Genomic DNA, 110,447 nt, shown 5'->3' with positions numbered 1-110,447 from the left:
CCCGGCCACGCGACGGCCGCCATACGCCGGGATGCCGGCCTGCTCCGGACTGATCTTCGCCCGCCGCGAGGTGAGGAACGCGCGTACCTCGCTGCGGTTGTCCATGCCCATACCTCTAGGCTAGGCAACTCGCCCGGCGTGAAGGGGTTCCTACCGTTACCCCCTTTGACCGATGTCTGCCCACCGCCTGCGGGGCAACGTCCCCCATCCAAAGGCCCCAGCGCCCGCCCGAAGCCGGATTACCTTTATGTCCCCTCGTGCGGCACCTCGCTGGGGACACCCTCACACCGATGGTGCTATAGGCGGCGAACTCGCCGCGTGTCACGTCAACGGGGCGCTGGGATCGGCGAGCTTTTCGTCTCCGGGCGGGTTGCGGCTGGGCAGACTGAGCCATTCGTAACCGATCAGGGCGAGCAGGAAGGCGGCGAGTAGGCCGAGCGTGGCGAGCGCAGTACGATGTAAGCGCCGATCAGGACCAGCGGTCCGTTTCCGGGTGCACCGGGCGACGGCCAGGCGTCCGGAATCACCAGAGCGGCGACGAACATAGCACCCATCGCGACCGTCGTCCCGGTACGAACCCGGCCGACGTCGGCGCGGGCGTAGTTGCCCATCCAGGTGTACGTCGTCCACGAAATCCACAGCAGTGCCAGGACGAGTAGACCCTGCGCCAGCCTGAGAGGCGTGAGCCGCTGATCCATGAACGTGATGATCCGGGTGAGGGCGAAGACGAACACGAGATCGAAGAAGATCTCAAAAAGCGTCGTCCGATGGGTCTCCTCGGTCAGCAGAGCAGGCCTCGATCGCAAGAACTCCGATCGAGGGCGCCGCGATCGAGAGTGCCCCATCATCACATCTTCTGCGCCGCCCTGACTCCGATGGAGCGAATCGACAATCTCCCTCGTACCACCTGAACCGCATGGGGGCGGCGCTCAGAAACCTCTCATCCTGAATCACTGTCGCGAAACAGCAGCCCACGCCCCTGTGCGGAGTTTTGGCACGGCACAGGGCCCGCATGCCGATCATTCAGCTGCGACAGCACCTCGCCGTGCTGGCCCAGTTCGACGGCCACCGGGGCGCGGGCGACCAGATCAACGACATCCTGGTCAAGCGCGCCTACACCGCACCGCGCGGACGTCTCAGGCGCCCACCAACCGTCGCTCACGATCCTCGCCGGTCGTGATCGTCCGGCTCCGGGGCCGGCTCCGGCTCCCCCGGTTGTGCGCGCAGCGTCTGTGACGGCGACTCCCCATAGCGCGACCGGTAGTCCTGCGCAAATCGGCCCAGGTGCGTGAAGCCCCAACGATGGGCAAGCGCCGCGACGGTTACCCCGTCCCTCTGCTGGGCCGCGACCAGATCCTCACGGACGCGGCGCAGCCGCAGATGGCGCAGGTACTGCATGGGTGAGACGCCGAGGTACTCGCGGAAGGACTCCTGCAGCAATCTGGTACTCACGCCGACGCGCCGGGCCAGCGAGCCGACGGTGAGTGGGCGCTCGGGGACGTGCTCCATTATCGCGATGGCCGCCGAGACGTGGTATGGGGCCTCCTGCGGCAGACCCTCCGCCAGATTTGCGGTGTAGGTGTGCGGTTGGGACAGCAGCAGCCCACGCATGATGATGCGCTCCATCTCCGCGGCAATCAGCGGATTGTGCACGATCCCTTCGGGCTCATTCAACTCGCTGGCGAAGAACATCGCCACGTTGACCCAACTGGCGATGCGCCGGCTCGCGACGTCCATCCGGATCTCGAACCGAAGCGGCTCCCCGACCGGGATGTCGGTCAGGTCGACGAGCTCGCTCTCCAACGCGATCCGATCGATACGAAATACCATCGCGGCCGAGTCGCTGCGCCACCGCATCGTGAAAAGCCCGGTCGGCGACCCCACCGACGGATGCGTGGCGGTCGAGGCGAACTCCTGCCGATCGGTGCGGATGTCCACCCGACCGGAGACCGGCACCTGTACGAAGAAGAACGGCCTGTCGTCATCGGAGACGGTGGTGATGTCGCCGCCATATGCGATGTACATGGGGGTGACCCAGGGCAGCCGTACGGCGTGGATCCGTGCATCCAGGTGACGATCGTTGGAGGCGAACTCCAGCCGGCTGGTGGCCAGTTCCCGCGCGACACATCCCTTGGTCTCGTCGAGATCGGAAGACCGCAGGACCACATGCCGATCTAAGGGAAGTTCAGCCATGACACTCCATCAGTGCACCGGGAGGCTGTGCCGTGACGGATCGGCGGTCCTGCTACCGTGCATCGCTCGTATCGATGTCGTGATAACCATCCGGGTACAGCGGGTCTGGATATAGCCATAGTGCCATCCTGTCGCCGAGTTTCAACCCCCATCGGGATATCAACTACTGCTGATGGCGGGTCGACCGTCGCCGGTTGGCCGTACGGCCCGACCTGCGGTAGGAGGTCGGTCTGCCAGATCAGATGGCGTTTTCAAAAATCGGCGCGGTGGCCGATGTCTTGCCAGTATTCCGAGGGAAAACGTCCTAACGCGTCGTCATTTACGTGCACTCCACGCTTAAGGACATCCCTGCGCCGGGATAGGTTGCGAAGTGCTTCGCGTGAAGGGCTTGACAGGTTCGATGTCACGGGTGTTACCTAGAGCTTGCACAGCCGTCACAGTAGGCAACCACCACCTCGGCTGAGGCACACAACGGCGGCCCGGGCGTCGAGCCAGCGCCGCTCCCGATGGCCCGTTTCCAGGCGTCATCCCGTCGACATCACATCGGCTCCGGCGCTCAGGTACCGATCGCGGAGCCGGAACCAACACTCCCCCACCGCTGGCGATCCCTCCGTGCCAGCGGCCGAGTCGTCCACGAGGAGGAGTTATGTATCCAGGCCTCACGGCATCGAGGGCAGGCGGCGCGCTCCGGGTACTCGCCGGCCTGTCCGCCGCCGCCCTGCTCGCGGTGACCGCTTGCTCGGCATCGTCCACATCAGACAGTGACGGCGGGGCGTCGAAGACACTGACCGTCGCGACGGTCGTCTCGCCACAGACTCTCGACCCGGCCAAGGCGGTGCAGAACAACGCCTGGCTGGAACAGTTGGCCTACGAACCGCTGATCGTTCGCCGGTCGGACGGATCGCTGGCCCCCGGTCTGGCGACCTCCTGGGAGTACCACGGCGAGGGCAACACCACGTTCGTGCTTCACCTGCGCACGAAGGTGCAGTTCTCCGACGGTACCGCGCTGACCGCGCAGAACGTCGTCGACCACCTGACGTACGTCGTGGCCTCGGCGGGCCAGATGGCGTCCTTCCTCGCCGGCGACACGTTCACCGCGACCGATGCGACCACCGTCACCATCACGTCCAAGTCCGCCAACCCGAACTTTCCCGAAATCTTCACCCAGGACTACAACATCGGTGGAGTCATCAGCAGCACCGGATTGAAGTCTCCGAGCGCCCTCGGCACGCAGACGGCCGGGGCCGGCCCCTACATGATCGATACGGCGCAGACCGTCGCCGGCGACCACTACACCTACCTGCCCAACCCCCACTACTACGACCCGCCACAGGTGCACTGGGCGAAGGTGGTCATCAGGGTCATCACCAGCCCGCAGTCCGTGCTCAATGCGGTGCGCACCGGCCAGGCGGACGTGGCCGTCGGCGACCCGTCCACGGTCACCGCGGCGCGTCAGGCCGGCCTGACGGTGGCCGCCGCGCCGTTGCTGTGGAGCGGTGTCGTTCTCGCCGATCGGGGCGGGACGATGGCCCCGGCGCTCGCCGACGTACGGGTGCGCCAGGCGCTCAACTACGCGACCGACCGGGCCGCCATCGCCGGCGCCCTGTTCGCCGGGGTCGGCCAGCCGACCAACCAGATCACGGTGCCGGGCGGATACGGGTACGACCCCGCGCTGGACAAGACCTACCCGTACGACACGGCCAAGGCCCGGTCGCTGCTGACCGAGGCGGGGTACCCGCAGGGGTTCACGCTGCGCATGGTCACACCCGAGTACCAGCAGCTGAACCTGATGGCGCAGGCGCTGAAGCAGCAGTGGAAGCAGGTCGGGGTGAACCTGGAGATCACCGACTATGCCAACTCCAACCAGTACACCTCGGATGCCTTTGGCGGGAAGTTCCCCGCATTCATGACCGCGTTCGGGCAGTTGCCGATCTGGATGGAGGGGCCGTCGCTACTGCTCCCCTCGGCCGCCTTCAACCCGCTGCACCACGCGGATCCGGCGCTGCAGAACCTCTACGACCAGGCGGCGCGGGCCACCGGCCCGGACCGGGACGCCCTCGACCGGCAGGTCGAGGCCTACGTCACCGACCAGGCCTGGTTCGTACCCGTGGTGACCACCAGCCTGCCGTACTACGCCCGCAAGACGGTCACCGGCGTACGGACCTCGGCCAAGGCACCGCTGCTGGAGCTGTACGAGATCAGGACCGCCGGGTAGCACGCGCGGAGCGGGGGGGTGGTGTCCCGCCGCTCCGCTCCCGCGCACCGCCCCGCCGCGGCAAGACCCGCCCCCGCTCACCCGTCCACTACAGAGGCCAGGTGTCCGATGCTCCGAGCCGCACTCCGATGGCTGCTGTCGTCGGCTGCCCTGCTGTTCGTCGTCACCGCGTTGACGTTCGTCCTCGTCTCGCTCGCACCCGGGGACGCCGCCAAGGCGATCCTCAGCAACCAGAGCAGCACCTACAGCCCCGAGCAGTACCAACAGATGCGGCACCTGCTCGGCATCGACCAGCCCCTGCCTGCCCAGTACTGGCACTGGCTGGGCAATCTCCTGCACGGCAGCCTGGGTACCGATCTGTTCAGCGGCCAGAGCATCACCGACGCGCTGGGCGAACGGATCGGCCCCAGCCTGTCCATCACGCTGGGAACCGTTCTGCTCTCCGGTGTGGTGGGCACCGGGCTCGGAGTGCTGTCCGCCCGACGGGCCGGGCTGGTCGGGCGGATCGTGGATGCCGCAGCGCTGGCCGGCTTCGCGGTACCGAACTTCTGGCTGGCTCTGCTGCTCGTCGAGCTGCTGGCACTCAAGCTGACAGTGTTCCCCCCGGGCGGCTATGTGCCGCTGGGCGCGAGCGTGACCGGGTGGCTGCACAGCCTCGTCCTGCCGGTCGCGACGCTGTCGGCCGGCGGGGTCGCGTTCGTCGCGAAACAGACCCGGGACGCGATGACGCAGGTGCTCTCGGCGGAGTTCGTGACGATGCTGCGCGCCCGGGGCCTGTCCACCCGGTCGATAGTGATCAGGCACGCGCTGCGCAACGCGGCCGGTCCGGTCGTGACAGTGCTGGGCCTGCTGCTCGTCAGCCTGCTCAGCGGCGCCGTGGTCATCGAGAGCTTCTTCTCGATACCCGGGCTCGGGCAGCAGGCGGCGTACGCCAGCGGAACCCATGACCTTCCGATGATCACCGGTGTCGCCTTCTGCTTCACGGTGCTCGTCGTCGCGGCGAACCTGCTGGTCGACCTGTCCTACCGGTGGCTCAACCCGAAGGTAGGTGACGCATGAACACGAAACGCGAGCGCAGCGAGGTGTCCCTCAGCCTTTCCGGCGGCAGGTTGGCCGTGGCGACCGCCGGTGCACCCGTGGCTGTGCCGCCGGGCGCCGCGGCACCGGCCTCCCGCCGGTCCCGCAGCCGGCTTCGCTGGCGGCCGCTCGGGCTGGTCTCGGCGGCGTACCTGGTCGCCCTGACCGTCGCGTCGCTGTCGGCCGGATGGTGGGCGCCGATCGACCCCGAACGGCAGGATCTGGCCCACGCGCTGGCCGGCCCGAGCGCCGCGCACTGGCTGGGTACCGATCGCCTGGGTCGGGACGTGCTGATCCGGCTGCTGCTCGGTGGCCGGATCACCCTGGTCAGCGTGGTCGAGGCGGTGGTCGTCTTCGCCGTGCTCGGCATCGGGCTCGGGGTGGTCTCCGGTTATTTCGGCGGATGGGTCGATCGCACCATCGGTTGGCTGTCCGACCTGCTACTCGCGCTGCCCGGCATCATCGTGCTGCTGATGGTCCTGTCGGTCTTCCCCGGTGAGACTCTGGCCACGATGGTCGTGCTCGGCGTCATCAGCTGCCCGTTGCTGCTGCGGGTCACCCGGGGCGTCACCATGGCGGTCCGCCAGGAGCTGTACGTGCGGGCCGCCCGCCTGTCCGGCCTCACTCCGCTGCGCGTCATGTGGCGGCACATCCTGCCCCGCCTGGCCGGCCCGATCATCGTGCAGGTGTTCCTGTTTGCCGCGACCGCCGTGCTCGTCCAGGGCGCCCTGTCGTTCCTGGGCCTGTCCGCGCCCGAGACGCAGGGGCCCAGCTGGGGCAACATGGTCGGCGAGGCGGCCGCGGTCACCGGGCAGGACGGGTGGCTGGCGGTGCCGACCGGCGGGATCATCGCGCTGACCGTACTGGCGCTGGGGCTGCTCGGCGACGCGGTGCACGACGCCGCCGTGGACCGGACCCGCTCCGCCGCCGCCTTGCCCACCCGGCCGGCCAGGCCGGCGGGTCCGCGCCACGGATCCTCCCCCACCGCGCCGCCCGGGCCGGCGCAGCACCCCGCGCTGCTGTCGGTGCGTGGGCTGACCGTCGCCTTCGATCTGCCCGGAGGGCCGCTGACGGCGGTCCGGGACGTGAGCTTCGACGTGTCGCCGGGCGAGTGTATCGGCATCGTCGGCGAGTCCGGTTCGGGCAAGACGGTCACCGCGCGCAGCCTGCTCGGCCTGCTCCCACCGCACGGCCGGGTCACCGGCGGTTGCGCGCGCTTCGACGGGCTCGACCTGACCGCCCTGCCGGAGCGGCAGCTCCGGGCGGTCCGGGGTTCCCGGATAGCCTTGATCAACCAGGAGCCGATGAGCGGGCTGGATCCGTCGTTCCGGGTGGGCAGCCAGCTCGCCGAGGTGGTCCGCCGCCACCGCCACGTCGGCCGGGCCCAGGCCCGGGCGAAGGCGGTCGAACTGCTGGCGACTGTACGGTTGCCCGAGCCCGAGCAGGTGGCCCGCCGGTACCCGCATGAGCTGTCGGGCGGCATGGCGCAACGCGTGTCGATCGCGCTTGCCCTGGCCGGCGATCCGGCGCTGCTCATCGCCGACGAGCCGACCACCGCGCTGGACGTCACCATCCAGGCCGAGATCCTCGCCCTGCTCCGGGATCTGCGCAGCCGCCTGGGCACGGCGGTCATCCTGGTGACCCATGACTGGGGCGTACTGGCCGACGTGTGCGACCGGGCCGTGGTCATGTACGCGGGCGAGGTCGTCGAGCAGGCGGCCGTGACCGACCTGTACCGGGCTCCCCGCCACCCGTACACGCAGCTTCTGCTGCGGGCGAATCCGCATGTGGCGCCGGTCGGGGACGCGCTGCCCACCATCGCGGGCACGGTACCGGCGCCCTCGGAGTGGCCGGCCGGTTGCCGGTTCCGGCCACGCTGCCCGTACGCGGAAGACGTCTGCGGCAGCCAGGCGATCCCGCTGGTAGATGTCGGGTCGGACCGCACGACCCGGTGCATCCGTTCCGAACAGGTGGGGACACGATGACACACGGACAATTCCTGCTCGAGGTGCGTGATTTGGTCGTCCACTATGGACACGGTCGGCGCCGGGCGCCGACCACCGCTGTCGACGAGGTCAGCCTGTGCATCGCCGCCGGGCAGACCGTGGCTCTCGTGGGCGCGAGCGGCTCCGGCAAGTCGACGGTCGGCAACGCCGTACTCGGACTGACCCCGGCCGCCTCCGGCACCGTCACCTTCGCCGGCGAAGACATCACGCACGCCCCACCGGGCCGCCGCCGGGCGCTGACCCGGGACATCCAGGCCGTCTTCCAGGACCCTTACGGCTCGCTCAATCCCAGCCGGACGATCCGGCAGACTCTCGTCGAGCCACTGCTCGCCCACCGGGGCGTCGAGCCGGTGCCGGCTCGGGCGGCGGTGTCCGAGGCGCTGCGCAGCGTCGGCCTGACCGAGGACGTCGCGGACCGGTACCCCGCCGAATTCTCCGGGGGTCAACGCCAACGGGTGGCGATCGCCCGCGCGTTGATGGTGCGGCCGCGCCTGATCGTCTGCGACGAACCCACCAGCGCGCTGGACCTGTCCATCCAGGCACAGGTGCTCAACCTGCTGCGGCAGCTGCAACGCGATCGGGGGGTCAGTTACCTGTTCATCACGCACGACCTCGCGATCGTCCGGCACATCGCCCACCGGATCGTCGTGCTGCGCCGGGGACGGGTGGTGGAGACCGGAACGACCGGGCAGGTGTGCGAGGCGCCGGAGCACCCGTACACCAGGGCGCTGCTGGCCGCCGCCCCCGTCCCCGATCCGGTGGCTCAGCGCGCGCGGCGCGAGGCGTACGAGGCCGCGGCGGTGCAGCGATGACTCTGGCCGCGCCGGTCCGCGCGTTCCTGGACGGTGCCCTCCGGGAGCCGCTGGACTTTCTCACCCTTGAGGAGCAGCGACAGTTCATGCGCCACCTGTCCGACCTGAACTACCTGCGCTACGGCCGCCGGCCGGATCCGGTCGCGTCCGTCGTCGACCACGCGGTGCCCACCGGGGCCGGCCCGGTCCGGGTCCGGGAGTACCGGCCCAGCACGGGCCGCCCGCTGCCGGCCCACATCTTCCTGCACGGCGGCGGATGGTGGTTGGGCGCCGTTGACGAGCTGGTGAACGACGCCATGTGCCGGTACCGCTGCCTGCGGGCGGGGTGTGCCGTCCTGGCGATCGACTACCCGCTCGCGCCGCGGCATCCGTTCCCCGCCGCGGTCGACGCCGCACACGCGGTCCTGTCGCACGTGATCGGCAACCCTGGGATGTGGGACATCGACCCGGGGTCGGTCTCCGTGGGCGGCGTCTCGGCGGGGGCCAACCTGGTCGCCGCGCTGGCCCTGAAGTGCCGGGCCGAGGGTGGCCCGCACACCATCCTGCAACTGCTGGAGGTGCCGGTCCTCGACCTGACCCGCTGGTGCGCACCGGGCGCCCCGGACCCAGACCGCCACCACGCCGACGAGCTGATCGCCGCGGTCAACCGGTACCTGGATGGTCCCGACCCGTCGGGCCCGACGGCCGGAACCGATCCCGTGGCCCGGGGCGGCGAGCGAGTCCGTGAGCGAGCCCGTGCGCCGCTGGCCTCACCGCTGGCCGCGCCCGACCTGTCCGGCCTGCCGCCGGCGCATATCATGACAGCCGAGATGGATCCCCTGCGGGTGGACGGAGAGCTGTACGCGCGCCGGCTGGCCGAGGCCGGCGTGGCGGTGACCCTGCGACCCTGCCCCGGCGCGATCCACGGGGTGTCGTTCCTCACCCGGGTGTGGCCGCCCGCGCGGCAGTGGCAGCGATCCGCGGCCGAGGCGGTGCGGCGGGCGCACGAGCGGACGGGCGGCGCGCCCCACCGAGGGAAGGGAGCACCGCCGTGGCCGACCCAGTGACCATCTACGACGTCGCCGCCCGCGCCGGGGTCAGCATCTCGACCGTGTCGCAGACCATCAACCGTCCCGGCCGGGTCAATCCCCGCACCCGGGATCGGGTGCTGCGGGTGATCGAAGAGCTCGAGTACGTGCCGAAGGCGGCGGCGGTCAGCCACGCACGCCGGGGCGTCGGACGCATCGGTGTGCTGGCCCCCTTCACGCCCTACGACTCCTACCGCCGCCGGCTGATGGGTGTGCTGGCCGAATCGAACGGGGCCAGCTGGGACGTCGTCGTGTACGACCACGAGTCCGCGGCGGCGAGCATGTCGCCGCTGCTGCGCACGCTGCCCGCCACCGGCCGGTTGGACGGGCTGCTCATCATGGGGCTGCCGCTGGACGACGCGCTGGCGGACAACCTGCTGACCCGCGGGCTGCCGACGGTACTGGTGGACAGCTCGCGTGCCGAGTTCAGCACGGTCAACATCGACGACGACGAGGGCGGCTCGATGGCGGCCCGGCACCTGCTGGAGCGGGGCCACCGGTCCTTCGCCTTCGTCCAGGAGCCGCAGGAGTCGTTCGCGTTCCTGTCTCAGGGCCAGCGGCGCAACCGCGGCTTCCGGCGGGCCGTCGCCGACGCCGGGGGCGATCCCGACGCCGTTCACACGGTGCTCACCAGCAATGACATCGCGGGCAGCCGGGAGGCGCTGCACGAGGTGCTGGCCAGGCGGCCACGACCGACAGCTGTCTTCGCCCACCACGACGTGCTCGCCGCCGGGCTGCTGCTGGAGTGCCGCCGGCGCGGGGTACGGGTGCCCGACGATCTGGCCGTCGTCGGGTTCGACGACGGCAGCGTCGCGGAGACGGCGGGGTTGACGACGGTACGCCAACCGTTCGAGGAGTCCGGGCGGCTGGGTACCCGGCTGCTGCGAGACGCCGTACGGGGTGCCGCGGAGCCGATCCAGCGCATCGTGCTCGGACTCGAACTGGTGGTGCGGGAGAGCACCTGACCGGGGCCCGCCCACGAGGCCGCATCGCGAGGAGCATCCGCGACGGCGTTCGGCGCGGTGCCGCCGTCGAGCGGACACCGCTTCGACCAGAACGTGGACATCCGCGCCAGCGTGCGACGGGACGCGCCGGGCAGCGCCCGCCTGCACGGCACCGCCGACGTCGACGTGCACCTGTGCAGGGTGAGCATGTCGTCGTGAGGGTGCGACTCTCACTCACCGCGCAGACCGCGGTGGCCCTCGGGGAGGCGAGCGTGGACGGCGTCCGGCTCGCCCGGCGGCGGTGGGAGATCGGGCTCCCGACCCAACCCGACGACCAGGAGGGCGGCGAGCGTCAGGGCGGCGGTACCGGCCAGGAAAGCGAGGTGGTAGCCGGAGACGAGCGCCTGGTCACCACCGACGGGTAGGCGGGCCGAACGCCAGGATGCCAGCGACGCCAGCAGCGCCAGGCCCGCGGCCCCGCCGAGCTGGCCGGCCGTCTGGTATCCGGCCGAGGCGAGGCCCTGTCGACGGGCAACAGCGGTGGCCAGCGCGCTGACCGGCACCGACTGCACACCGAAGCCGAGCGCCAGCACGCCCAGGATGGGCAACAGCACGGGCATCGCCACCCGGGGCGAAGTCGTCACCAGCAGCAGGGCGCCCACGGCGGCGACCGCGAGCCCGAGGGCGGCCACCATGCGTTCCCCCGCGCGGCGCATGAGCACCGGCGCCAGCATCGAGCCGGCGACAATGCCGACGCTCAGTGGGCTGAGCGCGAAACCGGCCCGGATCGGGTTTAGCCCGAGGACCTCCTGCAGCCACAGCGTGCAGCAGTAGTTGACGGCCACCAGCGCGGCCGAGCCGAGGGCCAGCACCCCGCACGCGGTCAGCACCCGCGCCGACGGAAACTTCGCCGCGAGAGCCGGTGCCGCAGAACCCGGCTCCGGCTGCGCTCCCCCGGTGGCGCCGCCCAGCCGGCGCGCCCCGGCCAACGCCACGACGCAGCACGCCACGGCCGGCAGCCAGAACACCGAGTGCCAGCCGAGCGTACCGGTGAGCACGCCGCCGATCCCCGGGCCGAGCGCCACCGCGCACGCGCCCGCCCCGCTCCACACCGCAAGCGCCCGGGTCCTCTGCCGGGCCGAGCCGGCGCGGCTGACGACGGTCAACGCGGCCGGGCTGAACAGCGCGCCACCGACGCCCTGCACGATCCGGCCGACCACCAACTGGCCACCGGTACCGGCGAGGGCACAGCAGACCGATCCCAACCCGAACAGCACCATGCCGACGGCGAACAGCCGCCGGGGACCGAACCGGTCGGCCGCGTACCCGCCGAAAATCAGGCAACCGCCGAAGGCGAGGCTGTAGCCGTTGACGATCCACGGCAACTGGGCCGCGGACATCCCGAGAGCGTCCTTGATGGACGGCAGGGCGATGGTGGCGATGGTCGCGTCGCCGAGCACGATGACGTTCGCCAGCGATGCCAGCACCGCGCCGGCGGGCAGGCCGGTGCGTGCCGGCACGCCGATCCGACCGGCGGCCACGGAGCGGGTCATCCGGCATCTCGCAGCCGCGGCAGTGACCGGTTTCCGTCGCACGCCGCGAACCGGTGCAGCATCGCGGTCAGATCGTCGGCCAGCGCCCGGAGGTCGTGGCGCGGGTACACGCCGTCGTGCCCGCAGAGCTCGCCGGCGATCCGGCCGTCGGGTCCCCGCCGCAGGATGTAGGACAGCGGCAGCACCTCGGGATGGTCCTCGGTGTGGCGGGGGGCCAGCCGTACCGGATCGATCCCCCGCACCGCGATCCGCAGTTCGCCGTCGGGCGTCGGCACCACGGCCTCGCCGCTGGAGCTGTTGGGCAGGTAGTTGTACCTGGTGTCGAACAGCCGGCCGCCGCGGGCGCTGAGGTCCTCCGCGACGACCTGCCGCACCAGCCCCAGTGGCAGTGCCCGCGCTGTGGCGTCCCGGTGCGCCCGATGCACCCGCTGGAGCAGTTGCCCGACAGTGAGGTGCCCGGACACGTCCACCCGGACCGGCACGTGGTCGAGCAGCGGGCCGACGACGCGGTGCAGCTCCGGCCGTTCCCGACTGGCCCGGGTCACGCCGATGATCACGTCATCGCCTACGGCGTACCGGCGTTGCGCGACGACGGCGGCGAGCAGGGCGGTGTTGAGCCCGACGGCGTGGGCGCCGGCCAGGCGGCGCAGCGCGTGCGCGGTACCCGCCGGGACCTCCGGCAGGGGGCAGGAGATGAACCGTCCACCCAGCGGCGGAACCGCGCACAGTGGCGGCAGGAGGCGCAGCTTCTCGCGCCACCAGGCCTCCGCGTCCGCGTGGCGCCGCCCGCGTTCCCAGGCGGCGAAGTCGCCGATCTGCAGCGGCAGGTCCGGAAGCCTCGGCGCGCGCCCCACCACCGCCGCCCGCACGCACCTGACCAGTTCGTCGTGCAGCACGCCATGCGACCAGCCGTCGAAGATGAGATGGTGGACGAACATCGCGAGCACGTGGTGCCGAGGTCCCATCCTGACCACCAGGACGTTCCACAGCGGCGCGCGGTCCAGCGCCCGCGGTCGCTCGGCCTCCGCGATGATGCGCCGCTCCAGCTCGGCGGACGGGTCGGCCGAGCCGGACAGGTCGAGGTGGCCCAGCTCCACCTCCACCCGGGGGGCCACCAACTGGTCGACGTCGTCGTGTCGGCGCCGGAAGGCGATACGCAGCGCGTCGTGCCGCCCGGCCAGGTCGTCGAGCGCGCGGCTGAGGGCATCGGTGTCCAGCGGGCCGCGCAGGTCCCAGCCCAGCGGGGTGCTGTAGAAGGACCGGCCGTCACGGCAGGCCAGCACCCAGTCCCGCTGGTAGTAGCTGGCCGGCCGGCGCAGCATGTCGTCGATGATCTGGGTCATTGTCCAGTCTCCCGATCGTGATTTGCGGCGGTCAGCTCGCGCACGTCCACGCCGGGTGTCCGCGCGACCGTGGCGAGCACGGTGGCGAAGTGTCCGGCGAGCTGGTGGACCCGCTCCGGTCCGTGCAGGTGGGCGTCGCCCTCGATCTCGCCGCCCAGGCCGCACGAGTCGATCCGGGGTCGGTAGGCCAGCACCGCGTCGCCCAGCCACCACGGGTCGCTGCGCCGCTTGGTGATGCCGAAGGGCAGCTCGACGCCGCCGCCGGGCTCCGGGTCCGCACCGCCCCTGCCCGGCGGCAGGAAGTTGAGGTTGACCGCGAACACCGGCGGTGTCCGGCGGTCGAGCAGGGGAAGGAGCAGGCCGAGGGGCAAGCGATGGTCGTACGCGTCCAGCAACCCCTCGCGGACCCGGCCGACCAGCTCCTGGAAGCTCGGCCTGCCGCCGATGTCGACCACCAGCGGGATCTGATCGGCGAGGCAGCCGACTGTGGAACGCAGCCCGGGACGTTCCCGGTTGCTGACCGTCAGGCCGATGACGACCCTGTCGCTGTTAGCCGCACCGGCGTGCGCGCCGATCACCGCGGCGGCCAGTACCGTCGTCAGCGTGGTGCGGTGAGCGGCGGCCAGCCGCTCCAGCGCGTCGAGAACGTCGCCGGGCAGCCGCGGCAGCGCGGGACGGACCGTCCAGTGTGGAGTGCCCGCCGGGTACGCCATGCCGAGGTGCTGATCCGCGGAGGACAGCGCTTGCGTCCAGTACCTCCACTGCCGTGCCGTGGCCCGCGTCGCCCGCTCCTGCTGCGCGACCTCGGAGAGGGGCAGGCCCGTCGGCGGCGGGGCCGCGCCCCGGCACAGCCGTTGGACCTCATCGGCGAGGACCTTGACCGAGACCAGATCGGACACGGCGTGGTGCAGCCAGATGACCAGCACTCGCTGGCCGGCGAGCACATGCAGCTCCGCCCGCGCGAGCGCGGAATTCTCCAGGACGAATGGACGTTCGGATCCGGCGAGCAACAGCCGCGGAAGTTGGCTGTCCAGGCTCCCGTCGTGCTCGATCACGGTCAACGGAAGCGCTCCCGAAGGCTGCACCCGCTGCCGGACGCGCCCATCCGGGGTGCGAATGAGTACCGTCCGCAGGGCGCTATGCCGCGCGACGAGAGCATCGAGGATCTGCTGGAGGCGGGCCAGTTCCACGTCCGTACCGATCCGGACCACCGCCGGCACGTTGATTGCCGACTGTTCGTGGACGGCACCGCCGGACATGACGAACGACTCCTGCGCGTAGGACGCGGGAAAGGTCCGCGTGCCATCCGTAGTGCTGACAGACATCGTATTTCCTCCTCTGAGTGAGACGGGTCAGCGCGGCGCCGTGACGGATCCGTCCGCCACCGGGACGATCGCCTCATCGTCCGGATTGACCGCCGGTGCGGCGTCCACCCGCTCGGCGAACGCGCGCAGGGTCGGGGCGTCGAGGATGTCGCGAACGGTCACCCGCTTGGCCAGCTGCCCGGTCACCTGTGCCACGACCTCCATCGCCGTCAGCGAGGATCCACCGATCTGGAGGAAGTCGTCGGCGGCCGAGACGCGGTCGAGATCCAGGGCGCTGGCCCACAGCCCCGCCACGAGCTGTTCGGTCGCCGTACTCGGGGCCTCGTACCCACCGGCCGTGGTACCGGCCACGAAGTCCTTGCGGAGCTGCTTTTTGTCGATCTTCCCCAGCAGGTTGCGCGGCAGGTCCTCGACGACGACGATGCGCTGGGGGGCGGCGGATCCCTTGGCCCGCCTGAGGTGTTCCGCCAGGTCCGCCGGGTCGAGGCCCGGACGGGTCCGGACGGCTGCCACCACGGATTCGGTGAGGACCGGGTGCGGCACGCCGAAGACCGCGGCCTCGATCACGCCGGGATACGCCATGGCGGCCGCCTCGACGTCCAGTGTGGACACATTCGTGCCGCCGCTGTTGACCAGGTCGGGATTGCGGTCCACGAGGTAGAAGTAGCCGTCCTCGTCGACCAGGCCCACGTCGCCGGTCCGGGTCCAGCCGCCGGGCAGGAATACCGCCGAGCGAAGGTCCTCCCCGTCGTACCTGCGCTGCGGCGCCTCGCTGCGAAGCTGGACATCGCCAGCCGTGCGCGCGGGTACCACGTCACCGGCGCCGTCCACTATCCGGACCTCGGAGCCCTCGGCCGGCCGGCCGAGGGAGGTCGGGCGGGTGCGGTCGAAGTCGGTGGCGAGCCGGCGCGGCCAGCACTCCGTGGTCGAGTACACGTTGCGGATCCGTGCGGTCGGGAAGAGCCGGGCGAGCGCCTCCAGGGTCGCCGGATGGATCGGCGCGCTGGTGGTCCGCACCTGACGTACGCAGCCGAGGTCGTGTTCTCCGGCCGTCGCGGCGTTGACCAGAGCGATCGCCATGGCCGGCACGAGTACGACATCGGTCGGCCGCTGATCCTCGATGGCGGCCAGGAATTCGGCCGGAACGAATCGCCCCAGCGTGAATGTCCGATGTGGACTCACACACAGCGGCTGGATGAGCAGCCCCTGGCCCACGGTCGTGGCGGGCGGCAACGCGTGCAGCGCCGTACGAGCCTGCCGGGCGCGCGAGCCGCGAAGCGGGTACAGGAGGTTTTCGTGCGTTGCCACGACCCCTCTGGGTACGCCCGTGGTCCCCGACGTGTAAATGATCTCGGCGTCGTCACCGGCCGAGCATGAAACATCGACCGATCCCGTCGGCTGCCCGTCGGCAAGCACCGCCACGGTGTACTGGGGCGTGTCCGGCAGTGGGACCGGACCGCCTCCGACGGCGCAGACCGCACCGGATTCCCGAGCCGTGCTGGCCATCCGCTCGGCGCCGGCGGACTGGTGAAGCGGTACGGCGACCGCACCGGCCTTGAGCACCGCGGCCCAGGCCACGGCGTAGTCGATCCAGGTGCCCGTGGAGCACGGCAACAGGACCCGTTCGCCGGGGCGGACCCCGCGCTCGATAAGACCGTGAGCGGCCCGGTTGGACGCGACCTCCCAATCGGCGAACGTCAGATCTTCGCCGCCGACCACGCGGTGCGCGATGTCCTGCGGACGCTCGGCCGCCCGGTGCCGGAGTTGGGCGGGCACAGTCCATTCATTACTGTTGTCAGGCATAGCGAGTCATTCCCCCGGAAATTCTGATGGTGTCATTACCATTCCTGGTCTCACGAATCCATGTATCCCGAACTACTGCGTGACGCTTCACCCACGCCCCGCGACTTCTTCACAGGGCGGATCACCGGCTCGGCGCATCAACGCACCGCGGTTTACGCTAGGTGCGACTCAACGCCGCCCTCAATCCCATGTGCGCGGCGTCGCTATCCACCTTCTGCAGATTCCACGGCACCCGTAACATCCCGATCAACGACGTAACACGGCGCACGCCCCAAGGCCTGACCAGCAGATATCGGCCGGCTCGGCCGTTGTCGGGCATAGCGAGTCATCCCCTCGGAAATTCTGGTGCAGTCATCACCATTCTCGGAACAAGCAATCTTGCATATATGGATCTCTCTGAACCAGAATTGCGAACATCGCGATGTGGATGTCGCCCACAATTCGTGCGACGCTTTACCCACGCCCCGCGGCCTCTTCACAGGGCGGATCACCGGCTCGGCGCGTCAACGCACCGCGGTTTCACGCTAGGCGCGACTCAACGCCGCGCTCAATCCCATGTGCGCGGCGCCGCTATCCAGCTTCTGCCGACCCCGCGGCACGGGTGGTCAGGGACCCCGCGCCTGTTACGGGGTGGACCGGCTCTCCCGGAAGCGCTGTTGCACGATCGGATCGGACCACACGTTGTGCCGGTGGCGAGGTCCGAGGTCAGATCATCAGGGCGAGTTCGGTGATCGTTGCGGTGACCAGCGGGCTGGGGCGGGAGGTCCACTCCCAGTTCGTAGTGTCCACGGCGGCAATTTGAAGGGAGACATGCCCGGCGATGCTCACCTGAGCCGGTACGGTCGGTGCACACCCCACGCGTCGCTCGCCGCTGTTCGCGATCAGCCAGGGCCGTACTTCTGAAGAACGCGGCCCGGGCGTTCAGGCCCGCGGATGTCGAGGCAGGCGATCTGCCCTGGATCGGCGATCCCGCCCAGTCGCACGACCGATCTCGGCCGATGCCTGATCGCCCCGCCCGCGAGGGCCGTCCAGCGACCGCGCGCCGGGCTTGGGAGGCGTGGGTTGAGCTCGTGAGCCGGCATGGCATCGAAGCCGCACAGCTACGCGCCGCCGCCGTGGAGCGTCCGCCGCTGAAGGTGCGGGCAGGCCCTGCGCGCCGGAAGCTCGGGAATCATCGCTACCGCGCTCCGCCGCGAGGGCTGATCCGCTGGGGATCTGGCAGCCGGCGGGGCCGGGCAACGGGGGATGCCGACAACAGGATGGCGCCGTTCCGGTGTGGCCACACCACCGGAACGGCGCCGCTCAGGGGTGCCGACTGGGTCTGTGCTCGCCTCGCCACAATTCGGCTGGGGCTGCGCTTATGCGGTGCGACAGGTGACCGTCGGCCAGGTCCAGTTACCGTGGTGCTGGATGGTTACGCCCCAGGTGTTGCCGCTGCCGTTCGGTCTCGCGGTCATCACGTTTCCGGTGGAGTCCCAGGTGGGGCTGATGTTCCAGGTAGCGATGATCTTCTCCGGGGGCGGCATTGTCATGGTCACGATCCAGGTGTTCGAGCCGGTGACCGTGACGCCGAGGTTGTACCGGTCGCTCCACACCGTGCCCGCGGACAGCGTCGCGGTGCAGCTGCCACCGGCTGGCGGAGTCGTCGGTGGGGTGGTTGGCGGGGTGGTTGGTGGGGTGGTAGGTGGGGTCGTAGGTGGCGTCGCGGGCGGGGTGGTGGGACCGCCGGTCGACCCGGTGCTGTTGAGGCCGAGGAAGTTGATGGCGTAGGCGACCATGCCGGACCTGGGCAGTTCGTGGCCGGCGCCCGCGACGCTGATCCCCTCGACCGGGGCCTGGGTGGTGTTATTGCCGTACCGGGTGCGGGTCCAGCCGGACTGCGGCGAGTCGGTCATCACCGAGGTCTGGCTGACCCCGTTGAGGTTGCTCCACTGTTTGATCTCTTCGCCGAAGTTGTTGTAGTTCAGCGTGGTGTCGGCGGTGCCGTGCCACAGCTGCATCCGTGGGTACGCACCGGAGTAGCCGGGGTACATCGCCCGGGCCGCGTCGCCCCACTGTTGAGCGGTCTTGCTGATCTGACCGCCCGAGCACTGGCTGTTCCAGGTGTTGGTGCTGCTGCCGGTCGCGAAACAAGTCGCCGGCACGCCCATGAAGGCCGAGGCCGCCTTGAACACATCCGGGTACTCCGCCGCCATCACGTTGGTCATCATGGCGCCGGAGGACACGCCACTGACGAACACGCGGCCGGTGTCCACGTTGTAGCGCTGCTCGGCGTAGGTGACCATCGACATGATGCCCACCGGGTCGCTGCCGCCACCCCGGGTCAGGGCCTGCGGCGAGTAGACGTCGAAGCACTGCCCGCTGCGGGTGGCTTCGGGGAACACGATGATGTATCCGTACTGGTCCGCTGCGGTCACATAGTCGTGGAAGTATCCACTGTAGAGCGCGGAGGCAGTGCCCTGGCAGTAGTGGATGGCGACCAGCAGGGCCGGGTGGGCGGCGACCCGGTCCGGCACGTAGATGTACATGTTGAGGTCGCTGGGATTGTTGCCGAAATTGGTCACCCGGGTCAGCGACGCGGCGGCCGCCGGCCGGACGCCGAGCAGCACGGCCGCGGCGGCCAGCGGCACCACGGCCGCGACCACCAAGGCTCTCAAGAGGCGTCTCACCTCAGAAACTCCTTCCTTGTGGGGGCACTGGTCGGTGTCTGTTGTCAGCCGACCCGGCAACTGACGCGTGGACGGGCGCCGGTGTTGCCGTTGAACATCGTGGTGAAGCCGAACGAGTTGCCGTTGCCGTTGGGACGAGCCGTCATCACGTTGCCGCTGCTGTCCCAGCTGGCGGAGATGTTCCAGGTCGAACTGATCTTCTGGGGCGCAGTGATGGTGACGGTGACGATCCAGTTACTGGAGCCGGTGACGTTCACGGCGGTGTTGTACCGGTCGCCCCACACCGTGCCCGCAGTCAGGCTCGCGGTGCAGCCGGTCGGCGGGGCCGAGGTCGGTGGCGCGGAGGTGGGTGGGGTGGTAGGCGACGCGGTGGTCGAAGTCGGACTCGGGCTGGGGCCGCCGGCGCTGCCGATGCTGCCCGGCACCGACGTCAGCGCGCTGAACCAGGTGGCGGCCATCTTCTCGTATCCGCCGGCGTTGGGATGCACGCCATCGGCCAGGTCGGCGGTGGTCAACGCGCTGTGCATGTCCACCAGGTGCACGTGCTTGCCGGCGCTCACCTTGCCCTGCACGATGCCCGGGATCGCCGCGTTGAACGTGCGGACGTTGGTCTCCAGGCTGGCCGAGCCCAACGGGATGATCGTGGCCACGAACACCTCCGCGCTCGGTGCGGTCGCGGTGATGTGATCGATCAATGTGGACAGTCGGGCCGGGGCGCTTGACAGGTTGTAGTTCTGCGCGATGTCGTTGGTGCCGATGTGCAGCAGAATGGTGTGCGGCGTATAGGCGTTCAGCCAGCTCACGATGTTCGCATCGAGTTGGTCGATGCGCCAGCCCGAGTGGCCCTCGTGGTCGTGGTCTCCCAGGCTGGCCGGCCCGTTGGCCAGGGAGCCGACGAAGTCCACCCGGTACCCGCCGGTCTGGAAACGCTGCCACAGACCGATCCGGTACCCGCCGGGCACCGTCAGGCCGTCCGTGATCGAGTCGCCCAACGGCATCACCCTGGTCCCACCGTTGGACTCGGCGTTCGCATTACCGATGCCGATCAGCACGGCCGCGGCGACGGCGAGTGCCGCGACCGCTGCCATCCACCGACGACGTGTGCTCATGATTCACCTCCGTAAAGTTCGAACTTCAGTTGGTGGGTCCGGTGCAGCCGCCGACCGGCACCGCCGATATTCATGACAGGCTCGGCTGTCGGGCGGCTCTCGTTTGGAGATCGTGCGGCCGGACACGGGTCGCCCCCCGCCGACCCAGACGCTCCCGGACCCGGCCGCCCGCGAAGTGCCCGGGTCTGTGGACCCCTCACGGGCGGCCAGTCGGATCAAGGACGGGCGCAGCCGACCACGGTCGGGTTGGTGGCGCCGTTGTTGCCGGTGAATCTGAAGATGATGGCGGGGTTCTACGGTCAGCCGACCCGGCAACTGACGCGTGGACGGGCACCGGTGTTGCCGTTGAACATCGTGGTGAAGCCGAACGAGTTCCCGTTGCCGTTGGGACGAGCCGTCATCACGTTCCCACTGCTGTCCCAGCTCGCGGAGATGTTCCAGGTCGAACTGATCTTCTGGGGCGCAGTGATGGTGACGGTGACGATCCAGTTACTGGAGCCGGTGACGTTCACGGCGGTGTTGTACCGGTCGCCCCACACCGTGCCCGCGACCATGCTCGCGGTACAGCCGGTCGGCGGCGCGGAGGTGGGTGGGGTGGTGGTAGGCGGGGCGGAGGTCGGCGGGGCGGAGGTGGGCGGTGCGGTGGTGGGCGGGTTGCTCACCGGGGTACCGGTGCCCAATGCGGAGAGCACCGCGCTGTAGGCGGCCTTCTTGTTGCCGCTGCCGTCGAAGAGCAGCGGGCTCTCCCCGCTACGCCAAGAGTCGCTGTCGCGGATGCCCCACACGGTGATGCCGGCGCAGCGAGCCACGCGCATGCACGCGGTCACGGTGTTGGTGTACGCGGCCGAGGGCGCTTGCGCGATGTCCAGCTCGGTGAGCTGTACGTCCACTCCCAGGGCGGCGAAGTTGGACAGGGTGGTCTGGAAGCTGGCCGGTGGACCGCCGGAGCCGAAGTGGCTCTGGAAACCGACACAGTCGATGGGTACGCCCCGGGCCTTGAAGTCGCGGACCATGGAGTAGACACCCTGGGTCTTGGCGTCGGTCCAGTTCTCGATGTTGTAGTCGTTGTAGCACAGCTTGGCGGCCGGGTCGGCGGCGCGGGCGGTGCGGAACGCCTCCTCGATAAAACCGTTGCCCAGCACGTTCTGGAACACCGAACTGCGGTGCTGGCTGCTGCCGTCGGCGAATGCCTCGTTCACCACGTCCCAGGCGTAGATCTTTCCCTTGAAGTGGCTTATCTCGGTGGTGATGTGGTTGTCCATCACGCTGCGCAGCGTGTTCGCGTCGGTGATGCTGCTCACCCAGCCGGGCAGTTGGTTGTGCCAGACTGTGGTGTGGCCACGCATCTGCTGCCCGTGGGCCAGGGCGTGGTTGACGATCTGGTCGGCCGGGCCGAAGTTGAACGCGCCGCGGGACGGTTCGATGGTGTCCCACTTCATCTCGTTCTCCGGGGTGATCATGTTGAATTCCCGGTCGAGGATCGTCGAGTAGGTCGAGTCACCGAGCTTGCCCGACGCTACCGCGGTGCCGAAGTACCGCCCGGACGCGGCGGCCTGCGCGCCCAGGGTGCTGGCGGCCTGCGCCGCGCCGGGCGCCAGCAGCGCCACGCCGGACGCGGCGAGCACCGCGGCGGCGGCCGCCAGGCTGAGCGCCAGGCGTCGACTCCGCCCCGGTCTGGTTCGATGGTTCATGGTTCTCCTCCAGGGTCAGGCGATGTTGCAGGACGAGCCGTTGAGGTGACGGCGATAGGTGCTATGTCGGCTGTAGTCGGCCGGGCTGCCGCTGGCGGGTGCGGGCGAATCGTCACCGCTCACATCAGCGCCTGCGGGCAGCGCCGGCGTTCTGCGGTCAGCCGACCTGGCAACTGACGCGTGGCCGCGCGCTGGTATTGCCGTTGAACATCGTGGTGAAGCCGAACGAGTTTCCGTTGCCATTGGGCCGGGCGGTCATCACGTTGCCGCTGCTGTCCCAGCTGGCCGAGGTATTCCAGGTCGAACTGATCTTCTGGGGTGGGGTAATGGTCACCGTGACGACCCAGTTACTGGAACCGGTCACGTTCACGGCAGTGTTGTACCGGTCGCCCCACACCGTGCCCGCAACCATGCTCGCGGTACAGCTGGGCGGCGGTGCGGTGGTGGGCGGCGTAGTGGTCGGTGGTGCCGAGGTCGGTAGGTTGCTCGGTGATGGTGATGGTGATGGTGATGGTGATGGGCTGGCGCTGGGTGATGGGCTCGTGTCGGGTCCGCCGGTGATGCGGTAGGTGACCTGCGACCGGGCGGGAATGGTGGCGTTGAAGGTCCCGCTGGACAGCGGCACGGTCGGCTGGGCGGTCATGTTGTTGGCGTCGTTGGTGAGGTAGGGCGCGACCGTGCCGCTGGAAAGTCCGGCGTTGCTGAGCGTGTAGCTGGTCGAGATGGCGGTGGTCGCGGTGTTGAGGACCACGATCACCACAGACCCGTCGCTGTTGCGGTAGGCGCTGGCCTTCAGGTTGGCGTCCCCGCTGTTGGCGGCGATGCGTACCGCGCCGGGGCGGATGTAGCGGCTGTAGCCGGCCAGGGCGTAGTACCGCTTCGACGGGGTCAGCGTCGAGCCACTCAGTCCGATCAGCGAGCTGTCGTGGCTGGTGTTGCTGATTCCCCACCAGTACAGGAACGCGTTGAGGTTGGCGCCGGTCATACCGGCGTAGATGCGCTGCGCCCAGGTGATGCCGGAGGCCTCGTTGGTGCTGTCCCACGCGGTGGTCCAGGTGGCGCCGTTGACCGACCACTCGGACTGCCACAGGTGCCGGCTACCGGTGCCCAGCGGTGTCGCGGGCGCGCCACCGTAGCCGTGGCTGGTGAACAGTCCGGTGCCCGCGTTGGCAGCCGAGTTACCGGAGATCGCGCTGAGGTAGCTGGGCAGCAGGTTGAACCCGACGGTGTCGCAGCACGCGACCTCGGTGGACAGCCCGGAGGCGCTCATGGTCGGGCCGAGCACCGACAGGAAGCTGGCGGCCTGTGCCGGGTTGACCAACATGCTTGAGTAGGTGGTCGTCAAGGACGGCTCGTTGACGAACCCGACGGCGGTCGGCGTGATCCCGGCCGATGCCCAGTACCGGGTGTGCTGGACCAGGTAGTTGGCGTAGGCCTGCCGCCAGTCGCCGCTGCCGCACGACGCGCCCGGGGTACCGCACAGCGAGCCGCCGTTGGCATCGCTGCCGTTGGTCTTCATGAAGCCCGGCGCGCTCCACGCGTCGTTGTAGAACGTCGTGAGGCCGTAGCCGTTCTTCGCCTGCTTGGCCAGCCACAGCTGCCCCTGATCCTGGGCGTCCCCGCCGCTCCAGACATACGTCGGCGTCGCCGACGGGCCGGCCGGGGCGTGGGGTTCGATGCTGTTGGCGTCGGCGGGGATGAGACTGCGCAGGATGCTGAACCCGGCGCCGTTGGTCGGGCTGAACAGCAGGTCCAGCGCCTGTTGCCGGGCAGTGGTGCCGAGGTTGCGGATCGAGTCGGCCTGACCGAAAGCCTCGGAGACACCGAAGCCGTCGATCGTCTGGTACGTGGTGGCGCCGTTGACCGACACCGTCGACGCGGCGCTCGCGGGCAGCTGGCCGACCGCGATGACCGCGCCGATTCCGACGAGCCCCGCCCCTGCGGCGGCGGCGATGGACCGGATACGACGTGCGGTTCGAGGCATACGAGCCTCCAGATCCTCTCCCCCGCCGGGCTCTCGGCCCGACGGCTGTGGTCACCGATGGGATACCTGGGTATTCGGCGCCTCTGGCAATCGGCGCCATCGCGGATGGTTCCGGGATTCGCGGCCCGCGCCCGTCTCCCGTGGTCGGGCGGCGCGGTCCGCTACGCGGCGCCGGCTCTCAAGAGTCGCCGCCGGGAGCTCCGGGCGCCGCCGTCGGTGAAAGCCGGTCGGCGGCCATGCATACGTCACGGACTGATGCGGGTGGTGTCGTCGTTGATGGGCGCCGCCGGCGTGTGCGGGTGGATTCTGCCCGCACACGCCAGAAGGGTCGATGTTGTGGTCAGCCGACCCGGCAGCTCACCCGTGGACGGGCACCCGTGTTGCCGTTGAACATCGTGGTGAAGCCGAACGAGTTCCCGTTGCCGTTGGGACGAGCCGTCATCACGTTCCCACTGCTGTCCCAGCTCGCGGAGATGTTCCAGGTCGAACTGATCTTCTGAGGCGCAGTGATGGTGACCGTGACGACCCAGTTACTGGAGCCGGTCACATTCACGGCGGTGTTGTACCGGTCACCCCACACCGTCCCCGCGACCATGCTCGCAGTGCAGCTAGCCGGCGGGGCAGAGGTGGGCGGGGCGGAGGTCGGCGGGGCGGAGGTCGGCGGGGCGGAGGTGGGCGGGGCGGAGGTCGGCGGGGCGGAGGTCGGCGGGGCGGAGGTCGGCGGGGCGGAGGTCGGCGGGGCAGAGGTCGGGGTGCCGCCGGTGAGGGTCGGGGTCGTCCAGTCCCGCCAGTCGGCCAGGTTGCCGGACTTCAGGCTGGACACCCTGATCACGCCGGCCGCGTTGCCCGTCCTCAGCAGGAACTTCTGGAGGTTCTGCTGCAGCGGGGTCTTCCACTCGGGCCGGACCGCGCAGTGCGTACCGTCCTGGATGTCGGACCAGTAACTGATGTTGTCACCCGCACCCAGCGCCTTGTAGACCTCGGCTCCGCCCAGGGCGGCAACGCTGCCGGACTTGGCGGCCAGCCAGTCGATGTGGGGGTTCTCCATCATGAACAGTCCCCGCGGCGCCACCATGGCCACCATCTCGTGCGTGTCCACCGGCAGCGTGTTCGGGTTGCCCGTGAAGGAGCTGAACGCATCCCCCAGCCACGGCTGCTCGGAGTAGGCACTGCTCAGAGGCTGCGAGCCCGATTCCCCAGGAATCCCACGGAAGATGGGAGCCCCACCGCTGCCCGACTCTATCGGCATGGTCAAGGCGATGCGCTCGTCGAAGGCGCCGGTGACGAATGCGCCCTTGCCGTACCGCGAGCAGCCCGTGACACCCAACGCGTCGGCCTTGAGGATGCTGCCGCCCGACTGCTGGATGACGTCGATGATCCGGCTGACCCCCCAGGCCCAGGCCATCAGCAGACCCGTGCTGCTGGACGAGCCGTAGAGGGTGTAAAACGCACCCTGCTTGTTGGTGCGGGGCGTACCCTCAGCCCCGACCGAAAGGGGGTTGTAGTTGATGACGGCGACCCCGGCGCCCTGGATGGTCGACGTGTCCGCGCCCAGGCCCGCGAACACCACGACGGCGGGGAAGGGCCCGGTTCCGCTGGGCAGGCTGACGCTCGCCGAGAAGCTGGCGCTCCTGCCGTTGTCCGACACGTTCACCGTGATGCCGGTCCTCGACACGGTCCCCGTGACACTCGCCGGCTTCGCGGGCTTGGTGCCGTAGACGTACTTCTCCGCCAGTTGCTCGATCTCTTCCCGCCGGCAGGTCCACTCGGACTGGGTGCTGATGCGCGTGCCGTCCAACTTCTTGAAGGGGTCGGGAAGCTTGGCGTTGGAGGTCAACGAGCCGGGCAGCGACACCGGACAGCTGGCGCCCTCATCTTCGACACCGATCGGGGCCGGCGCGGCGGCCTCGGCGGTAGTGGTTCTCGCTACTACTGTTGCCGCTCCAGCGACCGTGAGCGCCGCTATCGCCAGCGCGATGACTCTCCAACGGATCTTTGAGCGGGCCAGGCTGATCCTCATGAGGACTCTCCTTCAGGGTGGGGTGAGGGAGGCCAGCGCCGTGATCGAAGATCACGGATGACTGAATACGTCCAAGAGTCGAGCACGTTACCAACGCGCGTCAATATGTTTCCGGAAGTTTTCGCATCATTTTCGAGGGTCATCACGCAGCCGCCAGGAAGCGCGTCTACCGCCAGTCAACCGACTTCTCCCGCCGCACCACCTGGGCCCGGCCCAGGTGGCAGCGCCTAGACGCATGACATCTGCGCCGAGTGACCGACGCTAGTTATCGGGGAGTTTCCGGTAACTAGGTCTCTGGCTATTCATCCAAGGCAGCGGTGAGCAACTGTCGTAGGCCTCACCAACCTCAACAGGTACCTCGACGGGCCGAACGCCGCGACGCCGGCTGCGCGGCGACCAGACCGCGGCAGCGAGCAGGGAAAGGGGCCGCGATGGCCAACGCAGCCCTCGTTGTTCGTTACACGGGTCGTCCCTTCCGATCCAGGGTGGAGTCGACCGGGAGACGCGCAGCGTCCCAGGGCCGGATCTTTACGCGTGGCGCCGAGCGGAGATCAGCCCGGAGTTCGGCCACGCCGGTACGGGGAGGCGTTGCCCCGCCTCCCTTGACCTGCCGTGCGATCGACGCCTACGCGGCGCCGGCTCCCTGGAGCCTGATGACGACCAATCAATGAAACGTTCCGTAGTATGAGACGGATCGTTTCCGGCCGCAAGCCCCGTGGGAGGAGCAGCCCGATGCGGGGCGGCGGCGTTACAGGCAATCCGGATACTCTGTTCGGGTGACGGCGGAGGCTCCTGGCGTGGTGCGCCGCGGACGCCGGCGCGGCGAGTTGACGGTGGCCACGATCGCTCGACTCGCGGGCGTTTCGCCTCCCACCGTGTCGAGAGTTCTCAATGGGAGGTCCGGCGTCGCCCTGGACACCCGGCGGCGCATCGAGGAGCTACTACGCGAGCACGGCTACCGCCGGCCGACCATGGTCGGCCCCTCATCCGGCGTCGAGGTGGTCTTCTACAGACTGCAGAGCCACCTGGCCATAGAAATCATCCGCGGTGTACAGGAGGTCGTCGGCCACCACGACCTGGGCGTCGGCTTCACCGAGGTACTGGTCGACACCTCGAAGGACCGGTCCTGGGCGGAGCACCTGCTGGCCCGCCGCCCGGTCGGCGTCATCGCCACGCACTCGTACTTCACCCCCGAACAGCACGCCCAACTCGCCGCCAGCGCGATCCCGCTCGTCGCCGTGGACCCGAGCGGGCAGCCCCACCAGGCGGTGCCGACGGTCGCCGCGGCGAACTGGAGTGGCGCGGTCGGCGCCACCCGACACCTGCTCGACCTCGGTCACCGGCGCATCGGCATAATCAGCGGACCCAGTGGCAGCCTGCTCGCACGGGAACGGTTGGAGGCCTGCCGGGCCACGATGGAGACCGCCGGGCTGCCGGTCGATGCGTCGCTGATCCGCGCCGGCCGGTTCTTCGTCGAGGACGGCCTCGCCCTCGGCCGCGAGCTGCTGAGCCTGCCCCACCGGCCCACGGCCGTGCTGTGCGGCAACGACCTGCAGGCACTCGGCGTCTACGAGGCCGCCCGCCAGGCCGGCGTGCGCATCCCCCAGGACCTCAGCGTGATCGGCTTCGATGACATCGAAAACACCAAGTGGTGCGGTCCGCCGATGACCACCGTGCACCAGCCGTTTCGCGAGATGGGCGCCGCGGCCGCGAACCTGCTGCTCACGCTCGCCGCCGGACATACGCCGCCCCAGACCCGGATCGAACTGCCCACCACGCTCGTGGTCCGCGAGAGCACCGCTCCCCCGCGCCCGTAATCCGCCGATTGGCACCTTCACGCGCCGTGATCCGCCCGGGTAGGGCCGATTCGCCCGCCTGCGTGAGATTGCTGAAACGATCCCTTGAATTTCCGGAAACGTTTTGACACTCTAGTCATCGACCGATGTGGCTGTTAGCGCTCACACCCGCCCTCTTGCGCAATGTCCTTCGAGGAGTGGCCATGGAGATGGGACGTCGTCGGCTCGGACTGGTCGCTGTGGTCGCAGTGGCGGTGGCGGCCGTCGGCGTGGTGATCGCGCCCGCCGCCCAGGCCTCGACCGGATGCCGGGTCGACTACACGGTGACCAACCAGTGGCCGGGTGGCTTCGGCGCCAACGTGAACATCACCAACCTCGGTGACCCAGTCAACGGTTGGCGGTTGACCTGGTCGTTCACCGCCGGACAGACGATCACCCAACTGTGGAGCGGTGCGGTTGCCCAGTCCGGCGCCGCAGTGACGGTGACCAACGCCAGCTACAACGGCTCGTTGGGTACCGGGGCTGGCACGTCTTTCGGCTTCAACGGGGCATGGACCGGGGCCAACCCGACCCCGACGAGCTTCGCGCTCAACGGGGTGACGTGCACCGGCAGCGCGTCTGGTGGGGGTACGGGCGCCTCACCGCCGCCGTCCTCGCAACCGCCATCCTCCCCGCCCCCGTCATCAGCACCACCGTCGTCGGCGCCGCCGTCCTCGCCACCCGCAGGAGGCTCGATGCCGAGCACCTTCCGATGGAGTTCCAGCAGCGCACTGATCGCGCCAAGGTCGGACTCCACCCACACCATCGCCGGCATCAAAGACCCCTCGGTGGTCTACTACAACGGCAAGTACCACGTGTTCGCCAGCGCCGCCAACGCCTCCGGATACAGCCTGGTGTACCTCAGCTTCACCGACTGGTCACAGGCCGGCTCGGCCACCCAGTACTACCTGGACCGCAGCGGGATCGGCACCGGGTACCGGGCCGCGCCGCAGGTGTTCTACTACGCGCCGCAGAACCTGTGGTACCTGGTCTACCAGACGGGCAACGCCTCCTACTCCACCAACAGCGACATCAGCAACCCGAACGGGTGGAGCGCGCCGCGAAACTTCTACCCGTCGATGCCGAGCATCATCTCCCAGAACATCGGCAGCGGTTACTGGGTCGACATGTGGGTGATCTGCGACAGCGCCAACTGCTACCTGTTCTCCTCCGACGACAACGGACACCTGTACCGGTCGCAGACCACCCTGGCGCAGTTCCCCAACGGCTTCACCAACACCGTCATCGCCGCGTCCGATGCCAACCGCAACAACCTGTTCGAGGCCAGCAACGTCTACAAGGTCGCCGGAGCCAATCAGTACCTACTGATCGTGGAGGCGATCGGGTCGGATGGGCGCAGATACTTCCGATCCTGGACCTCGCCCACCATCAACGGCTCCTGGACGCAACTGGCGGCCACCGAGAGCAACCCGTTCGCCCGGGCCAACAACGTCACGTTCAACGGCACCGCCTGGACCAGAGACATCAGCCACGGCGAGATGCTCCGCGCCGGATACGACCAGACCCTGACCATCAGCCCCTGCCACATCCAGTACCTCTACCAGGGCCTGGACCCGAACGCGGGCGGCAGCTACAACACTCTGCCCTGGCGGCTCGGCCTGCTCACCCAGACCAACTCAACCTGCTGACGGGAGGTAAATCCGATGGGCACGCGTGCCAGACGGCTCGGCGTGGGGCATCCGAAATCAATGCCCGAACGTGACCTGGCAGTTTCACGATCGGGTCCGCCGTCGCCCAGACCGGATCGACTACTCGCGTCGGCGGTGGCCACCGGTCGTGGTCGCCACCATCACGCCGGGTCTCCAGCGATCTCGGTGCCGCGGCCTCACCCGCGCCCATGCTTGCGCTCCCCCACATCGCGCCTCGCCAGTCAACCCGAGGGGATTGGTACACCAGGATGACGAACCAACCCGTGCAGGCACATCAGCGCTCGACCGTACGACGGCTTGGCCTGTCCCGGCTCTTGGTAGGAGCTACGAGCTTGCTCCTCGTCGGATCGGCGCTCGTGTTCGGCCGCACCGCCGGCGCGGCCACGACGCTCGACGCGGCGGCCGCCAGCAGCTGCACCGCGTCGATAACACCCGGCACCGTCTGGGGCGACCGGTACAACACCTCGGTCACCGTCACCGGGGACAGCGACTGGACCGTGACCATCGCCATCACCGCACCGCAAAAGGTCTCCACCACCTGGAGCGGCACCTTCAGCTGGAGCAACAGCGGGTACACGATGACCGTGCGGCCCAACGGCAGCGGCAACACCTTCGGCTTCACCACCATGAACAACGGCAACTCCAGCGCCCGGCCCCAGATCACCTCCTGCACCGGCGCCGGTAGCAGCACCCCGACGACATCGCCGACGACGCCCCCGACCACTACGCCCCCGACCACAGCGCCGCCGACCACGCCGCCGCCGACCGGCACGTGCACACTTCCGTCGACGTACCGCTGGACATCGACGGGCTCGCTGGCCACCCCGAAGTCGGGCTGGGTCGCGCTCAAGGACTTCACCACCGTCCCTTACAACGGCCAGAATCTCGTCTACGCGACGACCCACGACACGGGATCGACCTGGGGCTCGATGAACTTCGGCCTCTTCACCAACTGGTCCGACATGGCCTCGGCCAGCCAGAACGCCATGTCCTCCGCCACCGTCGCGCCGACGCTGCTCTACTTCGCCCCGAAGAACATCTGGGTGCTCAGCTACCAATGGGGTCCGACCGCCTTCTCTTACCGGACATCGAGCAACCCCACCAACGCGAATGGCTGGTCATCGGCGCAGACGCTCTTCACCGGAAGCATCACCGGCTCCAGCACGGGCCCCATCGACCAGACCCTGATAGGTGACGGCACGAACATGTATCTGTTCTTCGCCGGCGACAACGGCAAGATCTACCGGGCCAGCATGCCCATCGCAAACTTCCCGGGCAGTTTCGGCGCCACCGCGACGACCGTCATGAGCGACACACAGAACAGTCTGTTCGAAGCACCTGAGGTCTACAAGGTTCAGGGCCAGAACCAGTACCTGATGATCGTGGAGGCGATCGGGGCGAATGGTCGCTACTTCCGCTCGTTCACGGCCACTAGTCTGAGCGGTTCGTGGACACCACAGGCCGCAACCGAAAGCAACCCCTTCGCCGGCAAGGCCAACAGCGGCGCCACCTGGACCAACGACATCAGCCACGGCGAGCTGATTCGCACCACCGCCGACCAGACCATGACCGTCGATCCCTGCAATCTCAAGCTGCTCTACCAGGGACGTTCCACCAGCTCCGGCGGCAACTACGGCCTCCTGCCCTACCGGCCGGGCCTGCTGACACTGCAGCGCTGATGGCGTGACGCCGGCCCCAGCCCTTGGGGCCGGCGTCACCTGGCGCGGGGAGCAACAGCTCGACGGGGGTGGCGGCGGCTCGGCCTGGGATCATCCCCGCCTGCACGGGGAGCACCGACCACGGGCGTGACCTCCTACCCAATAGCCAGGATCACCCCACGGGCAGGGCCATCCCCGCGTAGATCGCGGACCTGGGCTTTTCCGTATGCCACGCGTCCGCCGCAGGCGAAGCGCCCAAAGAACTCACGCACCACCGCGGGGCTACGGGCGGACGGTGCCGGACATGTTGCTGACGCGCCCCAGCGTGTCGAAGTCGATGCGCAGCGTGGAGCCGTCGGCATGCTGCGCGGTCACCGAGGTGGGCGCCGGGTCCAGTCGCATCGACTGCTGGTGCAGGAACGACTCCACGACGATGCGGTGGTCCACCGGGAAGCTCGCAATGACCTGGCCCAGGACGCTGAGCGCGCGCTCCGGCCGGACCGGCGCGGTGATCTGCGGCGGGGCGTCGTCGAGGTGGAAGAAGACCGCACCGCCGTCGTACGGGCCCCGGTAGTAGCACCGGCCGGTCAGGCCCGAGGCCAACAGGGCGAGACGGTGACCGTCGGCGCGCGCAAGCGCAAACGCGGGCTCGGTGAGCTCGGCAACTCCCTGACGGTGACCGTACTCGCGCAGCCAGCCGCACAGCTGCAGCAGCGCGGGCGGCAGGCCGCTTGCCTCGTTGGCCCACGCCCACAGCCAGCTGCCGTCGTCGTGGCTCTCCGTACCGAGGAGCTGGACGCGGTAGCGCAAGTCGTCACCGAATGTCACGGTGCCGCTGGTCAGGTCGAGTTGCCAGTCACGCTCGCCGATCACCTCGCTCAGCGCCATCTGGCGGGCTACTCCGGTGGCGACATGCTCGGCAAAGAGTCGATCAAACGTCAGCATCGTCGCAGTGTGCCAGGCCGCAGGGACACCTGCCGACGCACACGGTGCGTCTCCGACCTGCCTGCGCACGCGCCCACGTCGGCGGCACCGGGGTAGACGCCCGCAAGCGCGCTCGTGTGATTGCTGTTCGGAGCTGATGTAGCCGTGCCGGGCGCGCCCCGCTGGCGGCCCGGGTTCGGTCCGCTCGGCTCGCCGGGTCGACGGTGTGCGGCGCAGACTCGCGACGCTAGGGGGCGCCGCGGGCAGCCTCATCGGATGTTCGCCGTCGAGGAGCACAGCTGGCCGGGCCGCGAGCGGGCCGCCCCTCTGCTATGCCGCATGCCGATCAACAATCGGTTGAAGGGCAGATCCCTCCCGCGTCAGTGCCAGTGCCGTCCTGTGCGGCACGTGCGACGCGTGTGATCATCGAAGTGAAGGCCGCCGCCTCCAACGCATCAAGCGGCGCCAGGAGCCGGCGCTGTTCCTCGCGTACTCGGCCGCTGTACTCGGTCAAGGCGGCGCTTCCAGAGTCGGTGATCAGCACCTGCCGGACCCGCCGATCGGATGGATCCGGGCGACGTTCCACCAGGCCGGCGGCCTCGAGCTCGTCGAGCAGGTAGGTCATCGCTGTGCGGTCAAAGTCCAGCTGGTTGGCAAGTGCCAGTTGCGAGGGCCGCCGGCCCAGCGATAGCGCTGCCAGCACGAGGTACCCGCGGGGGCCGCCCGGCAGGTCGCGCACCGAATCTGCGACCCGGTCGTAGAAGACGCGCTTCACTACGGCAAGGCCCCACCCGAGCTGTGCCCCTGCCGCATAGCTCGGCTGGCCATCTCCTTCGCACGCCTTGCCCCGCGTCGTGGTGTCGCCGGCGGGATCCATGCGGCAACCCTACGTCGCCATGAGGGCGGCCGATCATCAGGGAGACGTGCTGTCAGTCACATCATCACAGGTCAGATAATCTTGTTCCAAGACGATCTGTCGAGTTGAATAGTTCCCGGCGAACCGCTGCCCTATCGCTGAGGAGTCCCGATGACCACTGAACTGATCTCGCGCCTACTCCAGTCCGACACCGCCGTCGGCTCGTGGACGCTCGACCCCGCTCGCACAACGGTCCGCATCTCCCACAAGACCCTCTGGGGCATGGCGACCGTGAAGGGCGCCTTCGCCGACGTGCGTGGCGCCGGTGAACTCGGAAGTGATCACTCCGTCACCGGCACCATCACCGTTGGTGCCGCATCGATCGACACCAAGAACGCCACGCGCGACACCCACCTGCGCAGTGCCCGGTTCCTGGACGTCGAGAGGTACCCCGACATTGTCGTGACCGTGAAGTCCGCGCGGACCACCGGCGAGGCGATCGAATTGAGCGGCGAACTGACGATCAAAGGCGTGCGGGAACCGGTCACGCTGATCGTCGAGATCACGGCGTTGGCCAGGACCACCCTCGCTGCGCATGTCACCGGGAGGGTTGACCGCCACCGCTTCGGCGTCTCCGGCAACCAGCTGGGCATGATCATCGGCCCAGCCACCATCGACGTCGACGCAGTGTTCACCCGAGCCTGACCTGCGCCCCATCAATTCCAGTGCCTTTCAGGCACCGGTAACAGCCAGGTCGTTCCGTGGTCGTGGCTGCGCACCCGGGCTCGGCCAGCTGACCTGGGCGACAGCGCAACAGCTGAAGGCCAGCCCTTCAGCCTCGTACTCGAGGTGTCCCTGGACGCCGGGGTCGCAGTCGCGCGCCCTCCACTTTCACACGTTCATCAAGTGCAACCGGCGCCAGACGTTCAGGACGTAGGCCAGGTTGACCAGATCGGTATGCAACATTCTGCGCGAGGTACCTGTGTTGGGAAAGGGCAAGGATGATGGACGACGCGATCGGTAGGGTACGAGCAGAGCCGTCGACGATCGCAGCGAAAAGCGAATGGACGCTCGGCGGAGACCTGCGCGTCAACCGGATCGGGTACGGGGCCATGAAGCTCACAGGCTGGCCGATGGGCAAACGACCCGACAAAGACACCGCCCTCGCGATCCTGCGCCGAACCGTGGAACTCGGCATCAATCACATTGACACTTCTAACTACTATGCCAGCGGAGGCATGGCCGCGAACGAGCTGATTCGCACTGCCTTGTATCCGTACCCCGACGATCTGGTGATCGTGACAAAGGTCAGTGCACTGATCGAGGGTCACGACATCCTCCTACCCGCCCACGCGCAACGTGGCCTCACGCCCGAAGGCCTGCGCCGCGGCGTTGAGGCAAACCTGCGCTCCCTCGGCATAGATCGGCTAGACGTGGTGAACCTGCGACTGGGCGACGGCGGACACATGCCAGTCGAAGCCGCGCTGGAAACCCTCATGGCCCTTCGCGCAGAAGGCCTCATCCGGCATCTGGGTATCTCAAACGTCACCGCGACTCAATTTGCCCGAGCGCGCACTGTCGCCGATGTCGTGTGTGTACAGAACCTGTACAACATCGAAGCACGCGCCGACGACCCGCTCGTCGATGCCTGTGCCCGAGCCGGCATCGCCTACGTCCCGTTCCTCCCCCTCGGCGGCGGATACCAGCCGCTCACCGGTAGGCACCTGATAACCGTGGCCGGCCGGCGCGGCGCCACCGTGTCCCAAGTAGCGTTGGCCTGGCTGCTGGCCCGGTCACCCAACATCCTGCTCAATCCCGGCACCAGTTCCCTGGCACATCTTGAACAGAACCTCGCGGCCGGCCACCTGCAGCTGACCGACGACGATCTCGCGGAACTCGAAGCATGACTCACGGCGCACGGTGAACTCGACAGCCGCGTCGCCAGCGCGCTCCTGCGCGGAGCCGGATACCTCCCGTGCGGCGAGGCGATCCGGCGCCTAGGGCGATCATCGCCGGACGCCAACGCGACCGGGCCGACTCTGCCAATCCCCCACCCGCGCGGTCAGCGGGCGGCGGGTGCCGGGCAGTCGTCGGGGTTCGTCGATCCGGTGCGCCGAGCAGGAGCTGGCGCACCGGAGGTGGCCAGGTTCGCGTCGATTGAAGGCCGCGTAGGCGGGGCTATGTCGCCGGCACCTCGCCGCGTTGGTCACCCGAGCCAGCGCCGCACCTGCCGCCGGCCCGGCCCGCCACCGCATCCCCATCACCAGCGCCCCCGGCCAGCGGCTGATCACTCAATCGGCCGAGCCGGGATCGCGCTCCGCCGAGTCCTGTCCCTGCTGCGCGCGCTGGTTGGATGAACACCGAGGACAGAATCATCGGGTCCAGCGCACACAGCAGCGACCTTGCAGGGCAGAGGGCACCTCTCGCGATGATTTTCAGAGTTGTCCGGGGCTGGCCATGCGGTAGAAGAAGGGCCCGAGCCCGGCGGAGGCGACGGCCTGGACCAGGGGAAGGTGGTCCTCCAGCATCCGGGCGCGCTCCAGGTCTCCCAGGAAGACAGGGTCGAAGCCGGCGTCGACGATCAGTTGCTCGGTGACCTGTCGGGCGTCCGGGTCGGCCACGAACAGGTTGCCCGGCCGGACCCGCTGCTCAGCGACCTGCTCATAGAGCACCGCCCAGTTGGTGTTGAAGCTCTTGGCCGTCGGCCCACCGACGATGGACTTCACCTCATGCGCCTGTGACGCGAACTGGGTGGAGCGTTGACCGTAGACGTTGGTCGCGTCGATGGCCACCTGGCCGCCGAGACCTGTCACGTTCGCCAACGCCGCCGCGATCGCCTGCCCGGGCACCGCGACCAGCACCACATCGGCCGTCGACGCGTCACCGCCGTCACGGCCCAACGTAACAACCTCGTGTCCGGCCTGCGACCAGAGCCCGGCCAGCCCGCCGCCGATTCGACCCCGACCCACCGTGACGATCTTCATCTGCGCCCCTCTCCGTCCGGCCTGTGACCATGCCCGCCCGGGCCAGGGTTCGAATCCTCTCACGAGCGGCATACGAACGCGCACCCATGATCCCGGGCGGTTACCTCCTTACCCGGCTGACCTGGTCGGCGCCCGTTGTTCCTTGATTGCGTGGCGAGCTGTGGATACTCCGATGGCCGGACCGGAAGGGCCGGTCAGGCGGACGGGTTGATGCTGATACAGATCCCGCCGTCGTCGGGGTTATTACCGGCGAAATGTTCGACGGCCTCGATCGCACGGTCCAGCGGATACGCGATCGTGCGAAGCTGCTCCAGAGGGAGGCGTCCCGACTCGATCAGCCCGATGGCTTTTGAATAGCTGCTGGATCGTCTCCCTGCCACGCCTTTGACGGTGAGGGCTTTGCGCACCACCGCCCGGCTTGTGTCATCGCTTCGTTCCTTTCGCGGTGGGGGGACGTTCACGTTCGGAGCGTGAACTTTCGTGCGTATCCGCAGACGCTGCACTGGCTCGCAACCGCGCCCGCAGCCGGCTCCGCCTCCGCACGGCCTACCTTGAGGCTGTGGGCGGCCGCCGTGATCTCGTGGCCCGACGCGCGTCTCATGCAACCGGCTCAGGCCTGCCCTGACCGGTGAAGACGTTAGAGGCCGCGGCCCTCGCCGCTGAGTGCCCACAGGTCCTCGGTGTTGATGATGTCGGCCTGGTGGGGGAAGACCTTCTCGAGCAGGACTCGGTGGACTTCGGGGTCAGGGTCGGCGATGGCGTCGGCGAGAACATAGATGCGGTAGTCCTCGTCGGCGGCGTGCCGCAGTGTCGACAGCACCACGCCACCGGTGGAGATGCCGGCCAGGATCAGGGTGTCGATGCCCTGACCGAGCAGGCTGGCGTAGAGGTCCGTGGTGCTGAACGCGCCGAAGCGGGTCTTGCGCACGACGATGTCCTCGTCGCGGACCTGAAGCGATTCATGGGTCTGAGTTTCGATGCTGTCAGCGGTCAGGGCCCCGTTGCGCCCGACGGCGGCGAAGGCCTTACTGTGAGCGGGGATCGCGGCGAAATCCTCTTCGGTGAACGCGACCCGGACGTAGCAGACCTGTACCTCCTGCGACCGGGCCCATGGCAGCGATCATGAACAGGCTCGCCGACAGCGATACCCTCCCGAACGACCGGACCAGACGACGCTAACGCCGTAGGCGACACCACGATCAGGTGATCGCTTAGGGTGAGGATCGTTTGATGCATGGTGTGTTGTCTCGGTGAGACCGCTGTCACGCCGGCCCCATTCTTGCTCGCGGTGGGTCCCACGTGCTGGGTTCTGGTGGAGTCGGCTCGTTGCCGTCGAGCTGGCGTCGGTTTCGATAGCGGCAGCCGATGCCGACCAGGCTCACGGAACTGGCCCCCGATGGTCCGGCGGATGGGATGCGGGTGTCGTTGTCGGCGGAACCGGGGGCCCGGTGCGCGCGCACCACGCCTCGCCACCGGCGCCGGGAGGGGTTCAGACTCGCGGCGCCGGTGGGCTGGTCCTGTAGTCGCGCGCCCGCGTCAGCGATGCGCTGAGCCTCGCTCTCAGGCCGCGCTCGGCGAAGCGCGCCGCATGCCTGTGGACGATCCGTCGGGCGATCTCTGCCTGGTCGATGTACCAGAGAGGTGGTGGCCGGTTCGATCCTGCAGACGGTCGCAGGAGGTGTGGGGAATCAGTAGGGAGCCCAACGGCTGCCTCGCCGTTAGTGCGGAGTTCCCAGGAAGGGGAAGTCGGAGCGGAGGTCGGTGTGGGGTCGCAGCCCGTCGTGGGGCACGGCACCGTTGGTCACCTGGGCGATTCCCAGGTTGATGACGTCGTCGGTGAGGTTGCGGCCGTTCGGGTATCCGTCGGCGCTGGAGTAGTCGTACGGCACAAGGTCGGGCAGCAGCGAGGCCGCGAGGATGGCTGCCTGGTCCCTGGAGTAGCCGCCCACGTGCTCAAAGACGCCGGTGAACTTGTCGAGGAAGAGCTCCCGATCCTTGGCCGGCTCCTGCTGGTTCCAGACCCGCTTGTCCTCGACGCTCTGGTTGAAATTGTTGTCGATCCCCGGCCGCCCCGCCCGGTCCCCCTGGACCAATCGGCCGTCATGTGGCACCAGGACCCGGGCCCACACGCCCACCTTCGGATTCGAGCCGAGCATGGTATTCGGAACCTCCAGCACGATACCGAACACGTTCTTGTCGACGAAGAAGTCCTCGCCGGTCCACTGGAAGTTGTTGCCGGCACCGACCGGGTCGGCGAAGAACGGGTCGCTGCGCAGCCCGCCGAAGAACCTGACGTCGCCGGCCGTGGTGATGTGCGGTTGCGCACCGAAGGTCACCGGAGCATCCTTAATGATCGTCTCCCCGGCGTTGAGGTCGGCCGCAGCGCGTTGACCGGTCGCCAGGTGCACGCTGGCGGTCTGCGAGTCCGCTTCTACCGGGGAGAAGCGCATCCGGAAGGCGATATCGATGACCGCATCGGCGTCGGTGTCCACGCCGAACTCGTACACCGACTCGGGGTCGACGGCGTCAGCGGTGATCGGCGAGTACGGGTTGATGTTCATCACCAGGATCGTTTTGTTGTCATCACCCGGCTTCTGGAACACGTAGAGGTCGGTGATGTGGCTGCGGGGGTCCATGCTGGTCGGGCTGATGCCCAGACCGGAGACGTGGTGCGCCATACCGATGGCTCCTTTCGAGGGGTTCACCGTTGGTGCTGGACGCTGGGCTGGCGGTGCGGGCATGTCGGCCGGGTGGAGAGGATGTCGCGGATTTTAGCGGTCCGCTGGTCGATGGCTGGTGATCCGTTGCCGGTGAGCACGCCGACGGCGGGCTCGTGGATCAGTTTCACGGCGTCGGCGCGGCCGCTGCTGACAGTGGACCCGGCGTCGTTGATGGCTTCAGCGACGTAGTAGGTCAGTCGCGTGCGTTCTCAAGGAACGTGCGGGTAGCTGAGCTCCCGCCGTCGTCGGCCGGATCGTTACCCGGGCGGACGCCCGAACGGTCCCCGGCTGACGGGCTCTCGTCACCGTGTCAGAAGTACGGCAGACCGGGCGCCTGCCCAATCCCATGCTCCGCTTCGGCGTCGCCGGTCAACACTCCGCCTCGGTTGTCGCGTCGGGGTAACGCGTTGGCCGCCATGTCGCGTTGGAGGGCCTCGATGTCGCTGGCCGCGATCGTGTCCAGCGGCCGGGTGCCCCACCCGGCGGCCATACGGCTTCAATGGGCAGAGGCAGCGGGCTGTGGTCGGTTCCGCTGCTGGGTTCGTGTCACGCGGTCGTGTTGAAGATCGGCCATCCGATCTCGGTGCGCCACAGCGACTCGTCCGGCGTGTCGAGGATGCTCACCGGGTAGTACTCGCGCAGCGGTCCGTCAACGGCCAGGGCGTGCCGGGACACGTAGGTTGCCAGGGCCGCATAGGCGCTGTCGATGTGGGTCAGCGGACCGGTGTGTTCGATGACGGCCAGCTCGATCGCGGGGATCGTCAGCGAGGCGACGCGGCCCACCCGGCGTACCTCGCCGGTACACGGGAGGAAGATCGTCGCCTGGCCGCGCTCGTCGGTGAACAGTTCGTCGGCGAACACGCCGCCGGCCGGCCCGGTGACGGTGAGCTTCTGCGCGTTGACGGTCGCCCGTAACTCGCCCAGCGCACCCTGGAACCACGGCAGCGCGTCGGCAATGTCCAGCGTTTCGGTGATGGCGGCGACCGCGGTGGCCTCGACCCGGCGGCGGTGAATCGGTGGCTGGGCTGCGGGACGCAGCAGGTTGTGCAGCGACTCGACGGCGGCCTGGGTGCGCGCCAGCCCTTCTTCAAGCCGGGCCAGATGCCTGCCGATCAGCTCGTTGCGTACCCCCACGTCCGGGGTGGCGAGCACCTTCTGGATCTCGTCGACCGGCATGTCGAGTTCACGGAACCGGCGGATGATCTGCGCGGTCGGGATCTGTTCGACCGTGTACCGGCGATAGTTGCTGTGCGCGTCGACATCGGCGGGCTCCAGCAGTCCTACCCGGTGGTAGTAACGCAGAGTCTTCACACTCAGGTGAGTGGCCCGCGAGAAGTCGCCGATCGACACGGTAGCTGGCATGACCCCAGTGTGCCGCCTCCCCCTGGGGGAGAGTCTCGTCCACGGATAGATCTTGACTGTCCCGCCGGGGGAACCACGAGCGTGATGGAAGCCGGGCCGGCACCGGCCGGCGCGACGAGAAAGGCTTGGATCATGCAACCAACTCGGCTCACCGGCGTCGTCGCGGCACACGTCGCCGCAGTCAACGCCCTGGACACCGACGCCATCATGAGCACGTTCGCCGACGACGCGTACGTCAACGACGCCCGCCGCGAGTTTGTCGGCGCCGCCGCCATCCGGCGCTGGGTCGAGCGGGAGATGGTGGGCGACCACGTCACCATCGACGTGCGCGAGGTGCTCGACCACCACGGCGACACCATCGTGCGCGGTGCCTACGACGGCACCTTCGACCGGACGAACCTGCCGAAGGAGGTCGTGCTGACCAACTACTTCAGTGTCCGGGACGACAAGATCATCAGCCTGGTCGTGGTCTTCAACCAGCCGGCGCAGTCGCGGTGACCTACCAACTGGACCCCCAACTCATCCCCGCGATGGCGGCTCTCGGGCGGGGGGACGGGCCGCCGCGCGCGCGGGGGGACTGGAAGTCGTTGCGGGCGAGCGGCGAACTGGGCCAGGCGGCGATGGCGGCGCTGGTTCCGCCGTCGTCCGGCGTCGACAGCGTGCAGCGTTTCACCGTCTCGCCTGACGGTGTCCTCATCGAACTGCGCTGGTACACCCGCGCGGAGCCGGCCCCGCAGCCCGGCGCGGCCGTCGTCTACGCACACGGTGGCGGCATGATCATGGGCACGCTGGACCTGTACGACGAGGTCGTCTCCTGGTACGTGGCCCAGACTGGAGTTCCGTTCCTGTCCGTCGGCTACCGCCGGGCACCCGACGAAGGCAGCGGCACCACGCTCGCCGAGGACGTGTACGCCGGGCTCGCCTGGCTGCTCGAGCACGCGCCCGATCTCGGCGTGAATCCGGCCCGGGTCGCGGTGATGGGTGACAGCGGCGGAGGTGCGCCGGCGGCCGGCTCGGCGATCCTGGCGCGGGACCGGGGCGTGAGCCTGGCCCGCCAGATCCTGGTGTATCCCATGCTCGACGACCGAACGCAGACACCGGACCCCTCGCGCGCCGAGTTCCTCACCTGGACGTACGACGACAACTACACGGCCTGGAAGGCCGTGCTCGGCGGCGACTTCGGCACCGACGCGGTATCGCCGGTGACGGCCCCGGCGCGGCTTGCCGACTTCACCGGGCTCGCGCCCGCCTACCTTGACGTCGGCGACCTGGACATCTTCCGGGACGAGGTCATCGCCTACGCCCAGCGCCTGACGCGGGCGTCGGTACCGGTGGAACTACACGTTCACCCCGGAGCACCTCACGGCTGGGAGCGGCTCGCACCCTGGGCGGACTCGGCCCGACGCGCGATGGCCGACCGGGCACGGGCGGTCGCCGACCTGTAACGGAGCGGACGGCCCGACGTGGGCGGCGCGTAGTAACGGTGCGGGTAGCGCTGCCGGCATCGAGAGCGCCGGCGAGGCTCCCTCTACGGGCCGGAGTCTCAATTGCCCCACACGGTCCTCGGCGGGAGTGTGGGAGTTCCACCCCGACGAGGACCTCTGCGTGGGACGGGTCAGTTCCGGTAGCGGTCGGCCGGAACCGACCGGGACAGGTTCGGGATCATCGCCTGGCGGGCCGCGTCGAACTTGTCCCAGTCAGCGATGTCCGGCAGGGATAGCAGAGTCATAGGCTCGCCCGCGTCCAGCCCCGCGAGGGCGGCGTCGACCGCGTCGTCGGCGGACATGACCCACTCCTGCGGGAACGCGGAGACCTCGATACCGGAACCGGTCCAGAAATCGGTACGGACCGCGCCGGGGAAGACCGTCTGGATACGGATGCCGGTCTCGGCGAACTCCTGCTGCAGCGCTTGGGTGAACGCCACCACGTAGCTCTTCGTACCGCTGTAGACGGCGCTGACCGGCAGCACGTTGAATGCCAGCGCGGACGACAGGTTGATGATCGTGCCCGTGCCCCGCCGGGTGAAGCCCGCGAGTACGGCGGTGGTCAGCCGGGTCAGCGAGGTCACGTTCAGCGTGATCAGGTCTTCCAGCTCGGACGGGTCGGCCTGGGCGAGCGGGCCGAAGACGGTACCGCCGGCGTTGTTGACCAGCAGCGAGATCGATTCGTCGGTGCGCAGGCGCTCTTCCACCTTCGCGAGTTGGGCGGGATCGGCGAGGTCTGCGGCCAGCACCTCGGCCGAGCGTCCGGTGCCCGCGGTGACCTTCGCCGCGACGGCCTCGAGCCGGCTCTTGTCGCGGGCGATCAGCAGCAGGTCGTAGCCGCGGCGGGCGAGCCGGTCGGCGTACACGGCGCCCATTCCGGCCGAGGCCCCGGTGACCACGGCGATGCCCTGCGTGTTCGTGTCAGACATGGAGGCAGATTTCCTTTTGGGATCGGAAGCGGTTGCTCGATGAGCACCCGTCTTACAACTTAGCTTAGATTATATCCATCATCTAAGTGATGCAAACGGAGACGCGGCAGCGGCCGACATAAGACATACCGCTATGAACAGGCGCCCACCGGATAATCCGGCGGGCGCGGTTCAGACGGGTAGATTCAGCCCTCGGCGCGGGGCGGAGCCTCGTGGGCCGCGGTCGTGTCGGGCAGCGCTTGGCGGGCCGCGGCAAGGATGCGCTCCGACAGGTCTGACCCGGCGGTGGCGCGGGCAAGCGTCAGCGCGCCGACCAGCGTGGACAGGGTGGCAAGATCCACGCCGCCACTGCTGGAGCGCGCCGAGGACGATCCGCAATTGCTCGCCGGCGGGCGTGAGGTGGTACTCGTACCGAAGACCCCCACTGCCAGACCACCGGGCACCGCGACCTTGTCGCGGCGGCCATCATCGCCACCCGCACCCCGGGCGGCGGAACCCTCACCCCGGTACTGCCGGAGGTGATCACGCACCGTCGAGCCGGCCGGCACCTACCCGGTGCCGGCCAGTCCCGGCGTGACCCACGCCGCCGCACCCCAGCGGCAGCATCAGGGTCCGTTGGCCAGCCGTGGCCCGCCCCACCAGCAACGGTGGGGAGTCGCTCGACCGCCATCCGGCGGCGAGAATCCACAACAACCGCCCAACCGGGCAAACGTTAGTGGACACGGCACTACAGGCCGATCTTGTCCAACTCGGCGAGCTCCTGTTGATCGCGGACCGCGCCGACCTTGGTCACGATGTGCAGCGATTCGGAATAGGGGTGCAGCGTTTCACGGATCAGCTGGTTGGTGACACGTGGTCCGTAAGCACTGGCGGTGTCGATATGGGTGATCCCGAGGCCGGCGGCCTCGCGCAGGACGGCGAGCGCGCCGTCGCGGTCGGCGGGCGGGCCCATGACCCCGGGGCCGGCGAGCTGCATGGCGCCGTAGCCGAAGCGGGTGACGGTCAGATCGCCGAGGGTCCAGGTGCCGCCGGGCAACGACGCGGAGGGTGTGTTCTCGTTCATGCCGTCGATGCTCACTCGCGGACAGCAGACGCATCCAATACCGATACAGTGACCTGTCATACCCGGCGGGTATCACCGGCGAGCTACGTTTGTGGTCATGGACATCTTGGAGACCCGCGAGCTGAGGTACTTCATGGCCGTCGCAGACGAACTGCACTTCGGTCGCGCCGCCGAGCGCCTCGGCATGGCCCAGCCACCGCCGTCCCGGGCGATCCAGCAGCTTGAGCGGCGCCTCGGCGTCTCCCTGCTCAAACGCAACCGCCGCGGCGTCGCCCTGACCGGCGCCGGAGAGATGCTGCTGCACGAGGGCCGCGCAGCGCTCGACGCGGCCACCGCTGCCGCTCGCCGCACCCGTCGCGCCGGCGGCGCCGACACTCCGGGTGGCCCCCGCAACCGCCTGGTGCTGGCGGTGAAGGCCGGCGCGTCTCATGAGCTGCTGCACAAGCTTCTCGACGCCTACGCCGCCGAGCCGGACGCCGTCGAGATCGAGGTGCTACCCAGCGGCCTGTGCGAGCAGGAAGGGATGCTGCGCGACGGCCGCGCCGATGTGGCGCTCATGCACGCGCCGTTCAACTCCCTCGCCGGTTTTGACAGCGAGCCACTGATGACCGAGGGGCAGATCGCTGTCCTGCCCGCCGCGCACCCCCTCGCCGCGCACAGGACTCTGTCCCTGGCCGACGTCAGCGACATCCCCGAGCTTCCGCTCGCCCGCTGGTCCCGCAACGGCACGTACCCGCCCGGCCCGGGCCCCGAAATCCACGACCAGACGCAGCTGGCCCAGCTCATCGCCCTCGGACGCACCGTGGCCGTCTTACCCGACTCGGCCCGCACGTGGCTATGGGCCGAGCACACAGCCGTCCCACTGACCGACGCACCCCCCGTCGTCACCCATATCGCCTGGCCCGCGCACAGCCGTTCCCTCGCCCTCGCCGGGCTGATCCGCACGGCCACACGCCTATGACCCGCCTTCGCTTTCCATCGCCGCGATACACGGCCTGACCGCGGGGATTGGTCGCTCCGGGGGAGGTACAAGAGCATCGCGCAACGCCAAGGTGCAGGGGCGACAGGGCGGCGCGCGTGAGGTCGGCGCCGGATGCCGCGCTGGGGCGGCTGTCGCAGCGCCTGCCGATGGAGGCGCTGTGGGCGAAGGGTGCGACCGGACAGGTGCGACTCACCGACGACGGGGAACTGATCATCGCGACGCTGACTGGCAGAAGGTCAGTAGTCGCGGGCCAGTCAGGGCTGAATGTTCTCCAGGTCGTCGAGGAGGCTCGGGTGGACCGGCTTCCAGCCGAGCGCCTCCCGGGTGTGGGCGCTGGACGCTGGCTGGTCCATCGCGAAGATCGGGCCGAACGGGCCGTAGGTCTCCTCCGGAACGGACTCGACCGGCAGGCCCAGTCGCCGACCGATGACAGCCGCGATGTCGCGGACCTTGTCGCCCTCGTCAGCCACGGCCTGCCATTCCGTCCCGGCGGGGGCGGATTCGAGGGCCAGTCGGAACAGCACCGCGACGTCGAGCGCGTGCACGGCCGGCCAGCGCTGGGTGCCATCTCCCGGGTAGCCGGACACTCGGTCGCGGCGCCGTCGACCAAGGCTCGGCCGAATCATGCGGAGTGCCTCATCCAGCCGGGCTCCGAACTCTCCCAGGTCGCCATCGACGCGAAGCTGAGCCCCCTCGTCGAAGCCATTCATTCGCGGTCGCTTTCACGGACACAGAAATTTGTGATGGGAAGAGCATTGGTATGAGTGCGGACACGAGTTGTGGCTTCTACGGTGGGGTGATCGCGTCGCCCTCGTCGGAAACGAGTGCGGGCGTGACGCTGTGCTCGTAGACGGCCAGGGCGATCAGGAATGCCGTGAATAGGCCGAGCGCGGCCAGGCTGGGCAACTCCCGAGCGGCGGGCAGGAGTAGGAGCGCTATGGCGGGTGCGAAGAGTTGTTCTGGCGTCACGGTGCGGGTGGTCAGGCGCAGGAACACGACTCGACCGAGCAGGTACAGCGTCGCCCCGCCGAACAGTGCCGCGGTCGCGGTCCAACTCAGTCTGGCGTCGATGCCGGCGCTTAATCGGGCACGAGCGAGTTCGGCGAGTACCTGCTCGATGCCCAGCGCGATGTAGACGATCCCGAGGATCAGCGGGAAATGGGCTCGGCTGTAGGCGTTGCCGCCCATGCGGCTGCGCCGTATTCCGGTCTGTCTGGTCAGCGCTTGCTCAGCTACGACCGCCGCGCTCTCGGAATAGAGCCGCCAGAGGCAGACTGTGGACAGGAAGGCGAGGAGTGCCGCCACGACGACGTCCGGGTGAGGTCGTGCGGTGCCGGCGCCGGCACCGACCGAGATGAGTGACTCGCCGAGGGCGATGATCAGGACCAGGCTGTGTCGTTCACTGAAATGGCTTGGGCTGTGCAGGGGCCACCCGCTCAGCCTCGTGGAGAGGTACCCTCCGAGGTAGTCGATCCCCAGCGCCGTCGCCCAGAGCACGGTTTGTGTGGTGCCGCCGAGTATCGCGCCAGCGATCAGCGGCGGCCAGGACAGCACGGTGGTAACCGCGTACAGCTTTAGGGTGATGTGCAGGCGCCGGTTGCCGGCTGCGGCCAGTGTGTAGAGGATCGAGTGCAGGGCGCGGAGCGTGATGTAGGCCAGCGCCAGGATCAGCGGGGAAGTGATTTTTCCGGTGCTGCCCCAGGCGCTCGGGATGGCGAGGCCGGCGACGAAGACGGCCGCCATCGCCGTGGTCGTGCCCGCGCGGATGACGCCGATGTCCGCGCGGGCTTGATTGTGCAGCCAGGCGTAGGTGAGCCAGGAGATCCAGAGCAGCAGTAGATCGATGAAGCCCTGCGTCAGGGTCAGTGGCGTCGGTCGCTGATTCATGAATGAGGTGACCCTGGTCAGGGCGAAGACGAACACGAGGTCGAAGACGATTTCGAACAGCGTGGCCCGGTGCATCTCATCGGTGATCACCTTCGGTTGCAGCCACGATCTCAAACCCATGACGCTGTGTTCCCCAGCGTCCCGCTCCCACTCAATTCCGCTAGCCGTTGGCCACCTCGGGGGCGACGTCATGGACCGCGAGCAGTTGCTCAGCGAGCGGTTCGACGCTGACCGAGCGCGGCCCGCCAGCCGAGGCAACCGGATCCGCCGAGATCAGTGCGTCTGGGCTGGATCTGCGCGGGTCCGGCGCAGGGATTCCAGTCCACGACAGCGGGCGCGCGCCCGAAGCGTTGTGCGATCAGGTCGTCGCGTTGGATCGCCCAGAAGATCGCCGCGCCCGCTCCCGGCCTGCTGACCTGGCACTCGGCCAGCAGGACCCAGTCATCGGCCTTAGGTGACGTTGTGCCCGGGCCGGGCCGGTGGCCCGCCTGCTCCGCCTCGAACGCCAACATGGCGACCAGTTCGAGCGGTTCGCGATCGATGACGTCCGCTGCATACAGGAAATGCGCCGCGCTCAGCACTCCGGGATCCACCAGCGACGGGTATGGCATCGCTGGCGTGCCTGCTCTCGTATCGTCCGCGGCGGTCAAGCGGTTCACATCGGGGTGTGCAGCAGAGGCAGAACGCTGCGCAGCGCCAGGCCGAGGCCGACGATGAGCACCAGGGCGGCGGTGAGGATCGGGGTGGCAGCGGTCAGGATGCTCGACCCCCGGCCGACTCGCCGGGTGACGGCGGTGTCGACGCGATTGCGCAGGTGAACGAGGAGGCCTGCGGCGGTTCACCGCCGCGGCCACCGAGGTCGGCTTCGCCACCGTGCACGCCCTGCCCATGCGGCTACGCGCCGAGACCATCGGGGCGTTGAATCTCTTCACCACCGCGCCGGGCGCGCTGGACCTGGAGAAGCTACGGGTCGGGCAGGCGGTGGCCGGCATCGCGACCGTCGGGCTGTTGCAGCAGCGCGCGATCCACCGGCGCGACGCGCTTGCCGAACAGTTGCAGATCGCGCTCAATGCTCATCCGTCACCGCACCGGTGGTCGAACGCACACATCCACCGGACCTCGGAGAACGTGGCACGAACGACGTGCATCGACTGCACCGCGTCGCACAGGTCCTGGCGGACTCTGGTCAGGATCGTGGGCGCGAGCATCGCGTAGAGGCACCGGAACGCGGCGTGGTCGCCCGTGCCTACTCGTCCGGTGAGGTATCGCAGGATCTGACCGGTCGAACGCATCTCGTTCTCCCTCTGGGCTCACCTGGCATCCAGGCGCACCGCCAGGGTCCCGGGCAGTTTGCCGCGCTGATACGCGAACGACCGGCCGGCCGTGAGGTGACGCGGAATCGCGGAGCACTTTTTGTCGCGATGTACGGGTACACTTCGGGGGTCGCTCGAGTCCCCGGTGGCGCCGTAACCGCGTCGTTCACAGACAGGGAGTCGTCATGACCGAGCGCACCTGGGTTTCCCTTCTCCGACGACAGCCGCCGAGGCCGCCGTCCCGGCATCGGGCGAAGACCGGCGCCGCGCTGCTCGACGACGATTCCCCGGAGACCGGCGACGCGGTCGGGGAGCCCGCCACGACGACTGTCCTCGATCCGATCAGTCACCGGGCACCGCCGGACGTTCCCCAGCGAGCCCACGACCACCCCACCAGGGTCACCGATCGGGGCAGGTGCTGAAACGACCGCCGCCTCCGGAGGGGTCGTCCGGCGGTCATAGGCGCTCGATGCGGGTGGGTCGCCCCGGACCGGTTCGTCGTCGATGGGTCAGCGGCCGGTGATGACGGCGCGTTCCGCCACTTGGTGGCCGCGGCGGCGGTGGCATCAATGGCGGGGTCGTCGTGCTCGATCCGCTGACGCAGCAGCCGCGAGATGATGCGGTGGCCTGTCGACCCGGCACGGCCGAAAGATGACGTACCAGTTCTTCCGGCCAGTACCCCGCCGGTACGGGCCGGGGGCCCTGCCAGCACAGGATTCCGGCGAAATGCACGTTCTGCACATCGACCCAGTCGCCGTTCGGAGTTTCGCGGATGGTGGGCGCCGTCTCCCGCCACGACGGCGCGACGGTGAACCTTGCCGCCGGGCGGTCGTAGCGCGGGTTCGGACCAACCGGGCAGCCCCCGGAGGGGCGCACGGCGCCGCGTCATTTCGCCGGGCATCCCTGATGACCTGTTCGGGCCAGTGACAGGTGTATCTTCCGGCAAACAGCGCGCGAAGAGCTAATCTCCGGCTTGTCCTGTCGGGCCGTGGCGGCTGCCCGACTGACGTTTCAGAAAGCACCGATCGATGCCTTGTCGACCGGCGTTTCCCGCCGTAGGCTTCGTAATGTCACGGGTCAGTTCGATTTCCTTGGGAGTCGTCCTGATCGTTCGTCGCGTCGTGAGGACAACGGTGTGAACGGACTGAGCGTCAGGCTTTTCGGAATACCTTCGGTGCATCGATCAGGTCGCGAGACCAAGCGCATCCCAGCGAAATCGCTGGAGCTCTTCTGCTTCCTGCTCGTCCACCATAGGCGGAGATACAGCCGCGAGCTGCTGTCCGATTTCCTCTGGCCCGACGAGACCGGCACATTGTCCAAGCGATATCTGCGGCAAGCTCTTTGGAAACTCAATGCCGTGCTCAACCCGGCCTCCGACAGTATGGGCAAAGAGTTGGTGGACAACTCAAGTCCGGGCTGGTTGCAGATTAATTCCCACGCCGTCGCCTGGACCGATGTCCGCGAATTCGACCAGGCATATTCAGGATTGTTGACGAATGTCGGGGAAAGACTGAGCGACTCCGATGGCCGGGCGTTGGAGAATGCCGTCGGCCTTTACCGTGGTGACCTGCTCGCCGGTTGGCCCCAGGAATGGTGCCTGCCCGAGCGGACACGGTTCGAGCAGGCCTATTTGATGATGCTCGAGCAGCTGGTTGCGTGGTGCCGGGTGCGCCAGCTCTACCTCAAGGGCGTCGGCTACGGCGAGACGGCCCTGCGGTACGACCCGGCACGTGAATCGACTCATCGGCAGCTGATGGGCCTGCACCACGAGGTCGGCAACCGGGGCGAGGCGGTGCGCCAATTCCATCTCTGCGCCGATGTCCTCAGCCGGGAGTTCGGTGTCCGACCGTCGGCCCAGACCCGCGAGCTGTACGAGCAGATCCTGCGGGACGAAGCGCCGCCGACGCGCACGGTCGCGATGCCGCTGGTCCGCCGGGAGCCCGAGGCCGTTCCCGCCCTGCACGCCCGGCTCGACGAGATCCAGGCCAGCCTTCAGCGGCTGATGGCCCTGTTCGACCTCGACCCGCGCAACGTCGGCTGATGTCCGCGCCCCCGGTCGAGCCGCTGCTGTGCGAGCTCGCCCGGCTCGACGCCGCTCTCGAAGTGGCGATTGCCCGGTTCCGCGGTCGTGGCGACGACCTGTCCGCCTACTACGTCTCCGACACGGAGGCGGACACGCTCCTGCGCGCCACATCCGGCCCGGACCCGGGCTCGGGCCCGCGCGTGGATGAGGGCTCGAACCCAGATGGGGATCCGGGCGGGCGCCCGGAGCCGGATCGGGAGGACGGGTGGCCGCCGTTGCGCCTGATGGCCGACGCGTTCGACCTGGACGACACGGACCTGGACGCGCTGCTAATCTGCCTGGCTCCGGAGGTCGACCGGCGCTACGAGCGGCTCTACGGTTACCTGCAGGACGACATCACCCGCCGGTCGCCGTCGGTCGACCTGATCCTGAACCTGACCTGTCTCGACCTGGCGACCAAGCTCGCGGCCCGCGCGCGCTTCGCGCCGTCCGCGCCGCTCGTCGCCCACCGGCTGGTCCGGTTGAGCGATCCGCCGGCCGGCGCGGCGGTCTCCCTCCTCGACCGCCTGGTGCGGCTAGAACCGCGGATCGCCCGGTTCCTGCTCGGCCAGGGCACCGAGCCCGAGACTCCCGAGGAGTGGCGGGGCATCGTGCGGGTGGTCCGGCCCGGGGCCGAACCGGACCCGCACGGCGTCTCGCGGCTCGTCGAGGCCGCGGCCGCCGGTACGGTGCTGCTCTGCCCGCTCTCCGACGCGGCGCACGCCAGGCCGGTGGCCGCCGTGTTCGCCGGGCGGCTCGGGCGGCCGCTGCTGCACCTGCGCGCCGACCGGCTCGCCGGGCTGTCCGACCCCGAAGTGCGGCTGCTGCTGGCCGAGACTGGCCGGGAGGTCCGGCTCACCGGATCGGTGGCGCTGCTGGACGGCCTGGAGGAGCTGGCCGGGTCGCCGGCGGTTCTCGATCAGCTGGCCGGCTGGGCAGCCGGCCTGCCCGGTCCGGTGATCGTGGCCGGTCCGGACGAGGTGCTGTCCTCGGTGCTGCCGTGGGGCGTCCGGGTCGAGCTGCCACTCAACCCGCTCCGTGCCCGGGACAGCTCGCGCCGGCGGCTGCGCCGGCTGGCCCGGCTGGTACCGCGCCGGCACGGCTGGTCCGACCTGGTGCTGCCGCAGGACAAGGCGCGGCGGCTGCGCGAGCTGGCCGACGTCGCCCGCTTCCGAGGCAAGGTGCTGAACGAGTGGGGCTTCGGCGCCTCGGTCGCGTCCGGCCCCGGGCTCAACGTTCTGTTCGCCGGACCCTCCGGCACCGGCAAGACGATGGCCGCGCAGGTCATCGCGGGCGAGCTCGGCCGCGACCTGTTCGTCGTCGACCTCGCCGCGATGGTCAGCAAGTACATCGGGGAGACCGAAAAGAACCTGGACGGCGTGTTCGCCGCCGCACACGACGGTGAGTGCGTGCTGTTCTTCGACGAGGCCGACGCCATGTTCGGCAAGCGCACCGCCGTCAAGGACGCGCACGACCGCCACGCCAACCTGCAGACCAGCTACCTGCTGCAGAAGCTGGAGCAGCAGGAGGGCGTCGTCGTGCTGGCCACCAACCTGCGCAAGAACATGGACGAGGCGTTCGTGCGCCGCTTACACGCCGTGATCGAGTTCCCGGTGCCCCGGGTCGAGGAACGGCTGCGCATCTGGCGGCAGCTCTGGCCGGCCGCCGCCCCCGTGGCTGCCGACCTCGACCTTGATCTGCTGGCCACCCGCATCGATCTGGCCGGTGGCCATCTGCGCAACATCGCCGTCGGCGCGGCGTACCTGGCCGCCGCGGACGGCGGCGTCATCACCATGCGGCATCTCGAGCAGGCCACCCGCCGGGAGTACCAGCAGCTCGGCAAGATCACCGCTAGCCCCAAGGACGGACCGTGGCCGGGAGGACAGTCATGACCTTCACCAGCAAGTACCCCGAGCGCCGGACCGGGCAGCGGGAGCGCGGACCGGTGGTCTCGACTCCGGGTGACCGGTGGGAGCGGGAGGCCGAGCGGGTGGCCGACGACATCGCCTCCCGGGCCGGGAACCTGCGGGACCTGCGCACCCGGATGGAGCGGGCCACCGGCGCCGACCTGTCCGCCGTCCGGCTGCACATCGACCCGCGCGCCGACACGCTCAACCGGTCGCAGCGGTCGCTGGCGTTCACCAGCGGAGCGGACGTGTACTTCCGGTCCGGCCAGTACGCACCCGACACCGCCGCCGGCCGCCACCTGATCGCGCACGAGATGACCCACGTCGCCCAGCAGGCCGCGGGCGGCGCCCCCGCGGTCCAGCACATGCGCGGCCTGGACGCCGTCCGCCGCGCGTTCGGCCCTGGCGCCGCCCCGGCCGGCACGGCGTTCACGGCGCCGGACCCCGAGGTCCTCGGGCTGATCGAGCGCCGCGGCCTGGTCCGGGCGCTGAACGATTCGACGCAGGTGATCGACGAGTTGGACCGGTGGACGGAGTCCGGGATCGACCGGAAGCTGGCGGAGGCGGCGCGGACGGTCCGCGGCGCGGTTCGGGCCGGCCGCCAGGTGCAGCTCGTCCACGACCTGCGGGCGCTGAAGCAGGTGGCCCGCGACTGGAAGGCCGCCTATGCCACGCGGCTGGCCGGCAGCCCGGAGCTGACCGCCCGCTCCCAACTGGTCGACACGCTCGACTTCGGCGCCAAGACCGCCGTCGGGCAGTCCAAGGCCCAGGGCGTCTATCTGCAGGAGGCCCGGCGGGCCGGCCGCTCGCGGGGCCTACAGGCCCTGACCGACGCGGGCCTGCAGGCCGCCCAACGCGCGGAGAAGGACACCGAGCACGGCCTGACCCGCGCCGAGACGGCAGCGATCCAGATCTACACGACCAACAACTTCAGGTACATCAATCCGTCCATCGCCGACGACGCGAACTGGCTGGCGAGCCAGCGGGCCGGCCTGCGCGACGACCGGGCCGCCCACGCCACGAACGCGACCCTGAACCAGGAGGGCCGGGTTCACGCCGGCGTCATGATGACGGCCTTCCAGAAACTGCCCGAGTCGCGCATCGAGCTCTGGCGCGGCATGCGGGGCACCCGCGACGCGATGCGCACCCTGCTCAACCGGGACTTCCCCGTGGGCCCGACGGATACGAAGGGAGTCTCGAGCGCGAGCCGGAGCCAGGGAACGGCCAACCATTTCATGAAGTCCGTGCCGGGTCCCTCCAACGTCGACCCCGGCAAGAACACGGCCATCGAGATCCATTTCATCGACGTGCCCTCGTACGACATCAGCATGTTCTCGTATAACGACCACGAGCAGGAGCAGGTCATCCTGCCTGGGACGAGGCTGGTGACCGAGGACTACCACGAAGAGCCCCTCGCCCCGGACCACCCGCGGTACGGCGCCCTGCACCAGCTCGGTGTGCGGTACCTGTACCGCCTCGTCGTCCGGGGCGTGCCGGCCGCGCCCTGATCCGAGACGGCCGGGCAGACGCCCGGAAGACGGCCACCGGGTACACCTGCTCGGTATGATCGCTCGCCTGCACCAGCCGTTCCGGCCGACGATCATCACCGCACCGGCGACGCCCACGGTCGCCTCCGAGCCGGGGCCCGGCCGGGGACGGCGCCCGGGCGCGGGGTTCGGTCGGCTGCAGCAGTCCCACGGCAACCGGGCCGTGCAGGCCCTGCTCGGCGAGGTGGTCCAGGCCAAGACCGCCACCGGTCGGCCGGGCGACCGCTGGGAATGCGAAGCCGATCGCATGGCGGAGCGCGTCGCCGGCACCGCCACCAGCCTGGACGACCTGCGCGGCCGGATGGAACGCGCCACCGGTGCCGACCTGTCCGGCGTCCACCTGCACACCGACTTCCACGCCGACGGCCTCAACCGCGGCGCCGGCTCGCTCGCGCTCACCCGGGGCCGGGACATCTACTTCCGCGCCGGGCAGTACGCCCCTTCGACCGGTGCGGGCCGCGCGTTGATCGCCCACGAGCTGACGCATGTGGCCCAGCAATCCGGCGATGCCGGCACCCCGACGGTCCAGCACATGATTCCGGCGATCAACGGTGTGATCAAGCGGCTGCGCGACCGGGGGCTGATCCCTTCGCTCAACGACCCCGGCTCGGAACTGCTGGCCACCATCGACAGCTGGGGCCGGACCAGCGCGCAGGGCCTCCGCATGGCGCTGTTCAGCGTCAAGAACGCGACCCTCTTCACTCTGGTGGGCGACCACAAGTGGATGGACGAGGCGTTGACCACGCTGAGCGAAGCCGCCACGACGTGGCTTGCGGCGCACGCGTCGGACAGCCGGGGTGTCGGCGGCGACCATCGTGAACGCGCGGAGCTGGTACAGGCGATCAAAGACGAGGCCACCCGTCAGTTGTCGCACCAGCACGCCATCGACTCCTACCGGCTGCAGGTCAAGGAGAAGAAATGGCGCGAGCGGCTCCTCTCGGGGGCCACGAGCGGATCGGTCAATTCACGCCTGACACCGCCGAAACGCACGCAGGCGGAGGTCTCACTCGCCCGTGGTGGCCGGCACCTGCCGGCCCTGTCCACGCACATCACGGGTGGCATGACGGACCCGAGATATCCCTTCCGGCCGTCCCCGGAGGCCAAGGCGGCCGGCTTGTCCAAGCCCGAGGCGTTCGCCATCCACGTCTACACCGATGATCGGCGAAGAGGAAGAGGCGATCCTGGCCGGAACCGTGGTGCGGGCCTCGATGCCCCGAGTCTCCACGGGCCGCAACCTGCCCGCGCAACTCGCCGGATCGGGCGTCGACGAACTGATCAGGGTGACGATCACGCCCGCGTCGCTGTGACGCTCTCGACGGAAGACGGCGTCGAAGACGCACCGTGAGACGCCCGCGAGTCACCGCCCCGATAGACCTGAGGCATGTTCCAGGACCTGGACGCCACGCTGGCCGCGCTCGTCGAGTCCGAGCTCGGGATCCCCGGCGTGGCGGTCAGTTTCGTCGGGCCCGACAGCGACTTCCCGCCGGCGTCCGTGGCCCTGCCCGCCATCTCGTTCTTCCTGTACGACATCAGGGAGGACCTCGGCCTGCGCAGCGGGGTCTGGGAGGTGGACGACGGGGTGCGGCAGCCACCGGCGGCCCGGGTCAACTGCTCCTACCTGATCACCGCTTGGCCCACCGAGACGGCGCCGAACCCGGCGGAGGACGAGCACCGGATGCTCGGCGAGCTGTTGAAGGTGCTGCTCCGACACCGGACGATCCCGGCGCAGTACCTGCGCGGCGAGCTCATCGGGCAGAAACCGCCGATGCCGACCCGGATCACGGCCGACAACCAGCTGAACAGCCTGGGCGAGTTCTGGCAGGCGATGGGCGGGCGACCCAAGGCCTCCCTGCACTACGCCATCACCCTCAGTTTCGACGTGGCCGACCCGGTCCCGGCCGGTCCGCAGGTGACCACCCGCACCCTGAACCTCAGTCCGGACTCCACCCCGGCCGGCTGATCCATCGAGGAGGACCCGCGATGCCCCAATACCTCACCCCCGGCGTCTACGTCGAGGAGGTGCCCTCGGCGATCCAGCCCATCGCCGGAGTCGGCACCAGCACGGCCGGTTTCGTCGGCGCGGTCGCGGACGACGTGACGATGCCGCTGATCCCCGGTCGGTCCGGTGTGAAGGCCGACGGCACGACGCCGGAGCCGGCCGACTTCTACGCCAGGGCCGCCGACGGCACCGCCGTGCTGGTTACCAGCTGGGACGCCTTCGGCCGCAACTTCGGGCAACTGGGCGCCGGCAACTCGATGCTCGGCAACGCCGTCTACGGGTTCTTCAACAACGGCGGCAGCCGCTGCTGGGTGACGTCGGTGGCCGACATCTCCTCGGCCGAGGACGTCGAGGCCGCGCTGGCCGGCTTCGCGGCCATCGACGAGATCGCGATCGTCGCCGTACCGGGTGCGGTCAGCGCCGCCGTTCAGGACGCCGTACTGGACCACTGCGAGGGCCAGTACGCGCAGGACCGGTTCGCGATCCTCGACGGGCAGCAGACGACCACCCTCACCAAGGGCGGCATCCAACTGTGCCGGGACAGCTCGTACGGTGCGATCTACTACCCGTGGATCGACGTCGGCCTGACCGACGACGACGGTGCGGTCGTCTACCAGCCGCCAAGCGGCCACATCGCGGGCGTCTACGCCCGGGTCGACACCCAGCGCGGCGTTTTCAAGGCGCCCGCCAACGAGATCATCCGGGGCGCGCTCGGCGTGGAGACCGTGTTGGGCAAGGCCGATCAGGCCGGGCTGAACCCCGACGGCGTCAACGTGATCCGCCAGTTCGGCACCAACACCACGATCTGGGGCGCCCGCACGATGGGCGGCGCCGAGGACCCGGAGTGGACCTACATCAGCTCCCGCCGGCTGTTCCTCTACCTGCGCGAGTCGATCGACCAGGGCACCCAGTGGGCGGTGTTCGAACCGAACGGCCCCGACCTGTGGTCGAAGGTCCGGCGCAACGTCGGTGCGTTCCTGACCACCGTCTGGGAGTCCGGCGCGCTGCTCGGCGACACCGCCGCCCAGGCCTTCTACGTCCGGTGCGACGAGACGACCAACCCGGAGGAGGTCCGCGACCTGGGACAACTCGTCACCGAGGTCGGGGTGGCCCTGGTCAGGCCGGCCGAGTTCGTGGTGTTCCGGATCAGCCAATGGTCCGGCCCGGCCTCGAACTGACCACGAGCCGACGAGTCGATGGCGAGCTGATGGCGACCTACCCGGCGCCGGGGCTGTACTTCCAGGTCACCGCCCCCGCATCCGCCCAGGCGTTGCGTACCGGCGTACCGGCGTTCCTGGGCCGGGCGGGCTCGGGCCCGTGGACGACCACGCCGCTGGCGCGGCCGGGCGACTTCGCCAGCGCGTACCCGGGCTCCAGCGGATACCTGGCGGCGGCCGTCGACGGCTTTTTCGCCAACGGCGGTCAGCGGTGTCACGTGGTCCGGCTGCGGGACGACCTGCCGGCGCCCGGCGCGCTCGCCGCCGGGCTGGCCGCGCTGGAGGACGCCGACGCCGACCTGGTCTGCGTGCCCGACCTGGTGACCGCGTCGGCGTGGCCGGACACCGCCGACCTGACCGCGGTGACCGACCGGCAGCGCCAGGTGCTCGACCACTGCGCGGCCCGGGGCGACCGGTTCGCGGTGCTCGACGCCGTGCCGAGCGGGTCGGCGTCGACCGTGCTCGCTCAGCGGGCCGCGCTGTCCGGCCCGTCGGCCGCCTATGGGGCGCTCTACGCGCCCTGGCTGGTCGCCGACGGCAACCTGATGGTGCCGCCCTGCGGGCACGTCAGCGGGGTGTACGCCGCCGTCGACGATGCCTCGGGCACGCAGCGGGCGCCGGCCGGGATCCCGCTGAGCACCGTCCTGGACGTGCAGGTCCACTGGGCCACCGACGATCTGGCACAGCTGAGCGCGGCCGGGGTCAACGCCGTCCTGGCCCTGCCGGGGCGTGGTTTCCGGATCTGGGGCGCCCGTACCGTCAGCGACGACCCGGCCTGGCGGGATGTGACCGCCCGGCGCGTGGTGGCCGAGATCGTCCGCCGGCTGGAGACGTTCATGACCGACCTGGTGGACGAGCCGAACGACGTCCGGCTCTGGGTGCGGATCATGCGCGAGCTGACCGCGTACCTGGAGGGCCTGTACCGGCGCGGCGCCCTGCGCGGCGACAGCGCGGACAGCGCCTTCTTCGTCAAGTGCGACAGCGAGACGAACCCGCCGGACACGGGCGCGACCGGGCAGGTCGTCACCCAGGTCGGGGTCTGCCTCGCCGCCCAGGCCGAGGTCTTGGTCCTCACCGTCGTCCGGACCGCGGACGGCAGCGACGTGCGAGCCGCCTGACAACCCTGATCAGCAGCGACAGACCAAGGAGAAGCGACATGGCCAGAGTGGACCCCTACGGCGGCTACAACTTCGCCGTGGAGTTGGACGGCATCACCCGGGCCGGTTTCCGAGAATGCTCGGGACTGGGCAGCAACCAGAGCGCGACCGAGTACCGCGAGGGCACCGACAAGCAGCTCAGCTCGCGCAAGCAGCCCGGCCTGAACACCTACTCGGACATCACCCTGAGCCGCGGCTTCACCAGCGACTCGAAGCTCTGGGAGTGGCGGCAGAAGGCGGCGAGCGGCGCCGTCGAGCGGCACACGATCTCGATCAGCATGCTCGACGAGGCCGGCAATGCGAAGATCACCTGGAACCTCTTCGAGGCCTGGCCGACGTCCTGGTCCGGCCCGAGCCTGTCGGCCAGCAGCGACGAGATCGCCGTCGAGCAGATCACCCTCGCGTACGAGCGGATCGAGGTCGATCAGTGGACCTAGTGGGCAGCTCGGTGGCCGAGACCGGGGCCACGGAGTTCGAGTTCACCCTCCCGCAGGGCCTCGCCGGGCCGGGCGGCACCGTGCACCGGGACGGGGCGATGCGCCTGGCCACGGCGTTCGACGAGATCGAACCCATCAAGGACCCGCGGGTGCGGGCCAACCCGGGCTATCTCGTGGTGATCCTGTTGGCCCGGGTGATCACCAGGCTGGGCGGCCTGGAGCACGTCAATACCCGCACGATCGAGAACCTGTACGCCGCCGACCTCGCCTACCTGCAGGACTTCTACCAACGGATCAACCTCACCGGCAACCCCCGCTTCCAGGTCCAGTGCCCGCATTGCGCGCAGGCTTTCGAAGTGGAGACCGCCGGCCAGGGGGGATGACGCGCTACCCCGAGGACCAGCTGCACGAGGAGGTAGCGTACGTGGCCTTTCACTTCCACTGGCCATACGAGCAGATCATGCGGCTGGAACACGCCGAACGGCGGCGCTGGGTCGGTGAGATAGCCCGGATCAACCAGAGACTGAACGAGCAGACGGGAGCCAGGAGATGACGTCCTCCGGCGTGCCGCTGGGCCTGTCCTGGGCGGCCTCGGTGGCCGGGGCCTGGGTACCGGCGGTCCCGGCGCTGGACCCCTTCCCCACCTTCAATTTCGCGGTCGAGATCGACGGCCTGCTGGTCGGCGGCTTCACCGAGGTAACCGGGCTGGGAAGCCGGCTCGAGACCGAGGAGTACCGGGAGGGCGGCGTCAACGGGTACGTGCACACGCTGCCGACCGGCGCCACGTCCGGCAACCTCACGCTGCGGCACGGCCTGACCGCCAGCAGCGTGCTGTGGAACTGGCACGCCGACGCCGTCGCCGGCCGGATCCAGCGCCGCAACGGCACGATCCTGCTGCTCGACCGCCAGCAGATCCCGGTGATGTGGTGGAACTTCCGCAACGGGTTGCCGGTCAGCTGGACCGGCCCCGAGTTCAGTGCCACCGACGACCGGCTGGGCGTCGAGGCCATCGAGGTCGCGCATGAGGGGCTGACCAAGCCGCTGCTCGGTCAGGCCGCCGCTCTCGGCAATGCGATCAGTCAGGGCCTGCGGTGACCGGAATGCAGGCCCGGCTCTGGCGGCGGGCCCGCCGCCCTGGCCTGGTGGACCGCTCGGAGATAGTCGACCGCATCCTGACCCGGCACGAGCGGATGGTGGCGCCGCTGCCACTGGCCGAGCTGATCGAGCGGTACGTCGGAATGGCCGGGCCCGACGGCCTGGAGGGGATGCCGTTCGTGTACGCCGAGCCGGTCCCGCCTGCCGCAGCGAATCCGGTGCATCCCGGTGGCGCCGCCCCCGTGATGGCTCCAGTGACCCGGCCGGCTCCGGTGACTCCGGTGGGGGCGCCCGGCGGCGGACCGGTGGTTCAGTTGAGGGCCGCGACGGCGCGCCCCGCCCGCGATGCCGTGACGAGCGGCGCGCCGGCCGGCGTCGGTAGAGTCCGCGACGGCGAGGACCGGTTCCCCCCGGGCTCGGGTCCGGTCCGGACGGAATCCCGGATCGCCGAGTTCTCCGGCGCGCAGCCGATCGCCGGTGCGGCCGTCCCGATCCCCGTCGTCCCGGTGACGCCGCCACGCACGGCGGCGCCGGTCGGGTCGAGCCCGGTCGGGCCACTTCCAGGCACCTCGAGTCCAGGCACGGCGACTCCAGGCACGGCGACTCCAGGCACGGCGACTCCAGCCGCCCGCCCACGGTCCGCATCGACGCCGGCATCCGCGCCCCTTGGGCGCGTGACCCCGCCGTCTGCGATCCCGCCGTCGCTGGCTCCGGTCTCCTCGATCCCGCCATCCTCGGACTCGTCTTCCATCGAGTGGGCGGAGCCGCACGGGGCGCCGTCGATGGCATCGGGTTCGGCCACCCGGACGGCCTCGACCGCGGCGTTCGCGGACCCCGCAGCCCGGTACCCGGCGGCCACCGCCCCGACGGACGCACTCCCCACGGCCCCGACCGGGTTCACGCCGGCCCCCGCGCCGTCGGGCCAGCCCCGTCCGGCCCGCCCGACGCCGCCGCATCCCCCGGCCGCTGGCGCCCTCCCGACCACCCTGGCCGGCACCACCGCGCCCCGCCAGGAGCCCGGCTCGGGCCCGTTGCCCCGAGACCCGACGCCGGTGGCCGCGACCGCACCGCTCGCCGTCCGCCCGACTCGTCCGCGGTCCACGCCATCCGTGACCCGGACGGCGAGTCCACCGACCTCCACCGGTCCTTCCCCGGCCGTCGCCGGCAGGGTCCCACTGCCCCTGGCCGGCGATGCCCGGACAGTAGGAACGGCCGGTGGCGCCCCCGCCCAAACCTCGTCGGTCGCCTCCACACACGCCTCGGCCGCCCGAACGCCGGCCGAGCTGGGCCCGGTGCCGTCCAGGCGGCCCGATCTCCCTCACCCGTCCGCCACGCCCGCTCATCAGGCCGGTCACCAAGCCGTCGACCTCGACCGGCTGGCCGCACAGGTGCAGCGGCGGATCGTGCGGCAGCTGGCCGTGGAGGCCGAACGCCGGAGGATGCGCTGATGGGACTGCTGGACCTGACCGGAATCACCGGGCTACCGGGATCGGCGCGCGACGACGTGCAGAAATTGCGCATCAGCTACGCCGGCGGCGCGACCCGCTCCACGCAGACCGTGACCCTGGCCTACAACCCGGGGCAGATCAGCCGCTCCCGCTCAGTCAACTGGCACCGGACCAAGGTGAAGAGCGGCGGCAGCCCCAAGTGGGCGGCGCCGCAGCAGTTCCTCGGCCTGGAACCGGAGTCGCTGTCGGTCGAGCTGTTCTTCGACACGTACGGAAGCGGTCAGGACGTCACCCGGGCCACCGGCCGGATCGCCGTGCTCGCGGAGGTCGACCGAGAGCTGCACAGCCCGCCGGTGTGCCGGCTGAGCTGGGGTACCCAGTCGGAGATCTTCACCGGCGTGCTGACCCAGCTGGACCAGCGGTTCTCCATGTTCGCGAGCGACGGCACGCCGGTGCGGGCCACGCTGAACTGCACCTTCATCGAGTACCAGACCTCCGCCGAGGCCAAGGCGAACGAGCCGCACTCGGCCGACGTCGTCAAGGTCCGGGTGGTCCGGCGCGGCGACACGCTCGCCAGCATCGCTGCTCAGGAGTACCAGGACCCGGCCCGCTGGCGGGACATCGCCGTGGCCAACGGCATCGCGAACCCGCGCACGCTGCTGCCCGGGTCCGTGCTCACAATCCCCAAGCTTGCCGGGTGATGGCGATGCTGTCGAACTCGAGCGTCCCCGACTTCGCCGTCCTGGTGAACGGCGCCCCGCTGGCCCCGGCCGCGGTGGGCGACATCCGGGCGATCCAGGTGGACGAGTCGATCGACACTCCGAGCATGTTCACCATCGAGCTGTACTGCTGGGATCCGGCCACCTTGACCGTGACGTGGCCCGACGACCCCGCCTTCGCGATCGGCAACCAGGTGACGATCCAGCTCGGCTACGTCGGCGCGCTGGCCGCCGTCATGACCGGCGAGATCACCGGCCTGGAGCCCTCGTTCGCCGAGGACGAGCCTCCGACGCTGACCGTGCGCGGGTACGACCACCGGCATCGGCTCGCCCGCGGCCGCAAGACCCGGGGCTTCACCGCCATCAAGGACAGCGCTATCGCTTCGACCGTCGCCATCGAGGCGGGCCTGCGCGCCCAGGTAACGGACAGCGAGACAGTGCACCAACTCGTGTTGCAGAGCAACCAGAGCGATCTGGAACTCCTCCGGCAGCGGGCCGACCTGATCGGGTACGAGTTCTTCGTCCGCGACCGGGTGCTGCACTTCCATCCGCCCGCCGACGAAGCGCCGCCGTCGGTGGTGCTCGACGTCACCGACGACCTCAGCAGCTTCACGCCGCGGCTGAGCTCGATCGGCCAGGCCGGCAGTGCCGTCGTTCGGGGCTGGGACCCGGGCACCAAGCAGCCGATCACGGCCCGGTTGCGGGCGACCGGCGGCGGCGCGGACTCGGACCGGGCCTTCGGGCTGAGCACGGACGCGGTGCTCGTCAACGCGCCGGTGGCTACGGCGGCGGACGCCGACTGGGTGGCACGCGGGCTGCGGGCGGATCTCGGTGACGGCTACGTCCGGGGCGAGGCTGAGCTGGCCGGGCGGCCCGACCTGCGGGCCGGCACCACAGTGCGGATCACCGGCGCCGGCAAGACCTTCAGCGGCGTGTACTACCTGACCGCCGTCCGCCACGACCTGGGGCTGGATCAGGGCTTCCGGACGAGCTTCGACGTCCGGCGATCGGGAGTGTGACATGGGCGATTACGACGAGCTGTTCACACAGCGCCACACGGCCCAGTATTTCCCGGGCGTCTGCGTCGGCATCGTGACCAACACCCGCGACCCAGACGGTCTGGGCCGGGTGAAGCTGCGCCTGCCCTGGCTGGCCGACGGCACCGAGACCGACTGGGCCCGGATCGCCGTACCGATGGCCGGGCCGCAGCGCGGTGTCTTCTTTCCGCCCGAGGTCGACGACGAGGTACTGGTGGCCTTCGAGCACGGCAGTTCCCAGCGGCCGTACGTGGTGGGTGCGTTGTGGAACGGGGTGGACAAGCCGCCGGACGCGAACGAGAACGGCCACAACGACATACGGATGATCAGGTCGCGCAGCGGGCACGTCGTGCGGCTGACCGACACCGACGGCGCCGAGAAGATCGAGGTCGTCGACAAGAGCGGAAAGAACTCCATCGTGATCGACACCGCCGCCAACGCCGTGACCGTGAGCGCCGGCCAGGACGTCACGATCAGCGCGGAGGGCGGCACGCTGACCCTGAAGGGCAGCTCGGTGAAGATCCAGGCGCAGACCGAACTGAGCGTGCAGGGCGCCACCGCGAAGGTCACCGCCGACGGCGAGCTGGTGCTCAAGGGCTCGATCGTCAACATCAACTGAGGCCGGCCCAACCGGGAAAGGCGGGAGACGATGGGACAGCCAGCCGCGAAGGCCGGGGACCGCGTGGTCGGGGTGGACGTGCACATCGTCCTGCCGCCGGCCCAGGCGCCGCCGGTGGCTCTGCCGCACCCGTTCGGCGGCGTCATCTCCGGCGGCGTCAGCACCGATGTAATGATCATGGGTAAACCCGCGGCGGTGGTCGGCAGCACGGCGACCAACACGCCGCCGCACCTGCCGGCCGCGCCGGGCACCGCCTTCCAGCGTCCGCCGTCAAACCTGGCCACGATCCGGCAGGGCAGCGCCACGGTGAGGATCAACGGCAGACCCGCCGCCCGGGCCGGCGATCGCGCCGACACGTGCAACGACCCGCAGGACGTGCCGGCCGGCACGGTGGTCGCGGCCGGGACGGTGATGATCGGGTGAGCGATTTCCTCGGCAGCGGCTGGGCGTTCCCGATCCGGCTGGCCGACGACGGCACGGTCCTGCGCTCGGCCGAGCCGGACGGCGCGGTCGACGACGCCGTCCGGATGATCCTGTCCACCGCGCCCGGCGAGCGGGTGATGCGGCCCGACTACGGCTGCGCCATCCAGGACTACGTCTTCGCGCTGGTCGACTCCGGCACGGCCGGGCAGATCTCGCAGGCGGTCCGCGAGGCGCTGGCCGAGTGGGAGCCGCGCATCGACGTCGTCGACGTGACGACGACGCAGGATCCGCAGGACCCGCGCCGCCTGTCGGTGGCCATCACGTACCAGGTCCGGTCCAGCAACAGCCGGGTCAACCTGGTCTACCCCTTCTACCTGGAGTGAGTGTGGACGCCCCCCTCGTCGACCCACGCTCCGGCGACGACCTCGCCGGCCGGACCACCGAGCTGGCCGCGCGCTACAGCGGCTGGACGCCGCCCGGGCCGGGCGCCGCGCCGGACCCCGGCACCGCGCTGATCGGCGTGTTCAGCCGGTTCGCCAAGCTGGTCGTGGACCACCTGAACCAGGCACCGATGCGCAACTTCGTGTCGTTCCTCAACCTCATCGGCACCCAGCCCCGCCCGCCGTTGCCGGCCGTCGTGCCGCTGACCTTCACAGTCGCGAGCGGCACGACGGCGGGCGTGCTGGTGCCGGCCGGTACCCAGGTGGCGACCGGCAACGAGGTCGGGTTCGAGACCGACGCGGACCTGACCGTCTCGCCGGCCAATCTCGTGGCGGTGCTCGTCGGCGACCCCGCCGGCGACAGGTTCAGCGACCGGACCACGGCGACCGAGCCGTTCCCGGCGTTCACCGGCGACCGGCCGGTCCCCCACGACCTGTTCGTGGGCGTCCCGCCCACCCAGGCGGCCGGCCCGCTGACGATCCGGCTGACCACCCCGGACGCGCCGATCTGGCACGACGGGTCGGTCGCCTGGTCGGCCTGGGACGGCGCCGGCTGGGTCCCGGCCCACGCCGCCGCCCGGGTCGACGGCGGCGACGTGGTGGTGGTGACACTGGACGCCGTCCCGCCGCTGCCGTCGCTGGCCGTGGCGGGCGTGACCGCCGGCTGGGTCCGAGCCGGACTGACCCACGGCCTGCCCGCCGGCGACGAGGGTCAGTCCCCCGAGTCGATCGCCGTCGGCGGCCGCAATCCCCAGGACTTCGCGCCGCAGGTCGCGCCGTTCGGCGGCACCGCCCAGGTGAAGTGGTGCTACCTCAGCGTGGACCACGCACTAGCGCCCGGCGGCGCCCTCGCCCACCTGCACGTCGCGCTGATCACCCCGGGCCGCGCCGGCTCGTCGCCGATCACGCTGAACTGGACCTACAAGCTCGGCAACGACTGGGTGCCGCTGGGCACCTCGACCTCCACCGACGACGGAGGCTCGGCGGGCACCGGTTTCCGCGACGGCACGCTCGCCTTCACCCGCGACGGCGTGATCGACTTCGTCACCCCGGCCACCTGGCCGGTCGCGCTCTACCGGACCCGGCTCGGGCGCTGGCTGCGGGTCGAGATCGACGACGGCGGTGGCGATTACGCCACTCTGCCGGTGATCGGGTCGGTAGTGGTCGACTACGAATGGGACCTGCCGCGGCTCGACGCCGTCCGGATCGCCGGTGACCCCGCACCTGCGGCCGTCCCGGTCACCTCGGTCGCGCTCAACGGCGTACCGCTGGACGGCTCCCGCCCGTTCTGGCCCTTCGGCACCCAGCCGGCGTTCGGCGACACGCTCGAGATCGGCTGCCCGCCCGGCCGGGTCGCCCCGCTGACCCTGCAGGCGTCCCTGGTCAATCCGATCAACGGCAATGGCGCGCCGATCCCGGCCGTCGAAGACCGGCCCCCGATCGCCTGGGACGCCTTCGACGGCACGGCCTGGACGCCGATGTCCGCCGACGCCGACGACTTTTTCAGCACCGGGGGCCGGGTGACGCTCACGCCCGCGGCGGGGGTGCCGGCGATCGTGAAGGTCCGAGCCCGGCTCACCGGGGCCGGCTACGGCTCGCCGGCCCAGTACGTCCAGGCGGACGGCGGCTACAAGCTCCAGCCGGCCACGTTGGCGCCACCGGTGCTGGCCACCCTGAGCTGGGTGCCCGGCGCCCAACCGGACGCCCCGCCGGTGGGCCTGGTGACCCGCGACGACCGCGGCGACCTGGTCCAGACGGGCAGTTTCGCGCCCTTCGAAACCGTCCAGGACGACGAGCCCGCGCTGTACCTGGGCTTCGATCGAGCGCCCGGCCCGTCGTCGGTCACGCTCTACCTGGCCGTGGCCGATCCCGACCCGGCCGAGGTCGGCGCCGACGAACTGGCGGGACTGGACCCGCAGACCGCCGCCGGCATCCGCTGGGACTACCTGTCGCCCGCCGGCTGGGCGCCGCTACCGGTCGAGGACGGCACGGCCACGCTGTCCGCCAGCGGCGTGGTCCGGTTCACGCCCCCGGCGGATCTCGCCCTCGCGCCCCGGTTCGGCGTCGCCGCGGCCTGGGTCCGGCTGCGCTGGTACGGCGGCTACTTCCCGGTCACGCCACGGCTGGCCGCCGTCCTGGCCAACACGGTGACCGCGACGCAGGCGACGTCGGTCACGGCCGAGGTGCTCGGTTCCGGCAACGGCAGCCCCGGCCAGATGCTGACGACGGCGCAGGCGCCGGTGCTGCCGGGCGCGCGACTGGAGGTCCGGGCGGCCGACGGCACCTGGGCGACCTGGCAGCCGGTGAGCGACTTCTACGATTCCGGGCCGGCCGACCAGCATTACACCCTGGACCCGCTGACCGGCGCGGTAGCCTTCGGCGACGGCACGGCCGGCACCCTGCCCCCGGTGGCGCCGTCCAACGTCCGCGCCAGCTACCGCACCGGCGGCGGTCCGGCGGGCAACCAACCGACCGGCACGATCACCACCCTGAAGGTGGCGTTGCCGTCGGTCGACTCGGTAACCAACCACCTGCCGGCGCAGGGTGGTGCGGTCGAGGAGTCGCTGGACGACGTCGTGGCCCGCGGTCCGCGCGTGCTGCGTCACCGCGAGCGGGCGGTCACCGCCCAGGACGTCGAGGACCTCGCCTTGGCTGCCTCCACCGAGGTCGCTCGGGTCAAGGCCGTCGTGCCGACCCAATTCGACCCGCTGGCCCTGTGGATGGACCCCGACGACCCGGTGCTGCTACCCGGCCACACCAGCGCCGACGCCGGCCAGTGGGGGGTGATAGTGGTGCCCGATTCCGCGGCCGCCCGGCCGGCGCCGGGGTACGGCCTGGTCAGCCAGGTCCGGGCGTACCTGGCGACGAGGTGCGCGGCCACGGTCCGGCCATGGGTGGCCGGCCCGGAGTGGATCGGCGCCACGGTCGCGGCCACGGTCGTGCCGACCGACGCCGGTGCGGCCGACCAGACCCGCGACGCCGTCGTCGCCGCGCTCCGCGCGTTCCTGCACCCGCTGACCGGCGGCCTGGACGGCGCGGGCTGGGCGTTCGGCCGCAAACCGCACCACTCGGAGATCTACACCGTCGTCGAGCGGGTGCCCGGCGTCGATCACGTCACCGAGCTCACCCTGACCCTCGCCCCGGAGAGCCCCGACCTGGCCGACCGGGTCTCCCAGGTGCTGGACCGCTCGATCACCGACGCCGCCGACCCGGTCGCCGACGACGTCGCGCAGTGGCTGGACCGGGCGCTGGTGCACTCCGGCCAGCACACCGTGACCATGAGCCTGGAGGGGTGAACGACGATGCCAATTCCCGTACCCGGTGACGAGGCACCCGCCTTCACCGACCTGATGGCGCAGGCCCGGACCCTGATTCCGGCCCTGGACCCGGGCTGGACCGACCTGAACCCCGGCGACCCCGGCGTCGCGCTGGCCGAACTGTTCGCCTGGCTGACCGAAATGATGATGTTCCAGGCCGGTCAGGTGCCGGAGCGCAACGTCCGGACGTTCCTGGCCCTGCTGGAGGGCCCGAACGGCGCGAGCGCGTCGCTGCCGCTGGAGAGCGCGGTGGCCCAGGTGATCCGCGGCCTGCGGGAGCGGTACCGGGCCGCGACCGAGGACGACGTGCGGTACCTGGTGCTGACCGCCTGGCCAGGCACCGCCGAGGCGACCGCGCTGGGCGACGGCGGCCGGGTGTCCCGAGTGCTGTGCCTGCCCAACCGCGACCTCACGGCGACCGACCCCGCCGCCGAGGCGCCCGCCCACCTGAGCGTGGTGGTGGTGCCGGCGGGGCCGGAGGGCGGTGGTCCGCCACAGCCGTCCGACGCGCTGCTCGGCGCGCTGTCGGACTTCCTGCTCCCCCGCCGGCTGCTAACCACCAGGCACCACGTGGTCGGGCCGGGGTACCCGCGGGTGCTGGTACGGGCGGACCTCGCGCTGCGCTCCGACGCCGTCCCGGACACCACCCTCCTGGCCGCGAAGGATGCCCTCGCCGCGCTGCTCGATCCGCTGACCGGCGGCACGGACGGCGCCGGGTGGCCGTTCGGGCGACCGGTGTACGGCTCCGAGGTCTACGCCGCGCTGGAGAGCGTCGCAGGGATCGATTACGCGGAGAACCTGGCCGTCACGGCACCCGACCCCGGCCCGGCCGACCTCGCCTGGCTCACCGCCGTCACGCTCACCGGCTACGACGGCGCCGGCCGGACCTACCCGTACTCCTGGACGGCGTCGTGAGCTACCTCGACCACCTCCCGGCGACCTTCCGCCAGGGCGACTTCCTCGGGAACTTCCTGCTCGCCTTCGAGGCCGTCCTCGACGGCGCCCCCGACGCCGACGAGGTCGGCCTGCAGCCGCGGATCGACACACTGTCGGACCTGTTCGACCCGACCGTGACCCCGGCAGAGTTCCTGCCCTGGCTCGCCGGCTGGGCCGCGCTGAGCCTGCGGGCGGACTGGGACGAGGCCACCATCCGCGGGTTCCTGCGCGAGATCGTGCCGCTCTACCGGCAACGCGGCACGCTTGAGGGCCTGCGCCGGGTGCTGCAGATCTACCTGCGCCCACTGAGCCCGGACTCGATCGCGGACGAGGTCACCATCTACGACGACTTCGTCGACCCGCCGCACTACTTCCAGGTCGAGCTGACACTGCGCGACGCCGACCCCGACCGGTTGCGCCTCACCCAGCAGGTGGCCCGGGCGATCATCGATCAGGAGAAACCGGCGCACACGTTCTACGCTCTGAAGGTCGTGATCCCGACCATGCGCCTGGTCTCCGTGCGGCTGCGCGAGGCCGAGAACAACGTACCGGCCCTGCTGATCCTCGGACAGAACACCTGGCTCGGCACCGCCGAGCAGACGGAAGGATGAGCCATGGCTGACTACACGCAACCGGACGACGTCGCCAAGCGGGTCCGGTTCTTCGACGGCCAGTTCCTCCAGGACCAGGACCTCATCGACGAGCAGAAGTACCACCTGGACCGGGAGCGCCGCACGCTGCGGGAGTTCGGCGTGCCCGGGGTGCTGACCGGCCTGCAGGTGACCACGTCGGCGCCGTACGAGATGACCATCTCGACCGGTACCGCGGTCGACGCCCTCGGTCGCTTCATAGTGCTGGACGAGCCGCTGGTGCTGACCTTCCCGAAGAACAACGTGACCCAGGCGTTCCCGGTCTCGATCATGTACCGCGAGGTGGAGTCCGACATCGCCACCACCGGCGGCCAAAGCGCCACCCGCTGGGACGAGAGCCCGATGGCCGGCGCCGCGCTGCCGGACGGCACCGCCGTCGTCGCACCCTCGGACGCTCCGACCACGTGGGACGATCCGGTCGTCGGGCTCGGATCGTGGGTCATCACGAACGGCTCGTTCGTGGCCTCGAGCGCACCGGAGGCAGCGGCCGGCCTGCGGGTGCCCGGTTCGCTCGATGGCAGTGGCCTGCGGATCGGGGCCGGCAGCCGGATCGGGCTGGTCGTCGATGCGAACGGCCAGGTCGGGGTGGGCACGGAACCCGACAACCACTTCGGATTCCAGCAGCTCCTTGACGTCGCCGGGGCAAGCAACGCCAACCTTACGGTTCGCACGCTCACCGTCGACAGCAAGCTGATCGCCAGCGACGCCGGGTACTGGCAGGCCCCGGCCGGACAGGTCGTCGGAACCGGCTCGAACCACCCCGTCACGATCGCGACCCAGGCCGCCCCGCGGCTCACGGTCGCCGCGAACGGCGACGTCGGCGTGGGCGCGACGGCACCGGAAAACGCCGAGCAGTGGAACCGGACCCTCGACGTGTACGCCTACGACAACGTCAAGCTGTCGGTCCGCACCGCCGCGATCGACGGCCGAGTGATGGCCCACAACGAGGGCAAGTACGGGACGCCGCCGGGACAGATCATCGGCGTGACCACGAACCACGCCGTCAGCCTGGTCACTCAGGCCAAGGCGCGGCTGACGGTGACCGGGGCCGGGAACCTCGGCATCGGCACCGTCACCCCGGCCACGACCCTGGATCTCCTCGGCACGTTGCAGGTCACCGCCCCCTCGTCGCTCGACACCGGCCCTGCGCTGTTCGTCGACCCCAAGGGCCAGGTCGGCATCGGCACGACCACCCCCGAGAACGCCGAAGCCTGGTACCGCACCCTCGACCTGTCCGGCGCCACCGACGCCAAGCTGTCGGTCCGCGCCGCCGGCATCGACACCCGGATCATGGTCCACAACGGCGGCATGTACGGAGCCCCGGCCGGCCAGATCATCGGCACTAAGACCAACCACCCGGTCAGCCTGGTCACCAACGCCACCGCCCGAATGATCGTGAGCCAGACCGGCAACGTCGGCATCGGCACCCTCACCCCCGCCACGGCACTGGACCTCCGGGGCACCCTGCAGGCCACCGGTAGCTCGTCGCTCGACACCGGCCCCGCGCTGTACATCGACGCCAAGGGCCAGGTCGGCATCGGCACCACCACCCCCGAGAACGCCGAAGCCTGGTACCGCACCCTCGACCTCTCCGGCACCCAGAACGCCAAGCTGTCGGTCCGCGCCGCCGGCATCGACACCCGCATCATGGTCCACAACACCGGCATGTACGGAGCCCCGGCCGGCCAGATCATCGGCACCAAGACCAACCACCCGGTCAGCCTGATCACCAACGCCACGCCCCGGATGTTCATCGGCCAGAACGGCAACGTCGGCATCGGCACCACCAACCCCACGGCCACGCTCCAGGTCACCGGCACCATGCAGGTCTTCCCCGCCGACGGCACCATTGCGGCGCCCGCCCTGCTCATCGACGCGAAAGGCCAGGTGGGGGTGGGCACGGCGGCCGTGGAGAACGGGGACGGCTGGGTTCGCGTCCTCGACGTGCACGGCGATCCGAGCGCCAAGGTCTCCGTGCGCACCGACGCCGTCGACGGCCGGATAATGGCCCACAACGGGGGGTTCTTCGGCGCTCCGGGCGGCCAGATCATCGGGACGGCCTCGTCCCACCCGCTCACCCTGGCGACCAGCGGCAAGGCGCGGCTGGTCGTGACCCAGACCGGCGTGGTGGGCATCGGGACCATGTCCCCGAGCGCCAACGGCGCCTGGCCACTGGCGCCGAACTCCTCGTATGACGAAATACTTGACCTGTACGGCAACGACCGGGTGCAGCTGAGGATGCACACCTCGACCATTGACGCGGGGTTCGCCGTGAACCCCCTCATGAACTGGACCGGGCTCCCCGGCCTGGCCTCCTACCCTGCGATCAGCGGCCTCGCCCTCGGCACCTGGTCGAACCACTTCGTATCCATCTTCTGCAACGGCGGAACCAGACTCGGCATCACGAACCTCGGCATCAGCGTCGTCGGAAGCGTCTACTACTCGGGAAGCCTCTTAGGCCCATCGGACGCGCGGCTGAAGACGGACGTCACCGAACTGGAGGACGCGCTCGGGGCCATCGGTCGCCTGCGCGGCGTCCGCTTCGCCTGGACCGAGGAGGCACTGCGCGACGTGCTGCCGGGAGCGAGCCGGACGCGGCAGGTCGGCGTCATCGCCCAGGACGTCGCGGAGGTGCTGCCCGAGCTGGTCACTACCGACGGGAGCGGCCTGCTGGCCGTGGACTACAGCAAGCTCACCGCCGTGCTCGTGCAGGCGGTCAAGGAACTGGAGGGCCGCCTGGCCCTCCTCGAGACGAAGGCTGACCGATGAGAGAACAATTGCGGGAACGGATCGAGCAGCTCACCCAGGAGTACCGCAACGGCGAGACGATGCTCGCCGACCTGGACCGGCGCCGGACCGAGTTGCAGGCCACCATGCTGCGCATCAGCGGTGCCCTGCAGGTGCTGCAGGAGTTGATGGGACCGGTCGCCGCGGAGGAGCCCGAAACGGCATCGGGGCCGGCCGAAGCGGCGTGAACTCCCCGCCGTTGCTGGCGCTGTGCGGCGGTGGTGCGCCCCAGCGGTTGAGTACCGCCTGCCACTGCCGTCGCCGGACCGGCTCCGGCGTCAGTACGCAGTCGCCGCACGTTCCGCCGCCGGGAGTGCGGTAGTACGGGCAGTAGTTTGCGCCGCACCAGGATCCAGCGTGCCCCCGAGTGCACCGCCCCGCCGGCACGCGGTCTCGGTGCGCAGACGTACAGGAGCGCGTCAAGGACGACGTCGTTACCGCTGGTTCGACGCTGTGGCGACCCTTCGCCACGGTCGGCTCGCCGAGCAGCTCCTGCGGCCGGTTATGCGCAGTGCCACCACCTCCCGGCGCGGCCATGTCGTCCTTTGCCACGGCGTCGTACAAAGCGAACCGCCTGCTGGGCCGCACCCTGGCACCATGGCTACGGCGCTTCGAGGCCTCGGTCCTCGTGCTTGGCGGCGGGATCAGCGCGGCCTGGCAGTTCGTCGCCCCACCGCTCGGGCAGGGCATCCGGAGCGCCGACGCGGAGGTCGCCGGGCGCGTCACCGTGGTCCGCAGCCCGGACGCGGAGACCTCGGCCTTGCGCGGCGCGGCCCTGCGCGCGAGCGCGCTCGCCCAACGGTAACCGCCGAGGTGCCCGGGTCGATCCACCCACCCGGGCACCTCCGGCGCAGTTCGGGTCGAGCCTGTAGCGCTCAAAAACCGGGCGGCGCATCGAGCCCTGACGCCTCGGGGACGAGACCGTTGAGGTGACATCGCCGGCGGCGTCGATGTGCTCCCAGTAAGCAGCCGGTCACGGCGGTCTTCGTGAATGTCAGTCGCCCGGGTGGTGCCGCACGCACGGTCCTCGTCGCGGACGTACCCCAGCTCAGTCCGACCGGTGTGGCCGTTCCCGGTAGGCCGTGGGGTTCAACCCCGTATGGCGCTTGAAGCGGGTCGAGAAGTACAGGGGATGGACTATCGCAGGTGCAGACCGAGATGAAGGCCGGGGACGTGTTGTTCTTCCACGGCAGCCTGGTACACGGTTCGAGGCCCAACACCAGCGTCGACCGGTTCCGCCGGTCCCTGATCTTCCACTACGTGCCGACGACCAGCCGTGAGGTCGCCCGGTTCTACCAACCCCTCCTGACTTCCGCCGGTGACGACGTCACCATCGACGAGTCGGCTGACGGCGGTCCCTGCGGCGAGGGGTGGCAGCACCCCGAGCCACACTGACCGCGGGCGGGTCGCACGCTTGGCCAACCGGGCCTCGACCCAGAAGTGCCCGGTCGCATCGTCGACGGTGAGGAAGACGTCCCGTCGGGCGATTCTTCTGCATTTCACCCCGCACGGCTCATCCTGGCTGAACCTCGCCGAGCGGTGGTTCTCCGAGCTGACGAACAAGAAAATCCGACGAGGCGCCCACAGATCGGTCCGCGCTCTGGAAGCCGATATCCGCAGGTGGATCGCCATCTGGAACACCGATCCGAAGCCATACGTGTGGATCAGGACCGCGGATGAGATCCTCGAACGCCTCGCCGGATATCCACCGTGAACGTTCGTGGTCAGAGCACTAGCTCAAACCCAAGGCTCAAACGCGGGTGGTCGCGCGTGCGGCGTTCTCGATGATGCCCGCGACGATCTGGTCGAGGAACGGGGCGGGTAGGTCATGGCCCATCGCGTCGAGCGGCAGGTAGGTCGAGTTGGCGAGCGCGGCGTGGGTCGCCTCACCGCCAGCGATTCTGATCAGTGGATCCTCGGCACCGTGGATCACCAATGCCGGGAGCGTCAACTGCTGAAGACCGCCCGTGCGGTCGGGCGCGATCAGGGCTGCGGTGACCTGGCGTGTCCCTCCTTCGGGGTGCTGCGCGCGGTCGTATGCCTGTGTTGCCAGGGCGAGGCGGCGCTCGCGCTCGCTGTCCGCATAGGTTTTCGAACCGATAGTCGCGTACAGGTCAGCGATCTGCGCGATGGCGGCCCCGCGATCCGGTGGAAGCGGTTTAGTCAGCTCTTGCAGCACATCGCCGTCGGCCATACCGATGGCGATGTGCGGCGTGCTCATGATCGAGCAGAGGCTGAGCACGCGCGGCATGTAATCGATCGCGAGCCGCTGGGCAACCATCCCGCCCATCGAGGCGCCGACAACGTGCGCCTGCTCAATGCCCAGATGGTCGAGCAGCTCGATCGTGTCACGCGCGACCGCCGCCAGGTAGTACTGACTCGGCGCGGTCTTCCATTCCGTCAGACCGCTGTCGCGGTTGTCGGGACGGATCACCCGGTAGCCCCGCTCGCCGAGCGCGTCGACGATCTCTTGCGGCCAATGGATCAGCTGCGAGCTGAGTCCCATAATCAGCAGCAGCGCCTCCCCCGACGGGTCCCCCTCGTCGCGAAAGCACATTCTCACCGTCGATAGCTCCGCAAACTGATCGCGCTGATCGTTCATGGCATCCTCTCTCACAGCTGAAGCCCCCACCAACCCGGCAGCGCCAGCTCGACGCCGGCAGACAGCTGCGCAACGCCGCACGCCGGCACCGAGCGGAAAGTAGAGTGGGGCAGGCCCGACGGCCCGCGCCAGGAACAACGAGTCATCGATCAAGCAGACACGTCCTGCTGGGCATGGCTCGAGCGCGGCCACGTGAGGTCTCACCTGCTTTCCTCATCTAGGCGTGTCCCGCATCGGTCAACCCGGATTCAGAAACGCCTCCGGCCAGATCGGCAAGGGCACCCCGCACCTGACGGATGCAGATACACGACGTCTTGTACGGCCGCGGCCGACCAACGCGTTGAGCCTGGCCGAACGCGACCGGGTACTGGCTGTGCCGGACAGCCCATAGTTCGCCGATGCCGCCCCGGCCCAGGTGTACGCCGCCCTGCTCGACCAGGGTGTGTACAGGCCTGGCGCAGGACCTGACGCGGTAGGTGTTCGACGTGCATGGCTGCCTAACGTGGTCCACGCCGGCCCCGCGCAGCCCGATTCTGCGGCACGAGTTGAAGCGCATTGGGGTGGCCGCCGCGGGGCGGGCCGGAACCCGGCTGTGTCGGGCCGCGCAGTGATCCTGTGGCGGCGGCGCGCATCCGAGGTCGGTCGGGCACCGCTCGTACAAAGTGTCGGCGGGCCTCCACGCCTGATCGTGTGCCTGGCAAGAGCACGTCGATGAGCACCGTGTCCGGCGATGGCCCCGGTTTGACGCCGCTCACCTGCACCGCGTAGCTCTTCCAATCCTCGGACACCGACGGCCCCGGCTGTGCTCCCGGGCCGGGCACATCCGGCGAGTATCAACCCCAGGGTCAGCATCACCCCGATGCGCCCCGTCTTCAGAAACAACCCCCGTCGCATCACGGATGCCGTATCGCCATATCAACAGGGTCCCGCGAACCCAACGCAGTCCGTCCACACCGGACAGACAAAACTCGCTCCTGCGCCGTGCCAATACTCGTCGCACACGGCTGTTTCGTGCTCGCCTAGCCGCCGCCGGCGATGCCGCCCTTGGCCGCGTGGTGGCTCCCGGCGGCGCCGCGCCTGGGGAACTCCGCGACCCCATTGACGCGCATGCCGTTAGCCAGAGCTACGCGCTCGTGCGGCGGGAAATCCTCGCCTCGGACGACCCGACCGTATTCAGCGGATAGCGGGCGTGCCCGCGTTAGGGCGGCGCTTAGGCGGCGGCGGTGCTCAGCGGCTCGTTTTCATGGCGGGGGATAGCGGCCAGGGCTAGGCCGAGTAGCGCCGATCCGCAGCCGATGAGGAACAGCAGGGACAATGTCGGTTGCCCGAGCCACTCCCACATCGGGGGCCACGACGGATTGGGCTGATCTTGGTAGTGCCGCGTCATCCACTGGAAGGCGAACAGTGTGGGCACCCACCAAAAGAACAGCGTGATACCCAGCAGCATCTTCGCGACGACGGAGAGGGCCGGGTGGCGTCCTTCGGTCCGGCGGCTGGCCCAGCCGAACAGCAGGAAGGCGACCAGGGCGCCAAGAATGCCGCCGGTGATGCCGAACGGGTACACGGCGAACGGTGTCGCCCGCAGGAACCCTGCGTTGATGGGCGGCGATATCGCAGCCTGTGGAGGGTACACGTCCATCCTGAGAACAGTGTCCCCGCGCTGCGCCACGATAGCGGTGTCCTGCCCGTCCACCTTCAGCGAATAGATCCTCCAGCCGCGCGCGCGCAGGTTGTGCTGAACCAGCGCAACAGTTTCCTGTGGCGGGAGCGTCGGGGCGTCGACTCCGCCGGCGATTCCTGACTGGCCGTATTCGCCGCCGTCGCCAAACAGCAGGTCCTGCGCCGAGTTCCAACTCAGCGGCTGCCCGTAGATGACGAACAAGGCGGGCGCGTCCTGCAGGCCGATGAACTTCTGGCCGGGCAGGATCTCCGCAAGCATCGCTTGCGCCTCGGCGGCCCGCGGTAGCGGCCGGGCGGTCTGCCATCCGGCGCGGGTCGCGAACGCGGCGCTGAACACGCCGCTGATCACGACGGTGAGCACGGTCCAGGCGACGACGGTGCGGCTGGCCGGCCGGCCGAGGCGGGCTCGTAGCCCGTGCCGGATCAGGTTGGCGGCTTCACGCACGGTCGGCCAGGTCCGCCCGGATGGGGCGGCGTCGAGCAGGGCGCCGAGCAGTTCTTCGCCACGCAAACGGCGGTAGGCGCCGGGGTAGGCGAACAGCAACCGGCGGTACCGGCGGGTCAGCTTGTCGGTCATTACACCGTCCTCGGGTGAACGGCACGCAGCCGGGCCTCGACCGCCGTGGTGAGCTGACGCAGCCGGGCGGTCTCGGCGGTAAGCGCGGCAAGTCCCCCGGCGGTAAGGCGGTAGTACCGCCGCACCCGCCCGTCGACCTGTTCTTCGTGGTCGTGCTCGACGAGCCCTTCAGCGGTGAGCCGGTCCAGTGCCGTGTACAGCGTGCCGGTCAGCAGGCTGACCTGCCCACCGGACAGCACCCGGACCTCCTGCACGATCCCATATCCGTGCCGCGGTCCGTCGGTCATCGCGGTGAGGATGAGCAGGGTCGGTTCACGCATAGGTTTCACAGCCGGCATCATATGTAAATGATCAATCTATGGTCAATGGCCAGACACTCCTGGAGATATTTCGGAGACGACCTTGCATGGCCGCTGACCCTCCTGACACGTGGGGGCACGTTCGACCCCAACGCTGCCGCCGCCATCGCCCAAGCGACCGGCACGCGCTCCCACGAACAGGAACTCGCACGGTTGCGGGCATTGACCAGAGTCAACCCGACGCACCGTCTTGCGACGAAAGTCGAGTGACCAGGAAGCCGGCGCACGCTGAGCGCTTACCCTGTCACGGCGCGCTCCGCGGGCACGCGAGGGCACCGTTGCCCTGGCCACGTCTGATACTTGGCCATAGACGCCTCGCCGACCGGGCGCGCAGATGCCGAGGGAAAGCGTGTGCCTACCCACTGGCATGTCAGGCATCGGGGAGTCGGGGAGGTTGTCAGTTCCGGTGGATCCGGCGGTGCCACCAGGGCAGTGGTTCACCATTCCACCTTGCCTCGGGACTGGAATCGGGCAGGGTGCGGCGTCGAAAGTCGCGATCGAGACGAGTCAGCAATCGGCGCATCTCGGCGCGTGCCGGCGATGGTAGGAGGCGGACGACTGCCTCCAGCCCGTCTCTCACGACCGCCACGTCGACGTACTGGCAGCCGGGGCAGGCGGGGCACTCCGAGGCTGCAAGCCGCAGCTTTCCGCCGTGGCGTGACGGGCAGCTCGTTGTGTAGCGCGGACCGCGCCCGGCCGCCTTAAGCCGTTGCAGGGCGGTGGCCATGGGTCTCCATCGGTCGACGCTGTCCCGCAGGCGAGCGTACCGGCACGCGGGTGAACATCTCAGAAAGCGTGAGAGTTCGCGAACGGGAATCGACCACGGCATCGGTGGTTCGACCTGCGCCGCGAAGGCCCAACGGCGGGTGTTCCACTGTGCGGCAGTCACCGGTGCGCAGTGACCAGGTCATGAGCGGCTTCGCTGAAGGCACGAACCCGGGCGGTTGCCGCATCGGCGCGCCAGAGCAGGCCCCACTGCAGGGGTGGTGCGTCGTGAAGGTGCACATAGACCACATCGGGGCGGGCGTAGTAACGGCGAACCTGTGCGCCGACGGGAAAGACTCCGCGCCCGGCACCGACGAGCGTGAGGATCTCGTGGAACGTCGCGGCGGGCCGCCCTCGTCGGATGGGTTGGCCGGACGGTGTTGTCTCGGGGGTGCGGTCGGCGCGTAGAGACCCCGGCAGAGTGTCGGGTAATTGCAGCATGGTGACCCCGGCCAGGTCTTCGACGGAAAGGGTGTCGCGGCGGGCGAGGGGGTGCTCCACGCCGACCGCGAGGAACCGGGCCTCGGACACCAGCACCGGCCCGGTGACGATGCCGTGCTCGGCCACCGGAAAGGTGGCCAGGGCCAGGTCGACCTCGCCGCCTCTCAGCCACGGCATCAACTCGCCGATCTGGGCTTCGCGGGTCTCGACCACACATTCGGGATGGCGCTGGCGAAACAGGTCGGTGACGCGGATGAGCAGTTGGCCGCCCGCCGCGCCGGTGAAGCAGACCCGCAGCGTGCCGGTGAATCCCCGGCCGGTCTCGATCGCCCTGGCGAGCGCGGCGGTGATGGCCGCCCATGCCGGCCGAACATCCTCGTAGAACTGGCGGCCGGCCGGAGACAGCTCCACTCGGCGGCTGGTCCGGACGAACAGCGGGACGCCGACCCTCCGTTCCAGCTTGCGGATGGTCTGGCTGATCCGGGCGGTGGACACGCGCAGGCGCTCGGCGGTGCGGCCGAAGTGCAGTTCCTCGGCGAGGGTGAGAAACGCCTCCAGCTCGTGCCGCTCCAGCATCCCCACCTCCTTCATCGTTAAGTCCAGCTTCACGGTCTTGTAAAAGATACACATTGTTACCGGTCCGGCCACACGTGAGGGTTGAGGCATCACACGCCGACCGGCACGAACGAGGAGCACCGATGTACCTCACCCACGATCATGCGCTGGCCTCGGTAACCGACGACGCGGTTGTGCGGGAGCTACGGGACCGCGCCGAGATCCTCGATGCGCTGTACCGTTTCGGCCTGGGCCAAGACCTCAAGGACCGGGAGCTGTTCGAGTCGGCGTTCGCCACGGACGCCGAGCTGGATTTCCGCCCGGCAGCCGCCAAGTGGGGCGCGAGGCCGCCCTTGATGGCCGGCCGGAACACCATCGTGGCCACCATTCTCGGCCTGTTCGTCGGCCGCGTCGACACCACACACCAGGTCACCAACCCGCGGATCGCGATCCACGGCGACACCGCACGGCTGACCGCACTGGTTGAGGCCCAGCACCTGCTCACTGCCGACCACGGCACCTTCGCCCTGCTCAAGAACCCCTACGACGTCGACCTCGTACGCAACGGCAATCGCTGGGTGATTCGCCAGATGCGCATCGACAATGCCTGGTTCACCGGCGACCCCACCACGATTTTTACCGTCTGATCTGCACGGCACCAGCTGACCCTGACCAGAGGACAAGGAAACACGAGTATGAAAGCCATCAGAATCCACCAGCCGGGCGGCGCGGAACGACTGGTGTACGAGGACGCCCCCGCGCCGTATGTGGGAGTGGGCGACGTCATCGTGCGGGTGCACGCGGCCTCGTTCACACCCGGGGAACTGGACTGGCCGGTGACCTGGGTCGACCGCAGCGGTCGCGATCGGACACCCGCCATCCCGGCACACGAGGTGTCGGGTGTGATCACCGAGGTCGGCTACGGCACCACCGGGCTTCGGGTCGGAGACCGAGTGTACGGACTCACCGACCGGCACCGAGACGGAGCCGCAGCCGAATTCCTGGCCGCCGAGGCGCGTGATCTGGCCGTACTCCCCGAGACGGTGACGCATGCGGACGCGGCGACGCTAGCGATGCCGGGGCTGACCGCATGGCAGGCACTGTTCACGCACGGTCGCCTCGCGGACGGGCAGACCGTCCTGATCCACGGCGCCGGCGGCGGCGTCGGCTCCATGGCCGTGCAACTGGCCCGGGACGCGGGGGCACGCGTCATCGGCACCGGACGAGGGCCCCACGGCGAGGTGGCCCGCGACGCTGGCGTCCACGAGTTCTTCGACCTCGACCAGCACCGGTTCGAGGACCGTGTAAAGGACACCGCTGGCCGGGTCGACCTGGTCTTCGACACGGTGGGCGGGGAGGTACTCCCCCGCTCGACCGGTGTGGTCTCGCCCGGCGGGACCTTGGTGTCGATCTCCTCGCCACCACCGGCGCTGCCCGCCGGAGGCCAGGCGGTGTATTTCATCGTTGAGCCGGACCGGGCGCAGCTGACTGAAATCACCGAACGCGTCCGCACCGGGCGGCTGCGCCCGTTCATCGGAGCCACCTTCGGACTGGCCGAGACCCGGCGTGCCTTTCTAGCCAAACAGAACGGCATCCCCGGAAAGATCGTGCTCGAGGTGCACGGTGATGGCTGAAGCCACGACTGACACTCGAAACGCCAACTCACCCGCGACCGGTATCGCGATCGCCGGTCTGCGCACCGCGGTGCTGCTCGCCGCAGCCGGAATCGCGACCGCTGCCCTCGACTACCGAGACATGCTGAGAATCGCGACTCTCGGCGGTGCACAGGTATGGAACCTGGACGATCAGATCGGATCGCTCGCAGTCGGCTGGAGCGGCCACAGCTCGACGGATTCGCCGATCCGATCGCAACGTTGGTCCTCGGCGCGCACGCGCCTGCGACGGCACGGAGCCTGATGCGCGAATCTCGCGACCGCGTCCGTCACACGATGGCCAGCATCGGATAGATGCGAAAATCATGAGAGCTGCTCAGCAGAATGCCGGCCGGGGCCATCAGGCCCCGGCCGGCACCGGTTACTGCGAGGTGATCAGTCGCCGAGCAGGTTGCTCGGCAGGTTGCGACCAGGCACCTGGTTTGGCGCAAGGATCTTCTTATCGCCCGGGTAGGGCTTGCTCCAGTTGGTTGAGGTGTACCAGTCGTAGCGGTTGAGCTGCGCCGGGTTCGTCGCGTCGGGTGCGGCGTTGGCTCCGGTCAGCTTCGGCGTCGCCTCGGTCTGGTACCACGTCGTCCACTGGCTGGCCACTGCGTGCTCCGCCGCGGGAACAGCCGGAGCGGCCGGCCCGTTGGTGGCCGTCACCGCGGCCGCGGCCGACGGGTTGGCCGCCGTGCTCGAGGTCGGGGTGAGCGGAATCAGCCCGGTGACGCCCTGGGTGAGCGGGACCTGGTTCGGCAGAACGTTGTACGGCGTGAGGTTGGGCGTGTTGGTGAACGCGTCGTACATCGGGACCGCAGCCTGGTCCATCTGGTTCATCGGCTGGGCACCGAGGATCTGCTCGATCGTCTTGACCACGTTGACCTGCGAGTAGTACTCGCTGTTGACGACGCCGCGGTTGGCGTACGGGCTCGCGATGAACAGCGGGCCGCGGTGGCCGTCGACGTGGTCGTTGCCGGCCTGGGTGTCGTCCTCGAGCACGAACACGGCCGAGTCCTTCCAGAACTGGCTGTGCGAGATGTCGGAGATGATGCGCCCGACAGCCAGGTCGTTGTCGGCGACCTGGGCGGTCCCGGTCGGCGCGCCACCGGTGTGGTCGACGCCCAGCTCCATGGTCGTCAGGCTCGGCAGGACGCCGGTCTGCTCGGCCTTCTTGAAGTCCTGCTCCCAGATGTCAGTGCGGTACTGGTCGGGGATGCTCGGGTCGAAGTGCGGATAGTCGTGGTTGCTGATGGTGTTCAGACCCGGCACGTCCGAAACCCACTGCGCGGAGTTCTGCGCGATCGGCAGCGGGCCCTGGGCCTTGCCTTCCATGATCTGCGAGTCGGCGTAGTACTGCTGCCAGCTGCCCTGGTGGCCCGTCGTGGCCGCCTCGAACTCGCCGTAGTTGGCCACCGTGTCACCGGCCTTTTGCACGGTGTCCCAGATGAAGCCGTCGCTCTGGTACGACAACGCGTCACCACCCGGGTACGGGTAGCTGCGCGCCCAGACACTCGCCGCGTTCTGCGCCTGGTAGTCGTTGTTGTTGCCCTGCACCAGCCACTGGTGGCCGTCCGCGGACAGCATGCCGCTGTCGTAGAAGTTGTCGAACAGGGTGAAGTTGTTGGCCAGGCTGTGCTGGTTCGGGGTGACGTCCGCGCCGTAGTTCAGGTCCGCCGTGGAGCTGTTGCCCTTGCCGATGTCACCGAGGATCTGGTCGTAGGTGCGGTTCTCCTTAATGATCAGGAAGACGTGCTTGATCGCCGAAGGCTGGCCGAGCTGCACCGGGATCGCGGGCTTCTGACCGTGGGGGGCGTTACCGCTTCCCGTCGGCTTCGCGACGTCCCAGGCGTTGTCGTGGAAGACCGTCTGCGTCGTGGTTTTCAGGTCCCTGTCCGCCGGCATCTTGAACGACGTCAGCGTGCCCTGGTACTTGTAGCTCTGCTGGTAGCCGTTGGTGCCGATGCCCTGCTGGTTGCTGACGATGACCTTGCGCAACTTGGCGTCGTAGGACACCTCGTTCGGGTACCAGTCCGTCGGGATCAGGCCCTTGTAGCCGACCGGCTGCCGCTCGTCGGTGTAGTTGAACACCGCTATCGCGTTGTCGCGCCCGACGCTCACCAGCAGGTGACTGTCGTCGGCGAACGCGATCGAGTTCGGCCCCGCGCCCACGGTCGCGCCATGCAGCGGCTCCACCGCGAAGGTCTGGGTCACCTTGTGCGAAGCCGCGTCGATGATCGACACCGTGTCGGCGTTGGTGTTGGCGACGAAGACCGCGCCCTTGTGCACCGTCATCGCCGCCGGCTGCAGGCCGACCTTGATCGTGGCGGTCTGGTTGCCGATGTCGTAGACCGGCGTGGTGCCGGCCGACGGCAGCGCGGTGCTCCAGATCTTGCTGGTGGCGATGCTGACCGGGGAGATCGACTCGATGCCGCCCGCGCTCGCGTCCGCACCGATCGCGAAGTGGTACGCGGTCGCGTCCGGCTGCGGCAGACCCATCGCACCCGAGGCCGCCTGGCTGGCGACGAGGGTTCCGTTGACGTACTCGTCCAGGGTCGTGCCGTCCCAGGTGGTGACGACGTCGTACCACGTGCCCGGCACGACCGGGTTCGGGTCGTAGATCGTCTTGTACGCGCCGCCGATGTGCGCGTACGTCATAGGCTCGCCGTTCACGACGTGGACGCCGATGCCGCCGCTGTTGGTGTCCGAGCAGACGCCGTGGTCGGCCGTGGTCGGGCCGGCCGGGTCGTTCCAGCGGAACTTGCACTCGATGGTGAAGCCCTTGGCGATCTTCGCCCACTGGTCGGCGAAGGGGTACGTGTACGCGTCCGTGGTGCCGTTGAAGGTCGCGACCTTCTGGCCCAGACCGGCGTCCTTGGCGATCGACGGGGTGCCGTACGTGGTGGCCGGGAGGGTGTCGGGGATGGCGACCTTCGGGCCGGCGGGAAGGCCCTTGTCCCAGATCTTGCTGGTGGCGACGCTCACCGGGGAGATCATCTCGATGCCACTCGCGCTGGCGTCGGCGCCGATCGCCCAGTGCCAGGAGGTGTTGGCCGGCGAGGGCAGACCGAGGGCACCGGTCGCGGCCTGGGTGGCGACGAGCCTGCCGTTGACGTACTCGTTGAGGTCGTTGCCGTCCCAGGTCGTGATGACGTCGTACCAGGTGCCCGGCACGACCGGAGTCGGGTCGTAGATGGTCTTGTACGCGCCACCGATGAAGGCGTACGTCATCGGCTCACCGTTGAGCACGTGGACGCCGACGCCGCCGCCGTTGGTGTCGGAGCAGACGCCGTGGTCGCCGGTGGTCGGCGCGGCACCGTTCCAGCGGAACTTGCACTCCACCGTGAAGCCGGTGGCCACCTTGGGCCACTCGGCGCTGAAGGGGTAGGTGTACGCGTCGGTGGTGCCGTTGAAGGTGGCCACGTTCTTGCCCGCGGTCGGGTCGTTCGCGATCGACGGGGCGCCGTACGTGGTGGCCGGCAGGTTCTGGGCGTGGTCGACGGGGGTGCCGTCGGCGAAGTCCACGTTCAGGATCGCGGGCGTCGCGCTGGTGTCGGGCGCCGTGGTGACCGTGTGCTTCGCGTGGTCGGCGGACGTGCCATCGGCGAAGTCCACCGAGAGGACGTCCGGGGTCTTCGCGGAGGTGTTGGGCGTGGTCGGCACCGTCACCGGCACGCTCTTGCCACCCGGCAGGGCCTTGCTCCAGACCTTGCTGCTGGCGACGCTGACGCGCGCGGGGGCCTCGATGCCGGCCGGGGTGGGGGCGGCGTTGGCGCCGATGGTCCAGTGCCAGGAGGTGTCCGGGGACGGCAGGCCGAGCGCGCCCGAGGCCGCCATCGTCGCGACCTGGGTGCCGTTGACGTACTCACGCAGCGTCGAGCCGTCCCAGGTGGTGATGAGGTCATACCAGGTCCCGGACACGACCGGGTGCGGGTCGAAGATCTCCTTGTACGCGCCGCCGATGTGGGCGTAGGTCATCGGCTCGCCGTTCAGGATGTCGACGCCGATCCCACCGCCGTTCAGGTCCTCGCAGACCCCGTGGCCGTTGTTGTCGACCGCCGCGCCGTTCCAGCGGAACTTGCACTCGATGGTGAAGCTCTTGGCGACCTTGCTCCACTGGTCGCCGAACGGGTACGTGTAGGCGTCCGTGGTGCCGTTGAACGTCGCCACGTTCTGGCCCAGCTCGGTGTCCTTGGCGATCGACGGGGCGCCGTAGGTGGTCTCCGGCAGGTTCTGCGCGTGCTCGGCCGGCGTGCCGTCGGCGAAGTCGACGTCGATGATGTCCGGCGCCGTGGCCGAGGTGTCGGGCGCGGTCTGGGCGGTGACCTGCGTCTTCGCCGTCGGGTTGACGACGGAGACGGTGCCGGTGGCCGACGCGCCGGTCACCGGGTTGGAGACGATGTTGGTGCCGTCGGAGACGTTCGTCGTGTCACCCGCGACGGCCGGCCGACCGCCACGGTTGGAGACGAACACCTGGTTGCCGACGACCGCGACGCCCTGCGGCGCGTTGCCCACGGCGACCTGTCCGGTGACGGAGCCGGTCGCGGTGTCGATGATGCCGAGCTTGTTGATGCCGCTCTCGGCGGCGTACAGCGTCTTGCCGTTGGTGGAGATGCCCAGGCCGTACGGCAGCGCGCCGGACGGGAGGGCGATCTTGAGCGGCGAGGACGGGTTGACGACCTTGCCGTCGGCGCCCACCACGTACTTCAGCACGCTGGTGGAGGTCGCGGCGTAGAGCGCCTTGCCATCGGGCGAGTAGACCGGCGCCGCGACGCCGGTGCCGCCGAAGGTCTGCAGAACCGTGCCGGTCGCCGCGTCGCTGATGCTCAGCTGCGGGACACCGGCGTTGTCACCGCCGGTCTGCGATGCGACCTTGGTGCCGTCGGGGCTGATCGCGGTGCCGATGGTCTGAGCCGAGAACGTCACGGCACGCGTACCGTACGGCGAGATCCAGTGGTTGTCCGGCAGCAGGATCCGGCCGTCGGCCTGCTGCTGACCGACCATGTTGGAGCCGAACGGATTGAGCGGGATGACGCCGTGGGCCGCCGCCGCCGTGGCGCCGCCGAAGAGGGCGAGCGCGACCGCGCCGGCGCTGGCAACGGCCCAGCGCCGCCTGCGTTTCTTGGATGGGATGAGCACGAGATTGCACCTCTTACCTTGGTGATGCCGGTTGGGGATGGAACTGCAACCCGGGACAGGCCGGTTCTTGACCAACTCCTGGTTACTCAATCCATGCCACGTGAACGCGCAGCGAATACGGTCTTATGTGGAAGCCGGATCCGGTCATCTACTAAAGACTGTAGGGGTGCGATACAAAGCAGCGTCGGCGTAGATACAAAAAGAAGTGTTGGTCGCCGAACTGGGCCCCCGAGTCGTTCACTCGAGCGTGCCGCTGTCGGGGCTGCACAGAGCCCGATCGAGATCCGCCTTCGTCTTGGAGATCAGGTGAAGCCAGCCGCCGAGCACGTGGTCGAAGATCTGGTCGCCGGCCATCTCCGAGGCCGGAACCCAATCATCGTTGGCATCCACGGCGTCGGGGTCATATCCCATGTGGACCTGCACCGACCAGCCGTCCGGGACCTGCACGTGCAGCGGCTGGTCGCTCACGCGACACACCGTGAACGCCGCCGGCTCGGCGCTGAGTTCCCGGTGCGTGGACATCGACGGCCACCAGGAAAACGTGATGCCCTCACCAGCAACGGCCGGGATTAGCGGGTGGACGCTGACGCGGACGGGCCCCCGCCACCATGACGGAAACGCCGCTTGGATCACCCGCTGTGCGACCCGCCTGACGCGGACGGACTCGAAGCACGTCCACCCCCACCCGCCGTAGAGCACGTCCAGCATCGCCGGAAGCTGCGGCACCCTCTGGGCCTTGGAGCGGCCCGACTCGTAGTTGTGCACCTGATGCAGGCTCACCGGCCTGGCGGTGCCGCCCAGAACGGTGAGCCCCGCCGCCACCTCGGACTGCGACAAGCCGCGCGCCTCTCGCAGCCGCTTGTGCAGAGCTCGCCGCTGATCCTGGGTCTCGGACGGACGAGGTCCGGCTGCACCACCGGACACCGTGACGTGCCGATCGCGGTGCGGTTCGGCTGTGGCCGGGGCGGGCGAGGCCTGCCCCATGGATCGGTGGTAGCTCGCCTCCAACCGGTCGGCGTTGGACACACCGATCAATTCGCCGAGCCGCTGGCGCAGCGTGCTTGGATCGCCGTGATCGCGCAGGCGCAGCGAGTCGACGCAGAACCGCAGCCACCGTGGGTGCGGGTTGATGAACTCCAGGTCGCGGAACTGGGTGAACGTCTTGATCTCCGCGCCGAGCCACTCGGGCGGGACACCTCGCCCGAAGTCCACCCAGCCCGGTTCGGCGAGCACCGTGTGCAGCGGCCACTCACCGTCCATGAAGGCCCCGGTCAGGAACACACCCCGGGGACCGGCGACCTCATCCACGCGCAGTCCGAGCGCACCTGAATAGCACGAGCCCCGAACCCGAGCGCCGCTGGCTGGTCGTACCCACACCCACACCGGACCGATCGATTCCGAGAACAGATGACCCCAATAGGTTCGGGGCATTCGCTGCGTCGAAACGGCACCTGCATCGCGTGACGGCAGGTCGATCCGGTATCCGTCGGGTGTGCCCAGCGCCCGGACCAGGTCCACTAGGCAGCCCTCGGCGAAGTATTCGCGATCCAGCCGCTCGAGCATCGGCAACGGGATTCGCCTCGCGCCGGTCTCCCAGCTGCTCACGGTCGCGCTGCTGACATGCAACGCGGCGGCCACCTCGCCTTGGGACCAGCCGGCGTGCTGGCGCCACGCGCGCAGCAACGCGCCCGGCGAGTCCAGCACGCTGCCGCGTTCCGACGCGCGGGGGGACCGCCCCCCGCGTTGCACCCCCGATGGGTCAGGACGTGCCAAGGCAGCCGTCGAAGGCGTACAGCGGGTTGATGAAGGGTTTGCCGTGGTCGTCGTTGACATACAGGGCGCCGACGGCTCCGGGTGAGGATTGGACCTGGTAGCAGCCGTTGGATTTGAGGGTGAGGTCGAGGGTGGTGACTCCGGCGCCGTCGGAGGGTCGGGTGTCGGTGATGGTGCATGACCAGTCGTCGCCGGCGCCGGAGCTGTCGGACACGCCAACGCCGATGGGTGTGCCGCCTCGATTGCAGTTGGCCTGCCAAGGGATGGTGTTGTCGGCGGGGCTGCCGGACTGCCATTCGTAGCGGACTTCGGCGAGGTTGCCGAAGGTGGCGGCGATGGAGGTGTTGAGCCGGCGGGCGGTCAGGGCGGTCCCCCCAACGCCGCTGAGACCCAGCAGCACAACCGTGATTGCGGCGACGGCGACGCTGATCCGCACGGCGGCCGGGCGGCGGTTGGCCGGTGCCCCGTCGATGCCGGCGAAGTCTCGTCGGCGCAGCAGGTACCACGCCGCGCACGCGAACACGGCCAGGTAACCCACGCTGGTAAGGACGCCCTGCAGTACCGGCCCGGTCCGCAGCGGATCGGTCAACAGTTCGTGCCAGGCGTCCAATGGCGTCGAGGGCAGCACCGAGCGCACGATCTGGCCCGATCCGATGGTCGACAGCAGCTGCAACACCAGGGCGAGCAGCACGGGGCCGAGCACGCCGATGATCCCACTGCGGCTGGCGATGGACAGCAGCAACGCCAGGGCGACGAACGGCGTGATCCAGACCAGCGACAGGGCCCAGCTCGCGGTTACCAGCCCGAATGCGGAACCGGAACCGATGGCCTGGCCGGAAAGCCCGACCAGCGGCCCCGAGCCCACCACCGCTACCCCGGCCACAAGGCTGCTGACGCCGATCATCGCGAAACTGATCCACACACTCAGGGTCGCCGCGACCGCCTTGCCCATAAAGAGCTGGGTCCGCGTTGATGATCGGGTCAGGATCGTCTTCCAGGTGCCGAGTCGATCCTCACTGGCGAAGATGTCGCCGGCGAACACGCCCGCCAGCAGCGGTGCGCCGTAGGACGCCGCCCAGTTCAACACCGTCAGCGAAGTGGCGAACCCGGTCGTACCCGCCCAGCGGCCGAACAGGGTGTCGGCCGGCATCGTCGACGCCGCCCGCATGACGACCGCGAACGCGACGGGAACCAGGACGCACAACACGATCACGATCCGCAACGGCCACTGCGCGGTCAGCTTCGCGAGTTCGACCCGGACCGTGGCGGCAAGCCCCGGCCGTACCCGCCCGGCGGGCACCGTCGGAACGGGAATGGTAGAAGGCGCATCATTGGCTACGGCGCTCATGCCACACCCCCGACAAGAACCGGCTCCGGCGTGACATCGTCATCGACCCCACCGGTCAGGACCGCGAACAGGGCTTCCAACGGCGGCACGTCCGGCTCGAGCCGGCGCACCGCCACGCCAGCGTCGGCGAGTTCGAGAACGAAGGCGTCACGCTGCTGGTCATCGCCGTACACAGTCAGCGGCGCGGACAGCCGGCCGCCGACCTCGAGGCGAACCGCGGACCCGGTGGCCACCGCCACAGCCCGAGGGTCATCGCTGGTCCACACCCGCCAGGCAGGTGCCGGCGCGGCGGCGTGCAGATCGGCCTGCGTCCCGTCCCACACCGTGCTGCCTTCGTGGATGATCAACACCCGGTCGCAGATCTCGGCGACCTCGGCCATGTTGTGGCTGCTCAGCAGCACGGCCACGCCGCGCTCGGCCAGCGAGCGCAGGGTCGTACGCACAGTGAGCGCACTCGCGGGGTCCAGGCCGATGGTCGGCTCGTCGAGAACCAGCAGCCGTGGCGAACGAAGGAGCGCGGCTGCCAGGCCGAGTCGTTGCCGCATGCCGGTCGAGAAACCGCCGACCTTGTCACCGCCGCGATCGGCGAGGTCGACAAGTCTCAGCGCGGCATCGGGGGTGACGGCTGCCTGTGCGACGTCCAGACGAGCCAGCAGTTCGAGGTTGCGTCGCGCTGACAGATAGGGATAGAACCGCGGCTCCTCCACGAAGCCAGCAACGGCATCGCGAGCGGCGATGTCCCCGGCCTCCGCGTGTTCGCCGAACACCTCGATCGAACCGGAATCGGGCGCCAGCAGGCCGAGAACCATCCGCAACAGCGTGGTCTTGCCGGCGCCGTTGCGCCCCAACAGCCCGTACACGCTGCCCTCGTCGACTCGCAGGTCGAGACCGCTGACCGCCATCCGGTCCCCGAAGCTCTTGGTCAGAGCGTGCGTTTCCAATGCGGGGTCTTCGCGCACAGGCGTGGTTCCTCTCGTGTGGTGTGTTGCCAGCCGAGGCGACGAGGCCCCGGCGGCCCCGGTCACGGCATCCCTGTCAATCGCCGAGGAAGTCGCTCGGCAGGTTTGCGACTGGATACCTGGCCGGATGCCGGGATCTGGTCGTCGCCCGGATAGGGTCTGCTCCAGTTCGTCGCGGAGACTCAGTCGTAGCGGTTGAGCTGCGCCGGGTGCGTAACGGTGTCGACGACCTTCTGAGGCTGATCCGCGTTATGCGTAGAGCGCCGATCCGTCCGCCGAGTAGGTCGGCGCCGCGACGCCGGTGCTCCCGAACGACTGAGCTACCGCCCCGGTCCCGGCGTCGACGATGTTGACCGACGGCGTGCGGAACTTCAGGCCACCGGTCTGCACGGCGACTCTCGCGCCGTCCGAGCCGACGGCCTCTCCGATCGGCTGGTCGGTGAACTGCGTTCGCTGCCTGTACGGTGCGATCACTGGTTCGTCGGCGGCAACGCACGCCCCGGCGGCCTGGGGGCCGACCCGGCTGGCGCCGAAGGGGTTGACTTGGACGCCGGAGGCCGCCGCGGTGGCGACCCCACCGGCGACTACGGCCGCAGCTGTCGTGCGAGCAATCAGCCAGCGGCGATGCCGCACTGATCGAATCAACATGAACCTTGCGTGCCTTTCACTTCACGGGCCTTGCGTAGCTGGACACGGGCGTTTGCGGGCAGCATGGAGCGCGCCGCGTCGGCGACGCGGCGACCAGATCAGATCCGGGGGCTAAGCGCCGCGGGATCCAGCCGCGCTGAGGGCCCGTGGAACAACTGCTGGATCAGCGGTCCTGCTCCGACTCATGGTGACAACTCAAGCAGGCCCAGCTAGCGCGTTGATAGTTGATCCATGAATCGCAGATGAACCGTACTAGTAGATCTTCGCGTAAGTGACAGTGATGTAGTCAGGTGACGTCGTGCGTCTGCCCCCGCTCGTGGTCACGGATGAGGATCGCGTGATGTTGGAGAGCCTGACCAGCTCGCGGACGGCGGCAACGCGGGATGTGCAGCGGGCAGGATCGTGTTGCTGGCCGCGGATGGCTGGTCGAACCGGGCGATCAGCGGTGAGGTCGGGTCGCCTGACAACCAGGTCGCGGTGTGGCGGTACCGGTATCGGGACGAGGGCCTGGTCGGGCTGCTCGACACCGACTGGCCCGGGCGACCGCCGAGCTACGACGCCGACGACGTCATCCTGCTGGTCAAGACCGCGACCGAGAGACCGCCCGCCCCGGCATCGCGGTGGACGATGGGGGCCCCTCGCCCGCCGGTTGACGAAGCTGCACCGCATCGTCGACAACCTGCAGCCGGTCTGGCTGCCGACCGGGACGATGGTGTCGCCGTGGATGGCGTCCACGTTGGGCGCAGAGCTCGTTCGGGACCGTGTGCTCGCCCGGCTCGACCCTGGGGGCGTGCCTGGGCGTGCGCCGCCGCATGCATCGCCGGATCGACCGGTGCCGGCCCGGCGTCGGCCCCACGCCCGGCCGGCGCCAGCCCCGCCGAGTCGTCGGCGGCCGATGCCGGCCCTCCGGCCGCCACCAGGGCGGTCACGGTCAGCGTGGCGAAGGGGTGGCCGGGAGTACGCGGGTGGCCGGCCGAGGCCGGTGCGCCCGATGAGCGTCCTGACCCTGCGGACAGGAAGGTCAGGACGGCAGCCAGGGGCCGCTGATGAAGGTGCCGTCAGGGCCGAAGGGCAGCCAGTTGGCGATGCATCCGTCGAGGTCGGTGCTCTGAGTGGTCATGACTGGAGCGAGCTGGCCGGGGCCCGGGCACTTCATGTGGTTGAAACCGAGAAAGTGCCCCATCTCGTGGTTGATGACCTCAGCGCGGTACTCGTCGATGGTGACGTCGTACCCCGGGGAGCCCTGGAGCCACCGGCGGAGATTGATGTAGATCGTGTTTCTGATCGTGCAGGAGTACACGCCCTGGGTGTCCACCCCCGCCGCGCCGCACACCCGGTCCACCGTGTCGGGGGTCGCGAGCCGGACACGGACCTGATACGTGCCGGAGCCAACCCGTTGAAAGCGCCACGAGGCATTCTCGAGATGAACGTCGACGTTGGTCACCGGGTGCTGGGCGGACCAGGTCCAGCCTCTGGGCTCAGCGAGAATCCCATCGATGGTGGTCGCGAACTGCTGCGGCGACCACGGCGCAACGGTGCCCCATTGGATTCCGGTCTCGACCTCGACGTGGTAGCGGATCAGCGTGGCTCCGGTACCAATGACTGGGCCATCTTCGGCGAGTCCGGTGAACGTACCCGCGGCATGCAGTGGAATCGCGGAGTCAGGTGGGAGCGCCGGAGAAGGGCTCGGTGACGGGGAGGGCGACGGGCTGATTGGCGACGCCGATTCGGCCTGCGATGTCGCCGATCTCACCGTCGGCGACGTGCCCGCACAGCCGGAGAGGGCGACCGCACCGGCGATGGTGACGGCCAGCAGTGCCGCGCATCGCCATCTGGCGCGGTGACAGTGTTGCTTGAACATGGGAACTTCCGGCTTGTGGGATGGAACGCCTGCTGGCGAGCGGACAACATCCGCGATGCCGCCGTTGGTGAGACGATGCGGCACCACAACGGCGTTCACCCCTCACGGGGACATGTGACGCGAGCCATGTTCCCGGTGGTCGCGCGCCACCTTGTGATCGGTGAGTCCAGCCAGCGGCAGCAGCATGCGGCATCGCGTAGTCATCGGGTGACGCTAGGTACGCGTGACGCCGTCGCGTGGACCAAGGTCGGCGTGGACGCCAAGAGGGGCCGCCGCCGAGCCACCCCGGCCCGACCGGACGGTGACCGTCCGCGTGGCGCCGCGTGAGGGCGCGCCCGCGGCGCGTCCCGAGGCCGCCCGGCTGCTCGCCGCTTTGGCCGATCCGGATTGCGGGTTCGACGCGATCGTGGTGGGCGAGTTCGAGCGGGCGTTCTACGGCGACCGGTACCGGCAGCTCGCACCCCTGTTCGCGCTGTACGGCGTGCTTGCAGTGGGTTTGCCCCGCCCGGCGCCTCCTTCACCCAGCAGTGGCACCGCTACCTGCTCTTCATCGACGCCACCAGCCTCGGCTGGGACACCGGCCGCGCGGTCACCGATCTGGTCGCCGTCCTGCTGCTCGGGCCTGGTGGCACGCTGCGCTTCCCCTCCAGGGTCCGCGCAGCGGTTTCCGGACCGCCTGACTCCGGTGGCCGGCGGTGCCCGTGGGCCGGCGGCCGGCCCGCCGGTGGACGAGGCACCGGAGCCGGGTCGGCCGCCGGCCGGCTACATCACGGGCGGGGTGGCGGCACCGTGACCGAGTGCGGCCAGGCGCTCGGCCTCCTCGACCTTCGTCCGTTCGTGCTCCTCGGACAGGTCGGAGGCCACGCGTGCGCGCGGCCCGGTGGCGGTGAAGCTCAGCCGGTCGACGCCGAGCGCCCGCAGCACCGCGCGCTCCACGGCCGAGTGCTCGGCGGGATTCGGACGATCGAACCGCATCGGCTCGGCCAGCATCAACGTGGAATTGGTGATGATGCGGGGGCGCCGCAGGGCGTTCTGCGACTTGGTGTGCAGGACGAGCGGGTGCAGCAGGTACACGTCGCCGATCTCACCGGTGGCCTCGACGAACTCGGTGCACTGCTTGGCCAGCTCGGCGTACGGGAAGCCGGGCGCGTCGGGGCCGGGGTCGCGTCCGGGCAGCACCCCTTCGGGATGGGTGGCCAGGAACCGCGCGATGTGACCGATGGAGTCGGTCGCCACGAAGGTGGCGCCACCCCGGTGTACGACCTCGGACCACAGCACGATGGTCAGCAGTCCCTGCTCCGGCGAGTCGAGATAGTGGCGGAACCAGCTGCCGTCGACGTGCCAGCCCGGGGTGTCACCGGAGGCCGGTGCCCACGGCTCGTCGGCGCCCAGCGACAGGTTCACGATGAAGCCGTCGGTCCACGGGTACGGCTTGTCGGCGGCCATGCGCTCCTCGCCGCCGATCAGCTCGCAGGCCGCCCGCCACGCCTTGGGCGCGAACGCCTTGACGTCGATGTCCCGGTGCGAGGCCATGTGTATGGACGCACGCTCCCAGGTCGACGGGTCGTCCGGCCGGTATCCGAGCCGGTCCCAGAGGTGGCGGCTGTACTCCTCGGCCGCGTCGACCGAGAAGCACTGGCGCAGCCGCACGTAGCCCTTGTCGAGGAACAACTCCACATCCTCGTCGGTGAGCACCTTGTCGTCCGGAGTCATCGACGCCCCTTTCGTGTTCGGTCGGTTCTCGTAAGGGCCTGGTGGACGGCGAGGTTCCCGTCCACCAGGCCCGCGGTCGCGCGCTCAGCGCTCGTAGACGCGTGAGTAGTCGAACTCGTAGTACGTGCCGGCCAGATCGGACGCCGGCATGGAGTGGTTGACGCTGGCGACCTGGGTGTGTCCCCAGCCCGCGTCGAACAGGAAGTGGAAGTCGACCGGTTGCCCGCCGGCCACCCCGCTCAGCGTCCAGTTCATCGTGCCCGACTGGACCTGGATCCCGTCGACGTAGAAGCTGTACGTGTTGTCTTTCTTGTACAGCAGCGACCAGGTGTGGTACTGGGTGGCGTCATAGCTCGTGATGCCGTGAGATGCCATCCCGGTCGCCCAGTTGGAGTAGTTCGTGGTTGAGGTGCCCCCGACCGGGTCCGCGTGCCAGTAGCGCCCGTCGAAGTTCGTGTTGCCGCCGCCGTTGTCGTAGCCGAAGCTTTCGACGACGTCGAACTCCGCCCCGTTGTTCCACTGGTTGCCCGAGTTCCAGAGGGAAAACCAGAAGTACTTCGGCGTCACGTAGCGGACCCGGGTCTCCCACAGAATGTCGTGGCCCAGCAATGCGCCGCCGTTAGGCAACGCGAACTTCGGCATGAACGAGCCGTTGCCGACGTTGTGCTGGGTCGGCGACACCGTGGTCGCCCCGTTCAAGGGGACCAGCGTGGTCTTCAGCGAATCGGACGTGAACTGCCGGACCTTGTTGTTCGGGTCCTCGACCGGCTGTCCAGATATGGCGTCTGCGGCGTCAGGTGCCAGGGTGATCGCACCGTAGTTGGTTCCGTTGCCGATGGTGCCGAACTGGTCGTGGTAGTAGAACTCGGAGTTCATGTCCGAGATGTTCTTGACGTCGCCGCCGGTGCCGAAGTCCCAGTTCTTGATGAGGGTGTATCCGGTGCCGTACACGCTCGACGACGGACCCGGGCCGACCGCCGGGTTCGAGAGGCTGCCCCCGCCAACCGTCTCCGGCGGTGACGAGGTGCCGGAGGAGTAGACCTCGAACTCCCACAACGAGTATCCGTAGATGGTCGCGCGCGCGGTGCCATACATGCGCACGTACCGGGCCGAGACCGGGGTGAACGAGATGTTCTCCGTGCCGCCGGCGCCGCTGGTGGTCGAGTACCGGTCGGTCCACGTGTGCCCGTCGTTCGAGGTCTGTATCTCGTAGGACCGGCCGTAGGCGACCTCCCAGCGCAGCGTCACCGCGCCGACGGTCTGCGCCGAGCCGAGGTCCACGGCGATCCACTGTGGATCGCTGTACGCACTCGACCAGCGGGTCGAGGTGTTGCCGTCGACCGCGTTCGCCGCGGCGTTGCTGGCGTCATCGGTCGAGCTGACCGTGACCGGCCTGCCCTGAGCCAGGTTCGTGGCGGCGTAGGCGCTCTGCTGGACGACCAGCACCCCCGCCATTGTCGCGACCGCCGTCACCAGCACGGCGGCGAGTCTTCGCCTCGACATCTTCAACCTCCCTTTGGGGACGGGCAAAAGGCTGCGCGCGGCGACGGTTGCCGGCCCTCGCCGCTCGAAGGTCGTCGCGGCACTCGCGCCACACGCCTCGCGCCGATTCCGGGTCGACGTGCCGGCTGGCCACACCGCACGACGCCGGTCTCGGACGCGGGCCAACGTATCTATGGACAACACTATTCCTGAACCGGTTCAGATGCTAGTCCCGAACGACTTCGCACTCGATCGATCGACACGGCGCGCGTCCTGGTGATAGACACGGGGCATGACGCCGCAACCCGCCCGCCATGGCCCTGTCGCGGCTCCGCACGCGCCGTCGCCGCCTCCGTCGAGCGGCACGGTCGTCTTCATCGGCGACAGCATCACCGACTGCGACCGGCGCAGCGACCCGATCGGGCTCGGCGGCGGATACGTCGACATCGTCGCCAGCACGCTACGCGAGCGCGGTGACGCTCCGACCGTGGTGAACACCGGCATCGCCGGCGACCGGGTGGAGCACCTCCAGCAACGCTGGCAGGCCGACGCCCTGGACCACCGGCCGGCCGTGCTGTCGGTGTTTGTCGGCGTGAACGACACGCTCGTCGCCTTCTTCCGCGGCCGGCCCACCCCACCCGAGGTGTTCGAGCGGCGATACGCCGACCTGCTCGACCGCGCCGCGACGGCGCGGGTGCCCAGACTCATCGTGGTCGACCCGTTCTTCCTGGGGTCCGAGGACGATGGGGTGCGCTGGCGCGAAGGCGGCGAGTTCGCGCGCGGAGACCTCGACGCGAAGCGCGCGATCGTGCGCCGGCTCGCCGAGCGGCACGGCGCCGCGTTCGTGCCGCTGCAGGAGGCAATGTCGCGGGCCGCCCGCGAACGGGGGCGCGCCGTCGTCGCGCCCGACGGCGTGCACCCGTCCGCGTACGGTCACCGGCTCATCGCACGGCTCTGGCTCGCCGCGTACGACGGCCTCGCGACTCTCGACTGAACCTCAACCGGATCGACGGCGTGGGGGTCCGGTCACCGCGACGCGGGCGGCCACGGCGCTTCGAACCAGTGCGACGCGAACCCGGGCAGCGACGCCTCGCGGCCGTCGGGCAGCCGGAACCGGGCCGGATCCGGACTCGGGTTGGCCACGGCGAGTACCACCGCGCCGTCGACCTCGACCGCGAGCGCGGCCAGGGGCGGCGGTGCCTCCACAGCCAGCACCGGTCTTCCCCGCAGCCCCGCCAGCCTGGCCACGGTACGAGCGGCCGGGCACGCCGCGGGCAGGCTGGCGTCGAAATACCGCAGCGCCTGCGGGCCCTCCGGTACGGCACGGGCCGCGCTGGCGATCACCCAGGTCGCGGCGAACTCCTCGGCTCGGCGGCCGGGCGCGGGGCCGGGCGGCGGCGCGGCCAGGTAGTCGCCGGCCTCGTCGCGCCAGTCGCCGGGGGTGTCCAGGAACGTCACCGGCGCCAGCCCGACCGGAAGGTCCGGGTGGGCGGCGCGCACCTGCGCGACGAGGGCGCCGTGCAGCGCCGTGGCCTCGAGCACCGAGTCGTCGTCCGCGGCGTGCACCGCGCCGTTGACGCCGAGTTCGATCGAGTCGTGAACGGACAGCCGGGCGGCGTCGGGGCGTTGCGCGTTCCACTCCTGGAACCCGCCGGCGGGCCGGTACGAGTGGGATGAAAGCCGCCGCTCGTACAGGCCGATCGACGGCACCTCCCCGATCCGGGCGCCGAGGCGGATGCTCCGGTCGTCCCCGGCGCCGGCCGTCGCGGTGCCGAACACCACCTCGCCGGCGGGGTCGACCCGGATCCGGATCCGCTGAACGAACCGTTCACCGTCCTTGGTGGACAGCGGCCCACGATCCGGCGGCGGGACCGAATACGCCTTGTAGGACGCGTCGGTCCAGTTGCGCTGGTCCTCGAACTCGAACTCGTCCCCCTCGAACCGGTACCGCACCCGGATGCCCGGCTCGAGCGTCGTGTCCAGCCGGTTGAAGGGCCGGTGAAACCGCACCGATGCCGGGTCGAGGTGGTCGCGGGTGACGATCCGGGCGGGGAAGTCGAACGGTGTCGCCTCCCCCGCCCGCCACGACGTCGCCGGTCGTCCCCGGAACTCATCCGCCCCGAACAGCACACAGAAGCCGACGCGCCGGTAGGTGAACGAGCCCCGGGCGGTGGCGGCGAACTCGGCGGTCAGCTCCGCCCCGTCCACCACGTACCGCACGGTGACTTCGAACGGGTGCGACGGCCACCGCCCGACCGCGTCGATCTCGTGTACGGCGCCGTGCGCCGACAGCTGTCGCCGGCTGTCCCGGATCTCCAGCGGCACCGTACGCCACCAGTCGTCACGCAGCGCGAAGTAGAGCCGCGAGGCCACCCGCTGCCCCGCGTACGTCACCGTCCTCAGGTCGAGCCCGTCGCCCCGGTCGTCCCGGAAGGCGAAACCGCTGTTGACTTGTGTCGCTTCCACGAACCGCCCTCAGCCCTTGATCGCGCCCTGCACGAGCGCGTTCTCCATGCGGCGATTGAGCACCGCGTACACCAGGAAGACCGGTAGCACCGAAATCACGGTGCCCGCGCACAGCAGCCCGTAGTCGGTGATGCTCTGGTTGCCCAGCAGCGTCGGGAGGGCCACCTGAACCGTGCGCAGGCCCGGGTCCACACCGACGATGACCAGGGTGTAAAGGTAGTCGTTCCAGTACGAGATGAAGTTCAGGATCGCCACCGTGGCGATGCCCGGCACGATCAGCGGCAGGTATACCCGCAGCAGGATGCGCAGCCGGCCCGCCCCGTCCATCATGGCGGTCTCCTCCAGCGCAGGCGGCACGGTGCGCATGAACTGGGTCAGCAGGATCACCGCCAGCGGCTGGGCCGATCCGGGTAGGTAGAGGATCATAAATTCCCGGGTGTTGAACATGTCCAGCTTGATGGCCAGCAGCAGGGTCGGCACCAGCGCCGCGAAGCCCGGGATCAGGAAGCCCAAGGCGTACAGGCGCTCGACCGCGGTGGCCACCCGGCCGCCGGCCCGGGCCAGCGCGTACGCGGCCGGCACGGCGATGACCAGAGTCAGCGCCAGCGCGACTGCGGTGATGTACAGCGAGTTGAGCAGCGCCGTGCCCAGATCCAGCAGGCTCCAGACGTCCCGGAAGTGGCCGATCCCGGAGGAGAAGGTCGGGGTGAACGGCCGGCTGACCGTTTCGATCCTCGACTTGAACGCCGAGATCAGCAGCCAGTAGAGCGGCAGCACCAGCGCCAGCGCGTAGAGAATGGCCAGGACGTACGAGACGATGATGCCGGGGGTGACGCGGCGGACGCGGCCGCGCCGGCGCCGGCGGGTACGGGCGGTGGCCGCCCGGGTCGAGATGGCGGTCATCAGAACCTCGCTCGGAAGGCTCGGCGGATGGCGAGAAGCCCGGCCACGCCGAGCACGAACAGCACCAGGCCCACCGCCTGGCTGTAGCCGACGTTCGGCTCCCTGAACCCGAACCGGTAGACCAGCCAGGCGAGGGTGGATGTCGACTCGCCGGGGCCGCCGCGGGTCAGCAGCAGGATCAGGCCGGCGGAGCCGAACAGGGTCCACAGATACTGCAGCATGGTGAGCACGCCGAAGTAGTCTTCGACGATCGGGTAGGCGATGCGCCACATCCGTTGCCAATGGTTGGCCCCGTCGGTCTCGGCGGCGTCGTAGATTTCCTGGTCGATGGCCGAGAGCCGGGCGGCGAACAGGATCGAGGTGAACCCGATGCCCGACCACACGCCGACCGCGATGAGTGCCGCCAGCGCGGTGCGGGGATCGGCGAGCCACGCCGTGTTGAGCGAGTCGAGCCCGACCTCGCCGAGCATGGAGTTCACCAGTCCGGTCGGGCCCAGCACGGCGACGAAGAGCATGCCGATCGCGGGCAGCGACACCAGCCCCGGCACGAACATGATGACCCGCAGGATGCGGTGGCCGGGCAGCTTGAGGTTGAGAAAGTAGCCCAGCATGAACGCGCCGATCATGATGATCGGCAGCGACACCACCAGTTGGATGGCGGTGTTTTTCAGAGCGGTGTAGAGGCGGTCGTCGGTCATCAGGTTGCGGATGTTGTCCAGCCCGTTGAAGCTCGTCGGGGCGGCCAGGCCGGGCCACTTCATGAACGCGACCACGAACATGGCGCACAGAGGTCCAATGGTAAAAACCACGTACCAGACCAGTGACGGCAGCGCGAGCGCGATGAGCGCCTTGTCCCGGGGCTTCTTGGCGCGGCGCATGGCCGGGGCCGGGGCGTCGAGTGGCGTCTGAACGAGTACCTGTGTCATGCACGGCTCCTCACCGGGTGGGCCCGGCGCCGGTGTCCGGCGCCGGGTCCGCCGCGAACGCTTGCGGTGTCACTTTTTGTCGGTGTAGAGCTTGTCGAGCGCCTTGCAGAACTGGGCACCGGTCTCGCCCTTGTGGCCGAGGAACTCGGAGGCCACCGGCGAGTAGTCGAAACCGGCCGGGATGTAGTTGTCGGGCAGCAGGAGGTAGTCCACGACATCCTTGGTCAGCGCGTTGCCCTGCACGACCAGCGGCTTGGTCGACTTCGCGTCGCCCAGCGCCTCGGGCTTGACGTCCATGATCTGCGAGCCGTCGGTGACCCAGCTCTGCAGGTTCTGCTGCGAGTACATGAACTTCATGAACTTTTCCACCGAGGCGAGCTTTTTCGCGCCGTTCGGGGAGAGGAAGAAGCCGTCCGAGTACCCCTCGAAGGCCGTCGGCTTCGAGTACGCGCCGCCCGCCGTGACTGGGAATCCGGCCAGCTTGGTGGTGGCGGCGACCGCGTCCGGCACCTGGGTGTAGCCCCACGAGCCCGACGGCATGATGGCCGCTTTGCCGGTGAAGTACGCCGTGGTCATCTGGTCGGCGGTGTAGCCCTGCACGTTGTCGATGAACACGCCCGCGTCGCGCAGCCTGCCCATCAGGTCCAGACCCTTGACCGCGCCGGGGTTGGCGCAGTATCCCCCGCTGCTGAACAGCTTTTTTGCCTGGTCCGGGGCCACGTACTGCTGGACCATCCAGGTGACGAAGTTCTGCACCGGCCACTCGGCACCGCCCAGGGCCATCGGCTGGATGCCGGCCGCGCGCAGCTTCCCGGCGTCGGCAATCAGTTCGTCGGTGTTGGCCGGGATCTGGGTGATGCCGGCCTTCTTGAGCAGGTCCATGTTGTACCAGACCGGCCAGTTGAATCCGGTGTACGGGAAGCCCGCGAGGCCCGAGTCACCCTGCGTCCAATACTCGATCGCCTGGGGATCGAGCTTGTCGGTCAGGCCCCAGTCATCGAGGTACTGCTTGACGTCGACCACCTGCCCCTGCGGCAGCCAGTCGGTGGTGTCCGGAGTGAGGTTCTCGATGACGAGGTCCTTCTCCTTGTTGGCGAGCTTCGCCGCTTCGTACACCTTCGGCAGGTCGGCGTAGTTCACCTCCTCGACATTGATCTTTATGCCGGTCTGTGCGGTGAACTCCTTGGCGAGCTTGTTGAACTCGTTTCCGGTGGCATCGCCCGTGGTGAACGAGGACATCACGGTGAGGGTGTTCGGGTCGGACGAGGACTTGCCCGAGCATCCGGCGAGGGATCCCGCCGCAAGGGCCGCGGCCACCGCGAGGGCGATGGCGCGCGGCCTGATGAATGACGAACGTGTCATGTGGACCGTCTCCTTGGGGACGCAAGCGCGCAGCGAGAGGCTCAGACCCGGTACGCGTGGACGACGACCTGAACCGGTTCACATGAATGTTCGTCGCGCGTGCGCCACGTGTCAAGAAGAGATGGCGATCTCAGCGTGCGGCGGGACCGCTCGATTCGCGGGGGATGAACCGCGGGTTGGGCGTCCAGGTCGGCTCATCGAATTCGCGACCTTCGATGGCTTCGAGCAGCATCGTCGCGGCCATCCGCCCGTCGTCGAACGGATGCTGGGTCACCGTGGACAACGCGGGATGTAAATATTGTGAGACGGTGATGTCGTCCCAGCCGACGACGGAGATGTCCTCGGGCACCCGCAGTCCACGCGCGAACGCCGCGCTCATGCCCGCGACCGCCATGAGGTCGTTGGAGTACACGATTGCGGTCGGCGCAAACCTGCCGCCCAGCAGCCGGGTCGTCGCGGCCCGACCACCGGCCGCCGTGTAGTCGCTCTCCACCCACCGCGACTTGATCCGGTGTTCGGCGAACAACTTCTCGTACAGTTCGCGGCGCAGCCGGGCCGGCGCGTTCGCCTGCGGCCCGACCACCTGTGCCACGCGCTTGTGTCCCAAGGCCGCCAGGTGCTCCACCACGTCCCTGATCGCCTGGCTCTCGTCGTACACGAGCACCGGCATGGTGGTCGGCTCCGGCGGCCAACCGAGGCTCGCGTACGCCAGGCCGGCCTCCCGCACCAGGGCGAACCGGGGATCGTCCTGCCGCAGGTCGGCGATGACCATGCCGTCGACCCGACCGTCGCGCGCCAGCCGCAGGTATGCCTCGCGCTCCGCCTCGGGGCTGTCCACCACCTCGGTGACCAGCGAGTAGCGCGAGGCCGACAGCACGCTCTGCAGGCCGGCCATCAGGCTGGTGTAGTACTGATCGCTGGCCAGCGCCTCGGGCGAGGTCTCGAAGACCAGCCCGATGGCGTACGCCCGGGACACCGACAGCGCGCGGGCCTGCATGCTCGGCGTCCAACCCATGCTGCGCGCGGTCTCCACGATGTGGGCGCGGGTCGACGCCTTGACCCCCGGGCGGTCGTTGAGCGCGTACGACACGAGGGTCTTGCTGACCCCGGCCGCCGCCGCCACGTCGCTGATCCGCACGCTGCGCCGCCGCCCTGACGTCTGACTCATCTGCCCCATCGCTTTCTGGTCGTCCAGGCAATGCTAAGGCGACTGGTCTGGGTCGTCGCGCGGCGCCGGACGCGCCGAGCCAGACCGGTCGGAAAGCGCCGCACGCGAGTCACCACTCCGCGAAGCCGCCGTCCGGGTAGTTCCACGACGGGTTCCCGGCAGGAACCAGAAGATCGGGGCGGTGCGCGGCCCGCACGGCGTCCTCATCGACCTCGATGCCCAGGCCCGGTCCGGTGGGCCGGTCAAGGTATCCCGACCGGGCCACGAGCGTCTCGGGATCGCGCAGGATGGCCAGGTCCGACGACCCCGCCGAGGACAGGTCGATGACATGCTCCTGCGCGTAGAAGTTCGGCACCGCCAGGTCGAGCTGCACGCAGGCGGCCAGCGCGACCGGGCCGAGGGGGCAGTGCGGAGCCAACTGCGCGTCGTACGACTCGGCGAGAGTGGCGATGCGGAACACCTCGGTGATCCCGCCGGCGTGGGCGGGATCCGGTTGCACGATCGCGACGCCGCCCTCCAGCACCGGTACGAACTCCTCGCGGCAGAACAGGCGCTCACCGGTGGCGATGGGCACGCTGGTGGAGGCGGCGAGTTGGCCGATGAGCCGGGAGTGCTCCGGCCGCAGCGGCTCCTCGAAGAACGCGGGCCTGGTGTGCGCCGCCGCGTCAGCCAGCCGGCGCGCGTGCCGCACGGAGACCCTGCCGTGCAGATCGATACCGAAGTCGGCGCCGGCGCCGATCGCCTGCCGCAATGCTTCCAGGTCCTCGACGAAACGCGCGATCGTCGCGGCGGAGTCGAGGAAACCGACCGGGCCGGCAATGGACGCCTTGACCAACGTGTAGCCGGACTCCACCACGGCCCGCGCCCGCTCCGGCGCCGCGGTCTGGCCGGGCGGTCCACCGGCATGCGTGTAGAGCCGGACCCGGTCGCGGCACGGGCCGCCGAGCAGCTGGTGGATCGGCGCCCGGAACCACTTGCCGCGCAGGTCCCACAGCGCCTGGTCGAGCCCGGCCACCGCGCTGCCCAACACCGGTCCGCCGCGGTAGAAGCCGCCCCGCGTCAACCGTTGCCAGTGCGCCGTGACGGGCAGTGGGTCTTCGCCGATCAGGTAGCCGGACAGCTCACGGATGGCGGCCGCGACGGTTCCCGGCCGGTGCTCCAGCGTGGCGTCACCCCAGCCGGCCAGCCCCTCGTCCGTACCCAAGCGAACCAGCAGCTGACGCTCGCTCAGGACAAAGGTCTCCACCGTCGTGATGCGCACGTCAGCCCTCCTCGTCGTCGACGGCACCGGACGGTGGATCGGCGAAGCGCGGCACGAATCCAAGCAGGGCACGCGCCCGGCCGGTGTCGATGGGCGCGGTATGTCCGGGATAGGCCCGCTGTCTCGGCACGTCCGGAGCGTACCGGCGCAGCAGCTCCTCGGTCGGCCGGTCGTCGAAGGTCTCCCCCGCCGCGACGTGCACGACGTGGGCGCCCTCGTACCGGCCGGTGATCGCCAGGCGGAACGCCTCGGCCGCGTCGCGCACGTCGAGCCAGCCCCACCCGTCCCCGGCGCCCTTCTCGGGGCGTCCCGCCATCCAGGAGCGCAACTGCTCCCGGTTCTCCGATGAGACCATCAACGGCAGCCGCAGGGCCACGCCCGACGCGCCGAACCGGCGGCACACCGTCCGGAGGGTGTGCTCGTCGACCTGCTTGGACAGCGAGTACGGATCGGCGAGGTCCGCGGGCACCGACTCGTCCACGGGATAGCGGGGCGGCAGCGGATGGTGCGGATTGAGCAGCAGGCCGGTCGCGTTGACGCTGCTCGCGATGACGAAGCGCCGCACCCCGTGCTCGGCCGCCGTCCACAGCACGGTGAAGGTGGCCAGCGCGTTGTTGCCGAACACCTCGACCGCCGCGGCGTGGTCCGGGCCGGGGATCGCGGCGAGGTGGGCGACCGCGTCCACCCGGTCCAGGGCGCGCGCGACCGCGGCCGGGTCGCGGGCGTCGCCGCGCACCATTCGTACGCCCTCGTGCGCCACGGCGTCGGGCAGGGTGAGGGTGGTGACCTCGTGGCCGGCCGCCACCAGGCCCGCCACGACGGCCGAGCCGACCAGCCCCTCGCCGCCGGTGACCAGTACGCGGACGGGGTCGACGGACAGGTCAGGCATGAGCAGACGACTCCAACGGCTCGACAGCAGATGTTGAACCGGTTCAGACTTTCGGGTCTAGCGTAGCGCGAAACTGATCAGCGACATAGGCCGGGCCGTCCCTGCCCGCCCCACCAGACCGGAGGACGACGCATGACCGAACCGTTCCGCGATCCGGCGAACCCGCTGGACGTCCGCGTCGACGATCTGATCGGTCGGATGACCACCCGGGAGAAGATCGGCCAGCTCAACCAGCGCCTGCTCGGCTGGCACGCCTGGTCACGCCGCGACGGCACCGCGGTCACCACCGAGGCGCTGGACGAGGAGATCGCACACTCCGGCGGGCTCGGCGCCCTCTACGGTCTGCTGCGCGCCGACGCCTGGTCGGGCCGGGACTGGTCCACCGGCGCCGACCCGGCCGCCTCGGCCGAGGTGGCCGCGCTGGTCCAGCGCCGGGTCGTCGCCGGCTCGCGGCTGGGCATCCCCGCCCTGTTCGTCGAGGAGGCGCCGCACGGCCACCAGGCGCTGGGCGCCCAGCTGTTCCCCACCAACCTCGGCGCGGCCGCCGCCTGGCGGCCCGAGCTGATCGAGCGCGCCGCCGCGCACACCGCCCGCGAACTGCGCGCCCGCGGCGCCCACCTCGCCCTGGTCAGCGGGCTCGACCTGCTGCGCGACCCGCGGTGGGGGCGCGGCGAGGAGTGCTACGGCGAGGACCCGCTGCTGGCCAGCCTGTACACCCGCGCGGTGGTGCGAGGCATGCGGCGCGAGCCGGGCATCGGCGTGGTCCTCAAACACTTCGCCGGGCAGGGTGCCGGGATCGGCGGCCGCAACGGCTCCCCGGCACCGATCGGTCCGCGGGAACTGACCGAACTGCACCTGCCCGCGGCCCGCGCCGGGATCGACGAGGGGGCGCTCGGGGTGATGGCGGCGTACAACGACATCGACGGCGTACCGTGCTGCGCCAACGGAGACCTACTCACCCGCGTCCTTCGGGACCGATGGGGCTTCGAGGGCCTGGTGATGGGCGACATGTTCGCCGTCGATCGGCTGATGCGCGCCGCCCCCACCCCCGCGGCGGCCGCCGCCGTCGCGCTGCGGGCCGGGGTTGACCTGAGCATGTGCGACGTCTCGTACGCGGCCCTGCACGAGGCGCTCGACGAGGGGCTGGTCACCGAGCCGCTCATCGATCGCGCCTGCCGGCGGGTGCTCTCCGTCAAGCTGCGGCTGGGCCTACTCGATCCGCCGGCACCGGCGCCCTCCTTCCCGCCGCCGGAGCCGGTCGCCGATCTGGTGGCCGGGGGCATGGTGCTGCTGCGCAATCACGGCGACCTGCTGCCGTTGTCGCGCGAGGCGCGGGTGGCGGTGATCGGGCCGAACGCCGCGGACCTGGCCAGCCTGCTCGGCGACTACGTGCCGCCGCTGCCCGACGGGACCGGCACGACCGTGCTGGACGGCGTCCGTGGCCTGCTCGGCGACGGCGTCCGGTACGAGCCCGGCTGCCTGCTGACCATGCCCATCGAGGGCGGGCTCGCGCGAGCCGCCGCCGCGGCGGCCGGGTCCGACGTGGCCGTGCTCGTGTTGGGCAGCACCGGCCGGCGTGACTACCGGGATGACTTCCAGACCAACGGCGCGGCCCGGCTCGGCGACGCTCGGCCCGCGGCGACCACGGGCGAGGGCTTCGACGCCGCCGAGGTCGAACTGCCGGCCGCGCAACGGGACCTGGTCGACGCGGTGACGGCCGGCGGCACCCCGGTCGTGGCGGTGATCGTGTCCGGCCGGCCGCACGGCATCGGCCGGGTCGCCGCGGCGTGCGACGCCGTCCTCTACGCGTGGTACCCCGGCCCCACCGGCGGGCGGGCCGTCGCCGAGATCCTGTTCGGCACCCGGGAACCGGTGGGGCGGCTGCCCGTGTCCCTGCCCCGGTCGAGCGCCGTCCTGCCGGTGGCGTACAACGAGCGGCTCGAGACGACCGAACGCTACATCGACGCGGACGCCGCGGCCGACTTCCCGTTCGGCGCCGGCATCGGTTACACCCGCTGGGCGATCGGACCGGCGTCGGCGTCGACCGACCGGGTGGGCGCCGACGACCTGGCCGGCGTGTCGGTCGTCGCGACCGTGCACAACGCCGGCACCCGCGGCGGTACACATGTCGTGCAGCTCTACGCCCGGGCGCTGGTGGCCGGCCGGCTGCCCCGGCGCGCCGTGCTGGTCGGCTTCGCCCGGGTGGCGCTGGCGGCCGGGCAGCGGCGCGAGGTACGCGTCGACATCGAGCCCGACGCGGTGCCCGGGCTGGGGATCGGTGCGCACGACACGGGCATGCTGGAGCTCTGGTTCGCCAGCCGGGCGGGCGAGCCGGCCGACCCGCTGCGCCTGCGCCTGGACCCCGCGGCCGGTGAACTCCGGTCGTGACAAACCCTTCCCGGCGTGTTAGACACATGGACATGTCGAAATCTGAACCGGTTCAGGCATCCGGTCGACGCAGGAGGACGGCGAGCGTGGTCGTCGCCGCGGCCGCCGGCCTGGTGCTGCTCGGCAGCGCCGCGCCGGCCTCCGCCGCATCGCTCGCCGGCCGTCCCACCTCCGCCACCCGGGTGACCCTGAGGGTCGCCGCCCCCGCCCAGGGCTCGACCGTCGCCGACACCACCCGGCTCTCCCTCACCGGCACCGGACTGACGACGGTGAGGATCTACCGCCTGGCCACACCGGTGGCCACGGCGACCGTGAGCGCGAACGGCACGGCGGCCAGCGCGCTGATCGACACGACACAGTTCCGGGACGGTCCCCTCGTGCTCACCGCCGTCGCCTTCGGCGGAAGGCCGGCCCTACCGCGGGCGGTCCTACCGCTGCGGATGACCGTCGACAATGCCCACGCCGACCATCACCCGACCGGCTACCAACTGGTCTTCCACGACGAATTCGCGGGCACGGACCTCGACCGCGGCACGTGGTGCACCCGCTACGAGTACGACGGGGGACCCGCGCCGCAGGTACCCGACGCCGGCTGCCTGTGGACCGACCCGGCCGACGGTACGACCTTCGGCACCCTCGACACGTTGGGCGGCGACGGGACGTACCAGGGTCAGGAGTCCGAGGTGTACCGCGACTACAACGTCGACGGGATGAAGATGCACACGGTCCAGGACGGCTACCTGGCGCTGCACGCCACCGCCACCCGCCTGGACCAGCCGTACCTGAAGTACGAGTCGGCGATGATCCGCAGCAAGGCGGAGTTCGAGCCGACCGACGGCCACCCGCTCTACCTCACCGCGCGCCTCAAGCAGCCCGACGTGCTCGGCACCTGGCCCGCCTTCTGGCTCGCCGGCGGATACGGCGACGTGCGCCCGCCCTGGCCGCCGGAGATCGACATGATCGAGGGACCGCTCAACAACAGCGGCCAGTACGCCAACGTGATGCACACCGGCGTGCAGGCCAGCGGCTGCACCGGACCGTGCCCGCAGGGGCCGTTCGACTACACGTACACCGACCCGAACTTCGATACCGTCTGGGGCAACTACGTCGCGCCCGCGTCGCTGAAGGACACCTGGATCGAGGTCGGGCTGGAGTGGTACACCGACCACGTCTGCTGGTACCTCAATGGCCTGAAGCTCGCATGCCAGCAGTACAAATGGGTGGCCAACGACGGCCCCGACGTCACCAACCAGGCGACGGTGCTGCTCAACCTCGCGGTCGGCGGCTCTTGGGCCGGCGCTGACGGGGTGGACGACGCGGCCCTACCGACCGAGTTCGACATCGACCACGTCAGGATCTACCGGAAGTGACCCGCCCGCCCGCGAACACGGCCGGGGGTGGGATGCCCCACCCCCGGCCGTGTTCGAAACTCATCGATCTGTGTTCTGCCCGCTAGCCGAGGCCAGGGGTTCCAGACCGGTCATCGATCGCAGCCATCCGCTCGCAGAGGGAGCGCGGGACGCCGAGTCGGATCCGGTCGGCGCGTTCGTCGCCGGAGGAGCGCGGCAGTAGCAGCAGAACATGGTTCGGGCGGCCTTCCGGGCTGAAGCCGCCGGCCTGACCCGCGGTGGCCTCCGGGACCTGACTGAGAGGCACCTCGCCGACCGCCTGACGGAGTTCGTCGACGGCGGCCACGAGGCATGCCTCGAACAGACCCACGCCTACCCCACCTTCGCCGGGTGAACGTCCGCCGGCGCCCGGGTATAGGAGGGCTGGACGTTCGTGACACCTCGTTGGAGTCGTGAAGCGGGTGGCTGGCCACCGGCGCCGTCGCGAGATCCCCATCTCGGCGGCGACCTTTGCGATTGGGCGGGTTCGGCAGCGCTCGATGAGTCGCCGCCGTCCCTCGATGCTCAGCGGAGCGTTCGCGTGGGTCATCGGATCGCCTGGCCGACGCGGGGTGCGATGAATCGCCGGAGGGGCAGGGCGATGAGCAGTGCGATCGCAACCAGCAGGCCGCTGACCCATACCGGGCCGAGGTCGCGAGCATTGGCCCCGAGGGTCATCGCCGCAACGGCGGGGCCGCCAGCAGCACCGATGTTGAGCGCCGCGGTCGCATACGACCCTCCCATGGTGGGGGCGCTTACTGCCTCATAGAGCACCCTGGCGATCAGGGTGCTGCCCAACGCGAAGCAGAGCGTGCCCTGCGCGAACACGAGGAGCAAAAGCGCCACCGGTTGGGCAGCCAGCGCCGCCAACGCGACCCAGCCGAGCAACAGCAACGGGCCACCGATGGCGATGACGATGCCGGGACGCTGATCGGAGAGCCGTCCGGCGAGGGTGACGCCGACCAAGGACCCGACCCCAAAGAGCACCAGCACGATCGGGACCCACAGTTCGCTCAGGCCGGCGGTGTCGGTCACGATCGGTGCCAGGAAGGTGAACGTGGCAAAGGTGGCAGCGTTGACGAGGGCACCGAGCAGCATGACCAGAGCCATCCTGGGCATCGCGAGCTGGGCGATCTCGTTCCGAAGAGACGAGTCGGCCAGAGCGTCCCGAGGGGTCTTTCCGACACGGGCAGGGATGCCCTTCACGACGCCGAAGGCAGCGGGAAGGCAGAGCAGTGCGATCGCCCAGAAGGTCGCCCGCCAGCCAAGCAACGTGCCGAGCACCGCACCGCCGGGAACTCCGGCGATGGTGGCCACCGTCGTACCCGAGAGCAGCACCGCCAGTGCGCGCCCTTTCTGATCAGCTGGGACGAGCATGGCCGCCGTGCTCAGTGCCACCGCCAGGAAGCCCGCGTTGGCCAGGGCGGCGAACACGCGGGTGACAAGCAGAACCGCGAAACTCGCCGTGAGGGCGCCCACGACGTGGGCCACGGCGAAAACCAGCACGAAGCTCAACAGGCTGGCCCGGGCGGGCCAACGGCGCGCGAGCGCCGCCATCAGCGGCGCGCCGACGATCATCCCGACAGCGAACGCCGAAGCCAGGAGCCCGACGGCCCCGACCGACACGTCGAGGCTTGTGGCGATGTCCGGCACCAGGCCGGCAAGCATGAACTCCGAGGTGCCCATGGCGAAGACCGCCACGGCAAGCAGGTAGAGCGGGACAGGCATCAAGAGCTCCGAGGTGAGCGAGAAGGAGAAGGAGGCGTCTCGTCACCGCGGTCAGCGCCCCAAGGCGTGCGCGCAGATGTCCCACGCAGCAAAGGCTGCTGGGGAGCGGGCTAAGAACTCAGCGGTTCAGGGGGCTGACGGCGTGACCGAAAGCCCCCACCTTGGATGCCTCAGGGCTCGACATGGGCGCAAACACTACTCAAACCCCAGGCCGTCATGCAACCGGGTTCCGGGGGTCGAGTTCACGTAGATCGTATCGATGTTCTTCGTGTCGAGCTTGGTACCCTTGATCTGCGTGCCGGGTATACCTGCCGATCGGTAAGTGCGGTGCTACGGCCATGGGGGTGCGATGACGTCGCCGGAACCACCCCGCCCAGCAACCGCGCGCCGCGGACTGCCCGGCTGCCTCCTTGCGGTACTCGTCGCGACCGTGCTGGCTGTCGGCGGCATCGCGCTGTACGCCAGGCGCGACGGTCCGAAAGGCGATGGCCTGACCGCGTCGCCGGCGGCCAGCGCATCCACGACGCCGCCGCGTGGGAGGGCGAGGTACTCCACAGACCTCGCAGCGGTCTGCATGGGACGCGGGTACGCCAACGTCGCGCCGTACGAACCAGGCTCCGCGCCCAAGGTTGCCGCATTCGTCGCGACCCTCGAACCCGGGTCACGCTATGTACAACAAGTGATCTTTCAAGGCCGCTCACCCGACCCCAGGAACGACTTCAGCTCGGTCAGTGTGGTCGCGTGCCTGAGCGGAGTGCGGGGCAGTGAGGGCGCCTCCAAGCCGTGCCCGTCCAGCAGCGACCCTGTGTACTACATGGTTCCGTACCGGACGACCGTCACCTTGTACGCGGCGGCCACCGGCGAGAAGCTGGGAACGGCACAGAGCATCGACGTCCCAGCGGATCGCTGTCCGCCCGTCGTCGCCGTCTTCGACCCGACAAACCCGAACGTGTACCCAACGCCCACCAACGACGCGATCATGACTTCGGTCGGCGCGTTCTTCTCGTAAGGCCAGCTGACGGAATCTGCCGGCTACTGTTCTGGCACGCGCACAGCCGGCAACGCCAACCCCGGTTTCTCGGGAGGTTCGTCGTCGATCGTCCCGGATCGAGCCGGCCCGCCCGGATCCACGCTCACCA

General features: G+C 69.6%; 96 protein-coding genes and 2 pseudogenes (1 of these 98 only partly in view). 50 read left to right on the top strand and 48 right to left on the bottom strand.

Features of this window, described 5'->3' with window-relative positions; all coding sequences use genetic code 11:
- Nucleotides 1-404: 404 nt before the first annotated feature.
- The gene (locus tag ABEA87_RS28085) at nucleotides 405-806 is read right to left on the bottom strand and encodes a low temperature requirement protein A (RefSeq protein WP_345634600.1); all 402 of its coding nucleotides are present in this window, start codon (nucleotides 804-806) and stop codon (nucleotides 405-407) included.
- Nucleotides 807-1,012: 206 nt separating this feature from the next.
- Here ABEA87_RS28085 and ABEA87_RS28080 point away from each other — a divergent pair, with 206 nt between their 5' ends.
- Nucleotides 1,013-1,180: a hypothetical protein gene (locus tag ABEA87_RS28080; RefSeq protein ID WP_345634598.1), complete on the top strand. Its 168-nt coding sequence runs from the start codon at nucleotides 1,013-1,015 to the stop codon at nucleotides 1,178-1,180.
- Here the strand turns inward: ABEA87_RS28080 and ABEA87_RS28075 are convergent.
- Nucleotides 1,159-2,166, bottom strand: a complete 1,008-nt coding sequence (locus ABEA87_RS28075; RefSeq protein WP_345634596.1) for an AraC family transcriptional regulator — start codon at nucleotides 2,164-2,166, stop codon at nucleotides 1,159-1,161. The genes ABEA87_RS28080 and ABEA87_RS28075 overlap by 22 nt on opposite strands.
- A 673-nt stretch (nucleotides 2,167-2,839) precedes the next feature.
- Here ABEA87_RS28075 and ABEA87_RS28070 point away from each other — a divergent pair.
- The 7 genes from ABEA87_RS28070 (at nucleotide 2,840) to ABEA87_RS28040 (ending at nucleotide 10,533) form a co-directional block, all read left to right on the top strand.
- A complete protein-coding gene (locus ABEA87_RS28070; RefSeq protein ID WP_345634594.1) occupies nucleotides 2,840-4,408 on the top strand; it encodes an ABC transporter substrate-binding protein in 1,569 nt (522 codons plus the stop codon).
- Nucleotides 4,409-4,516: 108 nt separating this feature from the next.
- Nucleotides 4,517-5,467: an ABC transporter permease gene (locus tag ABEA87_RS28065; RefSeq protein WP_345634592.1), complete on the top strand. Its 951-nt coding sequence runs from the start codon at nucleotides 4,517-4,519 to the stop codon at nucleotides 5,465-5,467.
- Complete coding sequence (locus ABEA87_RS28060) at nucleotides 5,464-7,470, top strand: dipeptide/oligopeptide/nickel ABC transporter permease/ATP-binding protein (RefSeq protein WP_345634590.1); 2,007 nt, start codon at nucleotides 5,464-5,466, stop codon at nucleotides 7,468-7,470. The genes ABEA87_RS28065 and ABEA87_RS28060 overlap by 4 nt, the downstream gene beginning before the upstream one ends.
- Complete coding sequence (locus tag ABEA87_RS28055) at nucleotides 7,467-8,303, top strand: ATP-binding cassette domain-containing protein (RefSeq protein ID WP_345634588.1); 837 nt, start codon at nucleotides 7,467-7,469, stop codon at nucleotides 8,301-8,303. Before ABEA87_RS28060 ends, ABEA87_RS28055 begins: the two co-directional genes overlap by 4 nt.
- Entirely contained in the window at nucleotides 8,300-9,349 is a 1,050-nt protein-coding gene (locus ABEA87_RS28050) for an alpha/beta hydrolase (RefSeq protein ID WP_345634586.1), read from the top strand. Before ABEA87_RS28055 ends, ABEA87_RS28050 begins: the two co-directional genes overlap by 4 nt.
- Entirely contained in the window at nucleotides 9,334-10,335 is a 1,002-nt protein-coding gene (locus ABEA87_RS28045; protein ID WP_345634584.1) for a LacI family DNA-binding transcriptional regulator, read from the top strand. Before ABEA87_RS28050 ends, ABEA87_RS28045 begins: the two co-directional genes overlap by 16 nt.
- A 57-nt stretch (nucleotides 10,336-10,392) precedes the next feature.
- Nucleotides 10,393-10,533, top strand: a complete 141-nt coding sequence (locus tag ABEA87_RS28040) for a hypothetical protein (protein ID WP_345634582.1) — start codon at nucleotides 10,393-10,395, stop codon at nucleotides 10,531-10,533.
- 11 nt (nucleotides 10,534-10,544) lie between these two features.
- On the opposite strand, the gene ABEA87_RS28035 is transcribed toward ABEA87_RS28040, so the two are convergent.
- The 10 genes and pseudogenes from ABEA87_RS28035 to ABEA87_RS42730 all read right to left on the bottom strand — a co-directional run.
- The gene (locus tag ABEA87_RS28035) at nucleotides 10,545-11,867 is read right to left on the bottom strand and encodes an MFS transporter (RefSeq protein WP_345634580.1); all 1,323 of its coding nucleotides are present in this window, start codon (nucleotides 11,865-11,867) and stop codon (nucleotides 10,545-10,547) included.
- Nucleotides 11,864-13,210 (bottom strand): condensation domain-containing protein, encoded by a 1,347-nt coding sequence (locus ABEA87_RS28030; protein WP_345634578.1) that lies wholly within the window; start codon nucleotides 13,208-13,210, stop codon nucleotides 11,864-11,866. The genes ABEA87_RS28035 and ABEA87_RS28030 overlap by 4 nt, the downstream gene beginning before the upstream one ends.
- On the bottom strand, nucleotides 13,207-14,535 hold the full coding sequence (locus ABEA87_RS28025; RefSeq protein ID WP_345634576.1) for a condensation domain-containing protein: 1,329 nt from the start codon (nucleotides 14,533-14,535) through the stop codon (nucleotides 13,207-13,209). Before ABEA87_RS28025 ends, ABEA87_RS28030 begins: the two co-directional genes overlap by 4 nt.
- 27 nt (nucleotides 14,536-14,562) lie before the next feature.
- Nucleotides 14,563-16,311 (bottom strand): AMP-binding protein, encoded by a 1,749-nt coding sequence (locus tag ABEA87_RS28020; RefSeq protein WP_345634574.1) that lies wholly within the window; start codon nucleotides 16,309-16,311, stop codon nucleotides 14,563-14,565.
- A 732-nt stretch (nucleotides 16,312-17,043) separates the two neighbouring features.
- Nucleotides 17,044-17,166, bottom strand: a complete 123-nt coding sequence (locus ABEA87_RS28015) for a hypothetical protein (RefSeq protein WP_345634572.1) — start codon at nucleotides 17,164-17,166, stop codon at nucleotides 17,044-17,046.
- A 530-nt stretch (nucleotides 17,167-17,696) separates the two neighbouring features.
- Complete coding sequence (locus ABEA87_RS28010; RefSeq protein ID WP_345634570.1) at nucleotides 17,697-19,007, bottom strand: extracellular catalytic domain type 1 short-chain-length polyhydroxyalkanoate depolymerase; 1,311 nt, start codon at nucleotides 19,005-19,007, stop codon at nucleotides 17,697-17,699.
- Nucleotides 19,008-19,051: 44 nt separating this feature from the next.
- Nucleotides 19,052-20,116, bottom strand: a complete 1,065-nt coding sequence (locus tag ABEA87_RS28005; protein WP_345634568.1) for a GDSL-type esterase/lipase family protein — start codon at nucleotides 20,114-20,116, stop codon at nucleotides 19,052-19,054.
- 299 nt (nucleotides 20,117-20,415) lie between these two features.
- On the bottom strand, nucleotides 20,416-21,807 hold the full coding sequence (locus tag ABEA87_RS28000; RefSeq protein WP_345634566.1) for an endo-1,4-beta-xylanase: 1,392 nt from the start codon (nucleotides 21,805-21,807) through the stop codon (nucleotides 20,416-20,418).
- A gap of 157 nt (nucleotides 21,808-21,964) precedes the next feature.
- Nucleotides 21,965-23,791: a glycoside hydrolase family 30 beta sandwich domain-containing protein gene (locus ABEA87_RS27995; RefSeq protein WP_345634564.1), complete on the bottom strand. Its 1,827-nt coding sequence runs from the start codon at nucleotides 23,789-23,791 to the stop codon at nucleotides 21,965-21,967.
- Between the two features lie 973 nt (nucleotides 23,792-24,764).
- Nucleotides 24,765-25,811 (bottom strand): annotated as a pseudogene (locus ABEA87_RS42730) (glucuronyl esterase domain-containing protein); the annotation flags it as partial.
- 776 nt (nucleotides 25,812-26,587) lie between these two features.
- Between ABEA87_RS42730 and ABEA87_RS27985 the strand changes: the two are divergent.
- The 3 genes from ABEA87_RS27985 (at nucleotide 26,588) to ABEA87_RS27975 (ending at nucleotide 30,995) form a co-directional block, all read left to right on the top strand.
- Entirely contained in the window at nucleotides 26,588-27,628 is a 1,041-nt protein-coding gene (locus ABEA87_RS27985; protein WP_345634562.1) for a LacI family DNA-binding transcriptional regulator, read from the top strand.
- A 182-nt stretch (nucleotides 27,629-27,810) separates the two neighbouring features.
- Nucleotides 27,811-29,295: a non-reducing end alpha-L-arabinofuranosidase family hydrolase gene (locus ABEA87_RS27980; RefSeq protein ID WP_345634559.1), complete on the top strand. Its 1,485-nt coding sequence runs from the start codon at nucleotides 27,811-27,813 to the stop codon at nucleotides 29,293-29,295.
- A gap of 353 nt (nucleotides 29,296-29,648) precedes the next feature.
- Complete coding sequence (locus ABEA87_RS27975) at nucleotides 29,649-30,995, top strand: non-reducing end alpha-L-arabinofuranosidase family hydrolase (protein ID WP_425570966.1); 1,347 nt, start codon at nucleotides 29,649-29,651, stop codon at nucleotides 30,993-30,995.
- 261 nt (nucleotides 30,996-31,256) lie between these two features.
- On the opposite strand, the gene ABEA87_RS27970 is transcribed toward ABEA87_RS27975, so the two are convergent.
- Complete coding sequence (locus tag ABEA87_RS27970; protein ID WP_345634557.1) at nucleotides 31,257-31,919, bottom strand: DUF6882 domain-containing protein; 663 nt, start codon at nucleotides 31,917-31,919, stop codon at nucleotides 31,257-31,259.
- Between the two features lie 325 nt (nucleotides 31,920-32,244).
- Entirely contained in the window at nucleotides 32,245-32,775 is a 531-nt protein-coding gene (locus ABEA87_RS27965; protein WP_345634555.1) for a MarR family winged helix-turn-helix transcriptional regulator, read from the bottom strand.
- 150 nt (nucleotides 32,776-32,925) lie between these two features.
- Here ABEA87_RS27965 and ABEA87_RS27960 point away from each other — a divergent pair, with 150 nt between their 5' ends.
- Both ABEA87_RS27960 and ABEA87_RS27955 read left to right on the top strand, forming a co-directional pair.
- Nucleotides 32,926-33,459 carry a YceI family protein gene (locus ABEA87_RS27960; protein WP_345634553.1) on the top strand — a complete coding sequence of 178 codons (534 nt, stop codon included), beginning with the start codon at nucleotides 32,926-32,928 and terminating at the stop codon, nucleotides 33,457-33,459.
- Nucleotides 33,460-33,758: 299 nt separating this feature from the next.
- Nucleotides 33,759-34,661: an oxidoreductase gene (locus tag ABEA87_RS27955; RefSeq protein ID WP_345634551.1), complete on the top strand. Its 903-nt coding sequence runs from the start codon at nucleotides 33,759-33,761 to the stop codon at nucleotides 34,659-34,661.
- A 528-nt stretch (nucleotides 34,662-35,189) separates the two neighbouring features.
- Here ABEA87_RS27955 and ABEA87_RS27950 read toward each other — a convergent pair.
- From ABEA87_RS27950 to ABEA87_RS27925, 6 genes are all read right to left on the bottom strand, one after another.
- Nucleotides 35,190-35,738: an NADPH-dependent F420 reductase gene (locus ABEA87_RS27950; protein WP_345634549.1), complete on the bottom strand. Its 549-nt coding sequence runs from the start codon at nucleotides 35,736-35,738 to the stop codon at nucleotides 35,190-35,192.
- A gap of 194 nt (nucleotides 35,739-35,932) precedes the next feature.
- Nucleotides 35,933-36,148 (bottom strand): hypothetical protein, encoded by a 216-nt coding sequence (locus ABEA87_RS27945; RefSeq protein ID WP_345634547.1) that lies wholly within the window; start codon nucleotides 36,146-36,148, stop codon nucleotides 35,933-35,935.
- Between the two features lie 227 nt (nucleotides 36,149-36,375).
- Nucleotides 36,376-36,855: a cysteine hydrolase family protein gene (locus ABEA87_RS27940; RefSeq protein WP_345634605.1), complete on the bottom strand. Its 480-nt coding sequence runs from the start codon at nucleotides 36,853-36,855 to the stop codon at nucleotides 36,376-36,378.
- A gap of 601 nt (nucleotides 36,856-37,456) precedes the next feature.
- Nucleotides 37,457-38,416 (bottom strand): DUF4331 family protein, encoded by a 960-nt coding sequence (locus ABEA87_RS27935; RefSeq protein ID WP_345634545.1) that lies wholly within the window; start codon nucleotides 38,414-38,416, stop codon nucleotides 37,457-37,459.
- A 352-nt stretch (nucleotides 38,417-38,768) separates the two neighbouring features.
- Complete coding sequence (locus ABEA87_RS27930; protein WP_345634544.1) at nucleotides 38,769-38,948, bottom strand: hypothetical protein; 180 nt, start codon at nucleotides 38,946-38,948, stop codon at nucleotides 38,769-38,771.
- A 56-nt stretch (nucleotides 38,949-39,004) separates the two neighbouring features.
- Nucleotides 39,005-39,820, bottom strand: coding sequence for a MerR family transcriptional regulator (locus tag ABEA87_RS27925; protein ID WP_345634542.1), 816 nt, complete (start codon nucleotides 39,818-39,820; stop codon nucleotides 39,005-39,007).
- A 132-nt stretch (nucleotides 39,821-39,952) separates the two neighbouring features.
- Here ABEA87_RS27925 and ABEA87_RS27920 point away from each other — a divergent pair, with 132 nt between their 5' ends.
- The gene (locus ABEA87_RS27920; RefSeq protein ID WP_345634541.1) at nucleotides 39,953-40,318 is read left to right on the top strand and encodes a nuclear transport factor 2 family protein; all 366 of its coding nucleotides are present in this window, start codon (nucleotides 39,953-39,955) and stop codon (nucleotides 40,316-40,318) included.
- A complete protein-coding gene (locus ABEA87_RS27915) occupies nucleotides 40,315-41,265 on the top strand; it encodes an alpha/beta hydrolase (protein WP_345634539.1) in 951 nt (316 codons plus the stop codon). The genes ABEA87_RS27920 and ABEA87_RS27915 overlap by 4 nt, the downstream gene beginning before the upstream one ends.
- A 170-nt stretch (nucleotides 41,266-41,435) precedes the next feature.
- On the opposite strand, the gene ABEA87_RS27910 is transcribed toward ABEA87_RS27915, so the two are convergent.
- From ABEA87_RS27910 to ABEA87_RS27900, 3 genes and pseudogenes are all read right to left on the bottom strand, one after another.
- Nucleotides 41,436-42,233: an SDR family NAD(P)-dependent oxidoreductase gene (locus tag ABEA87_RS27910; RefSeq protein ID WP_345634538.1), complete on the bottom strand. Its 798-nt coding sequence runs from the start codon at nucleotides 42,231-42,233 to the stop codon at nucleotides 41,436-41,438.
- Between the two features lie 185 nt (nucleotides 42,234-42,418).
- Nucleotides 42,419-42,574, bottom strand: a complete 156-nt coding sequence (locus tag ABEA87_RS27905) for a hypothetical protein (protein WP_345634537.1) — start codon at nucleotides 42,572-42,574, stop codon at nucleotides 42,419-42,421.
- Between the two features lie 419 nt (nucleotides 42,575-42,993).
- Nucleotides 42,994-43,296 (bottom strand): annotated as a pseudogene (locus ABEA87_RS27900) (aldo/keto reductase); the annotation flags it as partial.
- 97 nt (nucleotides 43,297-43,393) lie between these two features.
- On the opposite strand from ABEA87_RS27900, the gene ABEA87_RS27895 reads away from it, so the two are divergent.
- The gene (locus ABEA87_RS27895; RefSeq protein ID WP_345634535.1) at nucleotides 43,394-44,257 is read left to right on the top strand and encodes a LysR family transcriptional regulator; all 864 of its coding nucleotides are present in this window, start codon (nucleotides 43,394-43,396) and stop codon (nucleotides 44,255-44,257) included.
- Nucleotides 44,258-44,532: 275 nt separating this feature from the next.
- Here the strand turns inward: ABEA87_RS27895 and ABEA87_RS27890 are convergent, their stop codons facing one another.
- The 3 genes from ABEA87_RS27890 to ABEA87_RS27880 all read right to left on the bottom strand — a co-directional run bounded on the left by ABEA87_RS27890 (nucleotide 44,533) and on the right by ABEA87_RS27880 (nucleotide 46,758).
- A complete protein-coding gene (locus ABEA87_RS27890) occupies nucleotides 44,533-44,865 on the bottom strand; it encodes a Rossmann-fold NAD(P)-binding domain-containing protein (protein ID WP_345634534.1) in 333 nt (110 codons plus the stop codon).
- Nucleotides 44,866-45,064: 199 nt separating this feature from the next.
- Nucleotides 45,065-46,285: a low temperature requirement protein A gene (locus ABEA87_RS27885; RefSeq protein ID WP_345634532.1), complete on the bottom strand. Its 1,221-nt coding sequence runs from the start codon at nucleotides 46,283-46,285 to the stop codon at nucleotides 45,065-45,067.
- Nucleotides 46,286-46,374: 89 nt separating this feature from the next.
- Nucleotides 46,375-46,758, bottom strand: coding sequence for a hypothetical protein (locus ABEA87_RS27880; protein ID WP_345634530.1), 384 nt, complete (start codon nucleotides 46,756-46,758; stop codon nucleotides 46,375-46,377).
- Between the two features lie 280 nt (nucleotides 46,759-47,038).
- Here ABEA87_RS27880 and ABEA87_RS27875 point away from each other — a divergent pair, with 280 nt between their 5' ends.
- From ABEA87_RS27875 to ABEA87_RS27750, 25 genes are all read left to right on the top strand, one after another.
- Entirely contained in the window at nucleotides 47,039-47,380 is a 342-nt protein-coding gene (locus ABEA87_RS27875; protein WP_345634528.1) for a hypothetical protein, read from the top strand.
- A gap of 283 nt (nucleotides 47,381-47,663) precedes the next feature.
- Nucleotides 47,664-47,900 (top strand): hypothetical protein, encoded by a 237-nt coding sequence (locus tag ABEA87_RS27870; RefSeq protein ID WP_345634526.1) that lies wholly within the window; start codon nucleotides 47,664-47,666, stop codon nucleotides 47,898-47,900.
- A gap of 566 nt (nucleotides 47,901-48,466) precedes the next feature.
- A complete protein-coding gene (locus ABEA87_RS27860) occupies nucleotides 48,467-49,519 on the top strand; it encodes an AfsR/SARP family transcriptional regulator (RefSeq protein ID WP_345634524.1) in 1,053 nt (350 codons plus the stop codon).
- The gene (locus ABEA87_RS27855; protein WP_345634522.1) at nucleotides 49,519-51,432 is read left to right on the top strand and encodes an ATP-binding protein; all 1,914 of its coding nucleotides are present in this window, start codon (nucleotides 49,519-49,521) and stop codon (nucleotides 51,430-51,432) included. Before ABEA87_RS27860 ends, ABEA87_RS27855 begins: the two co-directional genes overlap by 1 nt.
- A complete protein-coding gene (locus ABEA87_RS27850; protein WP_345634520.1) occupies nucleotides 51,429-52,955 on the top strand; it encodes a DUF4157 domain-containing protein in 1,527 nt (508 codons plus the stop codon). The genes ABEA87_RS27855 and ABEA87_RS27850 overlap by 4 nt, the downstream gene beginning before the upstream one ends.
- Before the next feature lie 55 nt (nucleotides 52,956-53,010).
- Nucleotides 53,011-54,339 (top strand): eCIS core domain-containing protein, encoded by a 1,329-nt coding sequence (locus ABEA87_RS27845; protein ID WP_345634519.1) that lies wholly within the window; start codon nucleotides 53,011-53,013, stop codon nucleotides 54,337-54,339.
- 36 nt (nucleotides 54,340-54,375) lie between these two features.
- Nucleotides 54,376-54,954 (top strand): DUF4255 domain-containing protein, encoded by a 579-nt coding sequence (locus tag ABEA87_RS27840; RefSeq protein ID WP_345634517.1) that lies wholly within the window; start codon nucleotides 54,376-54,378, stop codon nucleotides 54,952-54,954.
- Nucleotides 54,955-54,974: 20 nt separating this feature from the next.
- Nucleotides 54,975-56,171, top strand: a complete 1,197-nt coding sequence (locus ABEA87_RS27835; RefSeq protein WP_345634515.1) for a phage tail sheath family protein — start codon at nucleotides 54,975-54,977, stop codon at nucleotides 56,169-56,171.
- A complete protein-coding gene (locus ABEA87_RS27830; RefSeq protein WP_345634513.1) occupies nucleotides 56,147-57,328 on the top strand; it encodes a phage tail sheath family protein in 1,182 nt (393 codons plus the stop codon). The genes ABEA87_RS27835 and ABEA87_RS27830 overlap by 25 nt, the downstream gene beginning before the upstream one ends.
- Before the next feature lie 38 nt (nucleotides 57,329-57,366).
- Nucleotides 57,367-57,804, top strand: coding sequence for a phage tail protein (locus ABEA87_RS27825; protein WP_345634511.1), 438 nt, complete (start codon nucleotides 57,367-57,369; stop codon nucleotides 57,802-57,804).
- On the top strand, nucleotides 57,795-58,187 hold the full coding sequence (locus tag ABEA87_RS27820) for a hypothetical protein (protein WP_345634509.1): 393 nt from the start codon (nucleotides 57,795-57,797) through the stop codon (nucleotides 58,185-58,187). The genes ABEA87_RS27825 and ABEA87_RS27820 overlap by 10 nt, the downstream gene beginning before the upstream one ends.
- Nucleotides 58,184-58,357, top strand: a complete 174-nt coding sequence (locus ABEA87_RS27815; RefSeq protein WP_345634507.1) for a DUF6760 family protein — start codon at nucleotides 58,184-58,186, stop codon at nucleotides 58,355-58,357. The genes ABEA87_RS27820 and ABEA87_RS27815 overlap by 4 nt, the downstream gene beginning before the upstream one ends.
- Entirely contained in the window at nucleotides 58,354-58,899 is a 546-nt protein-coding gene (locus ABEA87_RS27810; protein ID WP_345634505.1) for a phage tail protein, read from the top strand. Before ABEA87_RS27815 ends, ABEA87_RS27810 begins: the two co-directional genes overlap by 4 nt.
- A 1,447-nt stretch (nucleotides 58,900-60,346) precedes the next feature.
- Nucleotides 60,347-61,048, top strand: coding sequence for a CIS tube protein (locus tag ABEA87_RS27805; RefSeq protein ID WP_345634503.1), 702 nt, complete (start codon nucleotides 60,347-60,349; stop codon nucleotides 61,046-61,048).
- 5 nt (nucleotides 61,049-61,053) lie between these two features.
- Entirely contained in the window at nucleotides 61,054-62,085 is a 1,032-nt protein-coding gene (locus ABEA87_RS27800) for a phage late control D family protein (protein WP_345634501.1), read from the top strand.
- A gap of 1 nt (nucleotide 62,086) precedes the next feature.
- On the top strand, nucleotides 62,087-62,722 hold the full coding sequence (locus tag ABEA87_RS27795) for a phage baseplate assembly protein V (protein WP_345634499.1): 636 nt from the start codon (nucleotides 62,087-62,089) through the stop codon (nucleotides 62,720-62,722).
- A 30-nt stretch (nucleotides 62,723-62,752) separates the two neighbouring features.
- Complete coding sequence (locus ABEA87_RS27790) at nucleotides 62,753-63,145, top strand: PAAR domain-containing protein (protein ID WP_345634497.1); 393 nt, start codon at nucleotides 62,753-62,755, stop codon at nucleotides 63,143-63,145.
- Nucleotides 63,142-63,528 (top strand): GPW/gp25 family protein, encoded by a 387-nt coding sequence (locus ABEA87_RS27785; protein ID WP_345634495.1) that lies wholly within the window; start codon nucleotides 63,142-63,144, stop codon nucleotides 63,526-63,528. The genes ABEA87_RS27790 and ABEA87_RS27785 overlap by 4 nt, the downstream gene beginning before the upstream one ends.
- A 2-nt stretch (nucleotides 63,529-63,530) precedes the next feature.
- A complete protein-coding gene (locus ABEA87_RS27780; RefSeq protein WP_345634493.1) occupies nucleotides 63,531-66,881 on the top strand; it encodes a putative baseplate assembly protein in 3,351 nt (1,116 codons plus the stop codon).
- A gap of 6 nt (nucleotides 66,882-66,887) precedes the next feature.
- The gene (locus ABEA87_RS27775; protein WP_345634492.1) at nucleotides 66,888-67,817 is read left to right on the top strand and encodes a baseplate J/gp47 family protein; all 930 of its coding nucleotides are present in this window, start codon (nucleotides 66,888-66,890) and stop codon (nucleotides 67,815-67,817) included.
- A complete protein-coding gene (locus ABEA87_RS27770) occupies nucleotides 67,814-68,449 on the top strand; it encodes a phage tail protein I (protein ID WP_345634491.1) in 636 nt (211 codons plus the stop codon). The genes ABEA87_RS27775 and ABEA87_RS27770 overlap by 4 nt, the downstream gene beginning before the upstream one ends.
- A 3-nt stretch (nucleotides 68,450-68,452) precedes the next feature.
- Complete coding sequence (locus tag ABEA87_RS27765) at nucleotides 68,453-71,257, top strand: tail fiber domain-containing protein (protein ID WP_345634490.1); 2,805 nt, start codon at nucleotides 68,453-68,455, stop codon at nucleotides 71,255-71,257.
- Nucleotides 71,254-71,463 (top strand): hypothetical protein, encoded by a 210-nt coding sequence (locus ABEA87_RS27760; RefSeq protein WP_345634489.1) that lies wholly within the window; start codon nucleotides 71,254-71,256, stop codon nucleotides 71,461-71,463. Before ABEA87_RS27765 ends, ABEA87_RS27760 begins: the two co-directional genes overlap by 4 nt.
- 347 nt (nucleotides 71,464-71,810) lie before the next feature.
- Nucleotides 71,811-72,080: a hypothetical protein gene (locus ABEA87_RS27755; protein WP_345634487.1), complete on the top strand. Its 270-nt coding sequence runs from the start codon at nucleotides 71,811-71,813 to the stop codon at nucleotides 72,078-72,080.
- Between the two features lie 341 nt (nucleotides 72,081-72,421).
- The gene (locus ABEA87_RS27750; protein ID WP_345634485.1) at nucleotides 72,422-72,670 is read left to right on the top strand and encodes a phytanoyl-CoA dioxygenase family protein; all 249 of its coding nucleotides are present in this window, start codon (nucleotides 72,422-72,424) and stop codon (nucleotides 72,668-72,670) included.
- A 355-nt stretch (nucleotides 72,671-73,025) separates the two neighbouring features.
- Here the strand turns inward: ABEA87_RS27750 and ABEA87_RS27740 are convergent, their stop codons facing one another.
- The 4 genes from ABEA87_RS27740 to ABEA87_RS27725 form a co-directional block, all read right to left on the bottom strand.
- Nucleotides 73,026-73,877: an alpha/beta fold hydrolase gene (locus tag ABEA87_RS27740; RefSeq protein WP_345634483.1), complete on the bottom strand. Its 852-nt coding sequence runs from the start codon at nucleotides 73,875-73,877 to the stop codon at nucleotides 73,026-73,028.
- A 1,210-nt stretch (nucleotides 73,878-75,087) separates the two neighbouring features.
- Nucleotides 75,088-76,134, bottom strand: a complete 1,047-nt coding sequence (locus tag ABEA87_RS27735; RefSeq protein ID WP_345634481.1) for a hypothetical protein — start codon at nucleotides 76,132-76,134, stop codon at nucleotides 75,088-75,090.
- A complete protein-coding gene (locus tag ABEA87_RS27730) occupies nucleotides 76,134-76,454 on the bottom strand; it encodes a PadR family transcriptional regulator (RefSeq protein WP_425570967.1) in 321 nt (106 codons plus the stop codon). Before ABEA87_RS27730 ends, ABEA87_RS27735 begins: the two co-directional genes overlap by 1 nt.
- A 924-nt stretch (nucleotides 76,455-77,378) precedes the next feature.
- A complete protein-coding gene (locus ABEA87_RS27725) occupies nucleotides 77,379-78,308 on the bottom strand; it encodes a LysR family transcriptional regulator (RefSeq protein ID WP_345634480.1) in 930 nt (309 codons plus the stop codon).
- An 89-nt stretch (nucleotides 78,309-78,397) separates the two neighbouring features.
- Here ABEA87_RS27725 and ABEA87_RS27720 point away from each other — a divergent pair, with 89 nt between their 5' ends.
- The 3 genes from ABEA87_RS27720 to ABEA87_RS27710 are packed head-to-tail and all read left to right on the top strand — an operon-like array spanning nucleotide 78,398 to nucleotide 80,171.
- Nucleotides 78,398-78,901, top strand: a complete 504-nt coding sequence (locus tag ABEA87_RS27720; RefSeq protein WP_345634478.1) for a nuclear transport factor 2 family protein — start codon at nucleotides 78,398-78,400, stop codon at nucleotides 78,899-78,901.
- 48 nt (nucleotides 78,902-78,949) lie between these two features.
- A complete protein-coding gene (locus ABEA87_RS27715; RefSeq protein WP_345634476.1) occupies nucleotides 78,950-79,888 on the top strand; it encodes an NADP-dependent oxidoreductase in 939 nt (312 codons plus the stop codon).
- Nucleotides 79,881-80,171 (top strand): amidohydrolase family protein, encoded by a 291-nt coding sequence (locus ABEA87_RS27710; protein WP_345634474.1) that lies wholly within the window; start codon nucleotides 79,881-79,883, stop codon nucleotides 80,169-80,171. Before ABEA87_RS27715 ends, ABEA87_RS27710 begins: the two co-directional genes overlap by 8 nt.
- 131 nt (nucleotides 80,172-80,302) lie before the next feature.
- On the opposite strand, the gene ABEA87_RS27705 is transcribed toward ABEA87_RS27710, so the two are convergent.
- From ABEA87_RS27705 to ABEA87_RS27685, 5 genes are all read right to left on the bottom strand, one after another.
- Nucleotides 80,303-85,045 carry a LamG-like jellyroll fold domain-containing protein gene (locus tag ABEA87_RS27705; RefSeq protein ID WP_345634473.1) on the bottom strand — a complete coding sequence of 1,581 codons (4,743 nt, stop codon included), beginning with the start codon at nucleotides 85,043-85,045 and terminating at the stop codon, nucleotides 80,303-80,305.
- A 237-nt stretch (nucleotides 85,046-85,282) separates the two neighbouring features.
- The gene (locus ABEA87_RS27700) at nucleotides 85,283-86,749 is read right to left on the bottom strand and encodes a helix-turn-helix domain-containing protein (protein WP_345634471.1); all 1,467 of its coding nucleotides are present in this window, start codon (nucleotides 86,747-86,749) and stop codon (nucleotides 85,283-85,285) included.
- Between the two features lie 55 nt (nucleotides 86,750-86,804).
- Nucleotides 86,805-88,118 (bottom strand): ABC transporter permease, encoded by a 1,314-nt coding sequence (locus tag ABEA87_RS27695; RefSeq protein ID WP_345634469.1) that lies wholly within the window; start codon nucleotides 88,116-88,118, stop codon nucleotides 86,805-86,807.
- Nucleotides 88,119-88,162: 44 nt separating this feature from the next.
- Entirely contained in the window at nucleotides 88,163-89,191 is a 1,029-nt protein-coding gene (locus ABEA87_RS27690) for an ABC transporter ATP-binding protein (RefSeq protein WP_345634468.1), read from the bottom strand.
- Between the two features lie 183 nt (nucleotides 89,192-89,374).
- A complete protein-coding gene (locus ABEA87_RS27685; protein ID WP_345634466.1) occupies nucleotides 89,375-89,599 on the bottom strand; it encodes a hypothetical protein in 225 nt (74 codons plus the stop codon).
- A gap of 576 nt (nucleotides 89,600-90,175) precedes the next feature.
- Here ABEA87_RS27685 and ABEA87_RS42725 point away from each other — a divergent pair.
- Nucleotides 90,176-90,820 (top strand): hypothetical protein, encoded by a 645-nt coding sequence (locus tag ABEA87_RS42725; protein WP_425570965.1) that lies wholly within the window; start codon nucleotides 90,176-90,178, stop codon nucleotides 90,818-90,820.
- Here the strand turns inward: ABEA87_RS42725 and ABEA87_RS27680 are convergent.
- Entirely contained in the window at nucleotides 90,795-91,733 is a 939-nt protein-coding gene (locus ABEA87_RS27680; RefSeq protein WP_345634464.1) for a DUF3152 domain-containing protein, read from the bottom strand. The two genes, ABEA87_RS42725 and ABEA87_RS27680, sit on opposite strands and share 26 nt — an antisense overlap.
- Nucleotides 91,734-91,947: 214 nt before the next feature.
- Between ABEA87_RS27680 and ABEA87_RS27675 the strand changes: the two genes are divergently transcribed.
- On the top strand, nucleotides 91,948-92,427 hold the full coding sequence (locus tag ABEA87_RS27675) for a hypothetical protein (RefSeq protein ID WP_345634463.1): 480 nt from the start codon (nucleotides 91,948-91,950) through the stop codon (nucleotides 92,425-92,427).
- Here the strand turns inward: ABEA87_RS27675 and ABEA87_RS27670 are convergent.
- Together ABEA87_RS27670 and ABEA87_RS27665 are read right to left on the bottom strand one after the other, a co-directional pair.
- Nucleotides 92,397-93,347 carry a phytanoyl-CoA dioxygenase family protein gene (locus ABEA87_RS27670; RefSeq protein WP_345634461.1) on the bottom strand — a complete coding sequence of 317 codons (951 nt, stop codon included), beginning with the start codon at nucleotides 93,345-93,347 and terminating at the stop codon, nucleotides 92,397-92,399. The genes ABEA87_RS27675 and ABEA87_RS27670 overlap by 31 nt on opposite strands.
- An 84-nt stretch (nucleotides 93,348-93,431) precedes the next feature.
- A complete protein-coding gene (locus ABEA87_RS27665; RefSeq protein WP_345634459.1) occupies nucleotides 93,432-94,850 on the bottom strand; it encodes a galactose-binding domain-containing protein in 1,419 nt (472 codons plus the stop codon).
- A gap of 271 nt (nucleotides 94,851-95,121) precedes the next feature.
- Between ABEA87_RS27665 and ABEA87_RS27660 the strand changes: the two genes are divergently transcribed.
- Nucleotides 95,122-95,823, top strand: coding sequence for an SGNH/GDSL hydrolase family protein (locus ABEA87_RS27660; protein ID WP_345634457.1), 702 nt, complete (start codon nucleotides 95,122-95,124; stop codon nucleotides 95,821-95,823).
- Between the two features lie 32 nt (nucleotides 95,824-95,855).
- On the opposite strand, the gene ABEA87_RS27655 is transcribed toward ABEA87_RS27660, so the two are convergent.
- From ABEA87_RS27655 to ABEA87_RS27625, 7 genes are all read right to left on the bottom strand, one after another.
- On the bottom strand, nucleotides 95,856-97,295 hold the full coding sequence (locus ABEA87_RS27655) for a hypothetical protein (protein WP_345634454.1): 1,440 nt from the start codon (nucleotides 97,293-97,295) through the stop codon (nucleotides 95,856-95,858).
- A gap of 9 nt (nucleotides 97,296-97,304) precedes the next feature.
- The gene (locus ABEA87_RS27650) at nucleotides 97,305-98,198 is read right to left on the bottom strand and encodes a carbohydrate ABC transporter permease (RefSeq protein ID WP_345634452.1); all 894 of its coding nucleotides are present in this window, start codon (nucleotides 98,196-98,198) and stop codon (nucleotides 97,305-97,307) included.
- Nucleotides 98,198-99,124, bottom strand: a complete 927-nt coding sequence (locus ABEA87_RS27645) for a carbohydrate ABC transporter permease (RefSeq protein ID WP_345634450.1) — start codon at nucleotides 99,122-99,124, stop codon at nucleotides 98,198-98,200. The genes ABEA87_RS27650 and ABEA87_RS27645 overlap by 1 nt, the downstream gene beginning before the upstream one ends.
- Before the next feature lie 69 nt (nucleotides 99,125-99,193).
- Nucleotides 99,194-100,486, bottom strand: a complete 1,293-nt coding sequence (locus ABEA87_RS27640) for an ABC transporter substrate-binding protein (RefSeq protein WP_345634448.1) — start codon at nucleotides 100,484-100,486, stop codon at nucleotides 99,194-99,196.
- Nucleotides 100,487-100,616: 130 nt separating this feature from the next.
- A complete protein-coding gene (locus ABEA87_RS27635) occupies nucleotides 100,617-101,654 on the bottom strand; it encodes a LacI family DNA-binding transcriptional regulator (protein ID WP_345634446.1) in 1,038 nt (345 codons plus the stop codon).
- Between the two features lie 109 nt (nucleotides 101,655-101,763).
- Nucleotides 101,764-102,915 (bottom strand): galactonate dehydratase, encoded by a 1,152-nt coding sequence (gene dgoD / locus ABEA87_RS27630; RefSeq protein ID WP_345634444.1) that lies wholly within the window; start codon nucleotides 102,913-102,915, stop codon nucleotides 101,764-101,766.
- Between the two features lies 1 nt (nucleotide 102,916).
- Nucleotides 102,917-103,804, bottom strand: a complete 888-nt coding sequence (locus ABEA87_RS27625) for an NAD-dependent epimerase/dehydratase family protein (RefSeq protein WP_345634441.1) — start codon at nucleotides 103,802-103,804, stop codon at nucleotides 102,917-102,919.
- Between the two features lie 132 nt (nucleotides 103,805-103,936).
- Between ABEA87_RS27625 and ABEA87_RS27620 the strand changes: the two genes are divergently transcribed.
- Nucleotides 103,937-106,192 (top strand): glycoside hydrolase family 3 N-terminal domain-containing protein, encoded by a 2,256-nt coding sequence (locus ABEA87_RS27620; protein ID WP_345634439.1) that lies wholly within the window; start codon nucleotides 103,937-103,939, stop codon nucleotides 106,190-106,192.
- Between the two features lie 86 nt (nucleotides 106,193-106,278).
- Complete coding sequence (locus ABEA87_RS27615) at nucleotides 106,279-107,562, top strand: glycoside hydrolase family 16 protein (protein ID WP_345634437.1); 1,284 nt, start codon at nucleotides 106,279-106,281, stop codon at nucleotides 107,560-107,562.
- Between the two features lie 82 nt (nucleotides 107,563-107,644).
- On the opposite strand, the gene ABEA87_RS27610 is transcribed toward ABEA87_RS27615, so the two are convergent.
- Both ABEA87_RS27610 and ABEA87_RS27600 read right to left on the bottom strand, forming a co-directional pair.
- A complete protein-coding gene (locus ABEA87_RS27610; RefSeq protein WP_345634609.1) occupies nucleotides 107,645-107,911 on the bottom strand; it encodes a hypothetical protein in 267 nt (88 codons plus the stop codon).
- 215 nt (nucleotides 107,912-108,126) lie between these two features.
- Nucleotides 108,127-109,308 carry a Cmx/CmrA family chloramphenicol efflux MFS transporter gene (locus tag ABEA87_RS27600; RefSeq protein ID WP_345634435.1) on the bottom strand — a complete coding sequence of 394 codons (1,182 nt, stop codon included), beginning with the start codon at nucleotides 109,306-109,308 and terminating at the stop codon, nucleotides 108,127-108,129.
- Nucleotides 109,309-109,738: 430 nt separating this feature from the next.
- Here ABEA87_RS27600 and ABEA87_RS27595 point away from each other — a divergent pair, with 430 nt between their 5' ends.
- Complete coding sequence (locus ABEA87_RS27595; RefSeq protein WP_345634433.1) at nucleotides 109,739-110,317, top strand: hypothetical protein; 579 nt, start codon at nucleotides 109,739-109,741, stop codon at nucleotides 110,315-110,317.
- 124 nt (nucleotides 110,318-110,441) lie between these two features.
- Here ABEA87_RS27595 and dgoD (ABEA87_RS27590) read toward each other — a convergent pair whose 3' ends face one another.
- Nucleotides 110,442-110,447: the 3' end of a galactonate dehydratase gene (gene dgoD, locus ABEA87_RS27590; protein ID WP_345634431.1), read on the bottom strand. Its footprint extends 1,140 nt past the window's final position; 6 of the gene's 1,146 nt are visible here — the last part of the coding sequence; its start codon lies off the right edge, out of view; it ends in the stop codon at nucleotides 110,442-110,444.

This window comes from Rugosimonospora acidiphila (assembly GCF_039543385.1).
GTDB classification, from domain to species: Bacteria; Actinomycetota; Actinomycetes; order Mycobacteriales; family Micromonosporaceae; genus Rugosimonospora; species Rugosimonospora acidiphila.
This window is presented reverse-complemented; position numbering and strand designations above follow the sequence as displayed.

Coding starts and splice junctions, on each gene's coding strand:
- ABEA87_RS28080 (WP_345634598.1), top strand. CDS start 1,013: ATGCCGATCATTCAGCTGCGACAGCACCTCGCCGTGCTGGCCCAGTTC.
- ABEA87_RS28070 (WP_345634594.1), top strand. CDS start 2,840: ATGTATCCAGGCCTCACGGCATCGAGGGCAGGCGGCGCGCTCCGGGTA.
- ABEA87_RS28065 (WP_345634592.1), top strand. CDS start 4,517: ATGCTCCGAGCCGCACTCCGATGGCTGCTGTCGTCGGCTGCCCTGCTG.
- ABEA87_RS28060 (WP_345634590.1), top strand. CDS start 5,464: ATGAACACGAAACGCGAGCGCAGCGAGGTGTCCCTCAGCCTTTCCGGC.
- ABEA87_RS28055 (WP_345634588.1), top strand. CDS start 7,467: ATGACACACGGACAATTCCTGCTCGAGGTGCGTGATTTGGTCGTCCAC.
- ABEA87_RS28050 (WP_345634586.1), top strand. CDS start 8,300: ATGACTCTGGCCGCGCCGGTCCGCGCGTTCCTGGACGGTGCCCTCCGG.
- ABEA87_RS28035 (WP_345634580.1), bottom strand. CDS start 11,867: ATGACCCGCTCCGTGGCCGCCGGTCGGATCGGCGTGCCGGCACGCACC.
- ABEA87_RS28030 (WP_345634578.1), bottom strand. CDS start 13,210: ATGACCCAGATCATCGACGACATGCTGCGCCGGCCGGCCAGCTACTAC.
- ABEA87_RS28025 (WP_345634576.1), bottom strand. CDS start 14,535: ATGTCTGTCAGCACTACGGATGGCACGCGGACCTTTCCCGCGTCCTAC.
- ABEA87_RS28005 (WP_345634568.1), bottom strand. CDS start 20,116: ATGAGCACACGTCGTCGGTGGATGGCAGCGGTCGCGGCACTCGCCGTC.
- ABEA87_RS28000 (WP_345634566.1), bottom strand. CDS start 21,807: ATGAACCATCGAACCAGACCGGGGCGGAGTCGACGCCTGGCGCTCAGC.
- ABEA87_RS27995 (WP_345634564.1), bottom strand. CDS start 23,791: ATGCCTCGAACCGCACGTCGTATCCGGTCCATCGCCGCCGCCGCAGGG.
- ABEA87_RS27980 (WP_345634559.1), top strand. CDS start 27,811: ATGGAGATGGGACGTCGTCGGCTCGGACTGGTCGCTGTGGTCGCAGTG.
- ABEA87_RS27970 (WP_345634557.1), bottom strand. CDS start 31,919: ATGCTGACGTTTGATCGACTCTTTGCCGAGCATGTCGCCACCGGAGTA.
- ABEA87_RS27965 (WP_345634555.1), bottom strand. CDS start 32,775: ATGGATCCCGCCGGCGACACCACGACGCGGGGCAAGGCGTGCGAAGGA.
- ABEA87_RS27960 (WP_345634553.1), top strand. CDS start 32,926: ATGACCACTGAACTGATCTCGCGCCTACTCCAGTCCGACACCGCCGTC.
- ABEA87_RS27955 (WP_345634551.1), top strand. CDS start 33,759: ATGGACGACGCGATCGGTAGGGTACGAGCAGAGCCGTCGACGATCGCA.
- ABEA87_RS27950 (WP_345634549.1), bottom strand. CDS start 35,738: ATGAAGATCGTCACGGTGGGTCGGGGTCGAATCGGCGGCGGGCTGGCC.
- ABEA87_RS27935 (WP_345634545.1), bottom strand. CDS start 38,416: ATGGCGCACCACGTCTCCGGTCTGGGCATCAGCCCGACCAGCATGGAC.
- ABEA87_RS27930 (WP_345634544.1), bottom strand. CDS start 38,948: ATGGCCGCCGGGTGGGGCACCCGGCCGCTGGACACGATCGCGGCCAGC.
- ABEA87_RS27925 (WP_345634542.1), bottom strand. CDS start 39,820: ATGCCAGCTACCGTGTCGATCGGCGACTTCTCGCGGGCCACTCACCTG.
- ABEA87_RS27920 (WP_345634541.1), top strand. CDS start 39,953: ATGCAACCAACTCGGCTCACCGGCGTCGTCGCGGCACACGTCGCCGCA.
- ABEA87_RS27910 (WP_345634538.1), bottom strand. CDS start 42,233: ATGTCTGACACGAACACGCAGGGCATCGCCGTGGTCACCGGGGCCTCG.
- ABEA87_RS27895 (WP_345634535.1), top strand. CDS start 43,394: ATGGACATCTTGGAGACCCGCGAGCTGAGGTACTTCATGGCCGTCGCA.
- ABEA87_RS27885 (WP_345634532.1), bottom strand. CDS start 46,285: ATGGGTTTGAGATCGTGGCTGCAACCGAAGGTGATCACCGATGAGATG.
- ABEA87_RS27870 (WP_345634526.1), top strand. CDS start 47,664: ATGACCGAGCGCACCTGGGTTTCCCTTCTCCGACGACAGCCGCCGAGG.
- ABEA87_RS27855 (WP_345634522.1), top strand. CDS start 49,519: ATGTCCGCGCCCCCGGTCGAGCCGCTGCTGTGCGAGCTCGCCCGGCTC.
- ABEA87_RS27850 (WP_345634520.1), top strand. CDS start 51,429: ATGACCTTCACCAGCAAGTACCCCGAGCGCCGGACCGGGCAGCGGGAG.
- ABEA87_RS27845 (WP_345634519.1), top strand. CDS start 53,011: ATGATCGCTCGCCTGCACCAGCCGTTCCGGCCGACGATCATCACCGCA.
- ABEA87_RS27840 (WP_345634517.1), top strand. CDS start 54,376: ATGTTCCAGGACCTGGACGCCACGCTGGCCGCGCTCGTCGAGTCCGAG.
- ABEA87_RS27835 (WP_345634515.1), top strand. CDS start 54,975: ATGCCCCAATACCTCACCCCCGGCGTCTACGTCGAGGAGGTGCCCTCG.
- ABEA87_RS27830 (WP_345634513.1), top strand. CDS start 56,147: ATGGTCCGGCCCGGCCTCGAACTGACCACGAGCCGACGAGTCGATGGC.
- ABEA87_RS27825 (WP_345634511.1), top strand. CDS start 57,367: ATGGCCAGAGTGGACCCCTACGGCGGCTACAACTTCGCCGTGGAGTTG.
- ABEA87_RS27815 (WP_345634507.1), top strand. CDS start 58,184: ATGACGCGCTACCCCGAGGACCAGCTGCACGAGGAGGTAGCGTACGTG.
- ABEA87_RS27810 (WP_345634505.1), top strand. CDS start 58,354: ATGACGTCCTCCGGCGTGCCGCTGGGCCTGTCCTGGGCGGCCTCGGTG.
- ABEA87_RS27805 (WP_345634503.1), top strand. CDS start 60,347: ATGGGACTGCTGGACCTGACCGGAATCACCGGGCTACCGGGATCGGCG.
- ABEA87_RS27800 (WP_345634501.1), top strand. CDS start 61,054: ATGCTGTCGAACTCGAGCGTCCCCGACTTCGCCGTCCTGGTGAACGGC.
- ABEA87_RS27795 (WP_345634499.1), top strand. CDS start 62,087: ATGGGCGATTACGACGAGCTGTTCACACAGCGCCACACGGCCCAGTAT.
- ABEA87_RS27790 (WP_345634497.1), top strand. CDS start 62,753: ATGGGACAGCCAGCCGCGAAGGCCGGGGACCGCGTGGTCGGGGTGGAC.
- ABEA87_RS27775 (WP_345634492.1), top strand. CDS start 66,888: ATGCCAATTCCCGTACCCGGTGACGAGGCACCCGCCTTCACCGACCTG.
- ABEA87_RS27765 (WP_345634490.1), top strand. CDS start 68,453: ATGGCTGACTACACGCAACCGGACGACGTCGCCAAGCGGGTCCGGTTC.
- ABEA87_RS27760 (WP_345634489.1), top strand. CDS start 71,254: ATGAGAGAACAATTGCGGGAACGGATCGAGCAGCTCACCCAGGAGTAC.
- ABEA87_RS27755 (WP_345634487.1), top strand. CDS start 71,811: ATGTCGTCCTTTGCCACGGCGTCGTACAAAGCGAACCGCCTGCTGGGC.
- ABEA87_RS27740 (WP_345634483.1), bottom strand. CDS start 73,877: ATGAACGATCAGCGCGATCAGTTTGCGGAGCTATCGACGGTGAGAATG.
- ABEA87_RS27735 (WP_345634481.1), bottom strand. CDS start 76,134: ATGACCGACAAGCTGACCCGCCGGTACCGCCGGTTGCTGTTCGCCTAC.
- ABEA87_RS27730 (WP_425570967.1), bottom strand. CDS start 76,454: ATGCGTGAACCGACCCTGCTCATCCTCACCGCGATGACCGACGGACCG.
- ABEA87_RS27720 (WP_345634478.1), top strand. CDS start 78,398: ATGTACCTCACCCACGATCATGCGCTGGCCTCGGTAACCGACGACGCG.
- ABEA87_RS27715 (WP_345634476.1), top strand. CDS start 78,950: ATGAAAGCCATCAGAATCCACCAGCCGGGCGGCGCGGAACGACTGGTG.
- ABEA87_RS27710 (WP_345634474.1), top strand. CDS start 79,881: ATGGCTGAAGCCACGACTGACACTCGAAACGCCAACTCACCCGCGACC.
- ABEA87_RS27670 (WP_345634461.1), bottom strand. CDS start 93,347: ATGACTCCGGACGACAAGGTGCTCACCGACGAGGATGTGGAGTTGTTC.
- ABEA87_RS27665 (WP_345634459.1), bottom strand. CDS start 94,850: ATGTCGAGGCGAAGACTCGCCGCCGTGCTGGTGACGGCGGTCGCGACA.
- ABEA87_RS27660 (WP_345634457.1), top strand. CDS start 95,122: ATGACGCCGCAACCCGCCCGCCATGGCCCTGTCGCGGCTCCGCACGCG.
- ABEA87_RS27650 (WP_345634452.1), bottom strand. CDS start 98,198: ATGACCGCCATCTCGACCCGGGCGGCCACCGCCCGTACCCGCCGGCGC.
- ABEA87_RS27645 (WP_345634450.1), bottom strand. CDS start 99,124: ATGACACAGGTACTCGTTCAGACGCCACTCGACGCCCCGGCCCCGGCC.
- ABEA87_RS27640 (WP_345634448.1), bottom strand. CDS start 100,486: ATGACACGTTCGTCATTCATCAGGCCGCGCGCCATCGCCCTCGCGGTG.
- ABEA87_RS27635 (WP_345634446.1), bottom strand. CDS start 101,654: ATGAGTCAGACGTCAGGGCGGCGGCGCAGCGTGCGGATCAGCGACGTG.
- ABEA87_RS27625 (WP_345634441.1), bottom strand. CDS start 103,804: ATGCCTGACCTGTCCGTCGACCCCGTCCGCGTACTGGTCACCGGCGGC.
- ABEA87_RS27620 (WP_345634439.1), top strand. CDS start 103,937: ATGACCGAACCGTTCCGCGATCCGGCGAACCCGCTGGACGTCCGCGTC.
- ABEA87_RS27600 (WP_345634435.1), bottom strand. CDS start 109,308: ATGCCTGTCCCGCTCTACCTGCTTGCCGTGGCGGTCTTCGCCATGGGC.